Raw genomic sequence first — 110,780 nt, forward strand, 5'->3', positions numbered from 1 at the left:
CGCTATGGTTTTTACCGTGTCCAGCACCTTCTGAAAGACCGGGCTTTTTGTTATTATTGTCTCCTCTTCTCCCAGCTCACACACAGATACATCGTTTAACACATACAAGGAGACCACATAACCAAAGCCAGAGGACATGGGAGAAACAAGAAGAGATGCCTTCTGTCTTCCGCAGGGAGTTTCCACGAATATATCAGACCTTTCACCTTCTGGAGGTAGCTCTTCAAGGGATAGGTTTATAAGCTCCTTTATGTTCTTGCCCAATAGTATATCCTCCTCTTCCCTACAAAGCATTTTACTGGCGACCTTGTTGTGTTCTATTACATTACCCTCTGAGTCAAGCACCAGTATGGCTTCCACTATGGAGTTAAGTATGGTCTCCTTGTATGTCCTCTGACGCTCCGCCTCCACTATGCAGTGAACCACATTGCTAACATCTCTGAAGACTTCAAGGGCGCCCACAAACCTTCCCTCTTTATACAAGGGCGACATGCTCCAACAAGCATGCTTTGAATTTATGGTCTCCACATCGTAAACCTGAACCCCTTCCCCCTCCTCTCTCACATACCCAAAGGGGCAGGAATTACATATGGAGAACAGTCCCCTGCAGTTTCTACCCTCTATATCCTCACGCTGTAAAAGAACCTTAGCTGACCTGTTGGCGTAAACTACCTTGAAATTTTCATCTATCACAAGAACCGCATCAAAAAGATTATCAAAGAGGGAAAAATCCATAGGCAAAATTATAAATCCCAGCTGGTTGGTATCCTTGACATCATCCTTAGACTCTCTTCGAATGCGGACATATACTTCATGGCGGTTATCATAGAGCCCTTAAACTTAAGTCTCTTTGTTAGCATTGCGGAACGAGGCCCCATGTCTCCTGTTGCTAACTTTTTCCAATTTTCTATGCTTGCCCATAGCTCAAAGTCGTATTTGTGAGCGTTAGCCTTTCCAGCGGACTTTGCAGTTCCATTTTCCACTACAAGCTCCACCGCCTCTCCTTCCTTGCCCTCTATGTAATACTTTATGCTCGCAGAGAAATCTCTCAGGTCAGACTTTAGCTTCTCGTTCTTGTTCCATTCCTCCATGTAGGCTTTTATCCACTCCTCTGACAAAAACTTATACATCTCAGACCTCCTATTCAAGAGAGAGTATCCATTGGACTATCTGTCTGGCTTCTGCTTCTGGTATCTTTTGAGGTGGCATGGGAATACTACCCCAAACACCCGCACCACCCTTGAGGGTTTTTTCTGTAAGATAGTCCACCGCATCCCCTCTACCCTTGTATTTCTTAGCTATATCTGTATAGCTTGGTCCTACCTTTTTTGCCTTTATGTCATGGCATGCCATACAACCCCTCTGCCTTGCTAACTGTTCATTGGCTAAGGCAATGTTTAAAAGCAAACCCACAGCAAAAATAAGCTTCCACATCCTGTCCTCCAGAAATAAAAAGGAGGGAAGGCAGGAGACCTTCCCAGGTGGCGGTCATTTGCCCGCTACTTCTCTGAGTGCCTTGAAGACCTCGTTAAAGGACACCTCGTCGTTGTTGACGAATACCCCCACATTACCCATTACACATACAGAATACTTTGGACCAGTAAGAGCCCAACCTATAAGAGGCGTCCATTCTTGACCAGAAAGTGCAGTGTATCCGTCGCACTGCATCTTAGCCATTGCATTGTTAGCCGCACACATCTCCGCAGCCATAGCTGCGTGCTCTTCTGAAAGGTTTCCCTTGTAAGCCACGAGCTTACCATCATCGGTAAACTCACCTGCTGCCCAAACACCTTTGATTTTCATAAGCCTGTCAAGGTTTGCCATGGTTTACACCTCCTTTTTAGATGTACTTGGAAAGGGTTTCAAAGGTCTTGTCAAAATCTGCCTTATCAAGCTCCAAAAACACACCCACATTGCCCATTATGCAGGCGGCGTATTTGCCTCCAGCAACTGCAAAGCCATAGACGGGGTAAAAACCACCCTGCCCAGTGTAGGCACTCCAACCCTTTGCCTGCATATTGCCCATGAGCTTGTTTGCAGCGCACATCATAGCGGCGATCTCTGCGGACTTCTCATCAATGTTGCCGTAGTAGGCAAGAAGCCTACCATCATCTGAAAACTCCCCTGCTGCCACTGCACCAGGCAGTGACATGAGCTCTTTGAGCTTGCTAAGTGTTGCCATGGTTCTACCTCCTTTAAAGGTTTTCGTTTTTATGCTACGCAAATAGTTTGCCAAAAACCATAAGCATAAGATTTAGAATTATCAATGCTTTTATGAATTAGTGCTTTATATCATATGTTGCATGTTGCAACACTGTTGCAACGCCGTGCAAGACTTGAAACCATGCAAAAAAGGCATAAACTTTTATCCCTATGGTAAGGGAGATAGTTAGGTTTCCTCACCCTGTATTGAAGACACCCACCCAGAAGGTAGATGTTATAGATAAGGAAATAAAAGAGCTTGTTAAAGACATGTTTGAGACCATGTATCATGCTGAAGGTGTAGGTCTTGCAGCAAACCAAATAGGTGTAAGCCTAAGGGTTATGGTTATAGACACCACGCCAAAGAAGGAAAGCCCGCCTCTTAAGCTGGTTTTAATAAACCCCGAGGTTATCTCTGCGGAAGGAAGCATAAAATACAAAGAGGGTTGCCTTTCTTTTCCCGGTCTTATGGTAGAAGTAGAAAGACACAATAAAGTAAAGGTAAGGGCATTGGACTTGAATGGCGAAGAAAAAGAATACGAGCTTGAAGGCTTTCCAGCCATAGTTTTTCAGCACGAAATGGACCACCTTATGGGAATAACCTTTATAGACAGAGTAAACGGACTAAAGAGAAGGTTGGCGTTAGACAAGTATTCAAAACTTCAAAAGCAAAAGGCATGAATGTAGAACTTGTAGACTTTTACCCCTTTGAAGTCTCCACAAGAAGACCACGACTTCTCGCCTATGCGGATGTAAGAATTGACGGGAAGATTCTCATAAGAGGAATAAGGCTCTACGAGTCAAAAAACGGAGGCTATTTTATCTCTATGCCAGAATACAACCCAGAAAGGAAAAGAGCCATAGTGGAGCTTGAAGATAAAGAGCTTTTTGAGAAGGTGAGAAGGGTAGTGGTGGACTATTATAAACTGTTTGCTTCGACTTCATAAAAATTTAACACTCTATGTCTATAATAGTACTCCATGCTTTTGGTTGTATTGTTTGCTATTGTGGGTATTTGTTTTGCAGATGGGAACATAAGTTTTAAAAAAGCTATAGAAATTATAAAAGAGAAAAACTATGATGTAAAAATATCAAAACTTGAAATAAAAAAAGCAGAGGGCTCACTAATACAAGCAAGTCTTTTACAAAATCCAAGCCTATATTTAAACTATACAGGACTGACTTTTGGCAAAAATATAATTTATGATACTAACAATACCCTGCTATCTATAGGTATAAGTCAACCTATAGAACTCGGTGGAAAAAGAAAATATAGAACACTCTCCGCAAAGTATACCATGGAATCAACACAATACCAATGGAAGGAATCTATACGGTCAGTAATAAGAGACTTTGCATCTTTATACTTCCAAAGTTTGGCAGATAGAGCCTATGTTGACTACTTAGAACAAGATCTAAAAGATTTTGACCAAATTCTTCTAATTCAATCCAAAAGGCGGGAACTGGGCTTTTTGAGCCTTATTGACCTGCTAAAGCTAAAACTATACAAGGGGGAACTTGAAGATGCCATAAAAGTGGCAAGAGCAACATATCAAAAGGACTTAAAGGATATTTCCTTTTACTTGGGTGGTGTATATGAGCCTGAGGAAGTTCAAGAGAATATGTTAGAGGTCAATATAAATGAGCTATTGGAACATTCCATAAAAAAGCGTGAAAGCATAAAAGCAATAGAAAAACAAATAGACTCTATAAATTATCAAATAAAACTCTTGAAAAGTTATTCCATACCAGATATAACTGTAAATGTTGAATACGATGCCTTTGGAGTCCAATACAAACCTGGCATAGGATTTGGTCTATCTATAAATCTCCCTGTATTTGACAAAAGGCAAGGCGACCTTCTTACTGCTGTAGCAACAAAAGAGCAGCTTATGATATCTCTCGATAGAACTATTGCATCGGTAAAGACGGAAGTATTAAAAGCCTATGAAGACTATGAAACAAATCTAAGGATATATAAGGCTATGCTAGAGAGAAAAAGAGTAATGGAAGATATATTAGAAAGAACAAAAAAGGCTTATTCTATTGGAGGTATATCAACCTTGGATTTCTTAGATACCTTAAGAACATACCGCTCTTTTATGCAATCCTTTATTCAGTCTAAGTATAATACCTTAAAAAGTCTTTACTACCTACTAATAACAGCAGGGAGTGAACTATGAATAGGATAGCTCTATTACTTTTGGCTTTAGCGCTTGTACAATCCTGCCATACTTCCCAAGAAGAAAAGGAACAAAAGCAAGTCCTTCAGAACCCTAAAACAGTTGAAGTTAAATATGAAGATATACCTTCTCTTATAGAAGTTACTGGTTTCGTAGAGCCAGACAAGGACGGTATAGTAAAAATAAGTCCAAGGGTTCAAGGTGTAATCCAAAGTATAAATGTAAATGTGGGAGATAGGGTAGGTGTTGGTGAAGTTTTAGCGGTGGTAAAGGCACCGGATATTACGGATATATACGCGCAAAAGATATCTTTAACCGCTCAACTTGCAAATGCAGAGAGGTTATACAAACTCAAAGAAGAGCTCTATAGCATAGGAGCAATACCTAAGAGTGAAGTTATGGATGCAGAGACCAATTACAAAGTGCTAAAAGCACAACTGCAGGGATTGGAGGAGAAGTTAAAACTCTTGGGTGGTAAAGGTGGTATTTCAGAAGTTAGGTCTCCTGTAAGCGGGATAGTCTACCAGATAAAAGCCCATGTAGGTGATAGTGTAGACACATCCACAGAAATTCTAAGTATAGCAAGACCATCAAGAGTTCTTATATCTGCTTTAGTGCAAGATAAAGACGCCAGCAAAATAAGGGTGGGTGATCGTGTGGAATTTTCCATAAGTACCTTTCCAGGCAAGAAATACACGGGGAAGGTTAAATATGTAAGCGATGTGGTGGACCCAGAAACAAGGACAGTAAAGGTTTACATAGCTCCTGATAATGTAGAAGACTTTAGAATAAACATGTTTTTTAACGTAAGGATATACATGGGCAAGGCTAAATATGCGGTAATACCAGAAAGTGCAATCCTATACAAGGACGGAAAGTTTTATGTGTATGTTTTAGAAAATAACAAACCAATCTTAAAAGAAGTGAGTTTCATAAAGAAGCTCGAAGGTAAACGCGTTGCAGTTATCGGTTTAGAAGAAGGTCAAAGGGTGATCACCGCTCCTATGCTTGAGGAAAAGCCATGAGAAGATGGGTAAACTTTGTATTGGATAACTCTATTCTCTTCATACTTGTGAGTATAATGGTGGGATTGGTTTCCCTTGTTTTTATAAGAAATCTAAACATAGAAGCCTTTCCAGACCCATCCCCTCCCATAATAGAAATAGTTAGCATATATCCTGGAAGGTCTGCAGAGGAGGTAGAAAGACAGATAACCATACCCCTTGAGACTGCGCTTGCAGGCATGAGAGGTTTAGAAAGGATTAATTCCGTATCCCTATATGGCTTATCTGATATAAAATGTAAGTTTTCCTATAATGTAAGCTACCGCGAAGCGAGACAGGAGGTTATAAATAGACTTTCAACTGTTAACCTCCCCGATGGAGTATCACCGCAGATAATACCTAATCCCCTAGGCGAAGTGATGCGTTATGTTGTTGTTGGAGACAAAAACCTAATGGAACTTCGTACTTTACAGGATTGGGTTATAGCCAGATATTTAAAAACTGCAGAAGGCGTGGAAGATGTGGCAAGCTATGGTGGATTCATAAAGGCTTATGTGGTGGAAGTTCATCCAGAGGACTTGGTAAAGTATAAGATATCTCTTTCTGACATAGTTAACGCCCTTTCAAGGTCAAACGTAAACACAGGAGGTAGGCCCATAGATTTTGGCTCTCAATCTCTACTAATACGCGGTGTAGGTCTTATAAAAGACATAAAAGATATAGAAAATACTGTTGTAGCATATAGAAAAAACACACCTATACTTATCAAGGACATAGCTACGGTTAGGTTAGGTAACATTCCTAGGACAGGGATAGTTGGTCTAAACAAACAGGATGATGTGGTTATGGGTGTTGTGATTTTGCGTAGAGACGCCCAAAGCATTCCTTCCATAAGATCTATAAATCAGAAAATTCAGGATCTCAACTCTCATATACTACCAGAGGGTGTTAAGGTGGTACCCTTTTACGAAAGAGGTAGACTTATTGATACTGTTGTGCACAAAGTTAGTGAGATAGCGATAGTGGGAATACTTCTTGTGGCTTTTTCCATATTTATATTCATAGGGAACTTTTTAGTAGCCATAATTGTAGCTTCCATTGTGCCTTTATCTTTGATTATCGCCCTTGGCATTTTAGCAATTTCTGGAAAATCTGCCAACTTTTTGTCTATAGCTGCTATAGACTTTGGCATAATAGCGGACATACCAATTCTTTTTGTGGAAAACTACTTCAGGCTTCTAAAAAATGAAGAGCCCGGTAGGAGAGTGCTTATACACTCTACACAAGAAGTAGGAAGACCGTTAATACTATCCATAGTGCTTATCGCTATAGCTTTTATACCAGTCTTTCTTATGGAAGGTGCAGAAAAAAGAATATTCGCTCCTATGGTAGAAACATACCTTTATGCCATAGCTGCATCAATCGTATTAACCTTTACTCTTCTAATAGCTTTATTGGGATTCTTAAAGAAGGTTTCACATAAGGAAACTCCCTTGGTAAGGTTGTTTGATGACCTATATATGCGCCTTATTGGTTTTATCGTATATCTCAAAGGTAGAGTGCTTTTTGTTGTGTTTTCTATTATTACAGTTACAACTCTGCTATTAATCAAAAGTTTAGGTCTTGAGTTTATACCCAAATGGACGAGGGAAATATATATATGCGTATAATATTCCCCTATTCTATATCATTAAACCAAACTTATGAAAATGCAAAAAGGGTAAGAGACGCACTTTTAGAATTTCCTGAGATAAAAACTGTGGAATTTCAGGTAGGTAGACCAGAAGATGGAACAGACCCTACAGGTCCTTTTAACTCAGAGTACTTTATTGACCTGAAACCTTATTCTGAGTGGAAATCTTTCAAAACAAAGGAGGACTTAGAGGAGGCTATTAGAAACAAAGTAAAAGCTCTATTCCCCAAAGCAGATATAAATATTTCCCAATATATACAAGATAACCTTGAAGAGGTTACAACAGGTGTGAAGGGAGAGAATGCAGTAAAAATATTTGGTGATGATTTAGAAAAGTTAGATAAACTTGCAAAAGAAGTAGCAGAGAGGCTAAGGAAAGTGCAAGGCATAGAAGACGTGGGAATTTTTAGAGAAATAGGACAACCAAACTTAGTAATAAGAGCTGATAGAAGTCGTCTGTCCGCTTATGGGCTCACAGTTCAAGATATTATGGATGTAGTGTCTGCCAGTCTTGGAGACAAGGAAGCTACTCAAGTAATAGAGGGTGAAAAGAGGTTTTCTCTCATCGTTTCTTTCCCAGATAAGTACAGAGAAGATCCATCAAAAATAGCAAACATACCCATTGTATTACCCGATGGTAGTTTTATACCGCTTTCTGCAGTAGCGGACATATCCTTCGGAACTGGTGCATCCTTCATATATAGAGAACAATACAAAAGATATATACCTATAAAGTTCAGTATTACATCCAAAGATATGGCAGGCACTATTTTAAAGGCTCAGGATGCTGTAAAGGATATAAAATTGCCAGAAGGCTACTATATGGACTGGGCTGGGCAATTCAAAAGCTTGGTTGAGGCACTTAGGAGATTTATTCTATCTGGAAGTTTAGCAATAATGTCTCTTTTAGTCTTCCTTTACGTTATTACAAAATCTGTTAGAAATACTCTTATAGCAAGCTCAGGGGTGCTTTTTGCCCTTTTCGGCGGTTCAATAAGCCTGTTTATAACTAGACATCCCATAAGCCTATCGGCAATAGTAGGCTTTGTTTCTATACTTGGTATATCTATACTTAACATACTACTCTTAATGAAGAGCTATGCTTACCATTATAGAAATGGCATGGAAAAAATAGAAGCTATTAAACAAGCCTCTATGGAAAAACTGAGAGCTGTACTGATAAGCACTTTTACTGCATCCCTTGGACTACTACCTACTGCAATTTCCAAGGGTGTGGGAAGTCAGATACAAAAGCCTCTTGCTATAGTAGTTGTAGGTGGTATGATAATATCGGGACTTCTTATAATTATACTAATACCTCCACTTTTGAGGTATATGCATGTGGAAGAGGTTTAGTGCTTATGTATTTGCCCTTTTGGTTTTTTCCTTGACCTTTGAAGAGGACTACATTCCGAAGAATATGTTAACAGACTTTAAACTTAGCTACGGTCTTGACAAGTTTACAGAGATAAACTTCGGTGTAAGAACCTATGATGAACTTGAGTATATGCTAAACAGGAGGAGAAATAATAACTACTTAGATAAGTTTGTGATATGGCTAACAATAAACTTTTAGAACTTTATAAAAAATTTATAAGGGTTGGCTAAACTTGTAGGTATGAACGCTGTGGAGGTAAATGCACCTAATCTCTTTGAAAGGTTAAAGGAACTTGAGCTAAAAACATGGAAAGGCTTTAGTGAGATAAAGAGTATAGAAATCCTCAAGGATAAAAAGGCGTACATATTCTACGAGAATGATGAAGAAGCTGGCTACCTTATATTCCGCATACGAAGAAGGGGAGAGGTTTACGTAGAAGACCTTGTTATAAGCAACCCAAAGTATTTTGTAGGTATTATGCTTATGATTGTAAAGCTACTTGCTCCGAATACGCTTGTGGCTTTAGTAGAACCGCATTTTGAATGGTTTTTTTCAGATAAGTTCATAAAGGTAATTAAAAGAGTGGGATATACAATAAAGGTAAAGAGACGCTTTTGTATAGATAGGGAAATTATGTTTTATGTGAGGCTTGTCCATGAAGGTGCTGTTAGTGGAAGATGAAATTGATATGGCTATTTCAATAAGCAAATTTTTAGGGAATAGGAATTGGCAAGTTTCTATAGCAAGGGGTATTTATGATACCATACAACTCATAGAAAACGAGGCTTTTGATATATGCCTTCTGGATTTACTTTTAGATGATGGACATGGTGAAGAATTGTTGAAGCATCTAAACACAAAAAAAATACCGGTGATTGTGCTAACAGTTATAGAAGATGTGGGGCAAAAGGTAAAATGTTTGAAATCTGGAGCAGATGATTACATAACAAAACCTTTCAATCCGGAGGAGCTTATAGCTAGAATAGAAGCAGTATTAAGAAGATACAAAAACTTTGAAAACGAAGACATATTGATTTATAAAGGTATTTATATAGATCTTTTCAATATGAGTGCAAAAATAAATGATGTTTACATTCAAATACCAAGAAAGCAACTTATGTTACTTATAAAACTTGTAGAACATGCAGAGAAAGTAGTCACTTACAATACATTGCTTTCTTATGCATGGGGATCATATGAAGATGCATGTATGGAATCTTTAAGAACTCATATGCATAAATTGAGAAAGCTACTTAGAGCTTATAATTATGACATACTTAGCTATCCTGGTATAGGTTATATGTTAAAGTATATTAATGAGCCTTAAGGTTTACAGGCTGTATTTAATAGGATTTTTAAAGTTTTTTATTCCAATAAGTGTTTTCTTTGTCCTTACATTTTTTAGATTCAGTAGCTACCTCATAGAGCTTGAGTCAGATCATCTACTTGCTGTAGGTAGGCAAATGGTCTATTTGCTTAATGAGGACGGAAATATAAATGATAATCAGTATATAACCAGCGACTACATAATACTTATTCTAGATAACCATAATAAAGTAATAAGTTCAAATAAAAGTATTTCAGACTTGGAGGAGCTATTAAAGCAGACAAACACGGAAGATAAAGTTCTAAATACAGGCAAATATCTTGTTTATGGAGAAAATTTTCACTGTGGATCATCTATATGCAAATTATTGGTTGCAATGCCGATGATGCGTATAAACAAGAAACTAAACCTGCTTTTGTTGTCATCACTGTTTTCTGCTTTTGTAGTTAGCATGCTTATAACTGCTATGACAGTGCTTGATGTAAGAAAGTATGTTAAGGAGCATAAAAACTATGTTCGGAGATTAAGAGAAGTTGCACTTTACTTATCTCATGAAATAAAGACGCCCCTCGGGGTAATATTAACAAACCTTTATACTATAAACGTAGAGGAGGAAACAAAAAGGCTTATTGAACGCTCTATAAAACGTATTATAAAACTGATGAGAAATCTTAAGATACTTTCTGAGATGGAGCTAAAAATTGAAAATCCTATACATATAAATGTAGTAGCACTTATAAGAGATATAGTTGAGTTCTATAAGGGCGGGGTATATAACAGAGATATAATTATGTTAGTTGATGATATAAAAAATGCAGAAATAGTATCCGATTATGAGCTTCTTTTTACTCTTTTTTTGAACCTTGTGGATAATGCAGTTAAATACTCAAAAGACGGCTCAGAAATCCTTATAAGAGGGGAAATAAGGGATAACAAGGTTGTTATTTACATAATTAACAGTATGGTAAATACAGGATGGGAACAAAACAAAGACACATCTTATGGTATGGGGCTAATGATAGTTAGACAGATAGCTTCTATTCTCGGTGCCAACGTAGTTATGAAGAAGGAGGGGGATAAATTTATGGCTGTGGTAGAGCTATGTTGTCCTTCTTAATTTACATTTTAGTTGAGTTTTTTGATACTATATTTGCATCGTATATAGCATATTTGAAAATGCCTGCAGAGGGTTATGAAATCTTCAAGACAAACGAATATGGATACATATTTACTTTAGCAAATTTATTAGGTTTAGTAGTTCTCTGGTTAAACTTTTATATGAAGTTTTCTATCACCTATAGAATATATTTTAATAGAATATATTTTATCATGCTCATAATACTATCTATAATGCTTGTTTTTATAAATAGTGGAGTGTATGCAATTTTTATTATGTTTACCTTTGTTGTATTTCACACAATCTTTACTTTTTACTATGAAATAATGGCTTTAAAGTTTGAAAAATTTGAAACTGTGATAGGACTATCCTATGCTGGTGGGTTTGTAGCTCTTGGATTACTACTGCTGCTTTCCAAATTTAACTTAGTCTGGCTTGCTTTTGCGTATTCTCTATCTCTCATAGCTCTTATGAAACTTATAAGAATAGACAAAGACATAGAAATAAAACCCGTAATATTAAGGGATATATTTGAGCCTAAATTCCTAGCTGAAGTTTTGGTTATGTACTTGCTTGGAGAGTATGTGGAAGTTCTAACCGCAATGGGTTACTATATACTTAGGGATACATGGCATAGTAATGTGGAGATTGAAAGGGCTATAGGAATAGCGTTAATAAGTGCTTTTATCACAGCACTTCTGTCAGGTTATATGTTAGAGTTTTTGAGTCTAAAACTTTATGGCATACTTACAACGCTAACTTTGTTATTCTTACCTATCCTGCTATTTGTAGGAATTGCAATTGAAGTGGTTGCGATTTTTGTAGGTATGTCTATAGCCTTTTACTGGGTATATTTTAGAACCTACCTATACTATAGGTATCCGAAGGAAGAATATGTCTACAGATTTCTTCTTTTCTACCTATCCTCTAACATAGGCGGTGTCCTATTGTATGCCCTTCTTTTTGAAGCTTTTCGGGATCATAGGATAAGCCTTTTTATACTTTCACTTCTTTTGATTCCAGTAATCTTTATTCAATTTAAGCAGAAGGGACAAAAGCTAACTTAGAAAGTAGCAGAAAACCTACTCTGTTTAGAAAAGTTCCGTGGATGCTAAGAGAAAACTTTTATGCCACATACAGTACGCACTCTTGCTGTTGTCTTCAAGTGGAAGCTTCCCAAGGCTGTGTGAGTTGTTAATATAATGGCAATTATATTAACAGCCCCAAGCACCCTCTTTCTTATCTGACATATATTGACATCTGACATCAAAAAGCATAAAATGCTGTCATATAACTGAAAGGAGGCTGTCATGGTAGATGACAAAGATATTGTCAAGATAAAAGCGTCAGAATATGCACTTTTAACAGACCTTTCGCTTAACACGGTAAAGAACCGCATAAGGGCTGGTGTTTTGAGGGGTGGCAAAGAAGAGGATGGTATTTGGTATGTTTACCTTACGCAAGATGAGTTAGAACACATAAGGAGTTTTAAGGAAAGACAGGAAGAGAAAAACAAAAGTCTTCAGTCTAACCTTGAGGGTTTAAAGTCAAGCCTTGAAGGTAGCCTTATAGCCACCTATATGTCCGCCCTTATGCAAAAAGAACAACAAAAGGAACAGCTTCTTCATGAACTTTCAAGCCTATATACGCTCCTTGCCATAAGGGAAAAGGAGATGGAGTTTCTCACAAGGGAACTGGAAAGAGTTAAAGAAAAATGCGTGGAAAAGGAGGCTGAAAACCAAAGGTTAAGGGAGATAATCCAAGAGAAGGACAATACGATAAAAAAACTTCAAGAGGAACTCAGAGAAAAGGAACACCTTCTGAGCCAGAAGGAGCTGGAAATCCAAAGGGTTGTGCTGGACAAGGACAGGGAGATATTAAACAAAGAGATGGAGCTGTCCACTCTTCGCATGGAACTGGAGAAGAAAAAGAAGAAGGAATAAAATTAATAGAACTATGGATAGGCTTTTGGACCTATGGGTTAAAAGCCTTAGCAGGACAAAGAGCCAAAGGACTGTAACTACATACAGCATGTGTCTTGGGTCTCTTCAAAAGCACTTAGGTGAGAAGGCAAGTCTTCTTGAGATTGAACCCAAAGAGCTGTTTTCTTATGTTGACTCCTCTAACCTCTCTACTTCCTCTCTCCTCACTCACCTGTCCGCTATAAAGCACTTTTATAAGTTTGCCTTTAGAAGAGGATGGATAAGCGAGGAACACTACTCAGAATTAGAAGCGGTTTTGGAAGAGATAAGAGATGACCTTTCTAGCTCAAAGCCTCAAAAAAGCCCGAAGGCTCTAAGCAGGGAGGAGCTTGATAGGATTTTCCAGACGGTAAGAGATACAAAATACGAGCGTGTTTATAGCCTTCTCCTCTATAGTGGTGTTAGGCTTTCTGAGTACGTCCAGCTTAGGAAGGAATTTTTCTATAGAGACAAAAGTGGCATATATTGGCTAAGACTTCCTGCGGAGATAACAAAGAGAGGGAAAGAAAGGCTTGTTCCTATAATTGGTCCTTCTAAAGAGGAAACGGTGAAGATGAGCGAAAAGCTTGATAGATGGCTTGAGGACTACGATGCCTATATAAGGGTAAAGGCGGGATCTTTGCAGGTCTACACCAATAGGCTTTCTCAAAGACTTGGGATTCCCTTCTCCGTGCATAGCTTCAGGCATACCTATATAACAAACCTTGTAAACTCTGGCTTTCCTGCAGAGGTGGTAAAAGAGTTTGCGGGACATTCCAACGTGAAGACCACCATAGACATATACTACCGATTTAGTCAAGAGAGGGCAAGGAGCTTGGTGGAGAACTTTCTTAGATGAGGTTTTTTGTCTTTACTATTTTCCCTCAGGCAATTCAGTGCTGTGCGGAGTATGGCATAGTAAGACAGGCTATAAAAAAGGGTGTGCTTGAGCTCCATACTGTAGACATAAGAAACTTCGCTCACAAAAGACAGGTGGACGATACCGCCTATGGTGGGCATCCAGGTATGGTCATAAAGCCTGAGCCTGTCTTTAGTGCTTACGAGTATGTGGTAGAAAATTTTGGAAAGCCTTATACCATTATCCCACAGCCGTGGGGCAGAAGGCTCACTCAAGAAGACCTTGATAGGTTGTCTGGTTTCGATAGCTTGGCGGTTATATGTGGCAGATACGAGGGCATGGACGAAAGGGTTAGCACTCTGGCGGACGAGGAGCTCTCCCTTGGAGACTTTGTTTTGGCAGGCGGAGAGCTCTTTGCCCTCGTGCTTTTAGAAGGTATCGCGAGGCTTTTGCCAGGGGTTTTGAGCGAGCCTGAAAGTCTAAAAAGAGATTCCTTTAGAAGATGGCTTGGTGCTCCAGTTTATACGAGACCGGCGGAATTTAGGGGTATGAAAGTCCCAGAGGTGCTCCTCTCTGGCAATCATGAGCTTATAAGACTTTGGGAGCTTTGGCATTCTATAGAGAGAACTCTAAGGCTTAGACCAGACCTTGTCCCTAAAAGCCTTCATCCTCTGGAAGAGTCTATACTCTCTGCTATAATAAAGGGTAAAAACTTTGAAAAGTGGCTGGAGGAGGTGGGCTATGAAAGAGCTGTTAAAAGCCTTCAGAGCATGCAACTACTTGGCGGTGGGGATGATATACCTCAAGGAAAATCCTCTCCTAAGGGAACCTCTGAGGAGGGAGCATCTTAAGAAGAGGTTTTTGGGTCATTGGGGGGCAAGTCCAAACATTAGCTTTGTTTACCTGTTTACAAGCTATATGCTCCGTAAATATCCAGTTAACGCTTTGCTTGTGGTGGGTCCTGTGGGCATGGTGCACCGGGCTACATAGCACCCTTATACCTTGAGGGAACTCTTAGCAAGTTCTATCCTGAGTTTTCTCAAGACAAGGAAGGCATGAAAAGGCTCTTTAGGGCTTTTTCCTTTCCGGGAGGGCTTGGAAGCCATTGCACTCCAGAACTTCCCGGCTCTATACAGGAGGATGGCGAGCTTGGGTATAGTCTCTCTCATGCCTTTGGTGCGGTCTTTGACAATCCTGACCTTGTGGGCGGTTGCCATAGTGGGCGATGGTGAGGCGGAAACTGGACCTTTGGCTACTGCGTGGCACTCCAACAAGTTTTTAAACCCCAAAAGGGATGGTCTTGTTCTCCCTGTGCTTTCTCTCAATGGCTACAAGATAAACAACCCTACACTGTTTGCGAGAATTCCAAAGGAGGAGCTCATTAGTCTTTTGAGGGGCTATGGCTATGAGCCACTGTGGGTAGAGGGAGAAGAGCCAGAAGAGGTGGCTGGTCAGATGAAGGAGGTCGTGGAGTCTGCCTTTGAAAGGCTTATGGACCTGCGTGGAAAGGAGAAAAGACCTGTGCTTCCTGACATAGTGCTAAAAACACCTAAGGGTTGGACAGCACCAAAGAAGTTTAGAGGAAAATACATAGAGGGTTATTGGAGGTCTCACCAAGTTCCTCTTTCTGACGTTCATGAAAATCCAGATAGCTTAAAGCTCCTTGAGGAGTGGCTACAGAGCTTAGACCAGAGGAGCTCTTTGACCAAGAAGGTAGACCTCTTATAAAACTTTGCGAGTTTTTTCCAGAAGAGGGCAGAAGGCTTGGAGATACTCCCTTTGCCAACGGTGGGCTTTTGAGAAAGCCTCTTGACCTACCAAAGGCAGAAGACTATAGCGTGGAGAGGTTTACTCTCCATAACAACACCTTGCCTCTTGGATACTACCTTAGAGAAGTTTTAAAGAAAAATCCCAACAACTTTAGAGTTTTTGGACCAGACGAGACCGCCTCAAACAGACTACACCCCACCTTTGAAGCTGGCAAGGTATGGATGTTAGATAGACTATCTGTGGACGAGGACGAAGGCTATCTGAGCCCTACAGGCAAGGTTATGGAGATGCTTTCTGAGCACACGGTAGAAGGCTGGCTTGAGGGTTATCTCCTTACGGGAAGGTATGGCATTTTAAGCACCTATGAAGGCTTTGTTCCCATAATAACCTCAATGGTAAACCAGTTTGGAAAGTGGTTGGATATATCTCAAGATGTGCCTTGGAGAGCACCTATAAGTTCCCTTAACCTTCTACTTACCTCTGTGGTCTGGAGACAAGACCACAACGGCTTTACCCACCAAGACCCTGGCTTTATAAACAGCATAGTGGATAAGTGGCCCAATGCGGTAAGGCTTTATTTCCCTTGCGATGCCGACACCCTTTTGGCAACGGTGGAGCTATGCCTTAAGTCTACAAACAGGGTAAACATCATCGTGGTTGACAAGCAGGCACACCCTCAGTATTTGGATTATCAAACCGCTTACTCACATGTGATAAAGGGTATAGGCATCTTTGACTTTGCAAGCACCCACACAGATAGAGAGCCCGATGTGATCCTTGCAAGCTGTGGTGATATACCCACAAAGGAAGCCATAGGTGCGTCACTGCTTCTGAGAGAGTTCTTTCCAGACTTAGCCATAAGGTTTGTGAACGTGGTAAACCTCTTTAGACTTACTCCAGACGGCGAGCATCCTGACGGTCTTTCAGACAGGGATTTTGACGCCTATTTTACCACAGACCACAGACAAGCCCATAATCTTTAACTTCCACGGCTATCCGTGGCTTATCCACAGGCTCACCTACAGAAGAAGAAACCACAAGAACCTGCATGTGAGAGGCTACAGAGAAAACAGGAAGATAGGCATAGATGCCACACAAATTCAACCCTTCCTTAAAGGAAGAGGTGGCATTACCACTCCTCTCCAGCTTGCCATACTAAACCAAATAGACCGCTTTAGCATTGCCATAGACGTTATCCAAAGAACGCCAGCATTGCAGTCGGTGGGAGGCAGATACATAGACCTTTTAAAGAATATGCAGATAAGAGCCCTAGGGCATGCCTATGAAGAAGGCGTAGACGCACCGGAGTTTTCCGATGAGAACTTTCTTGTGCCTAAACTACGGAAGCTCCTCTCTTAAGTATGCCCTCTTTGAGGGTCAGAGGCTAATCCTAAAGCACAAGAGGGTCTTCAGAGGGGAAGGCTTATCCCAAGCACTAAGGGAGCTTGCAAAGGAACTTCCAATTAGCCCAGAGGTAGTCCTGCACAGGGTGGTGCACGGTATGGAACACAAAAGCCCTATGCCTATAGAAGGTCAAAGTCTTGAGATACTGCGAGAGCTTGCACGCATAAATCCTCTCCATAACTCCATAGCCTTGGAAGGTATAGAGCAGAGCCTTGAGCTTTTTAGTAAAAGCAAACACTACGCTATTTTTGATACGGACTTCCATTCAAGCATACCAGAGAGTGCAAGAATATATGGACTGGACTACGAGCTTTATCAAAGGGGTATAAAGAGGTATGGCTTTCATGGCATTTCCTACTCCTACCTTTTAGACGGTCTAAGCAGGTTCTTGAGAAAACAAAGCCAAACCTCATAATGATGCACTTGGGACAAGGCTGTAGTGTATGTGCGGTAAAGGAGGGGGTTTCTGTGGATACTTCCATGGGCTTTACGCCTCTTGAGGGTCTCCTTATGGTGGCAAGACCTGGCGATGTGGACGCTGGGGTTATACTCCATATGCTAAGGTCTGGCTTGTCTGTGGAGGAGTTGGAAAGAAGGCTATACAGAGAGAGCGGTATAAGGGCTATAGCGGAGGTCTCTGACTTTGAGGGGCTTCTCACTTTGAAAAGGAACGGCAACAGGAGGACAATCCTTGCCTTTGAGTCTTTCCTGCGTAGGCTTTTGAAGTATGTGGGTGCCTATTGGTTTATCTTAGAGGGAAAGGTGGACGCCCTTGTTTTTTCTGGTGGTATAGGGGAAAACAGTCCAGAGGTAAGAAAAGAGCTTTGCAAAAGGCTTGCCTTTCTTGGAGTTGAGCTTGACCAAGAGGCAAACAGAAAAAACCAAGAGGTCATAAGTTCAAAGGGTAGTAGTGTAAAGGTCTTGGTGATACAAACGCAAGAAGAGTTGGAAATGGTTAACATATTCGTGGAAAGTAATAAAATCATATAGCAGGAGGTAAAAAGATGAGATATATGAAGCTCCTTTTTGTGCTTGTTTTTCTTGCCTACGCCATGGCACCCGAGATGAAGCTAAGGAGGGTGCAAGAGGACATTTATATGGTTAGGGGCGTGGATGCACTGCCCTCTGTGGAAAATAGAGGCTTTATGTCCAATGCCTTTGGGGTGCTAACAGAGGAAGGTTGGGTTGTGATAGATGCCCTGTCCACTCCAGAGCTTTCAAAGGAATTTGTGGACAACCTTATGAGAGTAAGGAAAGCCCCCATAAAATACGCCATAATCACCCACTACCACCCTGACCATTGGTATGGAGCAAAAACTTACAAGGAGCTTGGAGCAAAGATAGTAGCCCACAAAAGGCTTATGGACTTATACCAGTCAGGAGAGGCACAGCTTGCCCTTGAGAACGCAAAGCAGAGGTTTGGCGACCTTTTCAAAAGCGTAGCCCTTGTCCCACCAGATATATTGGTAGAAGACAGATACACTCTCAAGGTGGGTGGAAAGACCTTTGAAGTCATATACATGGGGCCAGCCCATACAGACAACGACCTTGTGGTATACATGCCCTCAGAAAAGGTGCTCTTTACTGGAGACCTTGTCCTCTATAACCGCATACCCTTTATGGGAGACAGGGGAGCGAGTTCAAGGGGTCTTTTGGAAGCCCTGAATAAGATAAAGAAAATGGATGCAAAGGTGCTCCTTGGTGGACACAATGAGCCTATGGACATGTCCGCCGTGGACTTTACTCTCGCATATGTGCAGTTTCTGAGAGAGAACATAAAGAAGGCCAAAGAGCAAGGCAAAAGCATAGACGAGATAAGGCAAGCCTTAGGGGACAGCCCTTACAGAAAATATGTCATGTATGACGCCTTTCATAACGCCAATGTTTTTAAGGTGGACTCTGAGCTTGATATGGAGGAGTAATGAAGGTAGGTGTGATAAGTTTGGGATGTGCTAAAAACCTTGTGGATACGGAGGTGCTTCTTGGAAAGCTAAAGGAAGGTGGTGCAAAGCTACTCAGCGACCCCAAAAAGGCGGATGTGATAGTTATAAACACCTGCGGTTTTATTGAGCCTGCAAAGAGAGAAGCCATAGAAACCATCTTAGAGTTTGTGGAAGACAAAAAGGTTATAGTGATGGGATGCCTCGTGCAAAGGTATAAGGAAGAGCTTCAAAAGGAAATTCCAGAGGTGCTTGCCTACTTTGGGACAGAAAGCTGGGACAGTGTGGTGGAGTTTCTGGGATTGGAGAAGAAGGAGAAAACTCAGAGGGTGCTCACCACTCCCAAGTCTTACGCATACCTAAAGATTGCAGAAGGGTGCAATAGGCTTTGCTCCTTTTGTGCCATACCCTTGATAAGAGGAAAGCACCGCTCCAGACCTATTGAGGAAATATTAGAGGAAGCCAGATACCTTGCAAGTCAAGGCGTAAAAGAGCTTTGCATAGTCTCACAAGACACCACCTACTACGGAAGAGACCTATACGGAAGAGGCTATCTTATAAGGCTACTCAACGAGCTTGAAAGGGTGGAAGGCATTAGGTGGATAAGACTTCTATATCTCTATCCCACAGAGATAGAGGATGACCTGCTTGACTATATGCAAAGTTCAGAAAAGGTCCTACCTTACTTTGATATGCCACTGCAACATATAAGCTCTAAGGTTTTAAGGAGCATGAGAAGGGGCTATGAGGAGGGCTTTGTAAGAGGTCTTATAGAAAAGGTTCGCACAAAACTGCCACAGGCTGTCCTGAGGACAACCTTTATAGTGGGCTATCCCACAGAGGAAGAAGAGGACTTTCAAAGGCTCTTGGACTTTGTTTCGGAGGGGCACTTCCACTGGGTTGGCGTCTTTACCTACTACCAAGAGGAAGGCACTCACGCCTTTTCTTTGGGAGACCCACTGTCAGAGAAAGAGAAGGAAAGAAGGAGGGAGGAGCTCCTAAGGGTTCAAGAAGGAATAACCCTTAAGAAAAACCAAGAGTTTATTGGGAAAGAGTTGGAACTGTTGATAGATGGTTATGACGAGGAGTTTGGCTATGTGCCAGTGGGTAGAATCTACGCACAAGCTCCAGAAGTGGATGGGATAACCTACGTGGAGTCTGAGAGGGAGTTAAAGCCAGGAGATATGATAAGGGTGAAGATAACTCAAGCGGGAGGGTATGACCTTGGGGCTGTGGAGCTTGAAAGCTGAAGTTTTACTGCCTGTTATCTTAGTTCTTGTTGTCCTTTTGTGGTATTTAGGCTATAGCAGGCACAGGCGTGAGCTTTTTGACTTTTATAGCTCTCTTGGTGCAAGGCATGCGGGTAATAGATGGCTCATATTTCCTCTTGCTGAGCTTGAATTGGGTAGGGTGAGGGTAAAAATTTACACGGAGGGAGGACAGGGACTTTATACACTAAAGGCAAGCGTTGAGTTAGACGTTGTTGGCTACTTAAAACTCTGGCGTGGTAATATCTTGGACAGGACACTTTTGAGAAAACAATATTCGGATAACATCTTTGTGGAATATGAAGATAAGGAGTGGGCGGAGCAAATACTAAACAGAGAAGATTTTAAGAATTGGGTCATAGGGCTTTTTAGCCTGCCAGCTGTTAACTTTCTTGAGATAAAGAATAAAACCCTTACGCTTGCTTGGCATTTAGGTGGAATGAGTAGGTTCAAAAAAGTTGTGAAAAAAGAAGAAGTCCTCAATGTTCTTAAGATATTGGTGGGCATAAGCCAAAGGATAAACTCAATGCCCTCTGCAAAAGTCTATAAAGAAAGCCTAAGAAGCTGGCTTACGCTAAAGCTCCCTGTCTTGACTACCCTTTTACTTATCGCAATAGGTCTCGCAGGAGGATTTTATAGATACAAACCCCTTTGCGACCATGAGATACTGCTTGTAGGTTTTAAGGTCTTGACGCCTATAATCATTCTCTACACTGCTCTTGTGTTGTTTCTTGTGGGTGCTTCCACTCTTGGTCAAAGGGTAATCCTCAAGACCCTATTTGTATGCCTTATTTGCACTCCCTTTATAAGCCTTTTCTTCCTCATGTGGCTAAATGGACGCTTTGACAGCTCTAAGCCAGAAACCATAAGGGATACAATAACAAGGAAGTATTACCTAATAAGGGGCGGGCATAGGATATTGCTTGCAGAGCTTCACAAAAACCGATGGTGTGACAGTTTAAGGGTCTCTGAAGGTTTTTATATGAAGGCTAAAGTCGGGGACAAGGTGGAGTATGCGGTCAAGAAAGGCTTTCTTGGTGTCCCGTGGCTGTATAGGGGGTTAACGCTCGTAGAATGAAATAGGTCATAAACTTTTGCAAGAAAGCCTTACTTGGCTTAAAATAGTAGCCCACTATGGGTATAAAGAAAGTAGACAGGAAGGCTTTTCTTAACCTGTTAGAAACTGTGTTCTTTGTAGATTTCATAAAGGGTCTTTCCGTGACCCTCACAAACCTTTTCAGAAGACCTATAACCACCAACTACCCTATAGAAAAACTCACACCACCTAAGCGATACAGAGGAGCTCACGGGCACTTCGTGTGGGACGGCACAGAGCCAGACTCTCTGAAGGCTATAGAGAAATTTATGAGCTACGAAAAGGGTAAGAGCAGGTGTGTTGCCTGTTATATGTGTCAGACCGCCTGTCCTATGCCAACCCTCTTTAGGATAGAGGCGGTGCAGATGCCTGACGGCTCAAAAAAGGTGGTGCGTTTTGATATGAACCTGCTTAACTGTCTCTTTTGTGGTCTTTGTGTGGACGCCTGTCCTGTGGGCTGTCTTACCATGACGGACCTCTATGAACTGGCAGGATACACAAGGAGGTCTGCAGTCCTTAAGATGGACAGGCTTGAGGAAAACGCCATAGACTGGAAAAAGAGAAGAGGCTCTGAGCCAGACCGTATCTGGATAGATGACCAGCAAAGAGAAAAGCTCTGGGGGAAGATAGAATGGAGTGGTTGATATTTGCCTTACTTGCCTCTTGGGCGGTGGTTTCTGCCATGGGTGTGCTTTTTCTTAAAAACCCGGTTCATGCCATACTATCCTTTATAAGCCTTATACTTGCGGTGGCAGGCATGTTTTTGCACATGAGAGCAGAGCTACTGGCAGGCTTGCAGTTAATTATCTATGCGGTTGCCATAGTGGTCTTCTATGTGCTTGTGATAACCACCATACCCTGGGAGAAGGTAAAGAGGTTTGAGGGCTTCTACAAAAGGGAATTTCTCTTAGGCTTTCCTGTGCTACTTGTGAGCTTTATTTTGTTTGCTTATGCCATAATGAAGGGGAGCTTTGCCAACCTTGGCTCTCAGGCAAGGGACAATGTGAAAGAGGTGGGCAAAAGTCTTTTCACCACTTACCTCTTTCCTCTTGAAGTGGCTTCTGTTATACTATTGACCGCCATGATAGGAGCCATACTTCTTGGGAGGAAAGAGGAGTGACCATAGAAAAGGCTTATCTTCTCATAAGCATCTTTTTATTCCTTTCTGGCGTGCTTGGTGTTATCATAAGGAAGAACCTTATAACACTGCTTATAAGCACAGAGCTCATGCTAAACGGGGTGAACCTTGCTCTTGTAAGCGTGGACAGGATAGTAGGCGGTATAGAGGGGCAGGTCTTTGCCCTCTTTATACTGGCGGTGGCTGCCTCTGAGGTGGCAGTAGGTCTTGGTCTTATAGTTGCCCTCTTTAGGCTCAGAGGCTACGAAGGCTCTTCTGAGATAACGCATTTGAGGGACTAAGATGGAAGGGCTGGCGGTTCTACTTTCACCTCTTATAGCCTTTTTGATAATAGGCCTCTTTGGCTCAAGAATGGGCGATATGGCAAGTGCCTTGCTCTGCATCCTGGGCGGTGCTTTCTCCTTCCTCTTCTCCCTGTGGGCTACCTTCAAAGCCCTCAACGAGCCCTTTACTGTCAAGCTATACAACTTTTTGCCTCTGGGTGATTATACCCTCTCTCTGGGTCTTTACTTTGACCCTCTGTCTTCTGTTACTGCCTCTGTGGTCACTCTTGTGGCTACTCTTATTTTTATCTACTCTGTGGGCTATATGTCTAATCTCTTCGGTCAGTGGACTTTTAAGTTCTATGCCTATCTCTCTCTTTTCCTCTTTGCCATGCTCCTTATTGTGCTTTCGGACAACCTTCTTGGGCTTTTCTTTGGCTGGGAAGGTGTGGGTCTTGCCTCTTATCTGCTTATTGGATACTTCCACACTCAGAAAAAGGCTGCTAATGCCTCCCTTGAGGCTTTTACTCTAAATCGTATCGGAGACTGGTTTTTCCTCTTTGGTATCATTGCCACCTTTTACCTTTTTGGTTCTTTGTCTATTCTTGACATTTTTGGCAAGGTCTCTGAGGTGGACAAGGCACTTCTTGGTCTTGCTTGCCTTTTGCTTTTTGGTGGTGCGGTAGGGAAGTCTGGTCAACTGCCTCTGCATACTTGGCTTCCTAATGCTATGGCTGGTCCTACTCCTGTTTCTGCCCTTTTGCACGCTGCTACCATGGTGGCAGCGGGTGTTTATATGGTTGCAAGGCTCTATCCCATGTTTGAAAACGCACCACAGAGTTTGAAGGTTGTTGCCCTTGTGGGAGGTATAACCGCCCTCTTTGCAGGACTTTCCGCCACCTCTCACACAGACATAAAGAAGATTATCGCCTTTTCCACCATGAGCCAGCTGGGACTTATGTTTTTGGCTTTGGGTCTTGGGGACAGGATGTCCGCCATGTTTCACCTTACCACTCATGCCTTTTTCAAAGCTCTACTTTTCCTCTCTGCAGGTTCAATAATCCACGCCTTTCACCATCATGTGCATGACATATACGAGACTGGAGGTTTGAAAAGATACATGCCCATAACCTATGGAAGTTTTCTCGTGGGAGCATTGGCATTGGCGGGAATATTTCCACTATCAGGTTTTTGGAGCAAGGACCTTATAGTGGCAACTGCGTATGAAGTGAGCTTTTTCTGGGGTGTGCTTGTGTCTGTGGTGAGTTTTTTGACTGCCTATTACATATTCAGGGAGGGCTTTGTAATGTTTCATGGCAAGGAACACTTCAGGTACGAGCATGAAAAGGAGCCACATGAGAGTCCTGGCGTGATGGCGATACCCATGCTTATGTTGGCTGTGATGGCGGTGTCCGCAGGGTTTTTTGAGGGGTGGTATGGGGGTGTGATGGGAGTGAAGAAAGAACTTCATTTGAATATTGCCCTACTCTCTATGGGTGTAGCATTGGCGGGCATAGGTGTGGCATATCTTGTGTATGTGAGAGGACTGATAGACCCACAGAAGGCATATGAGGCTCTCAAGCCTTTGCATACTACCTTCAAAGAGCAGTTCTTTACTGAGAGGCTTTACCACAGGGGTATAGCAAGGGGGTATATGGGTCTCTCAAGGGCTCTCTTTTTGGCAGGCGACAGGGTGCTAATAGATGGCTTTATAAACCTTCTTAACTTCCTCTACCTTAGAGTGGTCAAGTTCCTCTGGATGAAGCTGGACATAATGCTTGTAGACCTTTTTGTCAACGGCGTGGCAAAGGTTTCCTACTGGACGGGCAAAAGGGTAAGGAACATACAGACGGGACTTCTTAACAACTATGTGAGCTTTCTGCTACTGGGTGTGGTCTTTATACTGGGCGTAATTCTATACAGCATGAGGTGAAGGGATGGAAGGCTTTCCTTTGGCTTCTGTGAGCATGCTTTTGCCCCTCGTGGGCAGTGTATTGATAGTCTTTGCAAGGGAGGAGTTTTCCAAGTGGATAGCGGTCCTTTTCAGCGGTCTTGTCTTTGTGCTTTCTCTTCTCTCCCTGTTTTTCTTTGACTTTTCAAAAGCGGACCGCTTTCAGTTTGTAGAGAAATACCCCCTTATTCCCGAGCTAAACCTAAGCCTACATCTGGGCTTTGACGGGCTTTCTTATCTTATGTATATACTAACCACCCTTGTATCCCTCGTGGCACTCCTCTGGTCCACCAGAGACCATCAGATAAGCCACCGCCTCAAAGAGTATTACATATGGTTTCTGCTAACGGAAACCTTCCTTGTGGGCGTCTTTGCAAGCCTTGACCTTATGGTCTTCTATGTATTTTATGAACTTACCCTTGTTCCTATGTTCTTTGTCATAGGTATATGGGGCTACAAGCTCAGGCTTTATTCTGCGTATAAGTTCTTCATATACATCTTTGTTTCCTCTTTGTTACTTCTGCTTGGTATTGTGAGCCTTGCGGTTCAACATTATAGACAGTTTAGCAAGTTCTCCTTTAACTATCTTGACCTTATAAACAATCAGTATGACCTTACCTTTGAGGTCTTTATGTTCCTTCTCTTTCTAATAGCCTTTGCGGTCAAAACGCCCATCGTGCCCTTCCATACATGGCTTCCGGACGCTCACGGAGAGGCACCAACCGCAGGCTCTGTGGTGCTGGCAGCAGTTCTTCTCAAGATGGGCACCTATGCCCTTCTTAGGTTCAACATAGGTCTCTTCCCAGAAGCCTCTGTGTTCCTCATGCCCATAATGGTGTTGTGGGGCATATTCTCCATAGTCTTCGCCTCGTGGTTTACCATAAGCCAGAGCAATGTAAAGAGGTTCGTAGCCTACTCTTCTGTGAGCCATATGGGCTTTGTGGTAACGGGTATGTTTCTCCTCAACGCAGAGGGTCTTAGAGCCAGCATAACGGAGATGTTTGCCCACGGGCTTACCTCCTCCGCTCTCTTTATGATGGCGGGCTTTATCTACAACAGACTTCATAGCTTTAACATGCAAGCCCTAAGGGGAAGTATAAAGTTTATGCCCCTCTTTGCGGTTCTTGTGGCAATAACAGGCTTTTCCTCCATGGGGCTTCCCGGCGGGTCTTCCTTCTGGGGCAAGTTTCTTACCATAGTGGGTGCCAGAGAATACACCCTGCTCCTTGCCTTCCTTGTGATAGTGGGTGCCTTTTTCAGTGCGGTATACGTGCTTTATCTCCTAAAGACCTTATACCTTGACACAAAGGAAGAAAGCAGGCTAGTCCACTTTACAGACCTTAGGGGCTTCAAGCTCACCGCCTTCTTGTTGGTGGTCTTTCCCATGTTTATAGTGGGCTTTTTGCCCTTCTTGTTCTTTGCCTTTTACGACCCATATATAGACAGCCTGCTTAAATATCTTCTTTCAAGGGTGGCTGGAGGCTAAGATGGAACAACTCATAAGGATAGAGATACCTAACCTGTGGCTCCTGCTTCCAGAGCTTGTGGTTCTTATTACTGGCTTTGCCCTTTTCAGTCTTGAGCTTCTCTACAAGAGGCTCAACCACGCCCTTGCCATAAGCGTCAGCCTGGTAGGCTATCTCCTTGCCTTCCTGCTTCTCCTTTTCAACTGGGGCATAGAGGGTGAGACCTTCTACGGGCTCTACAAAAGAGACGAATTTTCCAACCTTATGCAGGCTTTTATGCTAATCCTTACCATGGCACTCTTGGGCTTTAATTACCTCTATTATAAACACAGACGCTCTCTCTATGGCGAATTCTACTACATACTGAGCTTTGCCCTCATAGGGGGTATGTTTTTGGTCTCCTCTTACAACCTTGTAGTTCTGTATGTTGCCCTTGAGGCGGTTTCCATCGCCTTCTACATACTCACCGCTTTGCTGAGGTCTGACTTTAACTCCAAGGAGGGTGCCTTTAAATACCTTATGCTTGGTGGTCTTTCCATAGCCTTGGCTTCCTACGGTGCGGGCTTTATGTATCTCTATTCGGGTTCACTTGACCTTCGGTATATCCTCACCCATGTGGGTGAAAACCACTACTTTTTGGTGCTGGGGCTTGTGCTGTTTTTAATAGGCTTTGCCATAAAGATCGGTGCGGTGCCCTTCCACTTTTGGCTTCCAGACGCCTACCAGGGTGCGCCCACGCCCATCACCGCCTACATGGCGTCCGTGGGAAAGCTGGCTTTCTTTGCACCCCTTGTGAGGATTATGCCCTTGGTGCAAGAGCATTTTGCCTATGCATGGATAACCACCGCGAGCATTATCTCTGCCCTTACCATGCTATATGGAAACCTCACCGCCCTTGTGCAAAAGGATGTGAAGAGGCTTCTTGCCTATTCTTCCATTGCCCACTCGGGATACATCATGGCAGGCATAGCGGTAGCGGAAGTTATAGGTCTTAAGGCGGTCATATACTTTCTGATCGCTTACTCTCTTATGGGCTTTGGCAGTTTTATGGTGCTTGCCCTCTTGGAGAGGGCGGAGGGTTGGGAAAATAGGCTTGAGCAGTTTTCTGGCATGAGGTTCTCAGCACCTTGGCTTGCCTTCTCCTTTATGATAATGCTCCTCGCCCTTCTGGGCGTGCCACCCACTGTGGGCTTTGTGGGCAAGGCACTTGTTTTCATGTCCCTATCCTTTGAGAGGCTTTGGTGGCTTGCCCTGGTGATGATAATCGCAACAGGCATATCCACAGGCTACTATCTGAGGATTACGGTGCTTATGTTTATGAAAGAAGGAGAAGAGGGACAACACCACATAGCGGTCTCCACGCTGGAAAAGTCCCTTATAGTTATCCTATCCCTAGCCCTTGTCCTTCTTGGAGCCCTGCCTATAATATTATGGAACTTTGTAAGCCCATCTGCAGAGAACCTTTTCATGAGGTGAAGAGATGGAATACATGGCACTTCTTATATTCTTTGGTATATTGCTCAGTATTGCGCTGGTCTTTGTCTTCATAAACAAGATACTGGGTCCCAAAAGCTCAGAGGCAATGCAGGATTATCCCTACGAGTGCGGTGTACCCCTTTACGACAAGTCCGCCCAGTCCACCTTCCATCAGGGATACTACCTGCTTGGTCTTTTGCTCCTGCTCTTTGACATAGAGGCTGCCTTTCTTTTCCCTTGGACTGTGGTCTATAGGCATTTGGGTATTTTTGGCTTTGTGGAAATGTTTCTTTTTATCCTTATCCTTACCTACGGGCTCTTGTACGCTTGGAGGAAGGGTGCCCTTGACTGGCAGTTTGAAGAGGAAAGTCTATAAAGGAGTTGGCTATGCCTTGGGCAAGAGGAGAAGAGTTCACCCAGCTAAAGGAGAGGTTTGAAGGGCTGGAAATTGAGGAAAAGCCCACTCTTACCGCCCTTCATGTGCCAAAGGCAAGGCTTATAGAGCTTCTTAAGGCTCTGAAGGAAGAAAGGGGCTACAAGCTCTTCATTGACCACTCGGTGGTGGACTTTCCTGACAAAAAACCTCGCTTTCAAGCCTTCTACATCCTCTACAACGTGGATGAGAAAAAGAGGGTAGTGGTAAAAACATGGACGGACGGAGAGCTACCTTCTATAGAAAGGCTTTGGTTTGCGGGCAAGTGGGCTGAGCGCGAGTGCTACGATATGTTTGGCATAAGGTATGAGGGGCACGAAAACTTAGTGCGTGCCTTTATGTGGGAAACCTACCAGCACTATCCTCTTAGAAAGGACTTTCCTCTTGAGGGCTATGCCACAGAATACTTGCCTTCCTTGAACGAGGTCCTATGGGGTGAAAACCTCAACGGTCTTATGAACTACGATAAGATGCACACGCCCGTGCCAACTCTAGAAGACCTTGAGATAACCGAAAAGAGAAGGCTTCAGAAAAAGGCTCAGATAGTGCTAAACTGGGGACCACTACATCCGGGAACGCACGGAACTATGTGGTTTCTCTTTGACCTTGAGGGGGAAAGGGTCTATCAGTGCGATGTGATACTGGGTCAGCTCCATAGGGGCGTGGAAAAGTTAGCAGAAAACGAGATGTATAACCAGTTTCTGGTCTACACAGACCGTATGGACTACCTTTCCGCCCTATGCTCCAATCAGGCTTGGGTTGTGGCAGTGGAGAGACTTCTCGGCATAGAAGACCTTGTTCCAGAAAAGGCAAAGTATATCCGCACTATGATGTCAGAGCTTCAGAGGATAAACTCTCACCTTTTGTGGCTTGGCACATACGCTCTTGACCTTGGAGCTCTAACCATATTCCTGTATGCCTTTAAGGAGAGAGAAAAACTTATGGACATTATAGAGGGTATAACTGGTGCAAGGCTCACCATCTCCTACACGAGGATAGGTGGTGTGCGTATGGACTTGCCAGAGGGTGCTCTGGAGGTAATAAAAGCCTTTATAAAGAGGTTTCCAAGGGAGCTAAAGGAGTGGGAGACCATACTCAGTAGGAACAGGATATGGCTAAGAAGAAACGTGGGAGTGGGAGTTATAAGCAAGGAGGATGTTTACTTCTATGGGCTCACAGGTCCAGTAGCCAGAGGCTCTGGCGTGCCTTACGATATAAGAAAGTTTGAACCCTACGATGCCTATCCATGGGTGGAGTTTGACATTCCCGTGGGAGAAAGTGGAGATGTGTATGATAGGTATCTGGTCAGGCTTGAGGAGATGAGACAGAGCCTTAGGATAATAGAGCAGTGTGTGGCGGTCCTTGAAAAACTCAAAAATGCACCCTTCTTTGCGGAATCTCCAGACCCTAAAAAGCTCAAGCTACCCCTTGACGGCATAGGTCTAAAGGTTCCAGAGGGAGAGATATACTCCTCAGGAGAAAACCCGAGAGGAGAGCTGGGCTTTTACATATACTCCACTGGTGGTGTCAAGCCCTACAGGGTAAAGATAAGACCAGGCTCCATGTATAACCTTTGCGTGTATCCCAAGCTTATGAAAGACCGCGTCATAGCGGATGCGGTTACCATCTTGGCAAGCATAGACCCAGTGGTAGGAGAGATAGACCGATGAAGCTAAGGCATCTGCCACATTACACTTATGAGGACTATACAAAATGGCAAGGAGACTGGGAGCTTATAGAGGGCGTTCCCTATGCTATGGCTTCGCCCAAATTTCCCCATCAGCGTCTTATGTTTGTGCTGGCAAGGCTTTTGGAAGACATGCTTGAAGAATGCGACTGTTTTGTGGTGGGAAAGCTTGACTGGGTCATATCGGAGGATACGGTTGTGAGACCAGACCTTGTAGTTTTGTGTGAAGAACCTCAGGACTACATAAGAAAAAGACCGGAGGTGGTCTTTGAGATAGTTTCAGAGAACTCAAGGGAGATGGATGAGTTTGTAAAGTTTAAGCTATACGAACAGCAAGCAGTGCCTTATTATGTGCTTTTGTATCCAGAAGGCAAAAGCTGGAAAGCCTACAGGTGGTCTCCACAGGGTTTTGTGCCTATGGAGAGGCTCTCTTTTAGTGTAAAAGGCTGTGCCTTTGAAATAGATACAGAAAGGCTCTGGAGGTAGACATGGAGAGCGTAGTCGCTTGGCTCATAATAACCCTAATAAAGATATTGGTAATATTGGGTATAGTTCTTGGTGTGGGTGCATATCTTACCTTGGTGGAGAGAAAGGTGGCGGCGCACATACAGAGAAGACCGGGTCCCATGGTGGTGGGTTGGCACGGGCTTTTGCAACCCCTTGCGGACGGTCTTAAGCTCCTCACAAAGGAAGACCTCTTTCCAAGATACGGAAACAAGTTTCTGTATAACCTTGCCCTTGTGATGGCTTTAGTGCCTGCGGTTTTGGTCTTTGCGGTAGTTCCCTTTGGTCCCGAGTTTGAGCTTTTTGGATACAAGATAAAGCCTATTCTCACCGATGTAAACATTGGTCTACTGCTTGTCTTTGCCCTTGGCTCTATGGCTGTCTTTGCCATAGCCTTGGCGGGGTGGGCTTCCAACTCCAAGTATGCGCTTATAGGCTCTATGAGAAAGGCAGGCATAGTGGTCTCCTACGAGGTGGTTATAACCTTTGCGGTCATGGGTCCCATCATACTGGCTGGAACCCTTTCCACTTACGACATAGTCCAAAAACAGATAGAGCAAAACCTCTGGTATATGTGGCTTCAGCCTATGGCTTTTGTGGTTTATATGTTTGCCATGCTTGCGGAAACTGGAAGAGTGCCCTTTGACATACAAGAGGCAGAGGCAGAGCTGGTGACAGGCTTTACCGTGGAATACGGTGGCATGAAGTTTGGTCTTTTCCCGCTGGTGGAGTGGTATATTGAGGTACTTTCCCTCTCCGCCATTGCGGTGGTGCTTTTCATGGGGGGCTGGTCGCCCATAAACATACCCTTCTTGGGCTTTGTTGACCCCCTCTTCTTCCTCGGACCCCTTTCCCCCTTTGTATGGTTCGTGTTAAAGGTCTCTGCTCTCTTTCTCTTTGTGCTGTGGCTTCACTGGACACTGCCAAGGTATAGGATTGACCAGATAACCGCAACCGCTTGGAAGGTGATGCTTCCCCTTACCTTTGTAAACCTGGTGCTCACCGCAGTTGTAGCACCCCTTATATGGAGGTAAGGATGAAACTAAGACACCTGCCCCATTACACCTATGAGGACTACGCAAGGTGGCAGGGAGACTGGGAGCTTATAGAAGGCATTCCCTACGCTATGGCTTCGCCCACAGGGATTCACCGTGTAGTGGTCTTTTGGTTGCAAAGGCTTTTGGCAAAAGAGCCTGAGAAAAACCCCTGCGATTGCGAAGTGGTATCAGAAGTAGACTGGGTAATCTCAGAGGATACGGTCCTAAGACCAGACGTGGCAATCCTGTGCGAGGAAGGGGAAGAATACATAAGAGAGACGCCCCTGCTTGTGGCAGAGGTGGTTTCAAAAAGCACCAAAAAACACTACGAAGGGCTAAAGTTTGAAAAATATGAGGAGGCAGGCGTGCCTTACCACCTGCTCCTCTATCCAGAAACCAAGAGTTGGAAGGTCTACAGAAACACACAAGAGGGCTTTGTAGCCATGGAAGGCTTAGAATTTCAGATAAAGGACTACAGGTTAGAGCTTGACCTAAAGAAGGTGTGGAGGTAAAGCATGGTAAAGAAGGTTTTTGAGAGACCCTTGAGCTGGCTTGAACGCATTTTGTTCCTTGACTTTATAAGAGGGCTGTCCATAACTATAAGGCACGCTTTTAGGAGAACCATCACCACCCACTACCCCTATGAGAAGCTCACACCGCCCAAGCGCTTCAGAGGTTTCTTCGGACACAAGGTGGTGGACGGTAAGGAGCCCCAGCCCGCCTTTGATGAGTGGGTAGAGAGGTTCAAAATAAAAGTAGAGCCAGGCAAAAGCAGGTGTGTGGTCTGCATGCTCTGCAAAAGGGCTTGTCCTGTGCCACAGCTCTTTGAGATAGAAGGTGAGAAACTGCCCGACGGCAGGAGGAGGGTCTCTGTCTTTAACATGAATATGATGCTTTGCACCTTTTGCGGTTTTTGTGTGGATGCATGCCCTGTGGACTGCCTTTTCCAGAGCGATATACACGAGACCGCCAGTTATACAAGAAAGGATGCGGTGCTTGACCTTGAGGTGTTAGAGAGAATTGGCAGAGACTGGCAAAGGAGAAGAGAAGAAGAACCAGATAGAATATGGATAGATGACTACCAAAGACAAAGGCTTTGGTATGAAAACGACCTTAAACTTCCGGAGGTGAAAAGGTGATACAGTGGCTGGTTTTTCTCCTCTTTTCCACCCTTGCAGTGGTCTCCGCCCTTGGGGTGTTGCTTCTGGCAAACCCCATATATGTGATACTTTCCCTCCTCTCTGTGCTGGTGGCGGTGGCTGGCGTCTTCTTCGTGGCTGGTGCAGAGCTGGTGGGTGCCTTACAGCTCCTCATATACGCGGTGGCAGTGACTGTCTTTTATGTCTTTGTGCTTACCGCAGTCCCGTGGGAGAAGGCTCTGAAAAAGGACTCCCACTACAGGGTAGAGGGCGTGCTTTCTTTTCCTTTGGTGCTTCTGCTATATACGGAGATGCTCTTGGTGTTCCTCATAGGTGCAACCGTGTCCCCAAAGGGACAGTTTAGGGAGTTTGTAAAGCAATTTGGCAATGTGGAGGTGATAGGTGGTATACTCTTTAGCAAGTATTTCCTTGCCTTTGAGCTTGTCTCTTTGGTGCTACTTATTGGCATGATAGGAGCGGTGATAATAGGAAGGAAGGAGGCACAAACCTATGACAACCATACCCCTTGAGGCATACTTGACCCTTAGCGTAATTCTCTTTGGGCTTGGCGTCTTTGGTATGATAGTGCGTAGAAACATGGTAACCGTTCTTATGAGCATGGAGCTTGCCCTAAATGCGGTCAATGTGCTCTTTGTGGGTGCGGATGCACACCTAAGCCTTGTGGACGGTCAGGTCTTTGCCCTTTTTATAATAGCCCTTGCCGCAGCAGAGGCAGCGGTAGGTCTTGGTATAATAATAGCCATATTTAGGCTTAGAAAGGTAGACTCTACCGATGAAATAACAGACATGAGAGGGTAAGATGGAGATACTGGTTCTACTTTCACCTCTTATAGCCTTTTTGATAATAGCCCTCTTTGGCTCAAGAATGGGCGATATGGCAAGTGCCTTGCTCTGCATCCTGGGCGGTGCTTTCTCCTTCCTCTTCTCCCTGTGGGCTACCTTCAAAGCCCTCAACGAGCCCTTTACTGTCAAGCTATACAACTTTTTGCCTCTGGGTGATTATACCCTCTCTTTGGGTCTATACTTTGACCCACTGTCCTCTATAACCGCCTCTGTGGTTACCTTCGTAGCTACTCTTATCTTCATATACTCTGTAGGCTATATGTCTGACCTCTTCGGTCAGTGGACTTTTAAGTTCTATGCCTATCTCTCTCTTTTCCTCTTTGCCATGCTCCTTATTGTGCTTTCAGACAACCTTCTTGGTCTCTTCTTCGGTTGGGAAGGTGTGGGTCTTGCCTCTTATCTGCTTATTGGATACTTCCACACTCAGAAAAAGGCTGCTAATGCCTCCCTTGAGGCTTTTACTCTAAATCGTATCGGAGACTGGTTTTTCCTCTTTGGTATCATTGCCACATTCTACCTCTTTGGTTCTTTGTCTATTCTTGACATTTTTGGCAAGGTCTCTGAGGTGGACAAGGCACTTCTTGGTCTTGCTTGCCTTTTGCTTTTTGGTGGTGCGGTAGGAAAGTCTGGTCAACTGCCTCTGCATACTTGGCTTCCTAATGCTATGGCTGGTCCTACTCCTGTTTCTGCCCTTTTGCACGCTGCTACCATGGTGGCAGCGGGTGTGTATATGGTGGCAAGGCTCTATCCTATGTTTGAGAACGCTCCTCAGAGTTTAAAGGTTGTTGCTCTCGTGGGAGGTCTAACAGCCCTCTTTGCAGGACTTTCTGCCACTTCTCACACGGACATAAAGAAGATAATAGCCTTTTCTACCATGAGCCAGCTGGGACTTATGTTTTTGGCACTTGGTCTTGGGGATAGGTTCTCTGCCATGTTTCACCTTACCACTCATGCCTTTTTCAAGGCATTGCTATTTCTTGCTGCTGGCTCTGTTATTCATGCCTTTCACCACCATGTGCATGACATATACGAAACAGGGGGTCTTAAAAGATACATGCCCATAACCTATGGTAGTTTTCTGGTGGGTGCTTTGGCTTTGGCGGGTGTGTTTCCCCTTTCTGGCTTTTGGAGCAAAGACCTTATTGTGTCAACCGCTTATGAGGCGAGCTTTTTCTGGGGTGTGCTTGTGTCTGTGGTGAGTTTTTTGACTGCCTATTACATATTCAGGGAGGGCTTTGTAATGTTTCATGGCAAGGAACACTTCAGGCACGAGCATGAAAAGGAGCCACATGAGAGTCCTGGCGTGATGGCAATACCCATGCTTTTGTTAGCCCTAATGGCGGTGGTAGCAGGGTTTTTTGAGGGCTGGTATGGGGGTGTGATGGGAGTGAAGAAAGAACTTCATTTGAATATTGCCCTACTCTCTATGGGTGTAGCATTGGCGGGCATAGGTGTGGCATATCTTGTGTATGTGAGAGGACTGATAGACCCACAGAAGGCATATGAGGCTCTTAAGCCTTTGCATACTACCTTCAAAGAGCAGTTCTTTACTGAGAGGCTTTACCATAGGGTGTTGGCTGGTGGATACCTCTTTTACTCTAAAATACTCTACATGACTTCAGAAAGACAGCTCATAGACGGGCTTGTGAACGTTACTTATCCAGCAGTGAAAGGTGCAGGCAGTGTCCTTAGACAGCTTCAAGGAGGCAAGCTAAACCTCTATGCCTTCTTTATAGCCCTTGGCTTTTCCTTGCTTCTTCTTATAACAATCCTATGGAGGTAAAAGATGGAAAACCTTCTGAGCCTTGCCATATTCCTGCCCTTATTGGGTTCTTTACTGGTTGCCATAGTGAGGAAGGAGAAGTTCTCAAAGTTCCTTTCTCTGGGCATTTCCTCTGTAGTCTTTCTCATAGTGTTATATCTATTTCTCAACTTTGACTGGTCCGCCCAAGGCTTTCAGTATAGGACAAAGGTGGACTGGATTCCTTCTCTTGGTATCTCCTACCATGTGGGTGTGGATGGCATGGCCATATCCTTGCTTTTGATGACCTCTTTGGTCTTTGTGGTGGCCTTTCTGTGGTCTTTGAAGGTAGAGGACAGGCCCAACCTCTACTTTGCCCTGTTTCTTGCCCTTGAGACCGCCTGTTTGGGTGTCTTCTCCGCCTTGGACTTTTTCCTCTTTTACCTCTTCTGGGAGGGTATGCTCATCCCCATGTATTTCATCATAGGTCTGTGGGGACACGACAGGAAGGTCTACGCCGCAAACAAGTTCTTTGTATATACCTTCTTCGGTAGTATTTTCCTCCTCCTTGGGCTTGCCAGCATAGTGGTCTACGGCTACATAATGACTGGAAAGCTCTCCTTTGACTATCTGTTCCATCTTAGCTTTTCCTATCCTATGATCTTGCAAACCGCCGCCTTCCTGCTTTTTGGGCTTGGCTTTGCGGTAAAGATTCCCATGTGGCCCGTGCATACATGGCTTCCGGACGCCCACGTGGAGGCTCCCACTGCTGGCTCTGTGGTGCTAGCAGCAGTTCTTCTCAAGATGGGTACCTTTGGCTTTGTGCGATACTCCTTGCCCCTCTTCCCCGATGCGAGCAAATACTTCATACCCCTTATCTTCTTCCTGAGCGTGGTTGCCATTATATACACAGCCATGATGGCCATAGCCCAGACGCATATAAAGAGGCTTATTGCTTACTCTTCCATAAGCCACATGGGGGTGGTAACCCTTGGCACCTTTGCCATGGACCTAAACGCCCTCAATGGTGCCATATACATGATGGTAGCCCACGGGCTCTCTTCTGCAGCCCTATTTATGTCCGCAGGCTTTATCTATGACCGGGTGCACTCTTATCATATGGATGACCTTGGAGGGCTTGCCCGCTATGTGCCAAAGCTGGCAGTGCTTTTTATGATCTCTGGGCTTGCGGGCATAGGCTTTCCTGGGCTTGCAGGCTTCGTGGCAGAGTTTCTTGTGTTCCTTGGCACTTACAAAAACTTCCCCGTTTGGTCCTTCATAGCGGGTGTGGGCGTGGTACTATCCGCTGCATATTTCCTCTACATGTATAAGAGGGTCATGTTTGAAGAGGAGACCATATCCGAATACAGGTTGGAAAAGTGGAGACATTTAAAGGACCTGGAAGCCCACCACATACTATCTTTCATTCTCATAATAGCTTCTGCTTTCCTGCTTGGGCTTTATCCCTATCCCTTCATCAAGGTTATAGAGCAAACCTCACGATATGTGCTTGGAGGTTGAGTGATGAATTGGAATGTCCTAATTCCCGAGCTTGTGCTTTCTTTGGGGATACTCCTGGTCTTCGTGCTTGACCTTTTCTCTGACAAAAAACACTACAGGGCTCTTAGCATCCTCTCCGCCCTCGTGCCTATCGCATCCCTTATAAGCCTTCTCTTTGTGCAGTATCCGGCGAAAGCCCTCTTTGACCTTTTTGAGGTAAACGCCCTCAACCTGCTTGGAAAGGCTGTCCTTTATATGCTTACAAGCCTTGTGCTTTTTTCCATGCACGACTACTACAAGAAAAAGGACTCCGTTTACACAGAGCTTTCATACCTTCCCCTTCTTTCAACCCTTGGGCTTTCCATACTTGTGTCTTCAAAGAACCTCCTTCTGCTTTTTGTGTCCCTTGAGCTTGCCAGCATAGGCATGTATGTAATGGTCTCCCTCCTGAGGGGTGATGTCCTTTCAAAGGAGGCGGGCTACAAATACCTTATCATAGGCTCTGTAGGCACCTCCATGCTTGCCCTTGGCTCTGTCTTCTACTATGCCAGCACGGGAACCCTTTTTTTCAGAGAATATCGGGATGAGAACAGCCTCTTTATGCTCTCCATGCTCCTCTTGCTGTCCGCCCTTGCCCTAAAGGCTTCTGCAGTGCCTTACCACTTTTGGACACCGGATGCCTACGAGGGTGCACCTACACCTATAACGGGCTACCTGTCCTCTGTGCCAAAGGTTGCCCTTTACTTTCTCCTTGTTCAGCTCCTTGGCTACTTCTACCATCTCAAGCAGTGGCTTGTGCTTGTGGCTCTTCTTTCCCTTCTTTCCATGTTCTACGCCAACTTCGTGGCTTACGCCCAGCGATCCGTCAAGAGGCTATTGGCTTACTCCACCATCGCCCACGCAGGCTATTTTCTTCTTGGTATAAGCACTGTAGACCCTTACCTTCAGAAGGCTCTTCTTTTCTATGTTTCCCTGTATGCCTTCGCAAGCCTTGGTGCTTTTACCCTCCTGTCTGTGCTTGAGAAGAAGCCCGGCTTTTCCCATCATATGTTAGACTACAGGGGGCTTTTCAAGGAACATCCAGTCCTTGCATCCCTCCTTGCCCTATTCCTCTTTGCCTTCATCGGTATACCGCCCATGGCTCTCTTTGTAGGAAAACTGGGCCTCTTTATGGGTCTTGTCAACACCTTGCTTTTACCCCTAGCCCTTGCCTTCGTGGTTGCCAGCATCATATCTGCCGGCTACTACCTGAGGGTTATAGTCTCCATGTTCCTTGAAGAGGGTGAAAAGAGGTTTCCACCCACAAAGGTATCTGGCGGTGAAGCCCTCACATTACTCCTTTGCTCTCTGTTTGTGGTCTTGCTTGGCATATTCCCACACCTGCTCTATGACCTCATAAGGATCTGATGATACTGAAGGTCTTGCCAGTAGGAATTCTCTCTGTTAACTGCTCTTTGTTAGTGGACGAGGAGAGTGGTCAAGCCCTTGTAGTAGACCCGGGGGCGGACGCTCATAAAATAATCAGAGAATTAGAACATTACCAACTTGTAGGTATAGTAGCAACCCATGGACATATAGACCACGTGGGTCAGGTAAGGACTCTAAAGGAGAGATTCAACGCACCTTTCTATCTACACCCTATGGACAGATTTCTGATAAACGACCCCATATGGCAGGGCTTTGAAAGACAGATAGAGGCAAACCTCCCCTGTCCAGAGCCAGACATAGAGCTAAAGGACAAAATGGAGATAAAACTGGGAAACACCACCCTTTGCATAATCCACACCCCCGGACACACTCCTGGTCTTTGCTGTCTCTATGAGGAAAAGAGCAAAATCCTCATAGCAGGAGACCTGCTCTTTAGAGGTGGAGTAGGCAGATGGGACTTACCCGGCGGAGACCTCAACGCACTAAGAAACTCCCTAAGGAGAATCTTTTCAGAGCTTGAGGACGATGTATTGGTAATATGCGGACACTACGAGGAGACTACCATAGGACAGGAAAGAAAGTTCAACCCATACCTAAGACAGCTGTTATAATATTTTTGAGGCTAACTTAGGGGCTAAAAACCCCTTGACATCTTGGCAACTGAATAGGGCTTTTGCTTCTTGAAGTTAAGGGGGTAGTATTCATTCAAGAGGTTTGAAAAGTCCCTCCTCGTCCACTTGCATTATGGCGGTCTTTTCTTTGAGTTTTTCCAGCCCCTCTAACTTTTTGGCTATTAGCTCTCCCATTGAGGTGTTCCTTTTTATGCTCTCTATACGCAGGTTTTCCCAGAGGTCATAAGGTAGAGATATAGTGGTTCTCTTAAACTTTTGCCTTTTCTTTTGCTTACCTCTCATAGGTTATATTTTAATGCCTTTATGCTTTTATGTTTTGGCATAAAGATGCAATGATGCTTTGATGTTTTGATGATAGGTGCTTAAAAACCTTGTTTCTCAATGGTTTAAATTTGACAATACCGCACTCAACCTTGCAGAACCTGCCACTTTTGGCAAACCACCTTCACTTGAGAGGGGTATCCCCTTGACAAAAGGCTTGATATGTCTTATTATTCTTTATGTGGCAAGTTGAGGTTGCTAATCCACCGTGTGGAGTTGAAATTGGGCATTTGGGCAAGAGAATTATGGAAAAACCTTTGGTTGCTAATCCACCGTGTGGAGTTGAAATTAACAGAAACATACCTGCTTATGGCGTTTTTTAGTCCGTTGCTAATCCACCGTGTGGAGTTGAAATCTTGTTCTGGCGGATATTCTTTTGATGTTTTCACCCCCGTTGCTAATCCACCGTGTGGAGTTGAAATCTCTGCTCCGGTAGAGATACCTGAGCTTGAGGTGAGCAAGGTTGCTAATCCACCGTGTGGAGTTGAAATCTTTCTTAACCTTAAGCTCCCAGTCCTCTGGGGGCTGTTGCTAATCCACCGTGTGGAGTTGAAATCTTGCTTTTTAAGCATTTAGAAGTATTAGCTTAATCTCGTTGCTAATCCACCGTGTGGAGTTGAAACTAAAGCTTCTATCCTTTCCCAGACTTTACCATATCCGTTGCTAATCCACCGTGTGGAGTTTAAAATGACATCTTTTTATGCTGGATGTTTAAGTGTTATAATTTACACGATGGAGCAAGAAGTATTTTTGAAGAAGTTTTCTTGGGATGGAGAAGAGGGAAGAGAGGAGCTTTTGATAAGGGCTATGCTATATGCAAATCCTCTTGAAATAGCACCGCTTTTTAGGAAAGAAGAGCTAAGAAGAGTGTTTTTGAATAACCTGCATAGGTTTCGTGGGAAAGACAGGAGCTTTTGGAAGGTGGTTTTAGATGTCTCAGAAGAAGAGCTTAAAAGATATTCAGAAAAAAACTTTAGAGAAAATAGTATCTTTATCCCTTACTGAAGGCTTTTATTTGGCGGGCGGAACTGCGTTGACTATTAGGTATGCTCATAGGCTTTCTGAGGATTTTGACTTTTTCACTTTCCCCTCTCACAACTTTAACGCCAATGTGCTCTTAGAAAAACTCAGGAACACAACAGCAGAAATAGTTTCTATAAGCGACGGGACTCTTATATTCTTTGTAGAAGGGGTCAAGTTTTCCTTTTTCAACTATCCGTATCCTCTCTTGGAAGAACCAGAGCTGTGGAAGGATTTGGGTGTATACATAGCAAAAGACAGAGATATTTTGTGTATGAAGGCTATAGCTATAGCACAGAGAGGAAGTAAAAAGGATTTCTTTGACCTTTGGTATCTCATGAATAGAAACTCAATCAGTCTACATAACTTGCTTGAAGATTTAAAGAAGAAGTATGAAAATTATAACCTCGGAATTTTCCTAAAGTCCTTAACCTACTTTGAAGATGCGGAAAGAGAAAAGAACCCTCATATAGACCCCTTTTGGGAAAATATTAAGAAGTTCATGTCCCTGCTCATTAAATCTGAATATAAGCTCTACGACAATCCCTCTCCATAGGAGTCTCGGATAATTATAACCCATTTTGCGGAGTTAATTTGTTATAATATAACCCATGGGGATGGGAGCAAAGGTGGAGGAAGCTGTCCAGTCCTCTAATGCTAATAACCACTTCGTTTTCTGGGTTCATGGTGGTATTCGTGGCAAAAAGGTAGTGGAATTTGAGTATAGAGGATACAAGGGAGATGAAACTATACAGATAATACCGGGTAAAGTCTTGGAAGACTTCTACAAAAATAGCGTAAAACTCTATGCCTTTGTGCCACACTCTCTATATACAAAAAATTGGGATGAAGAGTATAAACAGATACAGCAGGATATTGAAGAGGTTGAGCTTATTCCTATGCCAAGTTTGGGAAATATAAACGGCTACCACTTTGGCGGGACTTTTGAATACATTAAGTTTTGGATATTCCTTAATCTTCTAAGGGTATATCTCTCAAAGGGCAAAGGTATATATTACTGCGATATCTCTCAGGGGCTAAATGTTTATATGGATGCTCTCAGGGAAGCCTTTAGAAACCTTGTGGTCTTTGATAAACTTATGCATTTTTCAAAAGGTTCTATTGAGGCTAAGCTCTTATATTCAGACCCTATACTTCACGGCGTGGAAACACCAAAGATATACGATGATGTAAACATAGAGGTAAAGGTTTGGTTTGACACACCTATAAAACAGAAACCAGATGAAAGCTTTGCAAGGAAACATTGCTTAGATAAAAGCATAGAGAGGATACTAAAGAACTACTATAGAACCTACAGAGCCATAAAATACAATGCACCGGGTGTAGTTATAACCTTTGGATACGATACTCCAGAGAGAATAAAAGAAGAATTGGAGAAACTCTTGAAGAAATACATAGAGGAGTATGACCCGGGAGAGTTTAAGGAGGATGTGAAAAACTATAAATATACAATACCTGAGGCTATTGGAGAAAAGTTTGCTGTCTTCTACTCTTTGGCACTATACTATCATATATCCAAAAGCCTTCAAACACTTGGTATAAAGCCAGAGGGTAAGAGGGAGTTTACTATAAAGGATATGAAAAAGTTTTGCAAAATTTACCTCTCTTATGGACTGTCTGTAAATGTGGATATGCTTGAGATGGATATGGGAAGGCTCGGGAATGTCCGTGCTGGAACAGATTGGGAAATTTACGGAAGATTAATTAATAACAACTTCAGACCAATTCCTACAGAAGAATTATTAAGAGATGATAGGGCTAAAAGGAACTTTTACGCACATTCTGGTTTGGAAAACAATATTGTGGCTGTCAGAAAGGGCGATAACGGGGAGATTTTATTAAAGTATAGGGAAGAGATGAGAAGTGTAGTGGAGAGATTTCTTTACGATGACCATGTATACGAAAGGGCTTGTGAGGGAGAAGGATGAGAAAGTTAACCTTTGAGCTGGAATTTATTACTCCTGCTTTTATAGGTAATGCACAGAAGCAGGCTGAACTTAGACCTGCCAGCTTTGTGGGGCTTTTGAGATGGTGGTGGAGGGTAATATTGGCAACCTATCTCAATAATAGTGAAGAAATATTTAAATACGAGGCGGAGCTTTTTGGCTCTCAAGAAAAAACTGCTAAGATAATGGTAAGAACAAAAGGTCATGTATCTACCGTTGATATACTAAAGGATAGAAGAGAGCCAATATATATGCTTGGTATGGGGGCAAGAGGGAGAACTTGTATCCCTTCTGGCTCTAAGTTTTATTTGGAGGTAATTTATAGGGAAGTTTCTGAGCAACTTGTAAGAAGTCTTGTAAACCTTGCAATTAACTTTAGTGGTATAGGATACCGGGCGAGAAAAGGCTTTGGAAATATGAAAAGCAAAGAAGAGTCTCTAAGCCTAAGACTCCTAAGTAGAGACTATTGGTCTGAAATACTAAGTAAAGACAAGATTTTCAAAGATATACCTAAAATTGGCTCTGGATTTAATGACCTTCCTAACTTGAATAACCTAAGGGTGCTTAGGTATCAAAGGGCTTTTGATAACTGGGAAGATGCCATAAGATTTCTTGGAAACTTATATAGGAAGGTGAGGCTAAGAGATAGCAGAACCTACGAATACGAAACGGGTATAGCTCAATACATAAGGTCAAATCCTATACCTAAATCTATTGAATTGAAAAACTATGTGTTTGGTCTGCCAATAATGTATCAAAGTAAAAGCCTTGAAAAAAGACAGCAAAACAATAAACCAGTAAGACCTCAAGCTCAATTAAACTGGTCTACTCAAAGAAGGCAAGAGAACGAAGAAAGGAGTGATAGAAGAAGAGGCTCTCCTTTTATCTTTCTTGTAAAGGAAGATGGTTTTTATGTGCTTGCTTTTATGTGCAGATTTCTTCCAGAGGGTGCTAACTTTCTACTTCAAACCAAGGGTAAATACTGGGACATATCAGGGATTAGAAAACCCGGCAGGGAAAACCTTCCCTATTCTGAAGAAAAGTTCCGTAGGGATTTTGAAGATGCGGTTTCAAGATTAAAGAGCGTAGGCTTTGTGGAGGTAAAAGTATGAAACTATGCATCTTCACCTTTTCTCCCGTGCAGAGCTTTATATCTCAATCAAGAAAACTCCTTGACCTTTTTAACTCCAGCTTTTTACTTTCGTATTTTACAGAAAGGCTTATAGAATACATAAGAAATAAGGGATTGGGAGATGTGGTGTATCCTGTTTATGCACCCGGGCTTAAAAGCACAGAGCTTGCGGGGTATCCTAATAGAATAGTGATAAAAAGCACACAAGACCTGTGTGAGAGGCTAAGAGAAGTTTTTAAGAAAACTTGGGAAGATACATACAACCATGTTATACTATCTCTCGGTTTATCCACTGGGGAGCGTCTTCAATTTGAAAAACATGTGGATGGATACTTTGAGAGTTTCTGTGAGTGTCAGGACTTTATAGATAAAAAGCAATGGCTTGAGACTATGGAGTTATGTCAAGTGGAAGATGCGGAGGACTATGGATACACTTACGACCTCGTGGAGAGATTTTTGGGTGCTAAAAAGAGCTTTAGGGCGTATAGGGGTAGGGTGGATGAGGGGATCTACAATGGGGAATTTCCGGATGGTTGCACCCTGTGTGGAGAGCGTCCTGCCCTGGCTATAGATTGGGAGAGCTTAAGAAGGAAAAAGAAACTGCTTTTGTCAAGTGGGGAAAAACTCTGTGGCGTATGTCTTACAAAGAGGTTTGCTATGGAATACTTTAGGGAGGTTGGGAGGTTAAACAAAAAGGGCTTTTCATCCACAAAGGACTTTGCATGGGCTCCTTTCAAAAATAGGCTAATAGAGGATAAGAGGAATGACAGAAATAGGGATGTTATAAGCAGGCTGGAATACTTGGTGGGGCTTGTGCTGGGTAAGGAAAGTATGCCAATAGAGTATATAAGTGCGGATTGGCTTGACCCAAAGGATGTGAGAACTATGATGGAAGAGGCGGAGCAGGGAGATAGAAAGTATTACGAAGAACTGCTTGATTTTCTTGAGGGGGTCTTTTATGACAAGGAGATAACGGGCTATAAAAAGCCAGATAACTCCTACTTTGGTCTCCTTATGATGGACGGGGACAATATGGGTAAATGGCTGGGGTTAAAGAGGGAGCTTAGAAAGGAAAAGCTAAGTGAAGACTTCCATAGGAGATTTTCAGAAGGGCTTTCTGAATATGCCAAAAGTGTCTATCAAAAGGCACAAAAGAAAAAACCTTGTGTGGAGCTTGTGTATGCAGGTGGAGACGACGTGTTGGCGGTAGGCTATCCTACAAGCCTTTTGAGCTTTGCGGAAAATATAAGAGGAGATTTCTCAAAAACTCTTAGGTTAGGAAAGGCTACCACAAGTGCAGGCTTGGTGGTGGGACACGAAAGCGAAAACCTTAGGTTCTTACTTGAGGAGCTAAGGGAGGCGGAAAAACTTGCCAAGCGGGAGGGAAGAGATAGGATATGCATAAGTGTAGTTATGAGAAACTCTCAACCTGTGAGTGTTGTTCTTAAATGGAATGACCTGCAACTTTTCAAGAAGATAACCGAGTATTTCAAAGTCAAGAAGGTAGCTGAGCATTCCAAAGACTCTTTAATCTCTCAAAACATGCCTTATGCCCTCAGAGAGGAGTTGTGGCTTTTCAAAGAGGATGCGGACTCCTATAAGCCTATAGTGGTGTCCTTACTAAAAAGACTTTTTGCCAGAAAGAGTAAGTTGAAAAAAGAAGAAGCTACTGTTTTGATAGAAGATTTAGAAAAGGCTGGGTTTTTGAAAGACCTTAACTCTTTAGAGCATCTCTTTTACATAGCACGCTTTTTCTCCAAGTTGGAGGAAGGGAATGAAGCTGTATGTGTTTGAACCTTACGATGTTTTGAGTTTTGGCGGGCTTAGGCATTTTGCTGGGGGAGAAACCCATGTGCAAAAAAGTGCCTTTCCACCACCTATAATGAGGTTTTTCCACATATTTGAAAGGGTTTACGGAGTTTTTCTGTATAAGGATGGTAAGGTGTATATCCCTTTGCCTGCGGACGTGGTAAAGGAAAGAAAAAAGGAAGACAAGCCTAATATAAAGATACTTAAGCTAAATGAAAGAGGTATTCCTCTCCTTAGGGGTGTTGAAGGTGCATACGAGCAGGCAAGGGAATACTTTATAAGTCTTAAAGACTTTTTTACAAAATATGCGAAGGGTCAAGGGGACTTTTCCATCTGTAGCCTTAGGGACTTTATCCAAAAGGAGCAAAGGGTTGGTATAAGCATAGATAAGGACACAAGAACTGCAAAGGATAGGTTTTTATACTCTCAAGACTTTTTGAGGTTTTCAGAGGGTTCTCGTATTGGGGTTTTGGCGGAGGGTTTAAGAGAGGACATAAGGGATAATAGGGTCTTCCTCGGCGGGGAGAGAAGGGTATCTTACATGCATAGTGAAGACCTTAAGGCTTTTGAAAAGCCCGTATCCATACAAAAGGGAAAGCTCTACAAGTTCTATGCCCTTAGTCATCTCTTTATAGAAGGCGGTCTTAAAGGGGATTTGAAAATAGGAAACTTGAGGTTTGAAGTGCTGTGGTTTTTCAGTGCTGGCATAGAGTATGTTTCTGGCTTTGGAAAGCCCTTTTTGGAGATGATAAAGCCGGGGAGTGTGCTTTTGCTGTCTGCTTTGGATGTGGGTGGGATGGGTTGTTCCATATGTCAGATAGAGTCCGTTCCTACGGTTAACTATAAAAAGAGGATGGGTAAGGATAAGAAAACGCTTTGGAATTTGGAAAACTTTTTGCAAAGAGGATGGAATAGTGGAATACTTTTGGAGGTGGAAGGATGAAAAGAAAAACCTATCTAATTGAGGTTTTAACTCCTCTCCATGTGGGAGCGGGTCAGGGGCTGTCTCACGTAGACCTGCCTATAATGAGAGAAGTTCACACAGGCTTTCCCTTTGTTCCCGGCAGTGCTATAAAAGGTTCTGCAAGGGAGTATGCACTCAGAGAAGTCTGGAAAAGACACCTTGCCAACTCGGGAGTGAAACTCTCTGACTTGGACGAAGAGGTTAGCAAGGGCAAAAAGCTAAAAGAGGATGAGGCAAAAAAGATAAAGGATGACTTGGAATACCTAAGGTCTGTCTTTGGCACTGCTGGAGAGTTAGAAGAGGGAAGTGCGGGAAAGGTGTCCTTTGGTGATGCAAGCATTTTACTCTTTCCTGTGAGGAGCTTAAGCCACATATTCCTGTTGGTTACTTGTCCCTATGTTATAAGCAGGTTTGCGCGCACTGTGGGTATGGATATCCCTCCGCAAAAGGTTGAGGACACAGAAGCCCTCTGCTACTCTATGGAGATAACCATAGACGGACAGGTAGTGCTTGAGGAGTTTGTCTTTAAGGCAAAGGAGGCTGGAGAAGACTTCAAAAAGTTTGTGGACCTTCTTGGAATAGGCTATAAGCATAGGGTGGTGTGTGTGAGCGATACGGTCTTTTCTGAGCTTGTGCAAAACTATACAGAGGTGTAAACCCATGTAAGAATAGACCCAGACAAGGGAACGGTGGCAAGTCGTGCACTTTGGACGAGCGAGTATCTTCCTGCGGAGAGTGTGCTTTTTGTAAACCTTTTCCTTGATGAGGACATTGAATATTCCTTGCCGGAAGAGATGTGGCTTGGTGGCGATATGACTACGGGTAAGGGTAGGGTAAAGCTAAGGGAGGTGAAAACATGAAGAGCAAACTTCAAGAGATTGCAAGCTTTGCCTATGACTGTGTGAAAGAGGTAGTAGAGGTAAAAGATAAGGACCTTAAAGAAAAGTATTACTCACACGCAAGAGAGCTACCCTCTATGATAGTCCATAACGGACTTTTAACTACCTGTGCCTTTATAAGGTCAAAGAAAAACGATGAAGCTTGGAAGAAGATAGAGGAGCATATTAAGAGATATCTAAAGGAGATAGAAATCAAAGAAAAGGAGGCAGAAGGTAAGCAGGTGGATAGTCTTGTGAAATTTTTCTCGGGGCTTGACCTTAAGGGCTATAGACTATACACAAGAAAGGTCTTGTATTTTGCACAGTGGCTAAAAAGAGTAGCGGAAGGAGAACTAAAGTATGAAGAGCAGGCTGAATAGTTTCTCAGAACTACCTGCTGGCTTTAAGAGGCAACTTAGCGAGCTTCTCTCAAAGGCAAAATCGCCTCATATTGGTCTTGTCTTTTACAAGGTCTTGGTTTCTAAATTTACAGAGGATGAATTAGAAAAAGGCTTAAAGGCTGAGGAGTTTGCAAGAAAGTTGGAGTCTACTTTGAGAGAACTTGAAAACTACTCTCTGGAAACTCCAAAACTTCCCTGCAAAAAGTCCTTTGAGCTAAAGACCGCTTACAGGTTGGCTATAGGTATGGGCTATCCATCCCTTTTGGAAAACGGCTTTCTTTTCCACCATACTTATGGCATTCCTTACATACCGGGAGAAACTCTAAAGGGCTTGACAAGGCATGTGCTTTTGCTTTCCATATACGAAGGGATAAAGGAAAAACTCGCTTCCACACAAGAGCCTCTTAACTATCTTGATAAGTATCTAAGTTCAAAGGAAGAGGAATTCTCAAAAAATAGCCTTACAGAAACCCTTGACAGGACAGAAATAAGCATAATTCTTAGCGACTACAAAATTAGAAAGCCTCATAGGGTTTTTAGGAGGATTTTTGGAACGCAAGAGAAAAGGGGTGAGGTTATATTCCTTGATGCTTTTCCAAAAAAATTTAACCCTCAGGACCTTGAGCTTGATATTATGAACCCTCATTATGCAGGCTACTACACAGAAAAGGGTAAAAACCCACCGGGAGACTGGGAAAGCCCAGTGCCAATAAAGTTTTTAACCTTAAAGAAGGGGACAACCTTTATATTCTGCTTGGACTATGAGCCTCTTGGAGAAGAAGAGCCTGAGCTTTTGGAGCATGCCTATAACCTACTGAGGGTTGGCTTGGAAAACCTCGGGGTGGGTGGAAAGAAGGCTAAGGGTTATGGATGGTTTGAGGCTTAGGGTTGACCTAAGGCTAAGCGACAAATACCTGCCTCTTTTGTTTAGAAATAGGATCATGTCCGCCCTAAAGAGCCTCTTGGGTGAGGAGTATTTTACAGAGAGAAGTCCAAGACCCTTTAGCTTTTTTCTTAGTTTTCAGGGAGAGCTTGACACAAATAGAAATAGATTTTTGCTAAAAGAACCCTACGCAAGACTATACATGAGCTTTTTGGACAAAAAACTTGGAGAAGAGACCGCAGGAAAGTTAATTAGTCTAAGAGACTTTCCAATAGACAAAAACCTAAAGATAAGCGTAAACTCCATAAAGAGCCTAAGGGTAAAGAAAATAGACCAAAGGGCTATCTTTAAAGTGCTTTCTCCTGCAATAATAGAAGACAAGGAAGACAAGCCTATACTGCCATGGGATAAGAACTTTGAAAGGGAATTTAACCTTCTCCATAGAAAGGTCTTTGACTTACTTGGATATAGCTACGAAGATGTGAGTTTGAGGTATCTCTTTTGGAAAAAGGTGGTGATAAAGCATACCCTAAGAGGTTTTAGAAGGGCAAGCGGTAAGAGGGTTATGTATCTCACAGGCTTTGTAGGCAGGTTTGAGCTGAAGGGAAACCCAGAGAGCCTAAGGCTTTTATATCTGAAGGGTTGGGGCGTTAGGACAGGAGAGGGTTTCGGCTTTGTGGATGTGTTATAATATGAGTAGTGGATTTTCGGGGGCTTTTGCTCCCGTGATATCTTGGCAGTTGAATAGGGCGAGGTTCTTGTAAAAACTCCACGGGTTTTTTGGCTTTTGACTTGTTGCAAATGATACTCGTCTCAAAATTTTATGCATAAGACAGAGTTTTTGAGATTTTGTCTACCTTTAGCTTTTGGTTGTTTTACAAGGCTTTTGGAAGTTTTTGAGATTTTCAGTTTTCTTGTGTGCTTCAGAGCAAGATGTATCAACAACTTCGTGTATAAGCCTTGATACTCAAAGGTTGGATGCGTGTTTATGATATTTATCATGTCAAAAGTCAAAAAAGAGCCTATTCTAATCTTTGTCTTTCAAGGACTTTAAAAGTAGGGTTGCACTTTTATCTGACCCGTGGGGAGTTGCAACGATTCGTACTCCACAGTATCATCAGAAACATACATCTTGAAAAGTTGCACTTTTATCTGACCCGTGGGGAGTTGCAACTCTCCAAGCACTGCTCTTATAACATCTCCTGCAGTGTTTTGCCCGTTGCACTTTTATCTGACCCGTGGGGAGTTGCAACACATCCGTTTGGATATTTGTTGCTTGAAACTAGTCTATAGTTGCACTTTTATCTGACCCGTGGGGAGTTGCAACACTAGGCAAGTCTTCTTTTACCAAATACCTGGAGGAGTTGCATTTTTATCTGACCCGTGGGGAGTTGCAACTACTGTTATCCTTTAGATAAAAAGATGTCAGATTTCCAAGACCTTCCTCGTTATATAAATTCATAGCATGAGTTACCCGGATAACCTGAAGATTGGTATAGCTTTTGACACTAATAGTTTAATAAGGTTCAAAGACTGTGATGCTATCATCTATTTTGGAGACGAACCTGAAGAGGTCAATACACCTCTTGTAATTGTCAACCAAGATTATAGGATAAAATTTTGCAACTTCCCAATTATTGACCGTGAAAAAAGTGCAGAATATATAAGAATAACAAGCTACTGGCTACATGAAATATATAAAAAGCCATACGCATATATAGAAAAGAGATTTCACGATCTGCCAACCAAGTTAAATATATTTGAAATTATAAAAAGGAGAAAGAAGTATTTCAATATAGCTATTGCACTCTGCGTACCTATATTCTTCCTATATGAAGGTATTCCTTTAAGTAAACCATTTATTCCCTATGGTTTCTACAACATTAAAGAAAAATTTCCTTTAAGCGTATATAAGTGGATACTTTCTCCATTAGCTTACTTTTTTGCAGTAAGCGAATACAGGGTAGATATGCATGTTGGATTTAGTCTAAAGTCAAAAATGGAGATAGTAAGGAGTTTCCTGTCTTTTCTCTGTTGGGAAGAAACGGAGCTTTACTTTTCCTATGTGGGATTTTTCATGCAATTCTTAAAAAAGAAGCTTGATGTATGGCTATGAAAAACTGGGTTATAGTTTATGATATAAGCGATAACAAAAACAGACTAAAGGTTGCGAGAATTCTAAAAACTGCAGGTTTTCACATACAAAGAAGCACGTTTTATATTACAGATATGGGTAAAAATCAAGTAGAAAAACTTGTTGACAGATTAAGACCGTACTTAAATGAGAAAACAGACAGATTTTTTGTATATCCTGTGGAAGACATGGAGGTTGCTGAAGGTTATTTTATAAAACCTTGGGATATTTTTGTGATATGAGTATACTTGTAATAATTTCAAACGGTTATAGTGTTTACAGAAAAAAGGGAAGGCTTAATATAAAAACAACTAATGGTGAGAATAGCTATCCTGTCTCAAGACTTTCAAGCTTATTTTTGGTAGGAGGTGGAACTATAACCACTGAAGCGATAGGAATGCTCTCCAGTGCTGGGGTGAGTCTCTGTCTTATGTCAAAAAATTTCAGGATTAAGGGCATTTTCATTCCAGAGGAGAATATTGGTTCTATAGTGGAAAGGAGAATCCAGCAATACACACTGTGGAAAAGTTCAAGACTTGAGGTAGCAAAAAAGATAGTTAGCTTGAAAATTGAGAGAATACAGCAAGAGTTTAAAACGGATTTGAACCATTATCTGGCTCTTGTAGATAAGGTTCAAAGCATTTCAGAGCTTATGGGATACGAAGGGCTTGTATCTAAAATTATGTTTGATATACTATCAAAAAGTGTGCCTATTTTTAAAGAAAGAAGTTATAGACCACCTACAGACCCAGTAAACGCAGTGTTGAGCTTTGTGTATACTCTTAGCTACCAAAAGGCTAAAGCTATCCTACTATCTCTTAGTTTTGACCCATATCTTTCCTTTTTACACAATGGAAGAGGTAAACATGCAGGCTTTGCTTCAGACCTTATAGAACCTGTAAGACCCATACTAACAAGGTTTGTTATGAAACTATTCATAGAAAACAAACTAAAGGAAGGATACTTTTCAAAGAATGGGAATAAACACATAATGAGTAAGGAAGCCCTTAATATCCTAATTGAAGAATACACAGATGTCTTGCGGGAAATTATAGAAAAAATGTACAAAGACCTATTTAAAATCCTTAAGCTTGAGTACCATAATGAGACTTGTGATTTATGACTATACCTCGGAAAAGATAAGGGGGAAAGTAAGAAAATCTCTCAAAAAGAAAGGTTCACATGTTCAGCTCAGCGTGTTTGAAACGGGAGAAGACCTAAGTTCTATAAAGGAAAAAGTAATCAAGGAAAACAGTCTCAACTTCCGTCTCGTGGTTTTCAGGCTAAGAAGAAACGCAGAGGTTATAAAGATAGGGAGAGCTTTTGATGGCAGTGATGAAAAAATCCTATAAAAACCAGCGAAGTTAATGTAAAATAACACTCATGACCTTCCAAGAGATTATCATGACCTTGCATCGCTTTTGGGCAGAGAAGGGCTGTGCGATTTGGCAACCCTATGATATAGAGACGGGTGCGGGAACTATGAACCCTGCCACCTTTCTCAAGGTGCTTGGCAGAAAGCCATGGAACGTGGCGTATGTGGAGCCTTCAAGGAGACCAAAGGATGGACGCTATGGCGAAAACCCTAACAGACTTCAGCACTACTTTCAGTTTCAAGTTATCCTAAAGCCTGCACCAGACAACCCTCAGGAGATATACTTGGATAGCCTAAGGGCACTTGGTATAAACCCAGAGGAGCACGATATTCGCTTTGTAGAAGATGACTGGGAGTCTCCTACTTTGGGTGCTTGGGGTCTTGGGTGGGAGGTGTGGCTGGACGGTATGGAAATAACTCAGTTTACCTACTTCCAGCAGGCGGGTGGGCTTGACCTTGAGGAGATATCGGTGGAGATAACCTACGGGCTTGAGAGGATTGCCATGTATCTTCAAGATGTGGACAGTGTGTTTGATATAAAGTGGAACGAGTGGCTCACCTACGGAGAGGTCTTTAAGCCTGCGGAATACCAGTGGAGCGTATACAACTTTGAAAAGTCAGACCCAAAGGTGCTTTTTGAACTATATGAAATATACGAAAAGGAGACCAAAAGGCTTCTTGAGGAGGGGCTTGTGCTTCCTGCCTATGACCATCTTCTTAAATGTTCTCATACCTTTAACCTCCTTGACGCAAGGGGTGTTATCTCTGTCCAAGAAAGGGCAAGATATATAAGAAGGATGAACGCCTTAGCCCAAAGGGTGGCAAAGCTATACCTTGAAACCATGACATGAAAGTTATTCCTTACGGCGGTGCAAAGACGGTAACTGGTAGCTGTTTCTATGTGGAGGCAAGGGGTCTAAAACTTCTTATAGACTGTGGAATGTTTCAAGGTCTTGAGGAAAGGAAAAACCGCGAACCCTTTCCCTTTGACCCAAAGGAAATAGACTATCTTGTGCTTACACATGCTCATATAGACCATTGTGGAAGGATACCGCTCCTTGTGAGAGAAGGCTTTAAAGGTAAGATAATCTCCACAGAGCCTACCGCCAAGTTAGCCAGACTTATGCTCCTTGATGCCAGCAAGGTTATGTATGAAAACTACAAAACCGCCCTAAAAAAGCTTCAAAGGACTGGGAAAGTGCCAGAACCACCACTCTATGAAGAATACGATGTGTTAGAGGCTATGGAGCTTTTCAAAATAAGGCTTGCCTACGGGCAAGAGTATAGGCTATCTAAGGGTATAAGCCTAAAACTCAGAGATTCTGGACATATTCTTGGTTCTGCCTTTGTGGAGCTTGAAGTATACGAGGACAAAAGGCACAAGAGAATAATCTTTTCTGGAGACCTTGGAAACAAAAACAAGCCCATAGTCCACGACCCAGATACACCTTCTCTTGCGGACTACGTCTTTATAGAAAGCACCTACGGAGACAGAAATCATAAAGGCTTTGAAGAATCAAAGGAAGAGCTACTTGATGCCATAAGGTACGCTATAGGAAAAGGTGGAAATGTGATAATTCCCTCTTACGCCCTTGAGAGAGCCCAAGAAATACTCTATGTGCTAAGGGAGTTTTACGAACAAGGCAGGCTTCCAAGGTGTGAAATCTTCCTTGACAGCCCATTAGCCATAAGCATAACAAAGCTCTTTACATCCCATCCAGAGTTTTACGACAGAGAAACCTACAGGGTCTTTTTGGAGAGAAATCCCTTTGAACTTCCCAACCTCCATTACACAAAGGAAGTGGAAGAATCAAAAGCCATAAACTCCATAAGCTCTGGTGCAATAATAATCGCAGGCTCTGGTATGCTTAACGGCGGAAGAGTGCTTCATCATCTTAAATACAACCTTTGGCGTGAAGAATGTGCCATCGTTTTTGTAGGTTATCAGCCTCGTGGAACCTTAGGAAGAAAGATAATAGAGGGTGCGGAAAGTGTAAGGATATTTGGAGAGGAGATAGCGGTTAGAGCAAAGGTTTTTACCATAAACGGCTTTTCTTCCCATGCGGACCAGCAGGGTCTTATTGAGTGGCTCTCTTACACCTCAAAGCCCAAGAGAGTGTTTTTAGTGCATGGAGAAGAGGAGAAAATGAAGGTCTTTAGCAAGGAAATAAAGGAAAAGTTGGGTTTTGAATCTCACATACCAGATTTTGGAGAAAACCTTGAGCTTTAGTCAAGCACCCTCACCGCTACTATAGATTTATATAAGTTTCTCAACCCGTCTCTTTCAAGGAGGTTTTTATAGATGCTGTTTACATGCCATTGAGACCCATCCTCCCTTCTTAGTTTATGAACCGCATGGTAGATAACTGGCTGACCTTCCTCAAAACCCCCGTATATCATTACATGACCTCTCATAAAAAGAAGCGTCCTAAAGGGTGGCAGGGCTCTGAGAGTTTCTTTAAACTCTTCGTAGCTACCAAAACCCTCCGCTACAAGCCTGCCTATCTGTGCCTGCTGAGAGGAGTTTCTTGGAAGCTCAAGTCCATATATGGCATAAAGGCTTTGCACCAAGGAAGAGCAATCCCACCTTCCCTCCTTTCCACCCCAATCGTAAGGTGTGCCAAGAAGACTGTCTAATATGGACTTAGTCCTTTTTTCGTTAAAGGCTATATAGCCTTCCTCAAGACCCTCTGTCCTTTTTATCCATACCCTCCTCTTGTCTGGAAGGACTACCTTGTAGATGTCTCCCTTCTTCTCTTCGTAGTAGACCTTTGAACCAAGTCCAAAGACAGTGCTATCTACCTTTACGCTTCCCTTGGTTACCACCAAAAAGGGCAGGCTCATAACTTTGAGAAGCTCATTTCTTTCCACAAAAACCACATCCTCTCTCCTTACCCAGCCTCTCATATAGGGTGCATGCGCGTATAACCACTTTCCACTCTTTGAGCTATGAAGTATAACCAAAGGAGTATGAGGCTCAAGAAGCGTATACTGGTTGTAGTCTATTCTTGGGTTTCCCTTATGAACCACCGCATCGCTCGGATACATACGCATATTGGTCCTTCTTAGGGTCCAGCCATACCCCACAGAAACCTCCTCTGGTATGGCAGAGAGGTTAGCCTCCTCCATAAAACTCTCAAGGTCCTTTTCTGTAAAAAACCTCTCTCCTATGAAAAGCCTGCCCTCTGGAAGCCTGTCCTGAGTCATCCAATCTCTTATCTGTTCTCCTCTTAGCCTTTGTGGAAACTCTTCTATTCTTTTCATGTATTCTATAAGTCTGTAGGACTGCTCGTTTATTTCTGCTTTATCAAAGGCAAAGGAAAGGTTAAGAAGGACAAGAAGTATGAGAAGTCTCACACTTGCCTCCTAAAGCCTCCTTTAAAAACCTCTTCTATCCAGCCAAAGCATATACGATAATTCTCTTCAACTCTTTTCTCAAGTTTTTGGAGAAACCTCAAAAGCTCTTCCCTTTCCTCTTTGCTCATTTTTGGGATGCTTTTCATGATATTTTCCAACTCCTCCCTTAAGGCTTCTGGCTTAAAAGGGTCAAGAGAAAGCCTTTCTAACTCTTTGAGTTTTTCCTTAAGGTTTTCCACAGTTATGTATTATAATGAAGGTCATGAGAAAATGCGTATTAGGACTTGGTGTAATTCTGTCAGTGGTTGCCTTTTCACCCGCTCAGCAGGTTAATCCCTTTCTCGTGCCAGAAAGGGCAAACTCACGCATAAATGCTAGCGTCCAAATAGCCAGGCTACTAAAAGACATGGGTTATAACCGCATTGCAGTGGTCTACATGGAAACCTCAGACCTGTGTGCTCTCTTTTCTGCTTCTTTGGTAGCTTCCTTGAGGACTTTGGGTGTGGAAGCCTACTATGTAAAGGGTGGAGAGGGTCTTGAGGATAGGCTCAAACTGCTTCAGCCCTTTCATGTTTACATGGCTTATTTTGGAGAAAGACCTCACGAAGAGGTGCAAAGCCAGTTTAACCAGGACCTAAAGAGGGTGCTAAAATATCAGGAAAAACCAAGCCTTGTGCTTCAACCCTCCCTTTTGGGTTTAGGTTTTGTAAGTGGTATACTCGCAGATGAAACCTTGTCCTACAGCTTGGAAAACCATCCTATGCTTAGCTTTGTCTTTGAGGAGGGAAGGGTAAAACCTGCGAGGGTGGTTATAAAGGACTTTGAAGTAAAAGTTTCTGTGCAAGAGCCAAAGGCACCACAAAAACAACAACCAACCAGACAGAGGAGAAAGTGAGGCTCTTTGCCCTTTTGCTCTTTATAGCCTTTACCTTCTCACAGGAGAAACTTTTCCACCTAATGGGGACATACGCCCTTATTGAACTTCCTCAAGGTAAAGAGTATGAAGCCTATAGATACATGAGAAGCCTTGAGGAGAAGCTCTCTGACTACTTGGAAGGCTCTGAGGTCTCTCAGATAAACCAAAAGGCTGGCAAGGGTTGTGTGGAAGTCTCTGAAGAGACCCTTGAGGTCATAAAAAAGTCCCTTGAGGTATCAAGGTGGACAGGGGGTGCTTTTGACATAACAGTGGGAAGCTACACTATAAACTACAAAAGGAAGGGTATGCTAAAGGAGGAGGAAGCCAAAAGGCTTATAGACTACAGGAAGGTGAGGATAGAAGGAAATAGGGTATGTCTTTTGGAAGAGGGTATGGCTATAGACCTTGGGGGTGTTGGCAAGGGTTATGCGGTGCAGAAGGCTTATGAGATGTTGAAAACGGACTGGGGCTTTTTGTCCATAGCGGGCGACTTGAAGGTCTGGGGACACAAAAGACGCCTTGCGGTCTTTAATCCTATAAACAACAAAATACTCGCAGAAGGCTATAATGCAAAAGACCTGTGCCTTTCAACGGGTGGAAACTATCTAAGAAGGCACATTCTGGGTAGGGAAAATAACCTGCTCCAAGCGACAGTTGCCTATGGAGATTGCACCATTAACGATGCAATAGAGACTGCTCTTTTGGCTATGGATGACCAAAGCAGGGAGAAGTTTCTTAGGGAAAATCCACACATAGGTGTTTTGCTTCTGTTTAAGGATGGGAGCATATACATAAACAAGGCTTTTATGGAGTATTTTGAAGGGCTTAAGATATATCCAACAGCTCCCTAAAAAGCTCCACATACTTGTCTACAGTGCTTTTTATTGAGTATTGACTTGCGGTTTGAAGTGCCTTTGTGGAAATTTTTCTGTATTCCTCTTCTGAAAGGCTTAGAGCACGGGACATCTTTTGCGTTAAGCCCTCAAGGTCTCCCACCTGCACTGCAAGACCGTTCTCACCATCCACAAGATAGTCCCTTATGCCACCTGCAAGGGTGGATATTACCACCTTTTGGCAAGCCATAGCCTGAAGCACCGCCCCTGCTATACCCTCAAAGTAAGAGGAAAAGACAAAGTAGTCCGCCATATTCAAAAGCTCTGGCACGTCTTCCCTAAAGCCAAGACCTATTAATCTACCTTCAAGACCATACCTTTTTGCGTATTCTGGTGCATGCCTGTCCGTTTCAAGTCCTACGAGGATAAGAAGGCAGTCCACACACTCAAGCCTTGAGAAAGCCTTTATAAGAAGAGGTTGACCCTTATGCTCTGGGTTCCAGTTGGCTACATTTATGAAAACCCTCTTGCTTGGCTCTATGCCTAACTCCTTTCTTTTCTGTAGTGCCTTCTCCCTTCCCAAGGGTCTGAACCTCTCAAGGTCAAGCCCGCTGGGTATATACACAAGCCTTTCTGGAAAGAAGTTTTCCTCTTTTAGCCTTTCAAAGGTTGTCTTGTCCACCACCACTATCCTGTCCGCCACAGCGTATTTGAAGGTTTTTGATAGGAAGTTTGAGCTTTTGCCTGTTCTTTTGTAGGCTATTATTTTAGGCTTTTTTCTCAAAAAGGATATGGCTACCCTTACAAAGTCAAGGGCATGAGGAGAATTGGCTATCACTATATCAAAGCCCTCTTTTAGCACCCTCCAAAGCCTGTAGTAATTGGCAGGATTAAACCTGGAGAGCTTGTTGTGGTTTTCAAAAAGATGAAACTTAACTCCAAAGTCTCTTAGCTTTTCTCTCATGAGCTCATACTGAAAGGAAAGAGCCATGTGGACTTGAAAGCCTCTAAGAGATAGCTCTCTTGTTATAAGGTATGTTTGCTCCTTTGTCCCTCCCCAGCCAATACCATCCACAACCTGAAGCACCCTAAGCATTGTTGGATTCTTTCTTTTTTACCACCAAGGAAGCGACCACCGACAAGAAAATGGCACTGCCAATAAGAAGCAAAGAAACCTCCACAGGTATCTTGTAAAACTCCGATAGGAGCATCTTTACACCTATAAAACCCAGTATAAAGGAAAGCCCATAGTGCAGGTAGTGAAAGAGAGGCAAAACCCCCGCAGCGGCGAAGTATAGAGACCTAAGCCCCAATATGGCAAAAATGTTAGAAGTGTATACCACAAATGGGTCTTTGGAAATGGCAAGAATTGCAGGAACAGAGTCTATGGCAAACATTATGTCTGAACTCTCTACAAACACAAGAGCCAAGAACATGGGCGTGGCGTAAAGCCTTCCACCTTCTTTTATAAAAAACCTTCCATCACCATTATGAGGTTTTAGAGGAATAAGCCTTTTGGCTATCCTATAGACAAGGGTCTGCTCTGGATGGAACTCCTTTTCCTCCGTGGTAAGGAGCTTTATGGCAGAAACTATAAGGATTACGCCAAAGATATAAACAACCCAATGGAAGTGTTTTATAAGCTCAAGCCCAGCAAAAATAAATATTGCCCTAAAGACTATGGCACCTAACACTCCCCAGAAAAGCACCTTGTGCCTGTATTCCTCTGGGACCTTAAAGTAGGAAAATATGAGGATAAACACAAATATGTTGTCAAGGCTCAAGGCTTTTTCAAGCAGGTATCCCGTAAAGTATTCCACAGCCCTATCGTAGCCTCTATCAAAATAGACAAAAACACCAAAGGCAAGACCCAAAGCTATCCAAAAAGCAGATAAAAGGAGTGCCTCTTTTAGAGAAATCTTGTGAGGGTTTCTATGAAACACAAAAAGGTCAAGAAAAAGGGCAGTAAAAACTACTGCACCAAAGATAAGCCACTCTAACTCCATGTATGCATATTATAAACTCAAGCTAAGCTCTTCTTTATAAAGTCTATGACCTTAACTGGTATAGGGTCTTGTCCATATATATCTGCCAAGTATAGGCTCACCCAGTCTCCAAGATAGGTAAGGTATAGAAGTCTCTCTATTAAACTTTCTCCTTTTCCAGAGAGAACCTTCAAAAGCACGCCAAGGTCTTCAAAGACCTGACGAGTTATATCCACTCTTTTTAGAATTCTCTCGTGGTCCTGTGGGTCATAAAGCAAGACAAAACCGCATAGGTTTCTTATTTGAGGGTTGTCCAAGCCTACCACCTCGTTGTGGTGCATTTCAGGCAAAATGGCATTGTAGCAAAGGGTTTTTGAGTTTTCGTTTATCTGGGTCTTCCACCTAAAGGCTACAGGCTCTGTAAGAGGCGTGCCATAAACCACTGGCAGGTAGGTAAACATATTTTTGGCAAGCTCTTGGGCGGTCTTTTTTATTTCCTCCTTATTGGTCTCTAAGTGCTCTCTTACACGCTCCACAGAGCCATCCATTCCAAAAAGGCACAAAAGGGCAGAAAGCATAAAGCCAAGTGCATATCTGGGTGGATATCCTTCTGGAAGTGGGATATGCACAAGTCCTTCTCTGTTTGCTATTTCCCTTAGTTTCCCTCCAGAGCTAACGCAAACTGGCTTTAGACCCCTTTGGAGTGCCTCCTCAAGGACGCTTATGGTCTCTTCTGTGTTTCCACTGTAGCTGGTGCAAACCAAAAGCCAGTTATCTTTTACAAAGGCTGGCAGGTCATAGCCTCTTATGGAAAGCACAGGCTTTTCCGCAGAGAGAAACAACTTCATAAAGTCTCCCACAATCCCAGAACCACCCATACCACTAAAGACCACACCCGCATAGCCTTCAAGAGAAATAGGCTGGCACTCTATTTTGCTAAACTGCTTGGGAAAATCCTCTGCCATAAGGTAAGCATCCATACCACCCCTCCTCTACGAAATTTTAAAACTAAATCTCCAGTATTACTTGCTTTCCACCCTCTACCTTGAGTTTTGGTGTATGCCTTAAGAGGTTTATGGAAAACTCAAGGTTGTCGTAGAGGGTTATGGAGTAATTATCCCAAAAGACGCATGTCCCTGCAAGGCAGAAATAGCCTCCACTTGTAGGTGCTATCTGCTCCGCTATTAAGAGGGTATAGTGTCCCATATTAGACTGGGCAGTGTCTTCCGCACGCACCACCACCTTTATGTCTGGCATGAGAGGTTTTATAGAGGCACTGCAGGCGAGCATAATCTTGTTTACATTGACCTCGTTCTTCTCGTTTTTGTTATACCTTCTTATCTTTGAAGTGACCAAAAAGTATTTGTCTCCTTGGTGGTTGTTTACCTCGTCTATAACCTCATCTGGGTTTAGCTCCATGCCAAACCTTCTGGCAAGAGTGTTGCAGGTGTCCGCTATGTGGTCTTCGTTTTTGTAATAGCCAAGGAGAATGACCTTTTTACCCTCCTCCCAGACCCACCTTTCCACGTCTTGGACTTCCTTCTCTGTGAAAGGAATCTCGGGGTAGTTAAATACTATGGTGTGGTATTCCTTGAGTTTTTCCCAGTTGTCCACCTCGTGGACTATTAGCCCTCTCTTTTCCGCTTCTCTTTGAAGTATGGAAAAGTAGTAGTAGTCCGTTATGGTAAACTCTTGATGGGTGATGCTCCAAGCAACCTTTGTCTGCATGCTTTACATTATACCACAGGCTTTAAAAAGGCGGTATGTATGCTCTTTCTACCAGCTTTGAACTCCACAAGAGCCTTGGAGTCCTCAATGGCAAGTATAACTCCCTCACCAAAGATTTCATGCAAGACCCTATCACCCACCTTGAAGTCCTTCAAGCTCTTTAGCTCTGGCATGTAGGTGGTCTTCTTCTTTGCAAAGGCGGAAAGGTCAAGAAGCTCCTTAGGAATTAAAGAAAGAAACCTGCTTGGCTTGGAGTTTCTTGTGTAGGTCATAAAGAGAAGCTCCTTAGCCCTGGTTATAGCCACATAGAAAAGCCTTAGCTCCTCTTCCATCTCCTCTTGGCTTTCCTTTGCCTTTTCGTGTGGCAGTATGCCCTCCTCCAACCTTGGCAGGAAAACCACATCAAACTCAAGCCCCTTACTGGCATGTATAGTGCTTATCTTAACAGCACCCTCCTCCTCTTCCCTTTCTGTGAGAAAGTCCACCTCCTCAAGCACATCCACAAGACGGTATCCTTCGGAGTGCTTTTGCCTTAGGTATCTCAAAAGCTCTTTAACATTTTCTTCCCTTTCTTCCGCATCCTTGTAGCTTTCCCTTAGATAATCCCAGAAGTCTATCTCCCTCAAGAAGTCCTCTATAGCCTGAGGATAGTCCTCAAGTCTTTTGTAGAGCCTTGAAAGTTTCTGTAAAAAGCCATAAAGCTCCACCGCCTTTGCCTGTGGTAGGCTTTTTAAGATAGCCTGAGAGCCCGCAAGACAATTGCCCCTTCCTGCCTGAAGTATATGCTCCAAAGTTTTTTCTCCTATACCCCTTGTGGCAACCTCCAAAGCCCTTGAGAAGCTAACCGCATCGTAAGGATTGGTAAGAACTCGGAAAAAGCTAAGCACATCCTTTATTTCCGCCCTTTCAAAAAACCTTATGGCACCCACTATTTTGTAAAGAATTCTCATCCCAGCAAGGGCTCTTTCAAAGGGTTCTGTTATGTATCCCACCCTCACGAGTATGGCTATTTGATGAGGCTTATAGCTCTGGAGTAGCTCCTTGACCTTGGTGGCTATCCAAACCGCCTCTTCCTCTTCCCTTTCAAAGCGTCTAACAGTTGGCTTTTGACCACCTTCCTTTACAGGTCTAAGGGTAGGTATTAGGCTCTTCCATTCTGCATTAGAGGCGGATAGCACTGCGTTTGCAATATGTATTATGTAAGGTCTTGACCTGTAGTTGTATTCAAGCTTTATCACATCTGGGTTAAAGTCTTCCTTAAAGCGAAGTATATTGTCCGGTCTTGCATAACGCCATTCGTATATGCACTGGTTTGGGTCTCCCACCACACAAACATTTTCTCTTGCCAAAAGTTTCAAAATCTCATACTGGACTGTGTTCGTATCTTGAAACTCGTCCACAAGCACAAAGTCAAAGTTTTCTCTTATGCTTTGGTTTTTAAGGAGTAGCTCTCTTGTATATAGCATCAAGGTGCTAAAATCTAAAAGGTTCATACTTTTTAAAGCCTTCAAATACTCCTGCAAAGCATATTCAAGTTTTTCATCATAGGGTTCTCTTAGGTTTTCAAACCTTTCTGAAAGATAATTTTTTAAGGTCTCTGGTTTTGTGTTTATGGACTGCGAGAGCTTTTTTATTATCTGGTTTCTATCTCCTTCAGAAAGTATGCTAAAGTTGGTGCTTATCCCCACTTGCTTACCCTTTGCCCTCAAAAGCCTCAAAGCCACAGAGTGAAAAGTGCCAGCCCATGGTAGGTCTACGCCCGCTACCCTCTTTACCCTATCCCTTATCTCCTTACCCGCCTTGTTGGTAAAGGTAATGGCTAAGAGCCTCTCCGGTGCTATGCCCTTTTCCCTTATGAGAAACTCCACCTTGTGGGCGAGGGTTTTGGTCTTTCCAGAGCCAGCACCCGCTATAATAAGCAGAGGCTTGCCAAAGTGCTTTACCGCTCTTTCTTGAGAAGGGTTTAAGCCTTCCATGGCTTAGGTTTTAAGATTATAAAGCTAAGAGAGTAAGCAAGTTCATACTGACCTACTGTATAATAGAATTTACTATGCGTAGAAAAGGAACAAGAGAAAAAATTCTTGATGCTTCTCTGAAGCTATTCTCTGAAAAGGGTATAAGAGAAACCACCATAAAGGATATAGCGAGGGGAGTTGGTATAACAGAGGGAGCCATATACAGACACTTCAAGAGTAAGGATGAGATAGTTCTTGGTCTTTTTGGTTTATACTCGGAGGAATTCTACAACAGGCTCTTGTCTGGTGTAAGGTCTCCCATAAGCTACAAGGAAAAGTTTTACCTGACAGTTCATAACTTTCTGAGTTTTTGTTTTGAAAACCCTTCCGCCTTTAAATACCTTGACCTCTTTCATTACCTTAGAGCTCAGGATGTGAAAAATTTTAGTCCCCTTCCTAAGGACGCAATTCTTGAGCTTATAGAGGAAGGTATAAAGGCAGGTTTTGTAAATATAGAAAAAGAATACGCCCTTGCGGTCTTTGTAGGAACCCTTGAAAGGGTTTTCTTGCTTGTGGAGGCTGGGCTTTTAGATAGAAAGGAGGGTCTTGAAGAGGAAATAGCGGGAATAATATGGAAGGCTGTGAGTTAAAATTCTCCTTAGGAGGGTAACATGAAGTATTTCCTTTCAGAAAGTCAGATACCAAAAAGATGGTTTAACATAGTTCCCTACCTTCCAAAACCCCTTGACCCACCCCTTGACCCCCAAACTGGTCAACCTGTTAGCCCAGACAAGCTCCTCGCCATATTCCCAGAGCCTATAGTGGAGCAAGAGGTTTCAGACAAGGAATGGATAGATATTCCAGAAGAGGTGCTAAAAATATACAGCCTTTGGAGACCTACTCCCCTTCACAGGGCAAAAAACCTTGAAGAATACTTAGGCACACCTGCAAAGATCTTCTACAAAAACGAGAGCGTCTCCCCTCCTGGAAGCCACAAGCCAAACACCGCGGTTGCACAAGCATACTACAACAAGATATCAGGTGTGAAAAGGCTTACCACAGAAACGGGAGCAGGTCAGTGGGGAAGCTCTCTTTCCTTCGCTACCCAGTTCTTTGGGCTTGAATGCGAGGTTTTCATGGTAAGAGTGAGCTATAACCAAAAACCTTTTAGAAGGATACTTATGGAAACTTGGGGTGGCAAGGTGGTTCCCTCCCCAAGCCCCCTTACGCAGTCAGGAAGGAAGTTTTACGACGAAAACCCAGAACACCCAGGAAGCCTTGGCATCGCCATAAGCGAAGCCATAGAGAGAGCCGTCTTTACCCCAGACACCAAATATTCCCTCGGAAGCGTCCTAAACCATGTTTTACTTCACCAGACAGTTATTGGGCTTGAGGCAAAGCTACAGATGGAAATGGCAGGATACTATCCAGACTATGTGATAGGTTGTATAGGTGGTGGAAGTAGCTTTGCAGGCATAGCCTTCCCCTTTTTGAAGGATAAACTAACAGGAGAGAAACCAAACCTTGAAGTGATAGCGGTTGAGCCCAAAGCCTGCCCAACCCTCACAGAAGGAGAATATAAATACGATTATGGAGACACGGTTGGGCTTACGCCCCTTATAAAGATGTATACCCTTGGGCATGATTTTGTCCCTCCACCCATACATGCGGGTGGCTTGCGTTATCATGGTGATGCACCACTTGTCTGCCTCTTGTATCATGAAGGCTTTGTCTCCGCATCCGCCTACAAACAAAGAGAAGTCTTTGAATCCGCTGTTATCTTCGCAAGGACAGAGGGTATAGTGCCTGCTCCAGAGTCCGCTCACGCCATAAAGAAAGCGATAGACATAGCCCTTGAGTGCAAGAAGACTGGAGAAGAGAAGGTTATCCTCTTTAACCTCTCAGGACACGGATACTTTGACCTAAACGCTTACTATATGTATCTAAAGGGAGAGCTTCCAGATACTTAAAAACCCCGCACCCGAGACTGCAGGTCTACCGTTGCTCCCTTTCGGGCCTGGCGGGGTTCAACCCTGTCCCGTTGCGGGGCTATTTATAATTATATCCTCGTTTACGCATTTTGCCCACTCCTGCATGATGCTTATAGCCCTCTCCGCCAAAAGCCTTTTCCTCTCCTGTTTATCCTTTACCCTTTTCTCTAAGGGTGGCAAAAGTCCAAGCACAGGGGACATGGGTTGAAGCGTCCCTTCCTTACTGGTTATATACCTCACAAGAGAACCCAGCATGGTCTCCTCTGGTGGGACAACCAAGGGTTTACCCTTCATAAGCCTTCCTGCGTTTATACCGGCTAACAGACCAGTGCCTGCGGATGCGGAGTATCCTTCCACGCCTGTTATCTGTCCAGCAAAAAAGATATTCTCATACTTCCTCATATTCAAAAAGGGCGTGAGAATCCTGTTTGACTGTATAAAGGTGTTTCTGTGCATAGAGCCAAGTTTTACAAAGACCGCATTTCTAAGACAGGGTATTAGTCTAAGAACTCTTTTTTGTTCTGAGTAAGTCATGCGTGTCTGAAAGCCTACAAGGGAAAGCAGGGTGCCTTCCTTGTTTTCTTTTCTTAACTGGACCACGGCGAAGGGCTCTTTGCCCGTTTTGGGGTCCACCAGTCCCACAGGCTTCATAGGTCCAAAGAGAAGAGTTTTATAGCCTCGCTCAGCCATCTCCTCCACGGGCATACAACCTTCAAAGTATACAAGGTTTTCAAAGTCCTTTGGTTGAATCTTCTCAGCCTTCAAAAGCTCTTCGTAAAAGAGTTTGTATTCCTCCTCTGTAAGAGTGCAGTTAAAGTAGTCATCTCCTCCCTTTCCGTAGCGCGACGCCCAAAAGCCCTTTGAAAAGTCTACACTGTCCGCCTCCACTATGGGGGATATGGCATCATAAAAGTAAAGGTAGTCAAAGCCCACAAGCTCCCTTATGTCCTCTGTTAGAGCAGGCGACGTGAGGGGCCCTGTGGCTACTATCACAATGCGGTCTCTTGGAACCCTTTTTACCTCCTCCCTTACAAGCCTTATGTTGGGATGTTCTAAGATTTTTCTGGTGATGTATTCCGAGAACAGCTCTCTGTCTACCGCAAGGGCTGTACCTGCAGGCACATGGGCGTGCTTGCCTGCTTCTACCACCAGAGAGTGGAGAAGTTCCATCTCAGCTTTTAAAAGACCAGCACCAGAGGTAAGCTCCACGCTACCGAGGGTATTGCTACAAACCAGCTCTGCCAACCGCTCCGTTCTGTGGACTGGCGTGTATTGATTAGGCCTCATCTCGTAAAGTAATACCTTAATGCCCATGTTTGCCAGTCTGTAGCTGGCTTCTGAGCCTGCCAGACCACCTCCTATTACAATGACTTCTTCCATAGCCTTATAATTTTAGGCATGTGTGGTATAGTTGGTTATACAGGTTCAAACCCAGCTCTTATTGTCCTTTTGCAGGGGCTTGAAAGGCTTGAATATAGGGGCTATGACTCTGCAGGTGTGGCTCTCATAGAGGACGGGAAGATATACGTGGAAAAGAAGGTGGGCAAGATAAGGGAGCTGGTGCGTAGCCTTTGGGGTAAGGAGCTAAGGGCAAGGGTAGGTATAGGTCATACTCGGTGGGCAACCCATGGAGAGGTCTGCGAGCTAAATGCCCATCCTCATACGGACAGTAGCGGTGAGTTTGCTGTAGTCCACAACGGAATAATAGAGAACTACAGAGAGCTAAGAGAGGAACTTCAAAGGCTTGGAGTGGAATACAAATCTCAAACGGACACGGAAGCAATTGTGCATCTTATAAAGCTACACTACGAAAGAGACCTTCTCAAGGCGGTGCTTGCAGGCGTAAGGAGGCTAAAGGGAGCTTACGCCTTCGCAGTCATAACCTCAAGAGAACCCGACAGGATTGTGGCGGTCAGATACGGAAGCCCCCTTGTGGTGGGTGTGGGCAAGAACGAGAACTTCATCGCCTCCGACATACCAGCCCTCCTGCCCTTTACAAGGGATGTAATACCCCTCAACGACGGTGAGGTAGTGGACCTAAGACCTGACGGCTTTTTCATATACGACTTTGAGGGCAACCTGCTGACAAAGGAGATAATGCATGTGCCTTGGGATGTGCTATCTGCGGAGAAGGGAGGCTTTAAGCACTTTATGCTAAAGGAGATATTTGAACAACCCAGAACCCTTGGAGACACCGTAAGAGGATACATATCAAGAAACTACGAAATGCCCATAAATCTGCGGGACTTTCGCCGTGTCTTGGTGGTAGCCTGCGGAACTTCTTATCATGCAGGTCTTGTGGGTAAATACTGGATTGAAAAGTATGCAAAGGTGCCAGTGGAGATTCTTTATGCCTCAGAGCTTAGATATTCAGACAGCCCAGTAGGAGAGGGAGACCTAATAATAGCCATATCCCAATCTGGTGAAACCGCAGACACGAGGTTTTCTTCCCTTGCCATGAAGGAAAAGGGGGCAACCCTGCTTTCTATTGTGAATGTGATAGGCAGTGCTTTAGACAGGGAGTCTGATTATAGCCTTTACACGCACGCAGGACCAGAGATTGGTGTTGCTGCCACAAAAACCTTTACCGCACAGCTTGCAGTTCTCTATGCCCTTGCGGTGAGCCATTCTGAGGAGAGGGAAAAACTTACGGAAAATCTCCTCAAAGTGCCGCACCTCGTGGAGGAGGTTCTCTCAGAGGCGGAGAAAGTAAAAGACATAGCCCTCAAGTATGCGGATTTCAAAAACGCCATATATCTTGGCAGGTATCTGAGCTACCCCATGGCCCTTGAAGGTGCACTAAAGCTAAAGGAAATATCCTACATACACGCAGAGGGCTACCCAGCCGGTGAGATGAAGCACGGACCTATAGCCCTCATAGACGAGCGTATGCCTGTTGTGGCAATCGTGCCAAGGGACAGGGTTTATGAAAAAACACTTTCCAACGTGGAAGAGGTGCTGGCACGAAAGGGCAAGGTTATAGGCGTAGGGTTCAGAGGAGACCAGAGACTCAAAGAGCTCTGCGAGAACATCCTTGAAATACCACATGTGGAAGAAGACCTCACGCCCTTTTTGACCGCTGTCCCCCTACAGCTCTTTGCCTACTACATAGCGGATTACCTTGGGCTTGATGTAGACCAGCCACGAAACCTCGCAAAGACTGTTACCGTGGAGTAAAATTTATTGAGACAACATGGAGGTTCGTGCTTGTGGTTGGTCTATTAAGTTTATTAAGGGACTTGGACATATACCTATCTCAGCATGCCATATATATTTCCAAACTGGAAAGAGCCATAGAAAACCGTCAGCCCTTTGAACATAAGACCTGTAGAGAATGTGCCTTTAGGAAAAAGTTTTACGAAGAGGTTTATCCTTATATGGAAGAATACGAAGATAAGATTAAAGAGCTACTACATGAGATAGAAAAACTTCATTGTGGTTTTCACGAGATAGCCAGCAAAATAGATACCCAAAATCCAAAGCCAGAGGATGCGGAAATAATAAAAAAGGTTAAAGAGGACTCCACTCACCTATTCCAACTACTTCTTGCATTAAAATAGAGAAATCCTCAAGTAGAGGTAGAAAACAAAAACTTAAGCAGTGCCTTTTGGGTGTGAAGTCTGTTTTCCGCCTGCGTAAATATAAAGTCCGCATAGGACTCAAAAACCTCTTCCGTTATCTCCTCTCCCTTCTTTGCAGGAAGACAGTGCATAACTTTAACCTCAGGCTTTGCGTATGAAAGTAATTCCTTGTTTACCTGATAGGGTCTTAGGGCTTGTAGCTTTTCCTCTTTTCTATCTTGGTTCATGCTAACCCATACATCTGTGTATACCACATGAGCGTCCCTTACAGCCTCTACGGGGTTTGTAGTTAGATATATGCTACCACCAGTTATCTTGCATAGGTCTTCGCCTGCTTGATAGTATAGACTGCTTGGCTCATAACCCTCTGGAGTTGCCACAAAGAGCTTAAGACCAAAAAGACCCGCACCCACAAGCCATGTGTTGCATACGTTGTTTCCATCTCCCACATAAGCTATTTTGATACTCCGCACATCTTCCCCAAAAACTTCGTAAAGGGTAAAAATATCACTCAGTATCTGGCACGGATGTGCCATGTCTGTGAGGGCGTTTATCACCGGTATATCTGAGTATTTGGCAAACTCCTCTAACTTTTTGTGGGAGTCTGTCCTTATAACTATCCCATCCACATATCTTGAAAGGGTCCTTGCGGTGTCCTTTAGGTCTTCACCCCTTGAGACCTGCAGACTATTCTCCTGTAGAAATATGGTATTACCACCAAGCTGGGCTATGGCTACCTCAAAGGATACGCGGGTCCTTGTGGAGGGTTTTGTAAAGTATAAGGCTATGTTTTTCCCTTCTAAATACCGCTCCTTATCAATACCTCTCTTTATACTCAAAGCGTCTTGGAGTATGCTCCACCCTTCCTCAGGGCTTATTTCCCAAAGGTCAACAAAATTCCGTTTCATTTTATCTATTTTAACATAGTGTAGTATCTTTTGTAGTTTCTGAAAACCCTTTCCACATAAGCACCATGACCCTTTGCTTTGCTTCCCTTGTTGTAGCAGTCCACCGCATGGCTTATGTCTTTGTATTGCTCCATGCACTTTCTCAGCACCATAGCTCCAAAGTGTATGTTGTAGCAAGGCTCAAAAAGCCACTCCTTTGGTATTTTGTATCTTTCAAGCCAATGTGAGTTTATCTGCATAATGCCGTAGTCCCTCGTGCCATTTCTGTTGACGTTTATAGCCCGTAGATTAAAGTTGCTTTCCACCTTTGCTATAGCTATCAAAAGGACAGGGTCAACTCCATACCTCTTGCCTGCATCAAAAAAGCAATGATAAAAGGCAAAAGAGAGGTAAGGCACAATTAAGAGAAGGAGCAATTTCATAGAGTTTTATTCTAACAAAACGTTCATGTAGGGGCTAAGTTTAAACCATGAAGGTGGATCTTCATCTACTGCGTAGGCACAACTGGCACCACGAGATGTTAGGTATGAAAGAAGCTCTCTTGCCTGTCCCGTATCTCTTACACCATACACAAGAAAGCAGTCCTTTGTGTTTGCCCTTGTTAGCCCATATCCGTTGTATAGGAAACTTAAATTGCTTTCAAAAGCTACCAACTTGTCCGCCACACTGTAATATTCCTGAGGCACCCTTGCCCCTGGGTTTATTACCACCATGAAGTTTCCTTGTTCTTTGACATAATTGTATATCTGTCTGTAGTATTCAAAATCTCCAAGCTCATTGCTCACCTCATCAAGGAAAAAGCCCTCTATCTGAGGATAAAAGTCCAAATACCTTTGTATATCCGCTATGACCCCTTGCCGATTTCTGCGAGCGTATTCAGTCTTCAAATAACCCAACACCCTTTTACCCGATGCCTTGTATGTGTTTATAATGTTCTCAAACTCCTGGTCTTTTATGACACTTGGACCACTATCGGGGTTTATTATCACTATTATCTCCTTTGGGCTTCTCAACTGGGCTAATCGCTGATGGTCATCTCTGTAGTTTGCATCCGCAGGGTAGGAATAGAGAGGCACAAGTATGGTGGATACTCTAAGCGTTTGCTCTTGAGAGGAATTAGAACCAGACCATCCACATCCTAAAAGCAGGGTGAAGGCAACAAGAAAAAGAGCCCAAAACTTTTTCATCTTTATCTCCCAGTGAAAATTGTAATATAATCATAAAGCATATAGGTTTTGGAGGTAAAAAATGGAGAAAAACTGGAGCGTGGGAACTGTATATCTGAACGACAAGACACGAATAATAGTAATGGGCATAACAGGAAGGGAAGCCTCTCAAGTGGTAACAGAGTCTGAAGCTCTATATCCGGGTTTTATAGTGGCGGGCGTCACGCCAGGAAAGGGTGGTTCTGAGGTGGCTGGGAAGCCTGTCTACAATACGGTCAAAGAAGCCCTGCAAAAACATCCAGAGATAAACACAGGCATAGTTTATGTGCCGCCAGCCTCTGTAAAAGATGCGGTTATAGAGCTTGTAGATGCGGGCATAAAGGTCATATTCATAATCACCGAGCATGTGCCAATAAGGGATACGGTCTACTTTTACCACTATGCGAAGGAAAGAGGAGTGATAATAGTGGGTCCCACTTCTTTGGGTTGTATGATGCCCTGGATTCCCGCAAGGATTGGAGCTATAGGGGGTAAAAATCCCTCCATAGCCTACGAAAAGGGTGGGCTCGTGATACTTTCCAAATCTGGTGGGCTTACCACTACCACTGCGGAGATGTTCAAGCGTAGAGGGTGGGGCGTGTATATGGCTCTGGCTCTAGGTGGAGATGTTATCTCCTGCACTACCTTTGCGGATGCCCTTGAAAACATAGCGGATGACCCAAACGTGAAGGGTGTAATAATTCAAGGTGAAGTGGGTGGCTCTTACGAAGAGCAGGCTGCGGAGACCATCCTAAGACTTTGGAAGGAAGGCAGATGGAACAAGCCGGTAGCTGCCTTTGTAGCAGGAAGATTTCAAGAAAAACTTGAAGGTGTCTCTTTTGGACACGCAGGTGCTATAGTGGAAAGGGGTAAGGGTAAAGCCACCGATAAGATAAGAGCCTTCAACGAGGTTGGCAAGATAACAGGGCTTGTCAAGGTTGCGGAGTTTTACCATGACCTTGTGCATTGTATAGAAGAGCTTGGAGTTCCAAGAGACTTTGAAGACACTACTCCAGAAGGAAGAGTCAGACCTCTGTATTCTACCATTGATGAGGAGACCTGTCAGTTTAGAGGTTGATTTATTAATGCTTTAATTGGGCTTTGATATAGCTACTTGACAAAAACGAATAGAATAGTTATAATAAAACACAGAACTAACTATTACAATTATGTGGGAGGCTCCCCCTCCCGAATTAAAACTAACTGAAAATGTATCAGCTTGGTTTATACATAGAGTATCCCTTAGTATAGACAAATATCCCTTTTAGGGACATTTATCCACACCTCGGGTTTAGGGGCTCACCGACCCCAATGCCTTACTCCAGAGGCACTAATACCGCTCATCAAGCAGGCTTTTTATACCCACTTGATAAGGGCTTGCAGAGTGCAGTGTAAACACCAACCTCACCTAACACGGTTAGGCGAGCCTTTGTCGGTGTTCACGTTCCGCACCCCGCTTTAAAAACTAAAGAATAATATACAACATTTATCTTCGTTTGTCAACATTTTCAAAGACTAGTCGCCAAGACCTTGATAACATATATGGTGCGTGTCTCGACCATTTCGGAATAAAGGTCGGAAATTCTAAATTTTTAGAATACGAAAAGTGTATAATAGAACAATTTCTATACAGTTTATACTTAATTCGTAGCCTTATGGTTGATAGCCTTGATAGGAATGACATAAACATACGTTTTGTAAAAGCCTTTGCAGAATTTGAGAACCTTCCTTTTTCCAAGACCATAAACATACAACAAATTCTGTCATCTGTTGGTGTTAAACTAATGATATACAGCTTGCCCTTGAAGTTACCACTGACCTTAGTATAAAAAGGTTGGACCTTGACGGTATAGCAATATTCTCTGGCGATATCGATATGTATCCTATAGCTTCTTAGATAAAAGAGCATTTTGGAAGGGATGTTTATATTGTATCTTACTCTAAGAGAATTAATTCCATAGAAGGATTGAAAAACTGGCTAAAGAAAAACGACTATGCAACAACTGGGTTGATAATAACTAACTGGTTACCAAGATGGAACTTAGATATGGATCAAAAACAAGCTAATGAATGTCTAAAAAGGCTTATAGAAGAAGGTTTGTTAGATAAGGAAGGCATAGTGTTTCAAAAGGAATATGAGGAAGGCGATAATTTAATAGGCAGGTTCTTCCTATCTCCTTAGCAACCTAAAAGCAAAGCCACTTAGGAATATGACCGTTATAAGCCCTATAAAAGCCAAGATTAGGATGTATTTCACAGCTCTATCTCTGCGTGCCTGCTGGCATGGCATTGGATGTTTACCGCCACTGGGAGAGAGGCTATGTGGCAAGGATAAAGCTCCACCTTTACATCCACCGCAGTCACAGTCCCACCAAAACCCATAGGACCCCAGCCTATCTTGTTTATTTCCTCTATAAGCTCCTCTTCTATTCTCTTGGCTACAGGGTCTTTACTTCTTTCTCCCACTGGTCTAAGGAGTGCCTTCTTGGCAAGCAAGGCACAGTATTCAAATGTGCCACCTATTCCTACTCCAACGGTGAAGGGTGGACAGGCATTGGGACCAGCAAGCTTTACCGTCTCAAGGACAAACCTTTTTACACCCTCCCAACCGTCCGCAGGTTTTAGCATAGCAAGACGCGAGGTGTTTTCTGAACCCGCACCCTTTGGTGCAAAGGTGAGCTTTATCCTATCTCCGGGAACCACCCTATAGTGTATCACTGCAGGAGTGTTGTCTTTTGTGTTTTTTCTTTCAAAAACAGGGTCGTAAACCATAGAGGCTCTAAGATAGCCCTCTGTGTAAGCCCTTCTTACTCCTTCGTTTATGGCATCTTCAAGAGACCCACCCACCACATGGACATCTTGACCTATTTCCACAAAAACCACTGCCACACCTGTGTCTTGACAGTATGCCATCTGCTCCTCTCTTGCGGACTTTATGTTAAGGAGTATCTGGCTGAGGACCTCTCTTCCTATTTCAGATTCTTCTCTCCTTATGGCACTTTGATAGGCAAGCTCCACATCCTCTGGAATTTCGTAGTTAGCCTTTATGGCAATCTCCCTTACCGCCTCCACTATTTGGTCATAGTGCACTTCTCGCATTTAACAGCTCCTCCACTATGGCTATGTTTTTCCTTACAGACTCCACAGACCTCTTCCACATCTCACGCTCTTCCTCTATCATAGGTATTTTAATCACTTCTTCTGCTCCGTTGTTGCCCAATTTTACTGGCACGCCCACACACAAGCCTTCCGCCTCGTAATACTTGCCCACTTCTCCATCCAAATATACAGAACATGGTAGGATTCTCTTGTTGTCTGTCACAATAGCTTCCACCATTTCCACTATGGACGCAGCAGGTGCGTGATAAGCAGAAGTTCCCATAAGGTCTACTATCTCACCACCACCAAACTGAGTTCTCCTTATAAGCTCTTGGATTTTCTCCTTTGGTAGCATATCCTTTAAAGGTATGCCTCCCACGTTAGAAATAGATATGAGAGGGACCATTTCATCACCATGACCACCTATAACATAAGCGTTTATATCCTGTGGCGATATGCGTATTTCTCTTGATATAAAGGTTTTAAAGCGAGCAGAATCAAGCACGCCAGCCATACCCATAACCCTGTTCTTCTCAAACCCAAGAATTTTATATACCGCATAGGTCATAAGGTCTACCGGGTTGGTAACCACTATAACTATAGCCTCAGGTGCGTATTCCTTTATTTTGCCTGCTATAACCGAGAGGATGGAGATGTTTTTTTCCAGTAGGTCTTCCCTTGACATGCCAGGTCTTCTTGGAAAGCCAGCGGTTATAACAATAAGGTCGCTGTCCTTTAAGGCTTCGTAGCCTTCACCTTCTGGTGTTACTGTGTAGCCTTCCACTCTTCCGTTAATGTTCAATGCGGAAAGCATTTGCTGAATGTCAAGGGCTTTGCCTTTAACGGGCTCAATTATTCTATCTCCATCCTTCTTTGGCAAGTCAAACATACGCACATCCACAAGACCTCTCAGAGCCAAAAGGCTTGCGGTATGCTCACCTACATTCCCTGCACCTATTACAGACACTACCTTGCGTAGCTTCATATTAACCCTCCTTTACAGCATGTTATACTTCCTTAGGATTTCATACACCTTCTTGTCTTCCTCTGCAAGGCTTTTTAAGGCTTCAAGAAAGGCTTTGTCCTTATCTTCCAGCTTCCTTATTTTATCCTCAAAAGGCTTTAGTGTAGTTCTTCTGTCCCATATGGCAAAGCCTATAGTAGCCACCGTTATGGTAGTAAATATGCCAGTAATTATCCACAAAAAGTTGAAAAGCATGTCTATCTTGCGGTTTACCTCCTCAAAGCGAGCATCCACACTTTTACTGAGAGCTTTTAGCTCTGCCTCCATTCTAATGAGTCTATCTCTATCCTCTAAGGTAAAAGGCACTTCCTTTGCCTGCACCACGCTGAGGCACAAAACCAGGGCTAAAAGCCATTTGCTCATACTTCCACCTTTTGTTTTTTCTTTATCCAATTAAGCAGTCCACCTGCCAATAGCACAGAAACCTGCTTAGGTGAAAGGTTGTATTTGCATACTACTTGCTCTCCCGTGGTCTTGTTTATAACTACCACCTCCTGTCCAGCCTGTAGTCTTTGAGTGAGTTCTGGTATTTCTATCTCATCACCCAGAGAGAACTTACTGTAGTCCTCTTTGTTTACAAATTCCAAGGGCACTATGCCAAAGTTTACAAGATTTGCATGGTGTATCCTTGCAAAAGACTTAGCTATAACCGCACGCACTCCAAGAAATCTGGGGGCAAGTGCTGCGTGTTCTCTGGATGAGCCTTGACCGTAGTTTTCACCACCTATTATTATGTTGGCTTTTCCTTTCTCATCCCTTATCTTCTTGGCTCTTGAGACGAACTCTGGGTCTACGTAGTGGTAAACATACTCGCTTATGGCGTAGATGTTAGACCTAAGGGGCAGTATCTTTGCACCTGCGGGCATTATGTGGTCTGTGGTTATGTTGTCTCCCACTATAAGACTTACTTCTCCCTCTATGAGCTCTGGCATTTCGTCAAACTCGGGCAGAGGCTTTATGTTTGGACCTCTGTATATTTCCACCTCTCTCGCCTCTTCTTCTGGTAGTGGTGGTATAAAGGCTTCGTCGCCATACGGAAATCTCTCTGGGAGTTCCACCCTTATCCACTTTATGCCTTCCCTCTCTGCCAACTTTCTTGGGTCTACTATCTCTCCCGCTATGGCACAGGCTACACAGACCTCTGGAGATGCGAGGTATACTTTTGCATCGGGCGTGCCAGACCTTCCTTCAAAGTTTCTGTTAAAGCTCCTGATAGACACTCCACCGCTTGGTGGCGCGTATCCCATACCTATGCATGGACCACAGGCACTTTCCAATATCCTCGCTCCTGCCTTTAGAAAGTTAAGGAGAATACCATTCTGAGTTATAAGCTCAAGGGCTTGCTTTGAGCCAGGGGCTACCGCAAATATAACATCTGGATGAACCTTCCTTCCCTCAAGCATCTTGCCCGCTCTTGTCAGGTCCACAAAGGAGGAATTTGTGCAAGAGCCTATTACCACCTGGTCCACCTTTGTGCCTTCCACTTCTCTCACTGGCACCACATTGTCGGGTGAATGAGGGCAGGCTATTAGTGGTTCAAGTTCAGAAAGGTTTATCTCAATTACTTCATCATACTCCGCATCTGGGTCTGGCAAAAGCTCTATCCAGTCCTGCTCCCTGCCTTGAGCTTTAAGATATGCCCTTGTTATCTCATCAGATGGGAATATAGAAGTGGTTGCTCCAAGCTCCGCTCCCATGTTGGTTATGGTTGCCCTCTCTGGCACAGAAAGCTCTTTTATGCCCTCTCCAAAGTATTCAAAAATCTTTCCTACACCACCCTTTACTGTTAACCTTCTTAAAAGCTCAAGAATTATATCCTTTGCGGTTACCCACTCTGGCATCTTACCAGTTAACTTTACACCTACTATCTTTGGCATTTTTAGATAAAAGGGTTCACCAGCCATCGCTGCAGCCACATCAAGACCACCCGCACCTATGGCTATCATACCCACACCGCCAGAGGTAGGTGTGTGAGAGTCTGAGCCAAGAAGTGTCTTTCCAGGCTTTGCAAACCTTTCCACATGAACTTGATGACATATACCATTACCGGGTTTGGAAAGCCATATGCCATACCTTTTGGCAATGCTCATAAGATATTTATGGTCATCTGGGTTTCTAAAGTCTGTTTGTAGCATGTTGTGGTCTATGTAGCTAACAGAAAGCTCCGTTTTGACCCTATCCACTCCCATTGCCTCAAATTGGAGATAAGCCATAGTTCCAGTTGCGTCCTGTGTGAGGGTTTGGTCTATCTTTATGGCTATCTCCTCACCGGGTATTAGCTTTCCGCTAACAAGGTGTTCTTTGATTATCTTGTAAGCGACTGTTCCCTTTGCCATGCGCGCCTCCTTTCAAAAGGTAATGATTTATATTATACCTTTTTAACCTTTGAGATACCTTTCTACTTCCTGCTTGAGAGTGGGGCTTATACCCAGCCTCCTTAAAGTTCCCTCGTCCGCTTTTAGAAACTCGTATAGATTTTCAAAATTCCTGTATATGAGCCTTTTCTTTACTTCTCCTATACCTTTTACTTTGTCCAAGGTGTCCTTTAGACCTTCCTTTAGTCTTAAATTTCTGTTATAGGTGAGTGCAAACCTGTGTGCCTCGTCCCTAATTAGCCCAAAGACTCTGTATAAAATAGGATGTTGGGTCAGCCTTACTTCTCTTCTTTCCTCCGAGATAAGAATTTCCTCCTCCTTTGCAAGGGCATAGACCTTTATTGGTAAGGAAAATTTGTCTCTCACTCTTATAGCAACATTGAGCTGTCCATAACCGCCGTCTATAAGCCAAAGGTCTGGCATTTTTTCCTCGCCTTCTTTTAGCCTTCTTGCCCTCCTTGAGAGGACTTCTTCCAAAGCTCTATAGTCATCTATCCCTTCAAAGCTCTTTATTCTGTATCTTCTATAAGCTCTTTTGTTCATGCTTCCCATTTCCCACACTACGCAAGAACCAACAGTGTATTCACCATAAAAGTGAGAAATATCAAAACCCTCTATCCTCTCTGGCATTGGAATGCGTAGCACCCTATGAAATTCCTCCCTAAGAACCACAGGGTCAAGATGGTGTCCGAGGTTTTCCCTTATGAGTTCCTCAAGCTCTGGGCTTATATCCCTTCTTAGCTCAAAGTTTCCTCTTTGAGAGAGCCACCACAGGGTTTCTTCCGAAAGCTCAAAGTTCACAAGCAGGTTTTGAGGCAGAGGGTTTGTGTAATAAAATCCCAGCAAAAACTCCTCAAGGTCTTCTTCCCTCTCAAGGACAAAAACCTGCTTGTCCACAAGCCTTCCAGACCTAATGAGAAAAACACCCAAAACCCTACCCATAGCGTAAAGAATATCCGCATTACCATATTCAAGCCCAGAAACCCTCTGACCCTTAGAGAGGTTTTCCAAAGCCTGTATTTGGTCTCTTAGCATGGCACATCTTTCAAAGTTAAGCCTTTGCATTTCCTCTTCTATCTTTTGGTATAGCTTCTCTAAAACTTCGCTCACCTCTCCGGAGAGCAAAGCAATAGCGGATTTCACCGACAGCCTATAAGATTCCTTGTCTATAAGACCACAGCAAGGTCCAGAGCAAAGTCCAAGATGATAATCCATACAGGGTTCTTTTCTTTCTGGCATTGGGTCGCAAGTCCTGAGTTTAAACAATTTGTGGATAAGTCTTTTCACCTTTTTAGCCTTTGAGGTGCTAAAGAAAGGTCCAAAAAGCTGTCCTCTGTGTTCTGTGCCTCTTACCACTCTTACAGTAGGATATGGCTCATCGGTCAATAAAAGTAGAGGATAGCCACCGCCATATTTGTGGAGCACATTATAACGAGGTTTGTGGAGTTGAATAAGGTCTACTTCCAGCGTTAAGGCTTCAAAGGTGTTGCGTGTTATAACCCACTCCACGGAAGTGGAGTTTTCTATAATAGCTTTTTCCTTGCTGTCCTTTTCCGCCAGCTTGTAGTGTTGAAGGAGCCTATCCCTAAGGTTTTTTGCCTTACCTATGTATATGGGTCTGTTGCCCCTTTTGAAAAGGTATACGCCAGGTTTTTCTGGTGCCTTTTGAAGTTCCTCAAGGCTTAGCATACTTATATAATATGTGCTATTCAAATAAACTAACCTTTTCTTTGAGCCTTCTTGTCGCTATCTCATAGTAGTGCTTATTTATCTCAATGCCAATAAACCTTCTACCTGTCTCTTTACAAGCTATAGCAGTAGAGCCACTACCCATAAAAGGGTCAACCACCAAGGCTTTTTCTTTTGTGGTAAGTTCAATCAGAAACCTCAAGAGTTTTATAGGTTTTACGCTTGGATGGTCGTTGAAAGCACCCTTTTCTTTCCTGTCTGGTTTTTCAATTAGAAAATATCTATCCATAACCTCATCTATGCTATCTGTGGTTATTATGTTAGACGGGAACATCCCTTTTCCTTGCTTTATTTTGACATTAAACAACCCAACTCCATACTTTGCAAAATTTTCCAATAATGTGCCTTCTGGAGGCTTTTGAGCTACCATTATAGGCTCGTAGTTGCTTTTTACCTTCGGAACTTTGTATGCTCTTAGCTCTTCTCTTAGTTTTTCTTTCACCTCGGGAGGAAAAGCAGTTCTATCAAGAAAATGTTCAAGACTAAAAGCCTTTGGCTGATTTTGTGTATATATCCAAAGAAATATATCTCTAATCCAAAACCCAGCATCCTCTGTAGAACATACAAGCCTATGGAACAATCTTGGATGGGAAAAAGAGAGAAACCAGCCACCCGGCTTTAAAATCCTGAAAACCTTATAAGCTACAGAGGAGAACCATTTTCCAAACTCAACAGCCTGCTCTGGAGAAAATTTCATACCTACAGGTAAGTATTTAACAGTTCCTACACTGCTTTTTGCCCTCAATACCTCTTCATGAGACCATTTATTGTCAAGTTTATCAAGAAAATAAGGTGGGTCTGTAAGGACTAAGTCCACAGTATTCTCTGGGATTTTTTCCAACCAAACAAGTGCATCGCCAAGTATAAGTTCTATATCTTTCATAGTTCTTTCCCTTCATATTTTAGCTTTAAAATTTTGTAAACCTGTTTTTGAACCTCTTCAGACGCCCTCAACACTACTCTTGGATTTGCTATGGTTATAACTCTTCCGAGTTTATCAAAGACGAACCAATCTCTGTATGCACGGTTACATTCATCACACTGGGGTATGTATCCCTTAGATTCGTCCTTAGGGTCTATGTGAGCCCTTTGGAGCTTTGTTATGCGTCTTGGATTTTTTAGATTTGGTTTTCCCTCCTCCGAACCACAAGTAGCACATCTGTAATTGTAAACTTGTTTAAGTTTTTCGAAATCCACATCACTAATTCCAACTTTTCTATGTGGAGTCCAACCGGGATAAGGCTCTTCAAGAGACACCAAAAGGTAGCTATCCTTTGGAATTTTTACTTCCAAATGATTTCCTCTCGTGGATGATATTATATACCAACCCTTTTGTCTTGCAAGATGTCTTGCTTGTTGAACATCATTGGTATCAGGATACAAACTCCTGATAAACTGGGTTAGCTCAGACTTAGAAACTGGTCTGGTTTTGGGGTAATCTTTTGCGAGATATACTAGAACAAGTCCATCTTTAGTATACTTACCATTTTTTATAAGATGTGGTAGTTTTACACCTCTGTCTTTTAAGTGCTTCTCCCAATAAACCCTTACAAGTTCATATATACTCCTAATCTCTTCATCGCTTAGCATTTCAGGTTCAAATTATATCATGCGGAGACTCCTTCATCTCCAAGCCCTTCCCAGCTATTTTTCAAGGCTTAGCATCAAGGTAAATATATAACTCCGAAAGGAGCTTTTCCACCGCTTTCTCTTTTTGCTTTGCCTCAAGGATAAGGTCTGAACCCAGCCTAAATATACCACAGCCCAAGTATAGGGAAATTTCTAATAGCCTTTCAAAATCTTTTAGGTTTTTCTCCAATACATCCATGACTTTTTGATAGCTCAGATTGGAGAGCCTAAACTTCCTATTAGTAGTTATCTTGCCATCTGCAGTAGAGCAGAAAAACCCTACCTTTATGCCCTTGAGTTCAAACACAGGGGAATTATACTTATTTCTTATGTTCGTTGATAGGGTAAAAATACACGTTAAGGCTGGGAATGGTGGCAATGGTGCGGTTGCTTTTCTAAGGGAAAAATACAGACCCTTTGGTGGTCCTGCGGGTGGAGATGGTGGAAAGGGTGGGGATGTGGTTTTGGTAGCCACAGGGAGAAAACATACCCTTTATGACTTTAAGTTTCAAGCGCATTTTAAGGCTCAGAGGGGAGAGCATGGTAAAGGGAAAAACCAGAAGGGCAAGGATGGAGAAGACCTAATAATAGAGGTGCCAGTAGGGACGGTGGTTATTGATGCAGAAACTGGAGAAGTCCTTTGCGACCTTGTAAAAGATGGGCAAAGGTGCGTGGTGGCAAAGGGTGGGAGAGGTGGAAGAGGCAACGCACACTTTGCAACACCTACCAATCAAACACCAAGATACGCAGAAAAAGGGGAGAAGGGAGAAGAAAGGTGGCTCATATTGGAGCTAAAGCTCATAGCGGATGTGGGTCTTGTAGGGCTTCCTAATGCGGGAAAGTCCACTCTAATATCTGTCCTTACAAGGGCAAAGCCAAAGATAGCGGACTATCCCTTTACTACCCTTTCTCCTGTCTTGGGTGTTATGGATTTGGACGAAGAGAGGCATGTGGTAATTGCGGACATCCCCGGTCTTATAGAGGGTGCGAGCCAGGGAAAGGGTCTTGGTCTTGACTTCCTAAGGCATATAGAAAGAACTAAGTTGCTCTTGCACTTGGTAGACATATCAGAGGGAAGGGCAGAGGACCCTATAAAAGCCTTTCAAACAGTCTTGAAGGAGATGGAAAACTATAGTCCAGAACTCCTTAAAAAACCTCAGATAGTAGTGGGAACAAAACTTGACGCCCTATCAGACAGGTCTTATATAGAAAGCTTAAAGAAGGTCTTTGAAAGTATGGGTTATCCCTTTGTAGCCATATCCGCTGTGACTGGTGAGAACCTCAATGATTTAAAATACCTCATAGGAAGGAAGTTAGAGGAGCTTAAGGATGCAGAGCTTGGGAAGATACAAGTTGTCTCTTAGTCCACATCAACCACAGGAAATAGAATCCAATGAAATAGAAGAATCTCTGCAGTTTTCCGACCTTGCGGAAGAGCCAAAGGTATACGATGGATACGTGCCAGAAAATTTCAGTCTTGTGTTTATAGACGGAGTAAGACGCACCGAGTGTCTTGCCTATGTTAGAGATGAGGAAACAGGAGAGAGTTTTGAGGGTGCTTTCTTATCCTTGGGTGCTGGTGCCCTAAGGATAGAATACGGAAAACTAAACCTTTTAAAGGAATCTCTTATACTCCATAGAGTGGAACGGCTTTTCTTTCATAAAGGTGGTATTCTTGTGGACGAATTGCTTGGGTTTAGACCGTATGCGGTTGAGGGAGAGCTTTCTGTGGAAATTAACAGATACATGAGAGAAGAGCTTGAGGCAAGGCTCGCCCTACAAATTCAAAAGGAAGTCAAGGACAGTCTTGTAATATGCGATGGAATATTGAGCTATAAGCTCAGGAAAACACCCTTTCTGGGTCTTGTAAAAAGCATGAAAAAGCTCTATATGGATAGGTCGTATCTTCCTCTTTTATACACTTTGAGGCTTGGACAAAGAAGCCCTATTATGAAAGTCCACTACCAGCAAGAACAAGAAGAGAAGGAAAAGGTAGATAAGTATACATGGTATGTAAAGCTCACAGAACACGAAGGGCTACAAGGTCTTGTAAGAGTTGAGGTCTTCAAAAGGGACTTTGAAGAGGTAAAAAGGCTTGCGGACATCTCCGCAGGAGTGATTCCTCTCTTTGCCAGCCAATCTTTCCAAGATAGAAGGTCTCCACAAAATCTTTTACCCATAGGCAGGCTTGAAAAGTTTCTCAGACTTCATTTAGGTCCATACCGCATTATAAGGAGGCAGATAGAGAGCTTTTTCTATGCTTGAGGTCTTTCTTACCGTAAGCATTGCATACATACTCAAAAGGCTTGGTCTGTTTTCCGAGGAACATTCTAAGGTTTTGGTAAACTACGTGTTATATTTTGCCCTTCCTTTGTTAAGCTTTAAGACCGCACATAATATAGGTCTTTCTAAGGAAGTGGCTTTTATCGGCGTTGGTGCTTGGCTTGTAATAGCCTTGTGTATAATCACTTCATATCTCGTAGGTAAGGCTCTCAAGCTCAAAAAATCAGACCTCAGGACACTTATGATGGCTTCTGCCTTTGGCAATACAGCCTTTCTTGGCTATCCTTACAGCTTTACCTACTTTGGAGAGGAAGGGCTAAAGTATGCGGTTATCTACGACAGCGTAGGTTCTTTTCTTGCGGTATCCTCTTTGGGCTTTTTTATAGTAAGCGGTAGTCTTCAATTAAGGTCCATAATACTCTTTCCACCCTTTCTTGGCTTGTTATTTGGCTTTCTGCTAAGGGCTTATGAGCTTCCAGCCTTCTTTTGGAAGTTTGTGGACTTTTCTATTGCATCGCTACTGCCAGTGGTTTTGTTTTCTCTGGGTCTTTCCCTTGAGTTTTCTCATGTTGGTAAAGGTCTTAAACTCTTGGCTACCGCCATTGGCATAAGGATGTTTCTATCTCCACTTTTTGCCCTTTTGGTATTTAAAGCCTTGCCTGTGAGCGAAAGCGCTTACAGGGTCTCTGTGCTTGAGTCCGCTATGCCTACCATGATAACCGCAAGCCTTTTGGTGCTAAGGTATGGGCTCAACCACAGCCTTGCCTTTGCCAGTGCAGGTCTTGGCATTATTCTGAGTTTTTTGAGCATTCCTGCATGGGTTTATATCCTAAATAAGTTCTAAGAAAGCCAAACAACTTCCTTTTGTAAAACCTCTCTGTAAAACCTGGTGTCCTTTAGCTTTTCTATCTCCTCTTCTGTATAAACCAGCAAGTCCGCAGGCACAGGAAGTTCAGTGGTATCAAAGGCAAGAGGTCTTCTTATAAAGGGTTCATTGCTTTTGGAGACTATCACCACTATATCCACATCGCTTCCCACGTTCCAATCTCCTCTTGCGTAAGAGCCAAAATAGCCTACCTTTAACACTTCAGGGTGTTCTCTTTTTACCTTCTTTACCCATTCAACGAGAGCCTTTTCCACATCCTCTTTAGAGACCCATCTGAAGACGGACGAATTCAAGAACCTTACTGGCATATTCTATTGCCTCCTTTGCTTGCTTTTGTGTAAAGTGTTCGTAAGGTGCACCCATAGGAAAGCCGTTGGGATATCTTGTGGGTATGTAATAAAGGTCAAGCATTTTGGCAAGGTCTAAAAGCTCTTCAGGGATTTCTATTGGTAAATCCTTAAGCAACCTACTAAGAGAATGACCCCAAGCTTCTTGCTTAAAGTAATAGTGAAGAGCCTTTATAGCTTTTTCTGCGGACTGATGGCTGGCAAAACACGCCCACTCGTAGTCTCCCATCTCCAAAGACCTTTTGGCATGCTCAAGGTCTCGCTCAGCTTGTTTATACCAATCTATGCTTCTATCCATGAAAAGAATTATAATTTTCTACACAGCCGGAGTGGCGGAACTGGCAGACGCAGGGGATTCAAAATCCCCCGCCCGCAAGGGCGTGCGGGTTCGACTCCCGCCTCCGGCATAAAAGCCATGAAAAGGGTTATTGTTTTATTCTCTGGTGGAATGGATAGCACCACCCTCTTGTGGCTCTGTAAGAGAGAATTTCAAGAGGTCTACGCTCTATCCTTTGACTACGGACAAAGGCACAAGGTAGAGCTAAAGTATGCAAAAGAGTTAGCTCAAATAGCGGGTGTAAAGGAGCATATACTGGTGGAAGTGCCTCACTACAGGCTCATTAAAGGTTCAGCCTTATTGGAAGGTGGTCCAGAAGTGCCAAAGGGAGAATACACCCAAGATGTGCCACCTACCAATGTGCCAATGAGAAACCTTGTCTTTCTTGCCATTGCCAGCTCCTTCGCAGACAGCCTTGGAGTGGAATACATAGCCATAGGCGTTCACGCCCTTGATACTCCCTATCCTGACTGCAGGACAGAGTTTATAACTGCGATGGAATCCGCCATAAACGCAGGCTCCGCCTACGTGGCAAAAACAAAAAGGAGAGTGCATGTATATGCACCCTTTCTTGGTATGAGTAAGGTAGATATAGCAAAACTTGGAAAGGAGCTGGGTGTCCCCTTTGAAAAGACCTATTCCTGCTATAGGGGGACTGAGCCTCCCTGTGGTGTGTGTGCCACCTGTATTCAAAGACAAGAGGCTCTCAAGGCTATAGGCTATGTTTAATTACTACATTCTCAAAAGTATCTCCTCTACCCTCTTTACAGGATTCTCCGCCCTCAGAATACTTCTACCCATCACAATTATGTCCGCACCAGCACTTAGAGCCTCTTCAAGGCTTACCACCCTCTTTTGGTCTTCCACAGGGTCTCCCTCCAACCTAACACCGGGAACAACCGCGATAAAAGGCTTAGAGGCTTTCTCTTTGAGATAGCTTAGCTCCTTACCAGAGCAGACTATACCGTCAAAGCCTTCTTTGAGGGCAAGTTCGGTAAAGTGGAAAACCTGTTCCTCTCTGCTTCTACAAAGACCAATGTCTTGTATATCCTCATCGTCAAGGCTTGTTAGCAGAGTGACTCCAAGGAGCTTGAGCTTTCCTTTTACCTCCACTGCAGACCTGAGGGCAGATTTCCCTGCGGATATATGAACTGTAAGATAGTCCGCACCCAACTCCTTTGCAGACAAAACTCCCTCCTTTACCGTATTGGGAATGTCATGGAGCTTAAGGTCAAGAAAAAGCTCAAATCCCTCCTCCTTTATGTGGTCTGTTATTGCTCTATGATGACAGATGAAAAGTTTATAGCCCACTTTAAAAAGTAGAGGATAGCCCCTAAGAGATCTCACCAAGTCTTTGGCTTGTTGAAGGTTTGTGTCTAAGGCTATGCAGAGCTTAGCCATAAAGCCTCCTTCTGAAGTTTTCAAGAAGCCTTAGTCCAGCCTTTTGGCTCTTTTCTGGATGAAACTGGACCGCAAAGATATTTTCATACTCTATTGAAGAGACGAAGTCAATACCGTAATCGGTGGTGGTAAGAACTATATCCTGTCTCTTTGGCACTACATGGTAAGAATGGACAAAGTAAAAGTATTCGCCCTCTTTGATGCCAGTAAGAAGGTCAGAAGGCTTTTGCCTCCAGAGCTGATTCCAACCTATATGTGGCACTTTGACCTTTGGTGGAAGTAAAACTACCTCGCCTTCAAGCACTCCAAAGCCTTCTGTTTCTCCAAACTCATAACTCCTTTCAAAGAGTAGTTGAAGCCCAAGGCATATGCCCATATATGGCTTTCCCTTTTCAATATGCCTTAGTATCTCTTTCAAAAGCCCAAGTCTCCTTAAGTTTTCCATGGCATCTCTAAAGGCACCCACACCCGGTAAGACCAATACCTCCGCCTTCTTTACCTCTTCTGGGTCTGAGCTGACCTTTACAGAAAAACCTACCTTCTCAAGTGCCTTTGATACGCTCCTTAGATTTCCCATTCCGTAGTCTATCAGAAGAAGCATCTATGCACCCAGCAGAAGAGATATCTCCGCTAACTTGCCCGTGGTAAGCAAGACCCCTAAAAGGATAAGCAAAAGCCCGCCCACAACCTCCACAACACCAAAGAAGCGTCCAAAACTTCTCACGAAGCCAAGAAAGGCAGAGAGCAAACCACCCGCTATGAGAAAGGGAATACCCATACCCATAGAATAGGCAAAGAGAAGGCTCGCACCTTGAAGAGCGGTCTCCTGTTGACTGGCATACAGCAGGATTGAGCCAAGCACTGGACCTATGCAAGGACTCCATCCAAAGGCAAAGAGCATACCCACCGCCAAAGCACCCAATCCAGAAACACTACCCTTCATTTCCTTTCTCATCTGCCTGTATAACACTTCATGAAGACCAAAAAGGTAAAGAAAAGCTACCACAAGAACTATGCCCAATAGGTCAAAGAGGGTCTTCTGAGAAATAATGCCGAGAAAGAAGAAAGCAAGTATAAGTGCGGACACACCTGCCAGCTCCTTTAAAAAACTGGGTCTTAGCATAACACCAGCAAAATGCAGACCAAAGAAAACCACTATACCACCACCCACCTTCGCTATGTGGTCTTGATACTCTCTCAAGAGCCCCCCTATACCCGTTGCGGTAGCACCCATAAGGGTAAAGACTATGGAAAAACCCACCACAAAAAGAAGCGAAGCCATAAAAGCCTTCTTGCTAAAGCCACCCTTTTCTTTTACCTCCTGTGCTCCTATGCCAGATATGTAGGATATATAACCGGGAATTATAGGCAGGACGCAAGGAGACAGAAAGGACAACAAGCCAGCGGTAAAGGCTATAAAAAGAGATACCTCACTCATTTTTCAGCCTCCATGATAAATATATTACTCCAGAGCCTCAAAGGGTTCACGACCAGCAAGACTAAGGAGCTTTGCCCACAAGAGAATAAGCTTATACCGAGCTTCCATGAGCTGTCTTTCCGCCTCGCTTTTCTCTGCCATGGCATAGCCAAGGTCAAAGGCAAGCTCCAGCTCATACTCAGACCTTCTCAAGGTTAGATTTTCCTCCGCAAAGCGGTCTTTTACTATAGCCTCTGTGAGCTTAGCCCTTAGGTATTCCCATTCGTAGGGTGCGGAGAAGAACATTAGCCTCAGGCTTGCCTCAATGCCTTCCCTTTCTGACTGGGCTGACCTTTTTAGAGAAGCCAAGTAATCAACCTTGTATTGTCTGCCTGCATCATAAATGGGTGTGGAAAGCTCAAGACCGCTTTTATCTGTGGATATCCTCAGGCTGAGCCTTGGAGATATTACTTGCCTTACAACTTTTATATCCTCCTCGTAGCTTTTAACCTCAAGGTCTTTTATTCTTAGGCTCGTGTTTTTCTCAAGGGCTTCTTTTAAAAGCTCTGGGAAGGGTTTTATTAGCCTATCTACCTCTCTTGTTGGCAGGTCTTCAACCTGTATTATGGCTTCGTAGGGTATGCCAGCAAGCTCCTTTATTTGAAGAAGGGTGTGATTATACATGTGCTGTGCATAGAATAGCTCTGACCTTTTTTCTCTGTAGACGCTTTCAAGCCTAAGGACTTCATGGTCTGTGGCAAGACCCAGCTCTTTCCTTTCCCTTGCCCTATCAAAACGCACATAGGCTATAGCCATCTCCTCTCTCTTTACCTCGCTAAGTTTCTTGTATAGCTGAGCTTCTGCAAAGAGCCTTATTATCCTAAGCTGTAGGTCTATGTGGAGTTGTCTTAGCATCAGCTGTGCGGTATCTCTCCTTATCCTTGAAAGCTCTATCCTTGACTTAGTCCGCTGGAACTCATACAGAGTGCTTACTACCGTAAGGTTGGCATCTAACTTTGTATCCTTTTTATCAAGGTCATAAAGAAGTGAAGCACCTGCGTAGACTATGGGTAGGTAATACTTTTGTGCAAGCTGATAGTCTATCTCAAGAGCATTTATCTGATGTCTTAGTCTCTGAAGCTCCTTGTTGTTTTTGAGTGCGAGTTCATACACCTTTTTGTAATCAAGGGTTATTATCTCCTGAGAGAAAGACATACCGAAGAAAAGAAGGATGGCAAGAAATATCATCTCCCTTTGTTTTCTCTTAAGAACTGCACCAAGTTTTTATTTCTGTAATGCCCTTCCACCACATACCTGCCTATAAGGATAAACTCCTGAGGTTCTATATAACCCGGCACCTTTGCCACCACCTTACCCTCTTGGTCAAAAAACATAAAGACTGGAGTCAGTCTAACACCGTGCTTTAGAGAAAACTGCCTCTCTGTGAGCTTTTTCCCATCAAGGTCCACCAATTCATTAGCACCTTTTATATCTATTTCCAACATGTAGAAATACTTTGTGAAATACTCCTGAACTCTCCTGTCTTGAAAGGTCACCCTCCTCATCTTATCGCAGAAGGGACACCCCTCCTGATGGAACATTATAAAAAGAAACTTGTTTTCCTTCTTTGCTTCCTCAAAGTCTTCTTTCAGATTAAGAAAGGAAGGCTTCAAGAAGGGTATGGCTTCTGCAGAAAATACAAGTAAGGGAGTTAAAAGTATTAGCAGGAAATATTTAGCTACATACTTCATGGCGTAAACCTCCACATAGCTCTCTTACCTTCTTTCCCATTTCTTCCACAGGCATAATATAAGTATATGCACCAGCTTCTATGGCGGAGCATGGCATTCCGCATACGACGCATGTGGAGGGCTCTTGAACTATTACGGTAAATCCCTTTTCCTTAAACTTCTTTGCCCCCTCTGTGCCATCATTTCCCATGCCTGTAAGTATAAGAGCTACTGGACTTTTCGCCTTTTCCGCCATGCTTTTGAAAAGCACATCAGCAGAGGGTTTTACTATTGTTTGAGGTTCTTCATGAACTCTGAGTATAAAAGACTCATTTTTCCTTTCCAAAGAACCATTCTTTCCTCCTGGGATAACTACGAAAAGCTCCCCTTCAAGCTTCATCCCATCGTAACCCTCTTCTACCCTTAGATGGGTTTCCTTTGAAAGCCACTCCGCAAGCCCCTTTGTGAAGGTAGGAGGCATGTGTTGAGCTATAACCACGGGAACAGGAAGTCTTCCCATGTTCTTTATTAAAACAGGCAAAACCTTTGGTCCACCAGTTGAAACACCAATACCCACAATATCCACCGCACTTTGGGTTTTTGTTTCTTGAACCTTTAAAGCCTGTGGAGAAAAGGGCTTTCTCTCAGACTTTTTCCTTGTGTAAAGCCTTAGCTTATCTACAAGCTCTTCAGCAACCTTTGAAAAGTCAAACTTTAATTTTGCAGAACCCTTTGAGATAAAGTCAACCGCTCCAGCCTCAAGGGCTTCAAAGGTTATCTTTGCTCCTTCAGTGGTATGGTCACTTATGACTATTATGGGAACATCCATATGCCTTTTTATTTCCTTTATAGCCCTTACTCCATCCATCTTTGGCATAACTATATCCATGGTTATTATGTCAGGCTTTAGTTCAAGGGCAAGCCTTACCGCCTCTTCTCCATCCCTTGCTTCTCCCACCACCTCCACATCCTTTACTTCTTCAAGAACCTTTCTCAATGCCATTCTTATGAATTTGGAGTCATCAACCAAAAGAACTCTCACTCTATCCATGGCTTATAAAAATATGAAAGCCTTCCACAAAATCGCCTCTCAATTTTCCCGTCAGGGTTGTCCAAAGGACCCATAATCAGAAAGCCTCCCTTCCTCATAGCCTTTATTAGATTATCATACACCTTTTTTCTCGCTTCATCGCTGAAGTATATAAGCACATTCCTGCAAACTACCAAGTCCACGTCCTTAATTGGGGGTTCGTCCATCAGATTATGCAGGTGAAATTCCACAAGGTTCTTTATTTCCTCTTTTACATGGTAATTGTTTCCATCCTTTAAGTCAAAGTATTTAAACAGGCTGCGGGGCGTGTTTCTAAAGGATCCCATAGGAATATCCTTATATATTCCTTTCGTGGCAATTTGAAGTGCATTTAGAGATATGTCAGTTCCAATGATTGTTAGCTTACCTTTAAGTGTATGGGCGATGTAGCCAAGCGAGGTGAGGTATTCTACCGCAAGCATGGCGATAGTATAAACTTCCTCACCGGTTGCACATCCTGCGGACCATATCTTTACGCCCTCTTCGAGCCTTTTAAAAATTTCGGGAAATATAGAATCCCTTATGCACTCAAAAACTTCCTTATCTCTGTAAAAATATGTTTCCTGTACACTAATTGCATCTATTATCCTCTGCCAACTATCTTCTTTTATATCCTTACCCTCAATGCCTACAAATATCTCCCTATTACCCTCGTATAGTTTCTTTAATCTATTTAACCTGGTTCCAGAAAGGGCAATGCCTATTCTTTTTTCTATGAGCTTTAAGACCTCAGAAAATTCCATTAGCCTCTTAATTCTTCTACCTTCTTCGTGGTCTCCTCCACCCTTTTTGTCAGCTCCACCATTTTTGAGAGGACTTCTTCAGAAGCGGACGCATTGTTATTGCTTATCTCCTTGAGACTTTCCATGTTACGGGATATTTCTCCCATACCTGCAGAAGTCTCTTCCATGCTTGCAGCTATCCTATGAAGCATTTCCCTTATTCTTCCTACTGCCTCCCTTATACTTTCAAAATCCTTACGGACAACATCCGTATTCCTGTAGCCTTCTTCTATGATGGAGACAACCTCTTGAACCGTCTGACTTACAGAGCTTGCCATCTTACCCACCTGCTCCGCAAGCCTACGAACCTCGTCCGCAACAACCGCAAAGCCTCTTCCTTGTTCTCCGGCTCTCGCTGCCTCTATTGCAGCGTTGAGGGCAAGAAGGTTTACCTGTTCCGCAATATCTTGAATTGCACCAGCTACATGCCTTATTCTCTCTCCTCCCTCTCTTACCCTTTTCATGGAGCTGCTAAAGTCCTCCATAAGCCTTGAGGATTCTTCAACAAAGTTTGAGGTTTCATTAGCGGACTGGAAGGCTAGCTCTGTGCTGTTTGAGGTCTCTCCGAGAGCAGAACTTATCTCTTCTATAGCGGTTGCCATTCTTCCTATAGCTTCAGTCTGTTTTCTTGTGCCTTCCTCCACCATTTCCATGGCTTTGCTAACTTCAACCGATGCGTTAGCCACCGATAGCAAAGAATCCACAAGAAACTCCATGACTTCCATAACCTTGTTTATCTTCTCTTTTATTACCAGCAAATCCCCCTTCTGGTCTGAGGTTATCCTTTTGGAGAAGTCTCCTTCAGAGGCGGATGCCATAACCTCTCTAATCTCATCTACCACATTGTTAATTGAGGACAAAAGCATATTTAGGTTTTGTGCCATTTTCCCAAACTCATCCTGACTTTTCACCTCAAGCCTTTTCCTAAAATTCCCCCTCTCCACAACTTCCCTTATTACCGTCTCTAACTCTCTTACACTGCCTGACAACCCCCTTATTATGAAAAGGGCCAATAAAAGGGAGATAAGCAGCGGCGGAAGGCCAAGAAGTGTTAAAAGGAAAAAGCCCTCAATAGCGGATGTTTTCATAGACTTGACCTCTTGCTTTGCTAAACTTACGAGGAACTCTCCTACCTCCGACATTTGGTCTATCCTCTCCGTAGACACCTTAAACCACTCATCTGGGTTAACCCCAAAAAAGTCCACCTTCTCCCTTATTAGTTGTCTAAACTTTTCTACCTCACTATCCTTCACCCTTTGTGCATACATCTCAACCGCTTTGCTTGGTGCTATGTCAGAGAAAACTCTAAGATAGGACTCCTGATTGGTAATCGCCCTATACCATATGTCTCTGTCTGAGGGCTCAAGCACATCCTTTGTAAATACGCTCACAAGTATAGCTCTTTCTTTTTCTGCACTTTCCTGTATATAAGCCAAAAGCACACTGCTTTCGAGAAGTCTAAATAGCTTAGCATTGTCCACTTTCCTTATCTCTTCCTTAAGGGCTATTAAGAGGCTCTCCACCATGTTGCTATAAAGATTAAAAGCATCCCCGGGTGTTATCTCAATTTTATCGCTCATATCTCTTGCATCCTTTAGGGGCAGAAGCCTGTTTTTGAATTCCTGTGGTAGTTTTTCTATCGCCTGGTCAGTTTCCGCCCTTTGTTTTTTGAGCTGGTCGCCAAACTTTGTGCCAGCGTGCGTCAAAAAGCTAACAGTTAAACCCCTCTCCTTTTGCACTTGGTAAACTACCTCGAGTATTGCCTTTTGGAGGTCAATGATGCTCTCCGCATGCCTTACATGGAGGAAGGGTCGGAGGACTATAAAGTAGGCAGAAAGGGTAGCAAAGAGTGTGGTTACAAGAAAAGGAAATAAGAAAAGAAGCATAACCTTCTTTCTGACGCTCAACTTCTTAAGCATTGTTGAACCTCCTTATATAGCCAATGAGCACCTGATAGTGGTAGTTTATAAGGAGCATTTTCTTGTGTGCGACCCTTTTGTCTTCTGCCTTATCTGGGTGGTTCAGTTTTACAAGTTTCCTGTATGCTCGTTTAAGTTCTTGCTCATTTAAGCTATTAAGCCCGAAGAACTCCATGGATTCTCTTATTTTTGCTGGATACAGGTTTGGCTTTTGGCAAAAACGCCAGTAGGTTTTTACATAGGAAGCTACAAGACTCCTCTTTCTTAGGGCAAACTGTGGATAATATGTAATCACATCCTCTATAGGGAAATACTTGAAGAGCTTTTTTATCATGTAAGATTCAAACCATGTCTTTAAAAACTCTTCATGCTTCCCATCAAAGCTTCTATAAAGGTCATAGAAGAGGGACTGAAAAAGCTCAAGCCTTTTTCTGTATATGTAGTCAAATACCCTAAAATAAAAGGTCTTCATATGCTATCCACCACGCGGTCAAACTCAATAATGCTTATTAGTCCTTGGGGTAGTTGGGCGACGTTTCGTATGTATTCGCTATACCTTCCAGACATGGGGTTTGGCTCAAGTCTTTCCTCTTCAATCCTTATCACACCCACCACTTCATCCACAAGAATTCCTACCTTTCCCTTATGGCTTTCCACCAACACAACTCTATCTCCTTCCCTTTCCCTTCTGAGTCTTAGTATGGTTTTGAGGTCAATAACGGGGAGTATCTCTCCTCTTATGTTTATAACACCTAAGATAAGTGGAGAAGAAAAGGGAACAGGCACTATGGGTAGGAGCTTTGATATTTCCACCACCTCCTTCAGAGGAACACCAAAAAGCTCACTCTCAAGATAAAAGCCCAAAAATTCAAAGAACTTGCTTACTCTCTGAAGACCCTTCTCCTTTACCACAGGCACTAAGTCAGCCATGGGCATACCTCCTTATACACTCAGCAAGGGCTTGTATTCTGTCTATTATCTGTTGAGAGTCAACAACATAATCCATAAGTTTGTTTATTGCCTCTTCAAGCTTTCCTTCTCTCATGAGCTGGATAATATGATTGCCATCCCTGTGATACTTAATGTGTGGCTCTTCTATAGCCTTAAAAAGGTTCACACATTCATCACCGTATCTTTTCATGTCCTCAAGACCCGTAGAATAATACCATTTACCCAAAGCACACTGAGTATGGTCCGCTAAGAACTCAAACCTCTTGTAAACTACGCTGTCGGTAACATTTTTCATAAAGTTAGCATGGTCTATAATGCGTTGAACGATGTTGATGTAGTCAGAGAATACACGGTCATCCTTTTTCATATCCCTTATGCTTAGCACTTGATCCCAGGCATCTTTGAGCATTTCGAGGGTGTGCTTTGCAGTATTGGCTGTTAGGTTGAGTATGTTCATTATGGTGGAGAAACTTCTCTGAAAATCCTTTGTGTTGCTGGTTATGTTTTTGTATGTGTCGATGATATCTTTAGAAATGGCTTTCACATCTGTAACTATGGTGTTTATAACCTCTCTCACCTGTGTGGTGCTTTGGGCTGTCTTTTCTGCAAGCCTACGAACTTCGTCCGCAACAACTGCAAAACCTCTCCCCGCCTCTCCAGCCCTCGCCGCCTCTATTGCTGCGTTTAGAGCAAGGAGGTTTGTCTGCTCCGCTATGTCCCTTATAAGGTTTATAACTGCGGTAACCCTCATGCTTTTCTCTACAAGGGAGTTGATCACCATGCTGGTATCTTCTGAAAGGCTTTTAAGACTCTCTACTTCTTGCAGTGTAGACTTCATACTTTCTACCGTATCCTCCGAAGACCTTACAACCTCTTCCATCATACGCCTTATGGTTTCCACCTCTTCTCCAGCCTTATAAAAGTCCTTTTTAAGAATTTCAAGGTTATAGTCTATACCATTACCCAAATTGCCGAATTCCTCCACCATTTCAAACATCTCTGCAAGCATATAACTTTTCTCTATTCCTTCTATAGCTTTTTGTATCCTATCCGCTGTAGTCTTAAATATCCCCGGAAAGCCTGATGAAACAAGCCTTCTGAAAAATTTACCTTGCTGGGCGTATTCTACCGCATAAACTATCTCCCTAAGAAAACACTCTACAATGTCTATAAAGTAGTTAAACTCTCTAACGGTCCCCCTAAGCTTGCCCTGAGCCTTTGGCATATACACCCTATCCTCCAAATACCCCCTGACCGCTTGGTGTAGCACCCTGCAAGCTTCTTTGAAAAACTCCTCCACTTGAGCCTTTTCCTCCTTGAGCCTTTTGTTTTCCTCCTCCAGCTCCTTTTCCTTTTTTAACTTTTGAGACAGTATCTCCTCATCCTCATAGCACTTTTCTTCTAAGTCTTTAAGACGCTGAGCTATAGCTCTTAGCTCCTCCTCAATACCAAGCCCAAGGTTTGGCAATTCCACTTCCTTCCCTTCCAAAACATCCTTCAAAAAGGTTTTTAGCCTTTCCATTTCCTTTCTCATGTTTATTCCCTCCAAAGTGTCCATATCCATTCTTCATAGGGCATGCCTTTCAGAACTTCCTGAAGAAGCCTCTCACTAGCCTGCATGCCACCAGACCTCTCCGCTTCAAGTAGTTTCTTGTATATCTCCTCTACCTTCCTAACCGCTTCTTTATTCGCCCTCCTTCTGTCGCTCTGATAACCGATTATATTTGTTCCACTTTCATCCCAAGAGGGTGTGACATGGGCGTATACCCAGTAGTAAGAGCCATCTTTTGCCATGTTCTTCACATAGCCCCAGAATTCCTTGCCTTGCTTTATGGTATCCCAAAGGAGCTTGAAGACTATGCGAGGCATATCGGGGTGTCTTATGATGTTGTGGGGCTTGCCTACAAGCTCTTCTTCAGTGTAGCCCGCTACCTCGCAGAATACTTCATTGGCGTAAGTTATTACGCCCCTTGGGTCTGTCTTGGAGACCAAAAACCTGTCTTCTGGCACTTCCCTTTCTTTGTTTATCGGGGTTGGTCTTTCCATGCTTCTACCTCCCTTCAAGATTTTTTATTAAATTATCAAACTCATTGAATATTTTGGAAAGACCGTCTTCAACCCCGTTAAACTCATGGAGTATTTCATCCCTTCTTCTTATAAGCTCTTCCGCTGGGTTTTCCTTTTTCAGCACCTCGAGGACTTTTTCAATATGTTGGTGGAAGCTATCATGATAGCCTTCAACCTTCCTGTATTCTGTATAATCTCCAAACCTTTCCATGCCATATCCATAATACCAATGAGCAAAGGTGCAATTTTTACTGTCTTTATAAAAACCTGTATCCACAAGGTTGTATATACAGAAATATGCGTTATGCTTGAAGATTATAAGGTCAAGTTTATAGGCGGTTATATTAAGAACATCCTCTATAAGGCTCGCGTGTTTTGATGTTTCATCCGCACTCCTGCTAAAGGTCTCCATTACTTTTCTTAATGAGTCCACATTTTCCGAAGATTCCTTTACATTCCTCACCACCTGCACCGACTTTTCCAGTGTAGCTCTCACTTCCTCTTGTATACTTGTGAGTATATGAGCTACCTCTTCTGTTGCCTTCTGGGTTCTTTCCGCAAGTCTACGAACCTCATCCGCAACAACCGCAAAGCCTCTTCCCTGCTCCCCAGCCCTTGCCGCCTCTATTGCTGCGTTTAGGGCAAGAAGATTTGTCTGCTCTGCCACCTCCCTTATAAGTTCTATTATACCCACCACATTCTTAGCCCTTTCTGAAAGAGTTGTTATACTCTTGTTTTCCTCTTCAACGCTTTTTACCACATCCACAAAACTCTTTGAAACACCTTCAAGCAATTCGACTCCTTTCTTGGAAAGCTCTGAGGTTTTCTGGCTTTCTATGCTTATGCTTTTTGCCTTTTCCACGCTCCTAAGAAGGTCTTTGTATATAACCTCAAGACTTGAAGCAATACCACCACCAAGCTGACCCAGTTGGGCATTAAGCTCTATCCTCTTCTTTAGCTCTGCATCTTCCTTCATGTCATGTAGAGGTTTTTTGAGAGCTTGAGCGGTTTGCTTAAATAGTCCCGGAAAACCTGTATCCACCACAGGTCTGAAAAACTTACCCTGTGCTGCGTACTCTATAGGAGTTCTTATCTCTCTTAGGAAGGTTTCTACCACGTCAAGGAAATAGTTAAGGTTTTTCGCCATTCTTTTCAGCTCACCCTCGTCCTTTAGAAGAACAATCCTATCATCCAGCTTTCCCCTTGATGCGGTTTCTAAGAGAAGGGCTATACGGTGTATGGTGTTTTTTGCATGCCTTACGCTTACAAAGATAACCCAAGCAAGTAAGAAGTTGGCAATGTTTAGGACCCTTATGGGTTCAAAGCCGTATTTGTAAAACTCCACACCAAGAGCTATAGCAAAAAGAAGTATAGAGGTTATGTTAGCATACTGAACCTTATCAAGACTGCTCCATCTCATATAAAACCTCCTAAAATACTCCTACAGTTCTCCTTATTAAACCCACAGGGTCAAGGATTAGCACTATGCTACCGTCTCCTGTGATTGTAGCTCCAGAGATGCCTTCTATGTCTCCAAAAACCTTACCAAGTGGTTTTATAACCACCTCTTCATCTCCGAGCATATCTTCAACAGCAAGAGCAACCCTCCTATTACCTATCAAACAGACCACTATGTAGCCTATTTTGTTCATATGTATACCGAGTATCTCTCCAAGGCTAAAAAGGGGTATTGTGCTTTCTCTAAGTATAAGCACATCCTCTCCGGACACATGGGAAACCATTGCATCATCACCACTCACTATTTCAAGCACGGAGTATATGGGAATGGAGAAGAGTCTTCCACCGATACTAACAAGAAGGGATTTTATGATGCCTACGGTGAGCGGGAAGCTCATAACCACCCTTGTCCCCTTACCCCTTTCGCTCCAAACATCTACCGTTCCTCTGAAGTTTATAACGGTGTTCATAACCACATCCATACCCACGCCTCTGCCGGAGACCTCGGAAACCCTGTCTGCGGTAGAAAAGCCTGGACTGAATATAAGAGACAGAAGCTCTTTCTCTGTCATCTTCTCTGCTCTTTCTGGTGTTATTATGCCTTTCTCTATAGCCTTTCTTTTTACCTTCTGCACATCTATGCCCCTTCCGTCGTCCTCAACAGATATAAAAACCCTGTCCCCTTGATAGTAGGCTTTGAGCTTTAATTGCCCTACTTTTTGTTTCCCTAATCTCTCCCTTTCCTCTACTGGTTCTATACCATGGTCAATGCTGTTTCTAAGAAGATGTATAAGTGGTTCTTCAAGTTTCTCTATTAGAGATTTGTCCATCTCCGTATCTTCTCCCTCCATTATAAGCTGGACTTCTTTTCCTAAGAGCCTTGAAAGGTCCCTTACCACTCTTGGAAACTTTTGAAAGAGCTTTTTTACAGGTTGCATTCTTGTTTTCATGACCGCAAGCTGTAAATCGCCCACTATACGGTCAACGGAAGAAACAACTGTTTCTAATTCTTCAACAGCCCTTGACTGGTATTCTTCAGATAGAGATTGGATAGTTTTTAAAAGTCTGTTCCTTTCAAGTACCAGCTCACCTACAAGGTTCATAAGGTTCTCTATCTTTTGCACATCTATACGCAGGACCCTCTCCACCTCTTCCTCTTTTTTACCTTCTTTCCTTTCACGAGACTTTTCTTCTTCTACCTTCTCCTCTTTTGCGGGACTTTGGACTTCTGGTGTAGAGGGCTCTTCCATATTTTCTTCAAGGAATCTTCCTTCCGCATACAACATCATAATTTTGTCTGCCTCTTCTTCTATTTCTCTTGATATCTCTGCCGGTGGTGTAGTTTTCTTAATGAGATTATCTATTAAATCTATAAGCTCCTCCGGTCTTTTATCTGGAGGCATAAGGACAAGTTCTTCAAGTATTTCTTCTATGCTTTTACCCTTAAGATGGGAAAGACCATACTTATCAAGTAGCTCTTCAAGGGATGGTTTCTTCTCTTTTTCTGAAGCAATCCTTCCACCTTGCAGTATTGTGGAAAGCATGTGGATAAGAGACTGGTCTATACTGACTTCTTCATTCCTTGAGTAAAGGAAAAAGGATTCCCTTATAAAGTCAATAGCTTTGAGGATTGCATCGCCTATTTCTCGGCTAAAAGAAAGTTCACCGCTTCTGATTTTACCGAGCACATCTTCCGCCTTGTGTGCGGTTTCCACTATTGCGGAAAGACCAAGAAAGCCAGCACCTCCCTTTATGGTATGCATACTTCTGAAAGCTGAGTTTATTAAGTCTGAATTCTCAGGGTCTTTTTCCAGTTCTAAAAGTATCTGTTCAAGATTATCAAGATGCTCCTTAGCTTCCACAACAAACTCTTCAAATATCTCCCTCATTTCTTCTGGTATCATAGCTTGCCACCTCCTGCTTTATCAACAAGCTCAAGCATTTCCTTTGCATCAAACTTGACAAGGTAAGCGTCCGCACCCACGCTCATTGCCTTTTGTTTGTTCGCCTCATCGGAAAGCGTTGTATTCACTATAACTGGCAGGTGCATAAGACCGGGCGTCTCTTTTATTTTTTTAGTAAGGGTTAGACCATCCATGCGTGGCATTTCAATATCTGTAAACACAACCTGCACAAAGTCCTTTATGTTCTTGTTTTCCGCCTTTGCCCTTTCAAGAAGTTCATTGAGTTTTTCCCACGCTTCAAGACCATCCTCACAAGCTATGATAGTGTGTCCAGCACTTTCTAATGTGTCGCTTATTATTTTCCTTGCCACAGCAGAATCCTCAGCAAGAAGAACGGTGTAGTGCATCGTTTCTTTTTGAGCCAATTCTTTTGCCTCCATTTCTCCAAATATCTTAAGAATACCCATATCGTGCAATATGCCCTCAAAGTCAAGTATGAGAAGCATTCCTTCTTCCGTATCCACAACTCCCGTTATTCTACCACCAAGCTTTATATTCAAAATCTCTGGAGGCTTTTTTATGTCCGCCCAAGATATACGCATTATCCTCTTGGCGTCATGCACTATAACACCAACCTTCTCTCTGAGGAATTCAAGATGAAGCAGATACTTTCTCCGCTCTGGAGGTTCAGGTATACCCATCCATCTTGCCAAGCTGACCACCGGTATAAGCTCTCCTCTTACCTCAGCCATTCCTTCCAAAAACTCTGGCATGTTTGGCACTCTAGTTATCTGAGGAAGTCTTAAAACTTCCCTCACCTTTGCCACGTTAACACCCAGTATCCACTGATAGAGACCTTCAGGTCTGTCTTCGTATACCCTGAAATTAACTATCTCAAGCTCGTTCGCCCCAGTCCTCAAAACCTCAGGCATCGCATAGGTGTCCATGTTTAACCCTCCTTCTTCATGTCCAACACCTCATTTTCTAATTCCCTTACCACAGCCTTCATTTCTCCAGCTATCTTATTGGAGATTTCCGCAAGCTTTCTGAACTCGGCAGCAACAACGGAAAAGCCCTTACCCATCTCTCCTACCCTTGCCGCTTCAATAACCGCATTAAGTGCGAGAAGATTGGTCTGTTTTGCAATGCGTGTGAGGTTGTCAGAAAGCTCCCTTATCTTCTCCATCTGCCCCAAGAGTCTTTCCATGGATTCTACCTTTTCCATAACTTACCTCCTCAATGTTTTTTTCAAGCTCTTCCATATATTCCTTCATTTTTCCCATAAGTTCCTCATAGATTTCCTTTACAGCCTTAAGCCTGTCCTCTATTATTTCCAATATGGTCCGAGTATCGTCTGAGGTATCCTTGAGGGACTTTATATCCTCAAGACCAACCTCTATCTTTTCCGCTATGTTCCTTATTCCATCTCTTATTTCCTTAAGGTTTCTACTTATGTCTTTTGCAGATTCCATGGATTTCTGGGCTAGCCTACGAACTTCATCCGCAACTACCGCAAAGCCTCTTCCTTGCTCTCCAGCTCTTGCCGCCTCTATTGATGCATTGAGGGCAAGGAGATTGGTCTGTTCTGATATACCCTCTATTATCCTCGTTATGTTTTCTATGTATTTGGATTTTTCCCTGAGCTCGTCTGTCAGCTTTTTCATGTTATGCATGTCCTGAGTTTCTTCTTCCAGTTTTTTGAACATATATCCTATAAGCTCAAGCCCATTTATAAGGGTTCTATAAACATCCTCAAACTCTTTGAGACTTTCCTCAAAGTTTTCCCTTATATATTTAGCTCTTTCAAGAATAGGCTTAAATATTTCCATGAGGTTTGGCGGTGGAATTTCTTCTGATTCCTCCACCTTTTCTACTTTTCTAAATATGCTAACATTCTCAGAGATTTTTACTTCCTCACCCTCTGGTCTTCTTTCAAAAAGAATCTCCCCATCAAGCTCTATCCTTACACCTTCAGAGATATTGTTGAGTGCAAGCTCATAGAGGGCTTTTATTCTTTTGAGCCTCTCCAGTTCAGCCCTCAACTCTTCTTCTTCCTTTTCTTTTTTCCAAAACATCCTCTACCCTCCTTTGATAGCAGTCCAAACCTTCTCTATCTTTTCCTTCAAGGTCTCTGGTGTAAAGGGTTTGACCACATAGTTGTTTGCTCCAGCTTGAATTGCTGCAAGCACGTTCTCCTTTTTTGCCTCTGCGGTAACCATTATTACGGGTATTCCTTTAAGTTTATCGTCCGCCCTTATCTGCTTTAAAGTCTCAAGACCATCCATCTCCGGCATATTCCAGTCAAGAAGCACAAAGTCAAAGCCTCCACTTCGTAACTTTGATAGAGCTTCTTTTCCGTTCTCTGCCTCCTCCACGTTTGTATAACCAAGCTGGTTAAGTATTGTCCTTATTATCTTTCTCATAGTGCTCATGTCGTCAACCACAAGAAACTTAGCCTCCTTCGGTGGCATGCCTTACCTCCTAAAGTCCAAGTTCTTCAAGAAGTTTATCCACATCTTCTTGAAATATCCTATCACCGGTGAGCATTTCTGTAGCCTTACCTACAATTTTCTCCTTCTGTTCAATGGAAAGAGAAGATGCCTCTATGGAAGATAGAACAATTTTCAGTATGGTTTTCTTTATATTATCCAGAACTTCTATCACTCTTTTTATCTGCTGGCTGGCAAGGTCTTGGAAGGACATCAGGGTTATCACCTGAAGGAGTAGTTCAGAGAGTTTCTTTGACCTTTCCTTTATGCTTTCAAGCCTTGACCTTATACTGCTTACTGGGTTCAGGCTCAGAAGAAAGTCCACATCCTCCTGAACCTTTTCCAACTCTTTCATAAGGTCATTTATAATTCCCATTATTTGATGGACGCTCTGCTCTGTGAATTTTATTACATCCTCCAAGCTACCGCTTGCCATAGGAATGGTGCTTGACGTTTCCTCGAGTGGCTTTACCACCTCATCCAGCTTTGCCTCAAGGCTCTTTACCTCCTCCAGTAACTCCCTAACAAGCTGTTTTACATCTTCCATAGCCATTTTTCTCTCCTTTCCTATTATACAACCTTCTTTATTCTCTCTTCCCTTGCTATTATGTCAATGATCCTAACTCCGAACCTGTCCTCTACTATGACTATTTCTCCCTTTGCTATCAGCTTCCCGTTTACCTTTATGTCCACAGGTGTTTCCACGTTTTGCTCCAGCTCCACCACAGAGCCGGGGGCAAGATGAAGTAGCTCACCGAGGGTCAATGTAGTAGAACCCACCACCACTTCAACCTGAAGAGGAATGTCCAGAAACCTTTTGAGCTTGTCTGACACCTCACTTTCTTTCTCTTCCACTTGTTCTTGCTGAGAACCCTTTGAGGCTTCTTCTTGCTCTTTCAGAGCGGATGCCCACATATCCGCAAGGTTTTCTTGCTTTTCCTCTTCCATATCAATCCTCCTTTTCCACGTGTTTGTATACTTTTATAGCCTTTTTGCCACCAAGCTGACCAAGGAAAGCCAGAAGTTTTGGTCTGTCCTGAACCCTGACTTCCAGAGATTCTCTAAGGGGTTTGTCAAGATATATAATATCTCCTTCTTTAAGTTCCAATACATCGCTAAAATTCATAGTTGTTTTTCCAAGAACTACTTCAAGCCTTAATGGTATCCTTTGAAAACTCTTAAGTATTTTCTCCTCAAAGTCCTTGTTTTTCATTTCCGGCGATCCCTTTAACACGTCCTTGTAAGGTGCTATAGCACTTTCTGGAATTGCCAATTGAACGTTTCCTTCACTACCTTCTATAACAATCGTCAGCTTTAGAAGTATGAGTTTTTCCTTTGCACGATAAACTGTCAGGAGAGCAGGATTTGTTTCTATTCCAACAGGGTTTATCTTTACATCCATGACAGTTCCCCATGCTATTTCTAATTCTTGATAACAGATATTCAAAAATCTTTGAATGAGCTTTGTTTCTATACGGGTGAAGTCCCTTCCTTCTATTTTATAGGGCTTTGCGCTACCACCAAATACGCTACTAACCACTATATATATGAGCTTAGGGTCTATTGCCAGAAGACATGTTCCTCTCAGGGGTTCAATATTAAACAAACCTATGGCACAAGGCACAGGTAGTTTTGCGGTAAACTCTCCAAACCTGACGATGCTAAGGCTTTCCTTGAATATACTTGGAATTGTAACCACAAGTGAGGCAAGCCCCCTTCTGAGCCCATTTATCCATCTTTCAAATATAAGCTCAAGACCCGGAATTCTCCCTGCGGATATATGTTCAAACAGTGAAAGGTCAAGGGGTCTTACCCTTTCCTCTTCTACCTCAGCCCTTTTCTCCTCCTCCTTGCCAAGCGTCTTAAGTAGCAGGTTAATCTCTTCTTGGCTCAGAAGTTCGTCCGCCATGTTTAGCCTTTACTCCTTAACCAGCTCTTGATTATCTTTGCAACCTTTTCTGGTTCTTCTTTCGCTGTTTTTACTATGGCTTCCACCGCTTCCACCTTTTCCGCCTTTATTCTTATCTCTTCAGCACCCTCTATAACCTCAAGGGTGGGTGCACCTGGAAGGACTGGAACTGGCACAACTTCCTTTCTTCTAAGAAGCCTTCTTAAGACAAGTAGGGCTATTATGCTTGCGGTAAGCACTAGAAAAACAAGAAGACCAAGTTTTACATACTTTTCATAGTCTGGTGTAGGTTTTTCAAAGGGTGGTTTCTGGAAGGGTATGGCTTCTACAGTTAGCACATCGCCTCGCTGGGGGTTTATTCCTGCTGATGCGGACACTATCCTTTTGACCTTTTCCAAGTCAAGGTTCTTTATGTTTGCATCTACAATAACTCCCACGCTGAGCCTTTTGACCTTTATCATCGGGTCAACGCTGTAGACCTCCTTCTTACTAACTTCGTAGTTTGTTATGGTTTCGCTCTTTTCAGTGAGAACTTGACCTGCTCCCACCACCACACCTGCACCCGGTGGAATATTTGCTTGTGCCCCAGGGACACCTGCACCACCGCCCGTGGTGGTTCTTTCCTTCTTCTTTTGTTGGCTTACCACTGCGGTCATGTCTGGGTCATAGATTTCCTCCTTCTGTTCCCTCTTGGTAAAATCAAGGTCTGCAGAAACTTTAACCTTTACAGAGCCAAAACCTATAGCCTCTTCCAAGGCTCTTTGCACTTCTCTTTCAAGCCTTCTTTCAAACTCCGCCTTCAGCTTTAACTCCTTATCGTGGACAGTGCCTTCTGTTTCCTCTAACATGGCGGTAAGATCCCTACCCTTATCGTCCACCACCACCACATTCTTTGGCTTTAGCCTTGGAACGCTAGCAGAAACAAGGTTTCTTATAGCTTTTACCTGCTCTGGTGTAAGCTCATAGCCCGGTTTTAGTTTTACAAAAACGCTTGCGGTTGGCTCTTCCTCTTCCCTGAGAAAGATAGATTTTTGTGGCATACCTATGCTTACCCTCACATCTTCAATACCAGACATTCTCAAGATTGTCCTGGCAAGCTCGCCTTCTACTGCCCTTTTGAAGTTTACCTGATTCTGAAAGTCGGAGACGCCTATACCAGTCTTGTCAAAGATTTCATAGCCTACTATCCCCTTACTGGGAATGCCTTTTGCTGCCAGCTTTAGCCTTATATCCCTAACTTGGGGTTCTGGGACTAGTATACTTTTTCCATCCTGACCGATTTTATAATTCACACCATCTTTGTCAAGCTCCGACATAACTGCAGACATGTCTTCCTGAGAAAGCCCAGAATAGAGAACCGTATAATTTGGCTTTGTGGCAAGAAGAGCTACTGCCAAGAGAACGCCGAGGGCAAGAAGAGGCACTGCCACAAGGGCAATCTTCTGGGTTGTGGATAGAGCCAGGAACCTTTCCTTAAGGTTGTTTAAGGCTTCCCTTATGTCCGCCATATTTTACACCTGCATCCTGTTAATTTCTTGGAAGGCTTCAATCAGCTTGTTCCTTATCTGAATAAGAAGGTTCAGTGCAGTCTTCGCCTTTTCAAACTCCACTACCATCTGATGAAGAGGTATCTCAGCACCTTTGAGAACTGCCTCTTTTATAGCTTCTGCCCTCTGCTGCTCTCTGTTTACCCACTGGACAAACTCACCAAGCTCTTGCAAAAAATCCCCCTTTTCCCTTTTGTTAAGGCTTAGCTTCTCTTTCAAAAACCCATCTATGATTCTTATCTCCATAGTTCAAGAACCCTCTGTGCCATCTCTCTTGTGGTCTTAAAGGCGTTGAGATTTGCCTCGTAGCTCCTCATGGCAGATATCATGTCCGCCATCTCCTTGACCAGCTCTACGTTGGGAAGTCTTACGAAACCTTCCGCATCCGCCCTTGGGTTTGTAGGGTCAAAAACAAGGCGGAAGGGTTCATTGGATTCCCTTATTTCCCTAACTCTGACGGGCACAAGCCCCTTTTGAATCTGGTCTTCCAAGGCCTCAAAAACAGGCTCTAACTTCCTAAAGGGCTCACCGGTAGTTCTATAGGATTCAAAGTTTGCCAGATTGCTGGCTATGGTGTTAAACCTTATCCTCTGAGCTTGCATTCCGCTTGCGGATACATCAAAGGTTCTAAAAAGGTCCATCATTGCCTACCCTCCTTTATTATATTGTTTAGCTTATCAAGGCTTCCAGTGGCAAACCTCATGTAGACCTCATAGGCTATCCTGTTTTGGTTCAGCTTTGCCATTTCCTCTTCCATGCTTACATCGTTTAAGTCATTACCCAAAAGCCTTTTCCTTACCTCAAAGACCTTGAAGTCCTCGGAGCTTGCGGGTTTTATATGTCGCGGTCTTGTGGTTTTTAACTTTCCCCCCTCTTCCAGACTAAAGGCTACATCTTTAGTTCTATAGTTAGGCGTGTCCGCGTTAGCGATGTTGCTAAGAATTACCTTATGCCTCTTCCAGGCGTAGTTAAGATAGGGCATTACCTTGTCCGCTCCCTTGAAAATATCCATATCATTCACCCCCAGAGAACAATTATAACCCTGCTTATAATATTATCTTTCCCTTGAGCTCTTTTTACAACCCATTGTATAGTTTCTTTGTCCCCAGTTAATTCACCAGACTTTGCCAGTTTATAGGCGGTAAGCCAGTAAAGGTCGCTTTCCTCTGCTATTTCCAAATATTTCCTGTAGTAAAACTTCGCCTTCTCGTATTGCCCTCTACTATAATAGAAGTCCCCCAACTCTAAGAGGGAAGGCTCTAAGTAAGGTAGAAGCCTTTGCGGAAGGTTCTGTTCAACAAGAGCTTCAAGGGGTTTTGTGTCTTTTCTGTATATACCTCTGATAAAAAGAGCTTCCAGCCTATCTTCGCCAGTAAGCCCTGGCAAAGAAGATTCAATCATTCTCAACCCCTCCTCTGACCCTTCAAGAAGCAGGAGCTGACCTAAAAGAAAGCCCCTTAGCGGTTCTTCTAACCTTTCAGGTATGCTTTTAAGCGTAGTGTCTCCAAGGTAAACCACAGCCCTTGCGAGCTTTTCATAGCCAAAGAGAAGAGTATAATTGTCTGGGTTTACCTTGTATAGACTTAGCAGAAAGCCCGCATCCTCACCGTAAGGGTTCAATTCAGACATAAGATTTCCCAGTGTGGACATCATAGGTCCAGTTTCTATTCTTATATCTTCAAAAATGATTTCTTTAGGCAAGCTGAGCCTTTTGAGCCTTAAAAGGTCTGGGTCTTGTATCTTTTTTTCTTTAAGAGTGTAGTAATAAAGTCCGAGTATTGCAGGGTTGGAGTAAACACTGTTCAAATAGGTCCAAGAGATGTTTTGCAAAAGCCTTTTATAATCTCCTAACTCCTTAGCATACTTTTCCAAGAATTCTGGATAGAGCCAGAGTTGTGAGAAAAGTAAGCTCGCCTTTAAGCCCCCAGAGATTGATATATTCATGACCCTTCTCTTTGCATCCGCATAATTTCCGCTCATAAGATATATAAGAGCAAGATAGTAGTTGACAGAGTCTGAATATTTTCTGTATATATCCTTTCTATCAAGCTGTTCAAAGTAAAATACTGCAGATCTCCAGTCCTTTTCCATATAGCTACTCACCGCATACCTGTATAGAAACTCAGGGTCATCCTCTAAATATCTATTAATAGTGCGAGCTTCAGAGAGTTCTCTTAAAGCCTCGGAATACCTGCTTACATTAAAGGCGTAAAAGCCCTTAACAAGATGGTAAAGATATCTTCTTTCTGCAAGAGTTTCTGGGTCTATCCCGTCAATAAGCTGGCTATTTAACCCTTCTGAGAGTGAGTCCGCATAGAGAAACTTCAAAAGGTAGTCCTCTCTACTTGTATCTTTGTAGAGGTTCAAAAACACATCCTTTGCCCTGTCGTAAAAGCCAAGAAGAAGGTATGCGTCACCTATGAACTCTCTTTGAAGGAAAAGGTAAGTAGGTTTTTTATAGTAATAAGGATACATGTTAAGATAGGCTATCGCGGAAAGAATGCCTTCCCTTTTGCCCATCCTATAAGACTGCTTTGCGTAGGATATACCTATGAAAAGGTAGGAAAGCTCACCATAGTATCCTGACCTATCAGAAAGAAAAGCCCTACTAAACTCTTCTATTGCATCGGGATAATTTCCCTGTTGATATTCTATATATCCCCTATGAAAGTAAGTTTGAGCGAGCTTTATGTTCTCTCTCTCCATCTCTGTAGAAAAGGAGAGCAAAAATACCATCATAAACACAAGAATCTTCTTTGCAAGCAGGTCAAGTCTGTAAACTATAGAACTTGTGCCATGCACTTCGGAACTCTTCAAACCTGCCCTCCTCTATGGCTTTTCTTATGTTCTCCATCAGCTTGTGGTAAAAGCGAAGGTTGTGAATGGTGTTGAGTATGTAAGCGGATATCTCTTCCACATTAAAGAGATGTCTCAGATAGGCTTTAGTGAAGTTCCTGCAAGTATAACAATCACACTCTGGGTCTGGTGAAGAAAAGTCCTTTTTATATTTTTCATTGCGTATGTTTATCTTTCCTCTTGAGGTAAAGAGCGTTCCAGTCCTTGCCATGCGCGTGGGTGCCACGCAGTCAAACATGTCTACCCCTCTTGCCACCGCTTCAATTATATCCTCAGGCATACCTACCCCCATAAGATATCTGGGTTTTTCCCATGGAAGGTATTGGCACACAAGCTCGGTCATGTCATACATAATTTCCTTTGGCTCGCCCACAGAAAGCCCGCCGATAGCATAGCCAAAGAGGTCTCTTTCTACAGTCCTAAGAGCAGACTCCACCCTAAGCTCCTCAAAAAAAGCACCCTGCACTATTCCAAAAAGCACTTGGTCTTCTCTTTTTTTAACCCTTATGCTCCTGTCAAGCCAGTCTATAGTTCTATCAACTGCGGTCTTTGCATAGGCATATGTGGTAGGATACTCTACGCACTCGTCAAGAGGCATTATGATGTCAGAGCTAAAGGCTTCTTGAATTTCTATAACCTTTTCTGGAGTAAAGAAGTGAAGGTCTCCCGCAAGGTGGTCTCTAAACTCTACCCCTTCATCGTTAACCCTTACCCCTGACTTTCCGTCTCCCCTTCCCCGTGATAGAGAAAAAACCTGAAAGCCTCCACTATCTGTCAAAATGGGCTTGTCCCATCCTATAAAGGCATGAAGCCCTCCTGCCTCTTTTATAACTTCTACACCCGGTCTTAGGTATAGGTGGTAAGTATTGCCCAAGATAATCTCAGTGCCTATCTCTATAAGGTCCTTGTGGAGCATAGCCTTTACTGTTCCCTGAGTGCCAACAGGCATAAAGACTGGTGTGCGTATTTTACCATGCGGTGTTATAAGCTCTCCAAGCCTCGCCTTTCCGTCAGATTTTATAACCCTAAAGGAAAACATATTTTTTAAGGTTTGAAAAGTAATTTTACAAGCTCAAAAAACACAGGACTGTATAAGGCTATGGCTATTAGAAATAGGGCTATGAGGACCTTTATATATGTTTCAAGTTTTGATAGTCTCGCGTTTACTTCTGCAATTTGACCCTTAACTCCTCCAATTTCACCTCTTAAATCTCCAATTTCACCTCTTAACTCTGCGATTTGACTATCCAATCTGGCAATTTCTTGTCTTAGCTTTGCAACCTCTTCTCTCAGGTCAGCCTTTGTAACAAGCTCCTTGGCAAGCTCTTCTTTTAGCTCCAACTTCCTTTGGAGGCTCAGCTCCTTTATAGCCTCATCCAACGCCTTTATAAACTCAATAGCTTCTTCTTTTCCCAACTTTTCCTGTAGCTTTATAACAACCTCTGGTGGAAGTGTGCTAACCATAAGGGTATATTATAAGCCTTTAGGGTTTAAGGAGTAGCTTAAGGAGTTCAAAAAACACAGGGCTATAAAGAGCTATAGCTATTAGAAATAGAGCAATGAGGACTTTTATGTATGCTTCAACCTTTGAAAGCCTTGAGCTAATCTCTGCGGTTTGACCTCTTAGCTCTGCTATTTGACCTTCCAACCTTGCTATTTCTTCTCTTATTTTTGCAACCTCTTCTCTTAGGTCTGCTTTTGTAACAAGCTCCTTAGCAAGCTCTTCTTTTAGCTCCAACTTTCTTTGGAGGCTTAGCTCCTTTATAGCCTCATCCAAAGCCTTTATAAATTCAATAGCTTCTTCTTTTCCTAACTTTTCCTGTAACTTTATAACAACTTCTGGTGGAAGTGTGCTAACCATAAGGGTATATTATAAGCCTTTAGGGTTTAAGGAGTAGCTTAAGGAGTTCAAAAAACACTGGGCTATAAAGGGCTATGGCTATTAGAAATAAAGCTATGAGAACCTTTACATAAGTTTCAAGTTTTGAAAGCCTCGCTTTAAGCTCAAGCACCTCTCCCCTTACCTTGACTATCTCTTCCATCAATTTAGCACTTTCTTCCTTCAAGTCTGCTTTTGTAACCAAGTCTTTAGCGAGCTCTTCTTTTAGCTCAATTTTCCTTTGGAGGCTCAGCTCCTTTATAGCCTCATCCAACGCCTTTATAAACTCAATAGCTTCTTCTTTTCCTAACTTTTCCTGTAGCTTTATAACAACCTCTGGCGGAAGTGTGCTAACCATAGGGTATATTATAAGCCTTTAGGGTTTAAGGAGTAGCTTAAGGAGTTCAAAAAACACTGGGCTATAAAGGGCTATGGCTATTAGAAATAAAGCTATGAGAACCTTTACATAAGTTTCAAGTTTTGAAAGCCTCGCTTTAAGCTCAAGCACCTCTCCCCTTACCTTGACTATCTCTTCCATCAATTTAGCACTTTCTTCCTTCAAGTCTGCTTTTGTAACCAAGTCTTTAGCGAGCTCTTCTTTTAGCTCAATTTTCCTTTGGAGGCTCAGCTCCTTTATAGCCTCATCCAACGCCTTTATAAACTCAATAGCTTCTTCTTTTCCTAACTTTTCCTGTAGCTTTATAACAACCTCTGGCGGAAGTGTGCTAACCATAGGGTATATTATAAGCCTTTAGGGTTTAAGGAGTAGCTTAAGGAGTTCAAAAAACACTGGGCTATAAAGGGCTATGGCTATTAGAAATAAAGCTATGAGAACCTTTACATAAGTTTCAAGTTTTGAAAGCCTCGCTTTAAGCTCAAGCACCTCTCCCCTTACCTTGACTATCTCTTCCATCAATTTAGCACTTTCTTCCTTCAAGTCTGCTTTTGTAACCAAGTCTTTAGCGAGCTCTTCTTTTAGCTCAATTTTCCTTTGGAGGCTCAGCTCCTTTATAGCCTCATCCAACGCCTTTATAAACTCAATAGCTTCTTCTTTTCCTAACTTTTCCTGTAGCTTTATAACAACCTCTGGTGGAAGTGTGCTAACCATAGGGTATATTATATGCTTAATGCAGACTCCTGCTAAGATTTTATCCTATGAAACCTATATTGGAGCTATCAAAGACCCACGAAATTAAAAAACTGCTGAGAAGTTTAAGACTACACACAGTTTGTGAAGAGTCTCGCTGTCCTAATATAGGAGAGTGTTTTGGCTCTGGCACCGCAACTTTTATGATAATGGGAGATACATGCACGAGAGCCTGTAGCTTCTGCAACCTTCAAAGAGGCAAGCCCTTAGCTCCCGACCCAGAAGAACCCTACAAACTTTTGCATGCGGTCAAAACCCTTAAACTAAGCTACGTGGTGCTAACATCTCCCACAAGGGATGACCTACCAGATGGTGGTGCAGGTCATTTTGCAAAGTGCGTAAGAGTCTTGAAGGAACACATACCAAGTATAAAGGTAGAAGTGCTTGTGCCAGACTTTAAAGGCGACACTCAAGCCCTCTCAAAGGTGCTATCCTCTGAACCAGACGTGCTTGCACACAATGTGGAAACCGTGCCAAGGCTGTATAACCGTGTAAGGCTTGGGTCTAAGTATGAAAGAAGTCTTGCACTGCTAAGATTTTCAAAGGAGCTTGCTCCTCATATACTTACAAAGTCCGCACTGGTGCTTGGCTTTGGAGAAAGTATTGAAGAGATAATCCAAGTTATGAAAGACCTCAGGTCTGTAGGTTGCGACCTTTTAACCATAGGTCAGTATTACCAACCTTCAAGAGAACATCATCCA

The 110,780-nt window shown here is 43.1% G+C and carries 125 protein-coding genes, 1 tRNA gene, 1 other RNA gene, 4 pseudogenes and 2 CRISPR repeat arrays (2 of these 133 only partly in view); of the genes and pseudogenes, 71 read left to right on the top strand and 60 right to left on the bottom strand.

Features of this window, described 5'->3' with window-relative positions:
* The 5 genes in view from G3M65_RS01570 to G3M65_RS01590 are tightly spaced (at most 54 nt apart) and all read right to left on the bottom strand, a layout consistent with a single transcriptional unit that may run on beyond the window.
* Nucleotides 1-735: the start of a sigma 54-interacting transcriptional regulator gene (locus tag G3M65_RS01570; RefSeq protein WP_173832824.1), read on the bottom strand. 831 nt of this gene lie to the left of the window's left edge; the window shows 735 of its 1,566 coding nt (coding positions 1-735); it begins with the start codon at nt 733-735; its stop codon lies beyond the left edge, outside the window.
* A gap of 8 nt (nt 736-743) precedes the next feature.
* A complete protein-coding gene (locus G3M65_RS01575; protein WP_173832825.1) occupies nt 744-1,130 on the bottom strand; it encodes an SCP2 sterol-binding domain-containing protein in 387 nt (128 codons plus the stop codon).
* A gap of 10 nt (nt 1,131-1,140) precedes the next feature.
* Nucleotides 1,141-1,434, bottom strand: coding sequence for a c-type cytochrome (locus G3M65_RS01580; protein WP_173832826.1), 294 nt, complete (start codon nt 1,432-1,434; stop codon nt 1,141-1,143).
* 54 nt (nt 1,435-1,488) lie between these two features.
* The gene (locus tag G3M65_RS01585; RefSeq protein ID WP_173832827.1) at nt 1,489-1,824 is read right to left on the bottom strand and encodes a DUF2173 family protein; all 336 of its coding nucleotides are present in this window, start codon (nt 1,822-1,824) and stop codon (nt 1,489-1,491) included.
* Nucleotides 1,825-1,840: 16 nt separating this feature from the next.
* Nucleotides 1,841-2,182, bottom strand: a complete 342-nt coding sequence (locus G3M65_RS01590) for a DUF2173 family protein (RefSeq protein WP_173832828.1) — start codon at nt 2,180-2,182, stop codon at nt 1,841-1,843.
* A 191-nt stretch (nt 2,183-2,373) separates the two neighbouring features.
* On the opposite strand from G3M65_RS01590, the gene def reads away from it, so the two are divergent.
* The 40 genes and pseudogenes from def (at nt 2,374) to G3M65_RS01770 (ending at nt 38,440) form a co-directional block, all read left to right on the top strand.
* On the top strand, nt 2,374-2,883 hold the full coding sequence (gene def, locus G3M65_RS01595; protein WP_173832829.1) for a peptide deformylase: 510 nt from the start codon (nt 2,374-2,376) through the stop codon (nt 2,881-2,883).
* Nucleotides 2,880-3,149, top strand: a complete 270-nt coding sequence (locus G3M65_RS01600; RefSeq protein WP_173832830.1) for a septation protein SpoVG family protein — start codon at nt 2,880-2,882, stop codon at nt 3,147-3,149. Before def ends, G3M65_RS01600 begins: the two co-directional genes overlap by 4 nt.
* A gap of 33 nt (nt 3,150-3,182) precedes the next feature.
* Entirely contained in the window at nt 3,183-4,385 is a 1,203-nt protein-coding gene (locus tag G3M65_RS01605; protein WP_173832831.1) for a TolC family protein, read from the top strand.
* The gene (locus G3M65_RS01610) at nt 4,382-5,410 is read left to right on the top strand and encodes an efflux RND transporter periplasmic adaptor subunit (RefSeq protein ID WP_173832832.1); all 1,029 of its coding nucleotides are present in this window, start codon (nt 4,382-4,384) and stop codon (nt 5,408-5,410) included. The genes G3M65_RS01605 and G3M65_RS01610 overlap by 4 nt, the downstream gene beginning before the upstream one ends.
* A 56-nt stretch (nt 5,411-5,466) precedes the next feature.
* Nucleotides 5,467-8,438, top strand: a pseudogene (locus G3M65_RS01615) (efflux RND transporter permease subunit).
* Nucleotides 8,422-8,658 carry a hypothetical protein gene (locus G3M65_RS01620; RefSeq protein WP_173832833.1) on the top strand — a complete coding sequence of 79 codons (237 nt, stop codon included), beginning with the start codon at nt 8,422-8,424 and terminating at the stop codon, nt 8,656-8,658. The pseudogene G3M65_RS01615 and the gene G3M65_RS01620 overlap by 17 nt, the downstream one beginning before the upstream one ends.
* 42 nt (nt 8,659-8,700) lie before the next feature.
* The gene (locus G3M65_RS01625; RefSeq protein WP_173832834.1) at nt 8,701-9,141 is read left to right on the top strand and encodes a hypothetical protein; all 441 of its coding nucleotides are present in this window, start codon (nt 8,701-8,703) and stop codon (nt 9,139-9,141) included.
* A complete protein-coding gene (locus G3M65_RS01630; RefSeq protein WP_254426287.1) occupies nt 9,131-9,787 on the top strand; it encodes a response regulator transcription factor in 657 nt (218 codons plus the stop codon). The genes G3M65_RS01625 and G3M65_RS01630 overlap by 11 nt, the downstream gene beginning before the upstream one ends.
* A complete protein-coding gene (locus G3M65_RS01635; RefSeq protein ID WP_173832836.1) occupies nt 9,777-10,904 on the top strand; it encodes a sensor histidine kinase in 1,128 nt (375 codons plus the stop codon). The genes G3M65_RS01630 and G3M65_RS01635 overlap by 11 nt, the downstream gene beginning before the upstream one ends.
* Nucleotides 10,905-10,963: 59 nt before the next feature.
* The gene (locus G3M65_RS01640) at nt 10,964-11,971 is read left to right on the top strand and encodes a hypothetical protein (protein WP_173832837.1); all 1,008 of its coding nucleotides are present in this window, start codon (nt 10,964-10,966) and stop codon (nt 11,969-11,971) included.
* Between the two features lie 243 nt (nt 11,972-12,214).
* Entirely contained in the window at nt 12,215-12,847 is a 633-nt protein-coding gene (locus tag G3M65_RS01645) for a hypothetical protein (RefSeq protein ID WP_173832838.1), read from the top strand.
* 13 nt (nt 12,848-12,860) lie between these two features.
* Entirely contained in the window at nt 12,861-13,724 is an 864-nt protein-coding gene (locus G3M65_RS01650; RefSeq protein WP_173832839.1) for a tyrosine-type recombinase/integrase, read from the top strand.
* The gene (gene trmD, locus G3M65_RS01655) at nt 13,721-14,575 is read left to right on the top strand and encodes a tRNA (guanosine(37)-N1)-methyltransferase TrmD (protein ID WP_173832840.1); all 855 of its coding nucleotides are present in this window, start codon (nt 13,721-13,723) and stop codon (nt 14,573-14,575) included. Before G3M65_RS01650 ends, trmD begins: the two co-directional genes overlap by 4 nt.
* On the top strand, nt 14,517-14,714 hold the full coding sequence (locus G3M65_RS10680; protein WP_254426288.1) for a phosphoketolase family protein: 198 nt from the start codon (nt 14,517-14,519) through the stop codon (nt 14,712-14,714). The genes trmD and G3M65_RS10680 overlap by 59 nt, the downstream gene beginning before the upstream one ends.
* Nucleotides 14,711-14,956, top strand: a complete 246-nt coding sequence (locus G3M65_RS10685) for a phosphoketolase family protein (RefSeq protein WP_217422989.1) — start codon at nt 14,711-14,713, stop codon at nt 14,954-14,956. Before G3M65_RS10680 ends, G3M65_RS10685 begins: the two co-directional genes overlap by 4 nt.
* Nucleotides 14,910-15,452: a phosphoketolase family protein gene (locus tag G3M65_RS10690; protein ID WP_217422980.1), complete on the top strand. Its 543-nt coding sequence runs from the start codon at nt 14,910-14,912 to the stop codon at nt 15,450-15,452. Before G3M65_RS10685 ends, G3M65_RS10690 begins: the two co-directional genes overlap by 47 nt.
* Entirely contained in the window at nt 15,395-16,477 is a 1,083-nt protein-coding gene (locus tag G3M65_RS10695; protein ID WP_217422981.1) for a phosphoketolase family protein, read from the top strand. The genes G3M65_RS10690 and G3M65_RS10695 overlap by 58 nt, the downstream gene beginning before the upstream one ends.
* A complete protein-coding gene (locus G3M65_RS10700; protein WP_217422982.1) occupies nt 16,431-16,853 on the top strand; it encodes a phosphoketolase family protein in 423 nt (140 codons plus the stop codon). The genes G3M65_RS10695 and G3M65_RS10700 overlap by 47 nt, the downstream gene beginning before the upstream one ends.
* 160 nt (nt 16,854-17,013) lie before the next feature.
* Nucleotides 17,014-17,888 (top strand): annotated as a pseudogene (locus G3M65_RS01665) (acetate/propionate family kinase).
* Between the two features lie 14 nt (nt 17,889-17,902).
* A complete protein-coding gene (locus G3M65_RS01670) occupies nt 17,903-18,820 on the top strand; it encodes an MBL fold metallo-hydrolase (RefSeq protein WP_254426289.1) in 918 nt (305 codons plus the stop codon).
* The gene (gene rimO, locus G3M65_RS01675) at nt 18,820-20,088 is read left to right on the top strand and encodes a 30S ribosomal protein S12 methylthiotransferase RimO (RefSeq protein ID WP_173832841.1); all 1,269 of its coding nucleotides are present in this window, start codon (nt 18,820-18,822) and stop codon (nt 20,086-20,088) included. Before G3M65_RS01670 ends, rimO begins: the two co-directional genes overlap by 1 nt.
* Complete coding sequence (locus G3M65_RS01680; RefSeq protein ID WP_173832842.1) at nt 20,057-21,184, top strand: hypothetical protein; 1,128 nt, start codon at nt 20,057-20,059, stop codon at nt 21,182-21,184. Before rimO ends, G3M65_RS01680 begins: the two co-directional genes overlap by 32 nt.
* Before the next feature lie 56 nt (nt 21,185-21,240).
* Nucleotides 21,241-21,846, top strand: a complete 606-nt coding sequence (locus tag G3M65_RS01685) for a NuoI/complex I 23 kDa subunit family protein (protein ID WP_173832843.1) — start codon at nt 21,241-21,243, stop codon at nt 21,844-21,846.
* The gene (locus G3M65_RS01690; RefSeq protein WP_173832844.1) at nt 21,834-22,322 is read left to right on the top strand and encodes an NADH-quinone oxidoreductase subunit J family protein; all 489 of its coding nucleotides are present in this window, start codon (nt 21,834-21,836) and stop codon (nt 22,320-22,322) included. Before G3M65_RS01685 ends, G3M65_RS01690 begins: the two co-directional genes overlap by 13 nt.
* Nucleotides 22,319-22,621: an NADH-quinone oxidoreductase subunit NuoK gene (gene nuoK / locus G3M65_RS01695; protein ID WP_173832845.1), complete on the top strand. Its 303-nt coding sequence runs from the start codon at nt 22,319-22,321 to the stop codon at nt 22,619-22,621. Before G3M65_RS01690 ends, nuoK (G3M65_RS01695) begins: the two co-directional genes overlap by 4 nt.
* A gap of 1 nt (nt 22,622) precedes the next feature.
* Nucleotides 22,623-24,536, top strand: coding sequence for an NADH-quinone oxidoreductase subunit L (nuoL, locus tag G3M65_RS01700; protein ID WP_173832846.1), 1,914 nt, complete (start codon nt 22,623-22,625; stop codon nt 24,534-24,536).
* Nucleotides 24,537-24,540: 4 nt separating this feature from the next.
* Complete coding sequence (locus G3M65_RS01705) at nt 24,541-26,040, top strand: complex I subunit 4 family protein (RefSeq protein ID WP_173832847.1); 1,500 nt, start codon at nt 24,541-24,543, stop codon at nt 26,038-26,040.
* Between the two features lies 1 nt (nt 26,041).
* Entirely contained in the window at nt 26,042-27,496 is a 1,455-nt protein-coding gene (locus G3M65_RS01710) for an NADH-quinone oxidoreductase subunit N (RefSeq protein ID WP_173832848.1), read from the top strand.
* Nucleotides 27,497-27,500: 4 nt separating this feature from the next.
* Nucleotides 27,501-27,872: an NADH-quinone oxidoreductase subunit A gene (locus G3M65_RS01715; protein WP_173832849.1), complete on the top strand. Its 372-nt coding sequence runs from the start codon at nt 27,501-27,503 to the stop codon at nt 27,870-27,872.
* 11 nt (nt 27,873-27,883) lie between these two features.
* Nucleotides 27,884-29,599, top strand: a complete 1,716-nt coding sequence (locus tag G3M65_RS01720; protein ID WP_173832850.1) for an NADH-quinone oxidoreductase subunit D — start codon at nt 27,884-27,886, stop codon at nt 29,597-29,599.
* Nucleotides 29,596-30,102: a Uma2 family endonuclease gene (locus G3M65_RS01725; RefSeq protein WP_173832851.1), complete on the top strand. Its 507-nt coding sequence runs from the start codon at nt 29,596-29,598 to the stop codon at nt 30,100-30,102. Before G3M65_RS01720 ends, G3M65_RS01725 begins: the two co-directional genes overlap by 4 nt.
* Before the next feature lie 2 nt (nt 30,103-30,104).
* The gene (gene nuoH / locus G3M65_RS01730) at nt 30,105-31,154 is read left to right on the top strand and encodes an NADH-quinone oxidoreductase subunit NuoH (RefSeq protein ID WP_173832852.1); all 1,050 of its coding nucleotides are present in this window, start codon (nt 30,105-30,107) and stop codon (nt 31,152-31,154) included.
* A 2-nt stretch (nt 31,155-31,156) separates the two neighbouring features.
* A complete protein-coding gene (locus G3M65_RS01735; RefSeq protein ID WP_173832853.1) occupies nt 31,157-31,669 on the top strand; it encodes a Uma2 family endonuclease in 513 nt (170 codons plus the stop codon).
* A gap of 3 nt (nt 31,670-31,672) precedes the next feature.
* A complete protein-coding gene (locus G3M65_RS01740) occupies nt 31,673-32,296 on the top strand; it encodes a NuoI/complex I 23 kDa subunit family protein (RefSeq protein WP_173832854.1) in 624 nt (207 codons plus the stop codon).
* Nucleotides 32,293-32,826, top strand: coding sequence for an NADH-quinone oxidoreductase subunit J family protein (locus G3M65_RS01745; RefSeq protein ID WP_173832855.1), 534 nt, complete (start codon nt 32,293-32,295; stop codon nt 32,824-32,826). The genes G3M65_RS01740 and G3M65_RS01745 overlap by 4 nt, the downstream gene beginning before the upstream one ends.
* Nucleotides 32,807-33,115 (top strand): NADH-quinone oxidoreductase subunit NuoK, encoded by a 309-nt coding sequence (gene nuoK / locus G3M65_RS01750; protein WP_173832856.1) that lies wholly within the window; start codon nt 32,807-32,809, stop codon nt 33,113-33,115. Before G3M65_RS01745 ends, nuoK (G3M65_RS01750) begins: the two co-directional genes overlap by 20 nt.
* A 1-nt stretch (nt 33,116) precedes the next feature.
* On the top strand, nt 33,117-34,943 hold the full coding sequence (gene nuoL / locus G3M65_RS01755; RefSeq protein WP_173832857.1) for an NADH-quinone oxidoreductase subunit L: 1,827 nt from the start codon (nt 33,117-33,119) through the stop codon (nt 34,941-34,943).
* A gap of 3 nt (nt 34,944-34,946) precedes the next feature.
* Nucleotides 34,947-36,422, top strand: coding sequence for a complex I subunit 4 family protein (locus G3M65_RS01760; RefSeq protein WP_173832858.1), 1,476 nt, complete (start codon nt 34,947-34,949; stop codon nt 36,420-36,422).
* Between the two features lie 3 nt (nt 36,423-36,425).
* Nucleotides 36,426-37,808, top strand: coding sequence for an NADH-quinone oxidoreductase subunit N (locus G3M65_RS01765; protein ID WP_173832859.1), 1,383 nt, complete (start codon nt 36,426-36,428; stop codon nt 37,806-37,808).
* Nucleotides 37,808-38,440, top strand: coding sequence for an MBL fold metallo-hydrolase (locus tag G3M65_RS01770; protein ID WP_173832860.1), 633 nt, complete (start codon nt 37,808-37,810; stop codon nt 38,438-38,440). Before G3M65_RS01765 ends, G3M65_RS01770 begins: the two co-directional genes overlap by 1 nt.
* 90 nt (nt 38,441-38,530) lie before the next feature.
* Here the strand turns inward: G3M65_RS01770 and G3M65_RS01775 are convergent, their stop codons facing one another.
* Nucleotides 38,531-38,743, bottom strand: a complete 213-nt coding sequence (locus G3M65_RS01775) for a chromosome segregation protein SMC (protein WP_173832861.1) — start codon at nt 38,741-38,743, stop codon at nt 38,531-38,533.
* A gap of 233 nt (nt 38,744-38,976) precedes the next feature.
* A CRISPR array of direct repeats spans nt 38,977-39,469; the repeat unit is 28 nt; unit sequence GTTGCTAATCCACCGTGTGGAGTTGAAA.
* 45 nt (nt 39,470-39,514) lie between these two features.
* Here G3M65_RS01775 and G3M65_RS01780 point away from each other — a divergent pair.
* From G3M65_RS01780 to G3M65_RS01860, 17 genes are all read left to right on the top strand, one after another.
* Nucleotides 39,515-39,787: a hypothetical protein gene (locus G3M65_RS01780; protein ID WP_173832862.1), complete on the top strand. Its 273-nt coding sequence runs from the start codon at nt 39,515-39,517 to the stop codon at nt 39,785-39,787.
* Complete coding sequence (locus G3M65_RS01785; protein WP_173832863.1) at nt 39,714-40,358, top strand: nucleotidyl transferase AbiEii/AbiGii toxin family protein; 645 nt, start codon at nt 39,714-39,716, stop codon at nt 40,356-40,358. Before G3M65_RS01780 ends, G3M65_RS01785 begins: the two co-directional genes overlap by 74 nt.
* 55 nt (nt 40,359-40,413) lie before the next feature.
* Entirely contained in the window at nt 40,414-41,751 is a 1,338-nt protein-coding gene (locus G3M65_RS01790) for a TM1812 family CRISPR-associated protein (RefSeq protein WP_173832864.1), read from the top strand.
* The gene (gene cmr1, locus G3M65_RS01795; protein ID WP_173832865.1) at nt 41,748-42,881 is read left to right on the top strand and encodes a type III-B CRISPR module RAMP protein Cmr1; all 1,134 of its coding nucleotides are present in this window, start codon (nt 41,748-41,750) and stop codon (nt 42,879-42,881) included. Before G3M65_RS01790 ends, cmr1 begins: the two co-directional genes overlap by 4 nt.
* Nucleotides 42,878-44,695: a type III-B CRISPR-associated protein Cas10/Cmr2 gene (gene cas10 / locus G3M65_RS01800; protein ID WP_173832866.1), complete on the top strand. Its 1,818-nt coding sequence runs from the start codon at nt 42,878-42,880 to the stop codon at nt 44,693-44,695. The genes cmr1 and cas10 overlap by 4 nt, the downstream gene beginning before the upstream one ends.
* Complete coding sequence (gene cmr3 / locus G3M65_RS01805; RefSeq protein ID WP_173832867.1) at nt 44,676-45,653, top strand: type III-B CRISPR module-associated protein Cmr3; 978 nt, start codon at nt 44,676-44,678, stop codon at nt 45,651-45,653. The genes cas10 and cmr3 overlap by 20 nt, the downstream gene beginning before the upstream one ends.
* On the top strand, nt 45,650-46,330 hold the full coding sequence (gene cmr4, locus G3M65_RS01810; RefSeq protein WP_173832868.1) for a type III-B CRISPR module RAMP protein Cmr4: 681 nt from the start codon (nt 45,650-45,652) through the stop codon (nt 46,328-46,330). Before cmr3 ends, cmr4 begins: the two co-directional genes overlap by 4 nt.
* A gap of 33 nt (nt 46,331-46,363) precedes the next feature.
* Nucleotides 46,364-46,534: a hypothetical protein gene (locus G3M65_RS01815; RefSeq protein WP_173832869.1), complete on the top strand. Its 171-nt coding sequence runs from the start codon at nt 46,364-46,366 to the stop codon at nt 46,532-46,534.
* The gene (gene cmr5 / locus G3M65_RS01820) at nt 46,531-46,932 is read left to right on the top strand and encodes a type III-B CRISPR module-associated protein Cmr5 (protein WP_173832870.1); all 402 of its coding nucleotides are present in this window, start codon (nt 46,531-46,533) and stop codon (nt 46,930-46,932) included. Before G3M65_RS01815 ends, cmr5 begins: the two co-directional genes overlap by 4 nt.
* Nucleotides 46,913-47,839 (top strand): type III-B CRISPR module RAMP protein Cmr6, encoded by a 927-nt coding sequence (cmr6, locus tag G3M65_RS01825; RefSeq protein WP_173832871.1) that lies wholly within the window; start codon nt 46,913-46,915, stop codon nt 47,837-47,839. Before cmr5 ends, cmr6 begins: the two co-directional genes overlap by 20 nt.
* A complete protein-coding gene (cas6, locus tag G3M65_RS01830) occupies nt 47,820-48,527 on the top strand; it encodes a CRISPR-associated endoribonuclease Cas6 (RefSeq protein ID WP_173832872.1) in 708 nt (235 codons plus the stop codon). Before cmr6 ends, cas6 begins: the two co-directional genes overlap by 20 nt.
* A 370-nt stretch (nt 48,528-48,897) precedes the next feature.
* Nucleotides 48,898-49,234: direct repeats of the CRISPR family, unit length 35 nt; unit sequence GTTGCACTTTTATCTGACCCGTGGGGAGTTGCAAC.
* Between the two features lie 67 nt (nt 49,235-49,301).
* Nucleotides 49,302-49,952 (top strand): hypothetical protein, encoded by a 651-nt coding sequence (locus tag G3M65_RS01835; RefSeq protein ID WP_173832873.1) that lies wholly within the window; start codon nt 49,302-49,304, stop codon nt 49,950-49,952.
* The gene (gene cas2 / locus G3M65_RS01840; protein ID WP_173832874.1) at nt 49,943-50,212 is read left to right on the top strand and encodes a CRISPR-associated endonuclease Cas2; all 270 of its coding nucleotides are present in this window, start codon (nt 49,943-49,945) and stop codon (nt 50,210-50,212) included. The genes G3M65_RS01835 and cas2 (G3M65_RS01840) overlap by 10 nt, the downstream gene beginning before the upstream one ends.
* Nucleotides 50,209-51,093, top strand: coding sequence for a CRISPR-associated endonuclease Cas1 (gene cas1, locus G3M65_RS01845; protein WP_173832875.1), 885 nt, complete (start codon nt 50,209-50,211; stop codon nt 51,091-51,093). Before cas2 (G3M65_RS01840) ends, cas1 begins: the two co-directional genes overlap by 4 nt.
* A complete protein-coding gene (cas2, locus tag G3M65_RS01850; protein ID WP_173832876.1) occupies nt 51,074-51,322 on the top strand; it encodes a CRISPR-associated endonuclease Cas2 in 249 nt (82 codons plus the stop codon). Before cas1 ends, cas2 (G3M65_RS01850) begins: the two co-directional genes overlap by 20 nt.
* 31 nt (nt 51,323-51,353) lie before the next feature.
* The gene (locus G3M65_RS01855) at nt 51,354-52,196 is read left to right on the top strand and encodes a glycine--tRNA ligase subunit alpha (RefSeq protein ID WP_173832877.1); all 843 of its coding nucleotides are present in this window, start codon (nt 51,354-51,356) and stop codon (nt 52,194-52,196) included.
* Nucleotides 52,193-53,575: an MBL fold metallo-hydrolase RNA specificity domain-containing protein gene (locus G3M65_RS01860; RefSeq protein WP_173832878.1), complete on the top strand. Its 1,383-nt coding sequence runs from the start codon at nt 52,193-52,195 to the stop codon at nt 53,573-53,575. Before G3M65_RS01855 ends, G3M65_RS01860 begins: the two co-directional genes overlap by 4 nt.
* On the opposite strand, the gene G3M65_RS01865 is transcribed toward G3M65_RS01860, so the two are convergent.
* Both G3M65_RS01865 and G3M65_RS01870 read right to left on the bottom strand, forming a co-directional pair.
* Complete coding sequence (locus G3M65_RS01865; RefSeq protein ID WP_254426290.1) at nt 53,572-54,702, bottom strand: SH3 domain-containing protein; 1,131 nt, start codon at nt 54,700-54,702, stop codon at nt 53,572-53,574. The genes G3M65_RS01860 and G3M65_RS01865 overlap by 4 nt on opposite strands.
* Nucleotides 54,699-54,941 (bottom strand): hypothetical protein, encoded by a 243-nt coding sequence (locus G3M65_RS01870; RefSeq protein WP_173832879.1) that lies wholly within the window; start codon nt 54,939-54,941, stop codon nt 54,699-54,701. Before G3M65_RS01870 ends, G3M65_RS01865 begins: the two co-directional genes overlap by 4 nt.
* Before the next feature lie 23 nt (nt 54,942-54,964).
* Between G3M65_RS01870 and G3M65_RS01875 the strand changes: the two genes are divergently transcribed.
* Nucleotides 54,965-55,597 (top strand): hypothetical protein, encoded by a 633-nt coding sequence (locus G3M65_RS01875; RefSeq protein WP_173832880.1) that lies wholly within the window; start codon nt 54,965-54,967, stop codon nt 55,595-55,597.
* Nucleotides 55,594-56,469: an FAD:protein FMN transferase gene (locus G3M65_RS01880; protein WP_254426291.1), complete on the top strand. Its 876-nt coding sequence runs from the start codon at nt 55,594-55,596 to the stop codon at nt 56,467-56,469. The genes G3M65_RS01875 and G3M65_RS01880 overlap by 4 nt, the downstream gene beginning before the upstream one ends.
* On the opposite strand, the gene G3M65_RS01885 is transcribed toward G3M65_RS01880, so the two are convergent.
* The 5 genes from G3M65_RS01885 to G3M65_RS01905 are packed head-to-tail and all read right to left on the bottom strand — an operon-like array spanning nt 56,444 to nt 62,140.
* Entirely contained in the window at nt 56,444-57,547 is a 1,104-nt protein-coding gene (locus G3M65_RS01885) for a glycosyltransferase family 4 protein (protein ID WP_173832881.1), read from the bottom strand. The two genes, G3M65_RS01880 and G3M65_RS01885, sit on opposite strands and share 26 nt — an antisense overlap.
* Nucleotides 57,540-58,457, bottom strand: coding sequence for a TerC family protein (locus G3M65_RS01890; protein ID WP_173832882.1), 918 nt, complete (start codon nt 58,455-58,457; stop codon nt 57,540-57,542). The genes G3M65_RS01885 and G3M65_RS01890 overlap by 8 nt, the downstream gene beginning before the upstream one ends.
* Nucleotides 58,458-58,474: 17 nt before the next feature.
* A complete protein-coding gene (locus G3M65_RS01895) occupies nt 58,475-59,416 on the bottom strand; it encodes a bifunctional phosphoglucose/phosphomannose isomerase (protein ID WP_173832883.1) in 942 nt (313 codons plus the stop codon).
* Nucleotides 59,417-59,444: 28 nt separating this feature from the next.
* Nucleotides 59,445-60,164 carry a hypothetical protein gene (locus G3M65_RS01900; RefSeq protein WP_173832884.1) on the bottom strand — a complete coding sequence of 240 codons (720 nt, stop codon included), beginning with the start codon at nt 60,162-60,164 and terminating at the stop codon, nt 59,445-59,447.
* An 8-nt stretch (nt 60,165-60,172) separates the two neighbouring features.
* Complete coding sequence (locus G3M65_RS01905) at nt 60,173-62,140, bottom strand: ATP-dependent helicase (protein WP_173832885.1); 1,968 nt, start codon at nt 62,138-62,140, stop codon at nt 60,173-60,175.
* Nucleotides 62,141-62,214: 74 nt separating this feature from the next.
* On the opposite strand from G3M65_RS01905, the gene G3M65_RS01910 reads away from it, so the two are divergent.
* Together G3M65_RS01910 and G3M65_RS01915 are read left to right on the top strand one after the other, a co-directional pair.
* On the top strand, nt 62,215-62,769 hold the full coding sequence (locus tag G3M65_RS01910; RefSeq protein WP_173832886.1) for a TetR/AcrR family transcriptional regulator: 555 nt from the start codon (nt 62,215-62,217) through the stop codon (nt 62,767-62,769).
* A 21-nt stretch (nt 62,770-62,790) separates the two neighbouring features.
* On the top strand, nt 62,791-64,089 hold the full coding sequence (locus G3M65_RS01915) for a TrpB-like pyridoxal phosphate-dependent enzyme (RefSeq protein ID WP_173832887.1): 1,299 nt from the start codon (nt 62,791-62,793) through the stop codon (nt 64,087-64,089).
* Here the strand turns inward: G3M65_RS01915 and ffs are convergent.
* Nucleotides 64,082-64,177, bottom strand: an RNA gene (gene ffs / locus G3M65_RS01920) — signal recognition particle sRNA small type. The two genes, G3M65_RS01915 and ffs, sit on opposite strands and share 8 nt — an antisense overlap.
* Nucleotides 64,174-65,490, bottom strand: a pseudogene (gene trmFO / locus G3M65_RS01925) (FADH(2)-oxidizing methylenetetrahydrofolate--tRNA-(uracil(54)-C(5))-methyltransferase TrmFO); the annotation flags it as partial. The gene ffs and the pseudogene trmFO, both read right to left, overlap by 4 nt.
* An 18-nt stretch (nt 65,491-65,508) precedes the next feature.
* Between trmFO and glmS the strand changes: the two are divergent.
* Complete coding sequence (glmS, locus tag G3M65_RS01930) at nt 65,509-67,287, top strand: glutamine--fructose-6-phosphate transaminase (isomerizing) (protein ID WP_173832888.1); 1,779 nt, start codon at nt 65,509-65,511, stop codon at nt 67,285-67,287.
* A gap of 32 nt (nt 67,288-67,319) precedes the next feature.
* Nucleotides 67,320-67,670, top strand: a complete 351-nt coding sequence (locus tag G3M65_RS01935; RefSeq protein ID WP_173832889.1) for a CZB domain-containing protein — start codon at nt 67,320-67,322, stop codon at nt 67,668-67,670.
* Between the two features lie 8 nt (nt 67,671-67,678).
* Here the strand turns inward: G3M65_RS01935 and argF are convergent, their stop codons facing one another.
* From argF to G3M65_RS01950, 3 genes are read right to left on the bottom strand one after another with little or no spacing between them, the layout of a single operon-like run.
* A complete protein-coding gene (gene argF, locus G3M65_RS01940) occupies nt 67,679-68,599 on the bottom strand; it encodes an ornithine carbamoyltransferase (RefSeq protein WP_173832890.1) in 921 nt (306 codons plus the stop codon).
* Nucleotides 68,600-68,604: 5 nt separating this feature from the next.
* Entirely contained in the window at nt 68,605-69,021 is a 417-nt protein-coding gene (locus tag G3M65_RS01945; protein ID WP_173832891.1) for a lytic transglycosylase domain-containing protein, read from the bottom strand.
* A 6-nt stretch (nt 69,022-69,027) separates the two neighbouring features.
* Nucleotides 69,028-69,786, bottom strand: coding sequence for a spherulation-specific family 4 protein (locus G3M65_RS01950; protein ID WP_173832892.1), 759 nt, complete (start codon nt 69,784-69,786; stop codon nt 69,028-69,030).
* Nucleotides 69,787-69,847: 61 nt separating this feature from the next.
* Between G3M65_RS01950 and G3M65_RS01955 the strand changes: the two genes are divergently transcribed.
* Both G3M65_RS01955 and G3M65_RS01960 read left to right on the top strand, forming a co-directional pair.
* Nucleotides 69,848-70,882: a succinate--CoA ligase subunit alpha gene (locus G3M65_RS01955; protein ID WP_173832893.1), complete on the top strand. Its 1,035-nt coding sequence runs from the start codon at nt 69,848-69,850 to the stop codon at nt 70,880-70,882.
* A gap of 888 nt (nt 70,883-71,770) precedes the next feature.
* A complete protein-coding gene (locus G3M65_RS01960; protein ID WP_173832894.1) occupies nt 71,771-71,986 on the top strand; it encodes a hypothetical protein in 216 nt (71 codons plus the stop codon).
* Between the two features lie 71 nt (nt 71,987-72,057).
* Here G3M65_RS01960 and G3M65_RS01965 read toward each other — a convergent pair whose 3' ends face one another.
* The 8 genes from G3M65_RS01965 to G3M65_RS02000 all read right to left on the bottom strand — a co-directional run bounded on the left by G3M65_RS01965 (nt 72,058) and on the right by G3M65_RS02000 (nt 79,987).
* Nucleotides 72,058-72,903 carry a fumarate hydratase gene (locus G3M65_RS01965; RefSeq protein WP_173832895.1) on the bottom strand — a complete coding sequence of 282 codons (846 nt, stop codon included), beginning with the start codon at nt 72,901-72,903 and terminating at the stop codon, nt 72,058-72,060.
* Nucleotides 72,884-73,888, bottom strand: coding sequence for a malate dehydrogenase (locus G3M65_RS01970; RefSeq protein ID WP_173832896.1), 1,005 nt, complete (start codon nt 73,886-73,888; stop codon nt 72,884-72,886). Before G3M65_RS01970 ends, G3M65_RS01965 begins: the two co-directional genes overlap by 20 nt.
* Before the next feature lie 12 nt (nt 73,889-73,900).
* On the bottom strand, nt 73,901-74,290 hold the full coding sequence (locus tag G3M65_RS01975; protein ID WP_173832897.1) for a hypothetical protein: 390 nt from the start codon (nt 74,288-74,290) through the stop codon (nt 73,901-73,903).
* Complete coding sequence (locus G3M65_RS01980; protein ID WP_173832898.1) at nt 74,287-76,263, bottom strand: aconitate hydratase; 1,977 nt, start codon at nt 76,261-76,263, stop codon at nt 74,287-74,289. Before G3M65_RS01980 ends, G3M65_RS01975 begins: the two co-directional genes overlap by 4 nt.
* A 42-nt stretch (nt 76,264-76,305) precedes the next feature.
* A complete protein-coding gene (uvrC, locus tag G3M65_RS01985; RefSeq protein WP_173832899.1) occupies nt 76,306-77,991 on the bottom strand; it encodes an excinuclease ABC subunit UvrC in 1,686 nt (561 codons plus the stop codon).
* 16 nt (nt 77,992-78,007) lie between these two features.
* A complete protein-coding gene (locus G3M65_RS01990) occupies nt 78,008-78,934 on the bottom strand; it encodes a DNA-methyltransferase (protein WP_173832900.1) in 927 nt (308 codons plus the stop codon).
* Nucleotides 78,931-79,641, bottom strand: coding sequence for a hypothetical protein (locus G3M65_RS01995; protein WP_173832901.1), 711 nt, complete (start codon nt 79,639-79,641; stop codon nt 78,931-78,933). The genes G3M65_RS01990 and G3M65_RS01995 overlap by 4 nt, the downstream gene beginning before the upstream one ends.
* Before the next feature lie 61 nt (nt 79,642-79,702).
* On the bottom strand, nt 79,703-79,987 hold the full coding sequence (locus tag G3M65_RS02000; protein ID WP_173832902.1) for an apurinic/apyrimidinic endonuclease family protein: 285 nt from the start codon (nt 79,985-79,987) through the stop codon (nt 79,703-79,705).
* 22 nt (nt 79,988-80,009) lie between these two features.
* Here G3M65_RS02000 and obgE point away from each other — a divergent pair, with 22 nt between their 5' ends.
* Genes obgE through G3M65_RS02015 form a run of 3 tightly spaced genes read left to right on the top strand, consistent with a single transcriptional unit; the run spans nt 80,010 to nt 82,807 of the window.
* Complete coding sequence (gene obgE, locus G3M65_RS02005) at nt 80,010-81,044, top strand: GTPase ObgE (RefSeq protein ID WP_173832903.1); 1,035 nt, start codon at nt 80,010-80,012, stop codon at nt 81,042-81,044.
* Nucleotides 81,010-81,945, top strand: coding sequence for a DNA double-strand break repair nuclease NurA (locus G3M65_RS02010; RefSeq protein WP_173832904.1), 936 nt, complete (start codon nt 81,010-81,012; stop codon nt 81,943-81,945). Before obgE ends, G3M65_RS02010 begins: the two co-directional genes overlap by 35 nt.
* Entirely contained in the window at nt 81,938-82,807 is an 870-nt protein-coding gene (locus tag G3M65_RS02015; protein WP_173832905.1) for an AEC family transporter, read from the top strand. The genes G3M65_RS02010 and G3M65_RS02015 overlap by 8 nt, the downstream gene beginning before the upstream one ends.
* On the opposite strand, the gene G3M65_RS02020 is transcribed toward G3M65_RS02015, so the two are convergent.
* Both G3M65_RS02020 and G3M65_RS02025 read right to left on the bottom strand, forming a co-directional pair.
* Nucleotides 82,804-83,157, bottom strand: coding sequence for a nucleotidyltransferase domain-containing protein (locus G3M65_RS02020; RefSeq protein ID WP_173832906.1), 354 nt, complete (start codon nt 83,155-83,157; stop codon nt 82,804-82,806). The two genes, G3M65_RS02015 and G3M65_RS02020, sit on opposite strands and share 4 nt — an antisense overlap.
* Nucleotides 83,111-83,494, bottom strand: coding sequence for a HEPN domain-containing protein (locus tag G3M65_RS02025; protein WP_173832907.1), 384 nt, complete (start codon nt 83,492-83,494; stop codon nt 83,111-83,113). The genes G3M65_RS02020 and G3M65_RS02025 overlap by 47 nt, the downstream gene beginning before the upstream one ends.
* A gap of 25 nt (nt 83,495-83,519) precedes the next feature.
* Between G3M65_RS02025 and G3M65_RS02030 the strand changes: the two genes are divergently transcribed.
* A tRNA-Leu gene (locus G3M65_RS02030) sits at nt 83,520-83,603 on the top strand.
* An 8-nt stretch (nt 83,604-83,611) separates the two neighbouring features.
* On the top strand, nt 83,612-84,262 hold the full coding sequence (gene queC, locus G3M65_RS02035) for a 7-cyano-7-deazaguanine synthase QueC (protein ID WP_173832908.1): 651 nt from the start codon (nt 83,612-83,614) through the stop codon (nt 84,260-84,262).
* Nucleotides 84,263-84,265: 3 nt separating this feature from the next.
* Here queC and pyrF read toward each other — a convergent pair whose 3' ends face one another.
* From pyrF to G3M65_RS02195, 32 genes and pseudogenes are all read right to left on the bottom strand, one after another.
* On the bottom strand, nt 84,266-84,934 hold the full coding sequence (gene pyrF / locus G3M65_RS02040; protein WP_173832909.1) for an orotidine-5'-phosphate decarboxylase: 669 nt from the start codon (nt 84,932-84,934) through the stop codon (nt 84,266-84,268).
* Nucleotides 84,927-85,535 (bottom strand): imidazole glycerol phosphate synthase subunit HisH, encoded by a 609-nt coding sequence (hisH, locus tag G3M65_RS02045; RefSeq protein ID WP_173832910.1) that lies wholly within the window; start codon nt 85,533-85,535, stop codon nt 84,927-84,929. The genes pyrF and hisH overlap by 8 nt, the downstream gene beginning before the upstream one ends.
* Nucleotides 85,536-86,372 carry a cytochrome c biogenesis CcdA family protein gene (locus tag G3M65_RS02050; RefSeq protein ID WP_173832911.1) on the bottom strand — a complete coding sequence of 279 codons (837 nt, stop codon included), beginning with the start codon at nt 86,370-86,372 and terminating at the stop codon, nt 85,536-85,538.
* 24 nt (nt 86,373-86,396) lie between these two features.
* The gene (locus G3M65_RS02055; protein WP_173832912.1) at nt 86,397-87,599 is read right to left on the bottom strand and encodes a TolC family protein; all 1,203 of its coding nucleotides are present in this window, start codon (nt 87,597-87,599) and stop codon (nt 86,397-86,399) included.
* Entirely contained in the window at nt 87,596-88,102 is a 507-nt protein-coding gene (locus G3M65_RS02060) for a thioredoxin family protein (RefSeq protein WP_173832913.1), read from the bottom strand. The genes G3M65_RS02055 and G3M65_RS02060 overlap by 4 nt, the downstream gene beginning before the upstream one ends.
* Complete coding sequence (cheB, locus tag G3M65_RS02065; RefSeq protein WP_173832914.1) at nt 88,086-89,132, bottom strand: chemotaxis-specific protein-glutamate methyltransferase CheB; 1,047 nt, start codon at nt 89,130-89,132, stop codon at nt 88,086-88,088. The genes G3M65_RS02060 and cheB overlap by 17 nt, the downstream gene beginning before the upstream one ends.
* Nucleotides 89,120-89,914, bottom strand: a complete 795-nt coding sequence (locus tag G3M65_RS02070) for a CheR family methyltransferase (protein ID WP_173832915.1) — start codon at nt 89,912-89,914, stop codon at nt 89,120-89,122. Before G3M65_RS02070 ends, cheB begins: the two co-directional genes overlap by 13 nt.
* A complete protein-coding gene (locus G3M65_RS02075; RefSeq protein WP_173832916.1) occupies nt 89,914-91,872 on the bottom strand; it encodes a methyl-accepting chemotaxis protein in 1,959 nt (652 codons plus the stop codon). Before G3M65_RS02075 ends, G3M65_RS02070 begins: the two co-directional genes overlap by 1 nt.
* The gene (locus G3M65_RS10495; protein WP_254426292.1) at nt 91,865-92,344 is read right to left on the bottom strand and encodes a J domain-containing protein; all 480 of its coding nucleotides are present in this window, start codon (nt 92,342-92,344) and stop codon (nt 91,865-91,867) included. Before G3M65_RS10495 ends, G3M65_RS02075 begins: the two co-directional genes overlap by 8 nt.
* Nucleotides 92,341-92,802, bottom strand: coding sequence for a chemotaxis protein CheW (locus tag G3M65_RS02085; protein WP_173832917.1), 462 nt, complete (start codon nt 92,800-92,802; stop codon nt 92,341-92,343). Before G3M65_RS02085 ends, G3M65_RS10495 begins: the two co-directional genes overlap by 4 nt.
* The gene (locus tag G3M65_RS10615; RefSeq protein ID WP_305793578.1) at nt 92,795-94,357 is read right to left on the bottom strand and encodes a methyl-accepting chemotaxis protein; all 1,563 of its coding nucleotides are present in this window, start codon (nt 94,355-94,357) and stop codon (nt 92,795-92,797) included. Before G3M65_RS10615 ends, G3M65_RS02085 begins: the two co-directional genes overlap by 8 nt.
* Nucleotides 94,358-94,359: 2 nt before the next feature.
* Nucleotides 94,360-94,869, bottom strand: a complete 510-nt coding sequence (locus tag G3M65_RS02095) for a PAS domain-containing protein (protein ID WP_173832919.1) — start codon at nt 94,867-94,869, stop codon at nt 94,360-94,362.
* Between the two features lie 451 nt (nt 94,870-95,320).
* Nucleotides 95,321-95,584: pseudogene (locus G3M65_RS10650) on the bottom strand (methyl-accepting chemotaxis protein); the annotation flags it as partial.
* A gap of 736 nt (nt 95,585-96,320) precedes the next feature.
* Nucleotides 96,321-98,252 carry a chemotaxis protein CheA gene (locus G3M65_RS02105; RefSeq protein WP_173832921.1) on the bottom strand — a complete coding sequence of 644 codons (1,932 nt, stop codon included), beginning with the start codon at nt 98,250-98,252 and terminating at the stop codon, nt 96,321-96,323.
* Nucleotides 98,249-99,199, bottom strand: coding sequence for a chemotaxis protein (locus tag G3M65_RS02110; RefSeq protein ID WP_173832922.1), 951 nt, complete (start codon nt 99,197-99,199; stop codon nt 98,249-98,251). Before G3M65_RS02110 ends, G3M65_RS02105 begins: the two co-directional genes overlap by 4 nt.
* Before the next feature lie 2 nt (nt 99,200-99,201).
* A complete protein-coding gene (locus tag G3M65_RS02115; protein ID WP_173832923.1) occupies nt 99,202-99,477 on the bottom strand; it encodes a methyl-accepting chemotaxis protein in 276 nt (91 codons plus the stop codon).
* A complete protein-coding gene (locus tag G3M65_RS10620) occupies nt 99,413-100,327 on the bottom strand; it encodes a methyl-accepting chemotaxis protein (protein WP_173832924.1) in 915 nt (304 codons plus the stop codon). The genes G3M65_RS02115 and G3M65_RS10620 overlap by 65 nt, the downstream gene beginning before the upstream one ends.
* 3 nt (nt 100,328-100,330) lie before the next feature.
* A complete protein-coding gene (gene cheY, locus G3M65_RS02125) occupies nt 100,331-100,723 on the bottom strand; it encodes a chemotaxis response regulator CheY (RefSeq protein ID WP_173832925.1) in 393 nt (130 codons plus the stop codon).
* Between the two features lie 10 nt (nt 100,724-100,733).
* Entirely contained in the window at nt 100,734-101,294 is a 561-nt protein-coding gene (locus G3M65_RS02130; protein WP_254426293.1) for a protein phosphatase CheZ, read from the bottom strand.
* A 17-nt stretch (nt 101,295-101,311) separates the two neighbouring features.
* Entirely contained in the window at nt 101,312-101,689 is a 378-nt protein-coding gene (gene fliN, locus G3M65_RS02135) for a flagellar motor switch protein FliN (protein ID WP_217422983.1), read from the bottom strand.
* A 1-nt stretch (nt 101,690) separates the two neighbouring features.
* Nucleotides 101,691-102,650 carry a flagellar motor switch protein FliM gene (gene fliM / locus G3M65_RS02140; RefSeq protein WP_173832926.1) on the bottom strand — a complete coding sequence of 320 codons (960 nt, stop codon included), beginning with the start codon at nt 102,648-102,650 and terminating at the stop codon, nt 101,691-101,693.
* A 2-nt stretch (nt 102,651-102,652) separates the two neighbouring features.
* The gene (gene fliF, locus G3M65_RS02145) at nt 102,653-104,158 is read right to left on the bottom strand and encodes a flagellar basal-body MS-ring/collar protein FliF (protein ID WP_173832927.1); all 1,506 of its coding nucleotides are present in this window, start codon (nt 104,156-104,158) and stop codon (nt 102,653-102,655) included.
* Between the two features lie 3 nt (nt 104,159-104,161).
* Nucleotides 104,162-104,443 carry a flagellar hook-basal body complex protein FliE gene (fliE, locus tag G3M65_RS02150; protein ID WP_173832928.1) on the bottom strand — a complete coding sequence of 94 codons (282 nt, stop codon included), beginning with the start codon at nt 104,441-104,443 and terminating at the stop codon, nt 104,162-104,164.
* Nucleotides 104,434-104,841 carry a flagellar basal body rod protein FlgC gene (gene flgC, locus G3M65_RS02155; protein WP_173832929.1) on the bottom strand — a complete coding sequence of 136 codons (408 nt, stop codon included), beginning with the start codon at nt 104,839-104,841 and terminating at the stop codon, nt 104,434-104,436. Before flgC ends, fliE begins: the two co-directional genes overlap by 10 nt.
* Nucleotides 104,838-105,209, bottom strand: a complete 372-nt coding sequence (gene flgB / locus G3M65_RS02160; protein ID WP_173832930.1) for a flagellar basal body rod protein FlgB — start codon at nt 105,207-105,209, stop codon at nt 104,838-104,840. The genes flgC and flgB overlap by 4 nt, the downstream gene beginning before the upstream one ends.
* Nucleotides 105,210-105,214: 5 nt before the next feature.
* On the bottom strand, nt 105,215-107,014 hold the full coding sequence (locus G3M65_RS02165; protein ID WP_173832931.1) for a tetratricopeptide repeat protein: 1,800 nt from the start codon (nt 107,012-107,014) through the stop codon (nt 105,215-105,217).
* Nucleotides 106,965-108,092, bottom strand: coding sequence for a tRNA guanosine(34) transglycosylase Tgt (gene tgt, locus G3M65_RS02170; protein WP_173832932.1), 1,128 nt, complete (start codon nt 108,090-108,092; stop codon nt 106,965-106,967). Before tgt ends, G3M65_RS02165 begins: the two co-directional genes overlap by 50 nt.
* A 5-nt stretch (nt 108,093-108,097) precedes the next feature.
* Nucleotides 108,098-108,517, bottom strand: coding sequence for a hypothetical protein (locus G3M65_RS02175; RefSeq protein ID WP_173832933.1), 420 nt, complete (start codon nt 108,515-108,517; stop codon nt 108,098-108,100).
* A 19-nt stretch (nt 108,518-108,536) separates the two neighbouring features.
* A complete protein-coding gene (locus G3M65_RS02180) occupies nt 108,537-108,914 on the bottom strand; it encodes a hypothetical protein (RefSeq protein WP_173832934.1) in 378 nt (125 codons plus the stop codon).
* A 19-nt stretch (nt 108,915-108,933) separates the two neighbouring features.
* Nucleotides 108,934-109,290 carry a hypothetical protein gene (locus G3M65_RS02185; protein WP_173832935.1) on the bottom strand — a complete coding sequence of 119 codons (357 nt, stop codon included), beginning with the start codon at nt 109,288-109,290 and terminating at the stop codon, nt 108,934-108,936.
* 18 nt (nt 109,291-109,308) lie between these two features.
* Nucleotides 109,309-109,665: a hypothetical protein gene (locus G3M65_RS02190; protein WP_173832935.1), complete on the bottom strand. Its 357-nt coding sequence runs from the start codon at nt 109,663-109,665 to the stop codon at nt 109,309-109,311.
* Between the two features lie 18 nt (nt 109,666-109,683).
* Entirely contained in the window at nt 109,684-110,040 is a 357-nt protein-coding gene (locus G3M65_RS02195; protein ID WP_173832935.1) for a hypothetical protein, read from the bottom strand.
* A gap of 47 nt (nt 110,041-110,087) precedes the next feature.
* Here G3M65_RS02195 and lipA point away from each other — a divergent pair, with 47 nt between their 5' ends.
* Nucleotides 110,088-110,780, top strand: partial view of a lipoyl synthase gene (lipA, locus tag G3M65_RS02200; RefSeq protein WP_173832936.1) — the 5' portion only. It continues 135 nt past the right edge of the window; the window shows 693 of its 828 coding nt (coding positions 1-693); the start codon lies at nt 110,088-110,090; its stop codon lies beyond the right edge, outside the window.

Origin of the sequence: Hydrogenobacter sp. T-8 (assembly GCF_011006175.1) — a bacterium.
Taxonomy (GTDB): Bacteria; Aquificota; Aquificia; order Aquificales; family Aquificaceae; genus Pampinifervens; species Pampinifervens florentissimum.

Excerpts from the sequence above, each read along its gene's own strand:
- G3M65_RS01575 (WP_173832825.1), bottom strand. The coding sequence starts at position 1,130 with ATGTATAAGTTTTTGTCAGAGGAGTGGATAAAAGCCTACATGGAGGAA.
- G3M65_RS01580 (WP_173832826.1), bottom strand. The coding sequence starts at position 1,434 with ATGTGGAAGCTTATTTTTGCTGTGGGTTTGCTTTTAAACATTGCCTTA.
- G3M65_RS01585 (WP_173832827.1), bottom strand. The coding sequence starts at position 1,824 with ATGGCAAACCTTGACAGGCTTATGAAAATCAAAGGTGTTTGGGCAGCA.
- G3M65_RS01590 (WP_173832828.1), bottom strand. The coding sequence starts at position 2,182 with ATGGCAACACTTAGCAAGCTCAAAGAGCTCATGTCACTGCCTGGTGCA.
- def (WP_173832829.1), top strand. The coding sequence starts at position 2,374 with ATGGTAAGGGAGATAGTTAGGTTTCCTCACCCTGTATTGAAGACACCC.
- G3M65_RS01600 (WP_173832830.1), top strand. The coding sequence starts at position 2,880 with ATGAATGTAGAACTTGTAGACTTTTACCCCTTTGAAGTCTCCACAAGA.
- G3M65_RS01605 (WP_173832831.1), top strand. The coding sequence starts at position 3,183 with ATGCTTTTGGTTGTATTGTTTGCTATTGTGGGTATTTGTTTTGCAGAT.
- G3M65_RS01610 (WP_173832832.1), top strand. The coding sequence starts at position 4,382 with ATGAATAGGATAGCTCTATTACTTTTGGCTTTAGCGCTTGTACAATCC.
- G3M65_RS01620 (WP_173832833.1), top strand. The coding sequence starts at position 8,422 with ATGTGGAAGAGGTTTAGTGCTTATGTATTTGCCCTTTTGGTTTTTTCC.
- G3M65_RS01625 (WP_173832834.1), top strand. The coding sequence starts at position 8,701 with ATGAACGCTGTGGAGGTAAATGCACCTAATCTCTTTGAAAGGTTAAAG.
- G3M65_RS01635 (WP_173832836.1), top strand. The coding sequence starts at position 9,777 with ATGAGCCTTAAGGTTTACAGGCTGTATTTAATAGGATTTTTAAAGTTT.
- G3M65_RS01640 (WP_173832837.1), top strand. The coding sequence starts at position 10,964 with ATGCCTGCAGAGGGTTATGAAATCTTCAAGACAAACGAATATGGATAC.
- G3M65_RS01645 (WP_173832838.1), top strand. The coding sequence starts at position 12,215 with ATGGTAGATGACAAAGATATTGTCAAGATAAAAGCGTCAGAATATGCA.
- G3M65_RS01650 (WP_173832839.1), top strand. The coding sequence starts at position 12,861 with ATGGATAGGCTTTTGGACCTATGGGTTAAAAGCCTTAGCAGGACAAAG.
- trmD (WP_173832840.1), top strand. The coding sequence starts at position 13,721 with ATGAGGTTTTTTGTCTTTACTATTTTCCCTCAGGCAATTCAGTGCTGT.
- G3M65_RS10680 (WP_254426288.1), top strand. The coding sequence starts at position 14,517 with ATGATATACCTCAAGGAAAATCCTCTCCTAAGGGAACCTCTGAGGAGG.
- G3M65_RS01670 (WP_254426289.1), top strand. The coding sequence starts at position 17,903 with ATGAGATATATGAAGCTCCTTTTTGTGCTTGTTTTTCTTGCCTACGCC.
- rimO (WP_173832841.1), top strand. The coding sequence starts at position 18,820 with ATGAAGGTAGGTGTGATAAGTTTGGGATGTGCTAAAAACCTTGTGGAT.
- G3M65_RS01680 (WP_173832842.1), top strand. The coding sequence starts at position 20,057 with ATGACCTTGGGGCTGTGGAGCTTGAAAGCTGAAGTTTTACTGCCTGTT.
- G3M65_RS01685 (WP_173832843.1), top strand. The coding sequence starts at position 21,241 with ATGGGTATAAAGAAAGTAGACAGGAAGGCTTTTCTTAACCTGTTAGAA.
- G3M65_RS01690 (WP_173832844.1), top strand. The coding sequence starts at position 21,834 with ATGGAGTGGTTGATATTTGCCTTACTTGCCTCTTGGGCGGTGGTTTCT.
- nuoL (WP_173832846.1), top strand. The coding sequence starts at position 22,623 with ATGGAAGGGCTGGCGGTTCTACTTTCACCTCTTATAGCCTTTTTGATA.
- G3M65_RS01705 (WP_173832847.1), top strand. The coding sequence starts at position 24,541 with ATGGAAGGCTTTCCTTTGGCTTCTGTGAGCATGCTTTTGCCCCTCGTG.
- G3M65_RS01710 (WP_173832848.1), top strand. The coding sequence starts at position 26,042 with ATGGAACAACTCATAAGGATAGAGATACCTAACCTGTGGCTCCTGCTT.
- G3M65_RS01715 (WP_173832849.1), top strand. The coding sequence starts at position 27,501 with ATGGAATACATGGCACTTCTTATATTCTTTGGTATATTGCTCAGTATT.
- G3M65_RS01720 (WP_173832850.1), top strand. The coding sequence starts at position 27,884 with ATGCCTTGGGCAAGAGGAGAAGAGTTCACCCAGCTAAAGGAGAGGTTT.
- G3M65_RS01725 (WP_173832851.1), top strand. The coding sequence starts at position 29,596 with ATGAAGCTAAGGCATCTGCCACATTACACTTATGAGGACTATACAAAA.
- nuoH (WP_173832852.1), top strand. The coding sequence starts at position 30,105 with ATGGAGAGCGTAGTCGCTTGGCTCATAATAACCCTAATAAAGATATTG.
- G3M65_RS01735 (WP_173832853.1), top strand. The coding sequence starts at position 31,157 with ATGAAACTAAGACACCTGCCCCATTACACCTATGAGGACTACGCAAGG.
- G3M65_RS01740 (WP_173832854.1), top strand. The coding sequence starts at position 31,673 with ATGGTAAAGAAGGTTTTTGAGAGACCCTTGAGCTGGCTTGAACGCATT.
- nuoK (WP_173832856.1), top strand. The coding sequence starts at position 32,807 with ATGACAACCATACCCCTTGAGGCATACTTGACCCTTAGCGTAATTCTC.
- nuoL (WP_173832857.1), top strand. The coding sequence starts at position 33,117 with ATGGAGATACTGGTTCTACTTTCACCTCTTATAGCCTTTTTGATAATA.
- G3M65_RS01760 (WP_173832858.1), top strand. The coding sequence starts at position 34,947 with ATGGAAAACCTTCTGAGCCTTGCCATATTCCTGCCCTTATTGGGTTCT.
- G3M65_RS01765 (WP_173832859.1), top strand. The coding sequence starts at position 36,426 with ATGAATTGGAATGTCCTAATTCCCGAGCTTGTGCTTTCTTTGGGGATA.
- G3M65_RS01770 (WP_173832860.1), top strand. The coding sequence starts at position 37,808 with ATGATACTGAAGGTCTTGCCAGTAGGAATTCTCTCTGTTAACTGCTCT.
- G3M65_RS01775 (WP_173832861.1), bottom strand. The coding sequence starts at position 38,743 with ATGAGAGGTAAGCAAAAGAAAAGGCAAAAGTTTAAGAGAACCACTATA.
- G3M65_RS01780 (WP_173832862.1), top strand. The coding sequence starts at position 39,515 with ATGGAGCAAGAAGTATTTTTGAAGAAGTTTTCTTGGGATGGAGAAGAG.
- G3M65_RS01785 (WP_173832863.1), top strand. The coding sequence starts at position 39,714 with ATGTCTCAGAAGAAGAGCTTAAAAGATATTCAGAAAAAAACTTTAGAG.
- G3M65_RS01790 (WP_173832864.1), top strand. The coding sequence starts at position 40,414 with ATGGGGATGGGAGCAAAGGTGGAGGAAGCTGTCCAGTCCTCTAATGCT.
- cmr1 (WP_173832865.1), top strand. The coding sequence starts at position 41,748 with ATGAGAAAGTTAACCTTTGAGCTGGAATTTATTACTCCTGCTTTTATA.
- cas10 (WP_173832866.1), top strand. The coding sequence starts at position 42,878 with ATGAAACTATGCATCTTCACCTTTTCTCCCGTGCAGAGCTTTATATCT.
- cmr3 (WP_173832867.1), top strand. The coding sequence starts at position 44,676 with ATGAAGCTGTATGTGTTTGAACCTTACGATGTTTTGAGTTTTGGCGGG.
- cmr4 (WP_173832868.1), top strand. The coding sequence starts at position 45,650 with ATGAAAAGAAAAACCTATCTAATTGAGGTTTTAACTCCTCTCCATGTG.
- cmr5 (WP_173832870.1), top strand. The coding sequence starts at position 46,531 with ATGAAGAGCAAACTTCAAGAGATTGCAAGCTTTGCCTATGACTGTGTG.
- cmr6 (WP_173832871.1), top strand. The coding sequence starts at position 46,913 with ATGAAGAGCAGGCTGAATAGTTTCTCAGAACTACCTGCTGGCTTTAAG.
- cas6 (WP_173832872.1), top strand. The coding sequence starts at position 47,820 with ATGGATGGTTTGAGGCTTAGGGTTGACCTAAGGCTAAGCGACAAATAC.
- G3M65_RS01835 (WP_173832873.1), top strand. The coding sequence starts at position 49,302 with ATGAGTTACCCGGATAACCTGAAGATTGGTATAGCTTTTGACACTAAT.
- cas2 (WP_173832874.1), top strand. The coding sequence starts at position 49,943 with ATGGCTATGAAAAACTGGGTTATAGTTTATGATATAAGCGATAACAAA.
- cas1 (WP_173832875.1), top strand. The coding sequence starts at position 50,209 with ATGAGTATACTTGTAATAATTTCAAACGGTTATAGTGTTTACAGAAAA.
- cas2 (WP_173832876.1), top strand. The coding sequence starts at position 51,074 with ATGAGACTTGTGATTTATGACTATACCTCGGAAAAGATAAGGGGGAAA.
- G3M65_RS01855 (WP_173832877.1), top strand. The coding sequence starts at position 51,354 with ATGACCTTCCAAGAGATTATCATGACCTTGCATCGCTTTTGGGCAGAG.
- G3M65_RS01860 (WP_173832878.1), top strand. The coding sequence starts at position 52,193 with ATGAAAGTTATTCCTTACGGCGGTGCAAAGACGGTAACTGGTAGCTGT.
- G3M65_RS01875 (WP_173832880.1), top strand. The coding sequence starts at position 54,965 with ATGAGAAAATGCGTATTAGGACTTGGTGTAATTCTGTCAGTGGTTGCC.
- G3M65_RS01885 (WP_173832881.1), bottom strand. The coding sequence starts at position 57,547 with ATGCTTAGGGTGCTTCAGGTTGTGGATGGTATTGGCTGGGGAGGGACA.
- G3M65_RS01890 (WP_173832882.1), bottom strand. The coding sequence starts at position 58,457 with ATGGAGTTAGAGTGGCTTATCTTTGGTGCAGTAGTTTTTACTGCCCTT.
- G3M65_RS01895 (WP_173832883.1), bottom strand. The coding sequence starts at position 59,416 with ATGGATGCTTACCTTATGGCAGAGGATTTTCCCAAGCAGTTTAGCAAA.
- G3M65_RS01900 (WP_173832884.1), bottom strand. The coding sequence starts at position 60,164 with ATGCAGACAAAGGTTGCTTGGAGCATCACCCATCAAGAGTTTACCATA.
- G3M65_RS01905 (WP_173832885.1), bottom strand. The coding sequence starts at position 62,140 with ATGGAAGGCTTAAACCCTTCTCAAGAAAGAGCGGTAAAGCACTTTGGC.
- G3M65_RS01910 (WP_173832886.1), top strand. The coding sequence starts at position 62,215 with ATGCGTAGAAAAGGAACAAGAGAAAAAATTCTTGATGCTTCTCTGAAG.
- G3M65_RS01915 (WP_173832887.1), top strand. The coding sequence starts at position 62,791 with ATGAAGTATTTCCTTTCAGAAAGTCAGATACCAAAAAGATGGTTTAAC.
- glmS (WP_173832888.1), top strand. The coding sequence starts at position 65,509 with ATGTGTGGTATAGTTGGTTATACAGGTTCAAACCCAGCTCTTATTGTC.
- argF (WP_173832890.1), bottom strand. The coding sequence starts at position 68,599 with ATGAAACGGAATTTTGTTGACCTTTGGGAAATAAGCCCTGAGGAAGGG.
- G3M65_RS01945 (WP_173832891.1), bottom strand. The coding sequence starts at position 69,021 with ATGAAATTGCTCCTTCTCTTAATTGTGCCTTACCTCTCTTTTGCCTTT.
- G3M65_RS01950 (WP_173832892.1), bottom strand. The coding sequence starts at position 69,786 with ATGAAAAAGTTTTGGGCTCTTTTTCTTGTTGCCTTCACCCTGCTTTTA.
- G3M65_RS01955 (WP_173832893.1), top strand. The coding sequence starts at position 69,848 with ATGGAGAAAAACTGGAGCGTGGGAACTGTATATCTGAACGACAAGACA.
- G3M65_RS01965 (WP_173832895.1), bottom strand. The coding sequence starts at position 72,903 with ATGCGAGAAGTGCACTATGACCAAATAGTGGAGGCGGTAAGGGAGATT.
- G3M65_RS01970 (WP_173832896.1), bottom strand. The coding sequence starts at position 73,888 with ATGAAGCTACGCAAGGTAGTGTCTGTAATAGGTGCAGGGAATGTAGGT.
- G3M65_RS01975 (WP_173832897.1), bottom strand. The coding sequence starts at position 74,290 with ATGAGCAAATGGCTTTTAGCCCTGGTTTTGTGCCTCAGCGTGGTGCAG.
- G3M65_RS01980 (WP_173832898.1), bottom strand. The coding sequence starts at position 76,263 with ATGGCAAAGGGAACAGTCGCTTACAAGATAATCAAAGAACACCTTGTT.
- uvrC (WP_173832899.1), bottom strand. The coding sequence starts at position 77,991 with ATGCTAAGCCTTGAGGAACTTCAAAAGGCACCAGAAAAACCTGGCGTA.
- G3M65_RS01990 (WP_173832900.1), bottom strand. The coding sequence starts at position 78,934 with ATGAAAGATATAGAACTTATACTTGGCGATGCACTTGTTTGGTTGGAA.
- G3M65_RS01995 (WP_173832901.1), bottom strand. The coding sequence starts at position 79,641 with ATGCTAAGCGATGAAGAGATTAGGAGTATATATGAACTTGTAAGGGTT.
- obgE (WP_173832903.1), top strand. The coding sequence starts at position 80,010 with ATGTTCGTTGATAGGGTAAAAATACACGTTAAGGCTGGGAATGGTGGC.
- G3M65_RS02010 (WP_173832904.1), top strand. The coding sequence starts at position 81,010 with ATGCAGAGCTTGGGAAGATACAAGTTGTCTCTTAGTCCACATCAACCA.
- G3M65_RS02015 (WP_173832905.1), top strand. The coding sequence starts at position 81,938 with ATGCTTGAGGTCTTTCTTACCGTAAGCATTGCATACATACTCAAAAGG.
- G3M65_RS02020 (WP_173832906.1), bottom strand. The coding sequence starts at position 83,157 with ATGCCAGTAAGGTTCTTGAATTCGTCCGTCTTCAGATGGGTCTCTAAA.
- G3M65_RS02025 (WP_173832907.1), bottom strand. The coding sequence starts at position 83,494 with ATGGATAGAAGCATAGATTGGTATAAACAAGCTGAGCGAGACCTTGAG.
- queC (WP_173832908.1), top strand. The coding sequence starts at position 83,612 with ATGAAAAGGGTTATTGTTTTATTCTCTGGTGGAATGGATAGCACCACC.
- pyrF (WP_173832909.1), bottom strand. The coding sequence starts at position 84,934 with ATGGCTAAGCTCTGCATAGCCTTAGACACAAACCTTCAACAAGCCAAA.
- hisH (WP_173832910.1), bottom strand. The coding sequence starts at position 85,535 with ATGCTTCTTCTGATAGACTACGGAATGGGAAATCTAAGGAGCGTATCA.
- G3M65_RS02050 (WP_173832911.1), bottom strand. The coding sequence starts at position 86,372 with ATGAGTGAGGTATCTCTTTTTATAGCCTTTACCGCTGGCTTGTTGTCC.
- G3M65_RS02055 (WP_173832912.1), bottom strand. The coding sequence starts at position 87,599 with ATGATATTTCTTGCCATCCTTCTTTTCTTCGGTATGTCTTTCTCTCAG.
- G3M65_RS02060 (WP_173832913.1), bottom strand. The coding sequence starts at position 88,102 with ATGAAGTATGTAGCTAAATATTTCCTGCTAATACTTTTAACTCCCTTA.
- cheB (WP_173832914.1), bottom strand. The coding sequence starts at position 89,132 with ATGGATAGAGTGAGAGTTCTTTTGGTTGATGACTCCAAATTCATAAGA.
- G3M65_RS02070 (WP_173832915.1), bottom strand. The coding sequence starts at position 89,914 with ATGGAATTTTCTGAGGTCTTAAAGCTCATAGAAAAAAGAATAGGCATT.
- G3M65_RS02075 (WP_173832916.1), bottom strand. The coding sequence starts at position 91,872 with ATGCTTAAGAAGTTGAGCGTCAGAAAGAAGGTTATGCTTCTTTTCTTA.
- G3M65_RS10495 (WP_254426292.1), bottom strand. The coding sequence starts at position 92,344 with ATGAAGACCTTTTATTTTAGGGTATTTGACTACATATACAGAAAAAGG.
- G3M65_RS02085 (WP_173832917.1), bottom strand. The coding sequence starts at position 92,802 with ATGGCTGACTTAGTGCCTGTGGTAAAGGAGAAGGGTCTTCAGAGAGTA.
- G3M65_RS10615 (WP_305793578.1), bottom strand. The coding sequence starts at position 94,357 with ATGAGAAAGGAAATGGAAAGGCTAAAAACCTTTTTGAAGGATGTTTTG.
- G3M65_RS02095 (WP_173832919.1), bottom strand. The coding sequence starts at position 94,869 with ATGGAAAGACCAACCCCGATAAACAAAGAAAGGGAAGTGCCAGAAGAC.
- G3M65_RS02105 (WP_173832921.1), bottom strand. The coding sequence starts at position 98,252 with ATGATACCAGAAGAAATGAGGGAGATATTTGAAGAGTTTGTTGTGGAA.
- G3M65_RS02110 (WP_173832922.1), bottom strand. The coding sequence starts at position 99,199 with ATGGACACCTATGCGATGCCTGAGGTTTTGAGGACTGGGGCGAACGAG.
- G3M65_RS02115 (WP_173832923.1), bottom strand. The coding sequence starts at position 99,477 with ATGGAAAAGGTAGAATCCATGGAAAGACTCTTGGGGCAGATGGAGAAG.
- G3M65_RS10620 (WP_173832924.1), bottom strand. The coding sequence starts at position 100,327 with ATGTTTTGGAAAAAAGAAAAGGAAGAAGAAGAGTTGAGGGCTGAACTG.
- cheY (WP_173832925.1), bottom strand. The coding sequence starts at position 100,723 with ATGCCACCGAAGGAGGCTAAGTTTCTTGTGGTTGACGACATGAGCACT.
- G3M65_RS02130 (WP_254426293.1), bottom strand. The coding sequence starts at position 101,294 with ATGGCTATGGAAGATGTAAAACAGCTTGTTAGGGAGTTACTGGAGGAG.
- fliN (WP_217422983.1), bottom strand. The coding sequence starts at position 101,689 with ATGGAAGAGGAAAAGCAAGAAAACCTTGCGGATATGTGGGCATCCGCT.
- fliM (WP_173832926.1), bottom strand. The coding sequence starts at position 102,650 with ATGGCGGACGAACTTCTGAGCCAAGAAGAGATTAACCTGCTACTTAAG.
- fliF (WP_173832927.1), bottom strand. The coding sequence starts at position 104,158 with ATGGCGGACATAAGGGAAGCCTTAAACAACCTTAAGGAAAGGTTCCTG.
- fliE (WP_173832928.1), bottom strand. The coding sequence starts at position 104,443 with ATGGAGATAAGAATCATAGATGGGTTTTTGAAAGAGAAGCTAAGCCTT.
- flgC (WP_173832929.1), bottom strand. The coding sequence starts at position 104,841 with ATGATGGACCTTTTTAGAACCTTTGATGTATCCGCAAGCGGAATGCAA.
- flgB (WP_173832930.1), bottom strand. The coding sequence starts at position 105,209 with ATGGATATTTTCAAGGGAGCGGACAAGGTAATGCCCTATCTTAACTAC.
- tgt (WP_173832932.1), bottom strand. The coding sequence starts at position 108,092 with ATGTTTTCCTTTAGGGTTATAAAATCTGACGGAAAGGCGAGGCTTGGA.
- G3M65_RS02175 (WP_173832933.1), bottom strand. The coding sequence starts at position 108,517 with ATGGTTAGCACACTTCCACCAGAGGTTGTTATAAAGCTACAGGAAAAG.
- G3M65_RS02180 (WP_173832934.1), bottom strand. The coding sequence starts at position 108,914 with ATGGTTAGCACACTTCCACCAGAAGTTGTTATAAAGTTACAGGAAAAG.
- G3M65_RS02185 (WP_173832935.1), bottom strand. The coding sequence starts at position 109,290 with ATGGTTAGCACACTTCCGCCAGAGGTTGTTATAAAGCTACAGGAAAAG.
- G3M65_RS02190 (WP_173832935.1), bottom strand. The coding sequence starts at position 109,665 with ATGGTTAGCACACTTCCGCCAGAGGTTGTTATAAAGCTACAGGAAAAG.
- G3M65_RS02195 (WP_173832935.1), bottom strand. The coding sequence starts at position 110,040 with ATGGTTAGCACACTTCCACCAGAGGTTGTTATAAAGCTACAGGAAAAG.